Origin of the sequence: Chryseobacterium sp. SC28, from assembly GCF_003932955.1 — a bacterium.
Lineage (GTDB): Bacteria > Bacteroidota > Bacteroidia > Flavobacteriales > Weeksellaceae > Epilithonimonas.
This window is the reverse complement of the sequence record NZ_QOVY01000008.1, coordinates 1-110,130: the sequence shown is the minus strand read 5'-3', so window position 1 is coordinate 110,130 and position 110,130 is coordinate 1. Positions and strand designations below refer to the sequence as shown.

99 protein-coding genes, 1 tRNA gene and 1 pseudogene are annotated in these 110,130 nt (G+C 41.2%); 47 read left to right on the top strand and 54 right to left on the bottom strand.

Translation table 11 applies throughout. The annotated features are described in order from the left end of the window. Positions 1-269: 269 nt before the first annotated feature. Complete coding sequence (gene cphA, locus DTW91_RS06750; RefSeq protein ID WP_125202624.1) at positions 270-2,897, bottom strand: cyanophycin synthetase; 2,628 nt, start codon at positions 2,895-2,897, stop codon at positions 270-272. A gap of 328 nt (positions 2,898-3,225) precedes the next feature. Here cphA and DTW91_RS06745 point away from each other — a divergent pair, with 328 nt between their 5' ends. Both DTW91_RS06745 and DTW91_RS06740 read left to right on the top strand, forming a co-directional pair. Next, positions 3,226-4,122, top strand: coding sequence for a cyanophycinase (locus tag DTW91_RS06745; protein ID WP_125202623.1), 897 nt, complete (start codon positions 3,226-3,228; stop codon positions 4,120-4,122). A 3-nt stretch (positions 4,123-4,125) separates the two neighbouring features. Next, positions 4,126-4,968, top strand: coding sequence for an isoaspartyl peptidase/L-asparaginase (locus tag DTW91_RS06740; RefSeq protein WP_125202622.1), 843 nt, complete (start codon positions 4,126-4,128; stop codon positions 4,966-4,968). A gap of 57 nt (positions 4,969-5,025) precedes the next feature. Here DTW91_RS06740 and DTW91_RS06735 read toward each other — a convergent pair whose 3' ends face one another. The 4 genes from DTW91_RS06735 to DTW91_RS06720 form a co-directional block, all read right to left on the bottom strand. Beyond that, positions 5,026-5,892, bottom strand: coding sequence for a T9SS-dependent choice-of-anchor J family protein (locus DTW91_RS06735; RefSeq protein ID WP_125202621.1), 867 nt, complete (start codon positions 5,890-5,892; stop codon positions 5,026-5,028). A 197-nt stretch (positions 5,893-6,089) separates the two neighbouring features. Further along, positions 6,090-7,070 (bottom strand): PLP-dependent cysteine synthase family protein, encoded by a 981-nt coding sequence (locus DTW91_RS06730; RefSeq protein ID WP_125202620.1) that lies wholly within the window; start codon positions 7,068-7,070, stop codon positions 6,090-6,092. A gap of 66 nt (positions 7,071-7,136) precedes the next feature. Beyond that, entirely contained in the window at positions 7,137-7,742 is a 606-nt protein-coding gene (locus DTW91_RS06725) for a hypothetical protein (RefSeq protein ID WP_125202619.1), read from the bottom strand. A gap of 24 nt (positions 7,743-7,766) precedes the next feature. After that, on the bottom strand, positions 7,767-8,996 hold the full coding sequence (locus DTW91_RS06720; protein WP_125202627.1) for an ABC transporter permease: 1,230 nt from the start codon (positions 8,994-8,996) through the stop codon (positions 7,767-7,769). A 4-nt stretch (positions 8,997-9,000) separates the two neighbouring features. Between DTW91_RS06720 and DTW91_RS06715 the strand changes: the two genes are divergently transcribed. Next, positions 9,001-10,206, top strand: coding sequence for an exo-beta-N-acetylmuramidase NamZ domain-containing protein (locus DTW91_RS06715; protein ID WP_125202618.1), 1,206 nt, complete (start codon positions 9,001-9,003; stop codon positions 10,204-10,206). Between the two features lie 58 nt (positions 10,207-10,264). Here DTW91_RS06715 and groL read toward each other — a convergent pair whose 3' ends face one another. The 5 genes from groL to fbp form a co-directional block, all read right to left on the bottom strand. Continuing rightward, positions 10,265-11,887 (bottom strand): chaperonin GroEL, encoded by a 1,623-nt coding sequence (gene groL / locus DTW91_RS06710; RefSeq protein ID WP_125202617.1) that lies wholly within the window; start codon positions 11,885-11,887, stop codon positions 10,265-10,267. Positions 11,888-11,998: 111 nt separating this feature from the next. Continuing rightward, on the bottom strand, positions 11,999-12,277 hold the full coding sequence (groES, locus tag DTW91_RS06705) for a co-chaperone GroES (RefSeq protein WP_125202616.1): 279 nt from the start codon (positions 12,275-12,277) through the stop codon (positions 11,999-12,001). Positions 12,278-12,455: 178 nt separating this feature from the next. Continuing rightward, complete coding sequence (locus tag DTW91_RS06700; protein ID WP_125202615.1) at positions 12,456-14,837, bottom strand: M1 family metallopeptidase; 2,382 nt, start codon at positions 14,835-14,837, stop codon at positions 12,456-12,458. A gap of 105 nt (positions 14,838-14,942) precedes the next feature. Next, the gene (locus DTW91_RS06695; protein WP_125202614.1) at positions 14,943-15,950 is read right to left on the bottom strand and encodes an o-succinylbenzoate synthase; all 1,008 of its coding nucleotides are present in this window, start codon (positions 15,948-15,950) and stop codon (positions 14,943-14,945) included. A gap of 61 nt (positions 15,951-16,011) precedes the next feature. Further along, positions 16,012-17,031, bottom strand: a complete 1,020-nt coding sequence (gene fbp, locus DTW91_RS06690) for a class 1 fructose-bisphosphatase (RefSeq protein ID WP_125202613.1) — start codon at positions 17,029-17,031, stop codon at positions 16,012-16,014. 239 nt (positions 17,032-17,270) lie between these two features. On the opposite strand from fbp, the gene DTW91_RS06685 reads away from it, so the two are divergent. The 3 genes from DTW91_RS06685 (at position 17,271) to DTW91_RS06675 (ending at position 20,530) form a co-directional block, all read left to right on the top strand. After that, positions 17,271-18,509, top strand: a complete 1,239-nt coding sequence (locus DTW91_RS06685) for an aspartate kinase (protein ID WP_125202612.1) — start codon at positions 17,271-17,273, stop codon at positions 18,507-18,509. Positions 18,510-18,514: 5 nt separating this feature from the next. After that, positions 18,515-20,359: a lysophospholipid acyltransferase family protein gene (locus DTW91_RS06680; protein WP_125202611.1), complete on the top strand. Its 1,845-nt coding sequence runs from the start codon at positions 18,515-18,517 to the stop codon at positions 20,357-20,359. Between the two features lie 98 nt (positions 20,360-20,457). After that, positions 20,458-20,530 (top strand) — tRNA-Phe (locus DTW91_RS06675). A gap of 98 nt (positions 20,531-20,628) precedes the next feature. Here DTW91_RS06675 and DTW91_RS06670 read toward each other — a convergent pair. After that, complete coding sequence (locus DTW91_RS06670) at positions 20,629-21,501, bottom strand: AraC family transcriptional regulator (RefSeq protein WP_125202610.1); 873 nt, start codon at positions 21,499-21,501, stop codon at positions 20,629-20,631. 244 nt (positions 21,502-21,745) lie between these two features. On the opposite strand from DTW91_RS06670, the gene DTW91_RS06665 reads away from it, so the two are divergent. Further along, positions 21,746-22,339 (top strand): hypothetical protein, encoded by a 594-nt coding sequence (locus tag DTW91_RS06665; protein ID WP_125202609.1) that lies wholly within the window; start codon positions 21,746-21,748, stop codon positions 22,337-22,339. Between the two features lie 74 nt (positions 22,340-22,413). Here DTW91_RS06665 and DTW91_RS06660 read toward each other — a convergent pair whose 3' ends face one another. Continuing rightward, positions 22,414-23,409 carry a glycosyltransferase gene (locus DTW91_RS06660; RefSeq protein WP_125202608.1) on the bottom strand — a complete coding sequence of 332 codons (996 nt, stop codon included), beginning with the start codon at positions 23,407-23,409 and terminating at the stop codon, positions 22,414-22,416. A 205-nt stretch (positions 23,410-23,614) separates the two neighbouring features. Between DTW91_RS06660 and DTW91_RS06655 the strand changes: the two genes are divergently transcribed. The 5 genes from DTW91_RS06655 (at position 23,615) to recA (ending at position 27,830) form a co-directional block, all read left to right on the top strand. Next, entirely contained in the window at positions 23,615-24,076 is a 462-nt protein-coding gene (locus DTW91_RS06655; RefSeq protein ID WP_125202607.1) for a heme-binding domain-containing protein, read from the top strand. Further along, entirely contained in the window at positions 24,073-24,495 is a 423-nt protein-coding gene (locus DTW91_RS06650) for a thiol-disulfide oxidoreductase DCC family protein (protein ID WP_125202606.1), read from the top strand. Before DTW91_RS06655 ends, DTW91_RS06650 begins: the two co-directional genes overlap by 4 nt. A 129-nt stretch (positions 24,496-24,624) precedes the next feature. Beyond that, a complete protein-coding gene (locus tag DTW91_RS06645) occupies positions 24,625-25,275 on the top strand; it encodes a DUF4290 domain-containing protein (protein WP_125202605.1) in 651 nt (216 codons plus the stop codon). Beyond that, a complete protein-coding gene (gene murA / locus DTW91_RS06640) occupies positions 25,275-26,582 on the top strand; it encodes a UDP-N-acetylglucosamine 1-carboxyvinyltransferase (RefSeq protein ID WP_125202604.1) in 1,308 nt (435 codons plus the stop codon). The genes DTW91_RS06645 and murA overlap by 1 nt, the downstream gene beginning before the upstream one ends. Positions 26,583-26,828: 246 nt before the next feature. Beyond that, positions 26,829-27,830 carry a recombinase RecA gene (gene recA, locus DTW91_RS06635; protein ID WP_125202603.1) on the top strand — a complete coding sequence of 334 codons (1,002 nt, stop codon included), beginning with the start codon at positions 26,829-26,831 and terminating at the stop codon, positions 27,828-27,830. 39 nt (positions 27,831-27,869) lie between these two features. Here recA and DTW91_RS06630 read toward each other — a convergent pair whose 3' ends face one another. The 9 genes from DTW91_RS06630 to DTW91_RS06590 form a co-directional block, all read right to left on the bottom strand. Further along, positions 27,870-28,529, bottom strand: a complete 660-nt coding sequence (locus tag DTW91_RS06630; RefSeq protein WP_125202602.1) for a porin family protein — start codon at positions 28,527-28,529, stop codon at positions 27,870-27,872. Between the two features lie 20 nt (positions 28,530-28,549). After that, positions 28,550-29,422, bottom strand: coding sequence for a succinate--CoA ligase subunit alpha (sucD, locus tag DTW91_RS06625; RefSeq protein WP_125202601.1), 873 nt, complete (start codon positions 29,420-29,422; stop codon positions 28,550-28,552). Positions 29,423-29,532: 110 nt separating this feature from the next. Then, positions 29,533-30,435, bottom strand: a complete 903-nt coding sequence (locus DTW91_RS06620; protein ID WP_125202600.1) for an LpxD N-terminal domain-containing protein — start codon at positions 30,433-30,435, stop codon at positions 29,533-29,535. 163 nt (positions 30,436-30,598) lie between these two features. Next, positions 30,599-31,162 (bottom strand): elongation factor P, encoded by a 564-nt coding sequence (gene efp / locus DTW91_RS06615; protein WP_125202599.1) that lies wholly within the window; start codon positions 31,160-31,162, stop codon positions 30,599-30,601. A gap of 24 nt (positions 31,163-31,186) precedes the next feature. After that, a complete protein-coding gene (gene lpxA, locus DTW91_RS06610) occupies positions 31,187-31,975 on the bottom strand; it encodes an acyl-ACP--UDP-N-acetylglucosamine O-acyltransferase (protein ID WP_125202598.1) in 789 nt (262 codons plus the stop codon). 3 nt (positions 31,976-31,978) lie between these two features. After that, entirely contained in the window at positions 31,979-33,373 is a 1,395-nt protein-coding gene (locus tag DTW91_RS06605; RefSeq protein WP_125202597.1) for a bifunctional UDP-3-O-[3-hydroxymyristoyl] N-acetylglucosamine deacetylase/3-hydroxyacyl-ACP dehydratase, read from the bottom strand. 48 nt (positions 33,374-33,421) lie between these two features. Beyond that, positions 33,422-34,444, bottom strand: a complete 1,023-nt coding sequence (gene lpxD, locus DTW91_RS06600; RefSeq protein WP_125202596.1) for a UDP-3-O-(3-hydroxymyristoyl)glucosamine N-acyltransferase — start codon at positions 34,442-34,444, stop codon at positions 33,422-33,424. A 73-nt stretch (positions 34,445-34,517) separates the two neighbouring features. Then, positions 34,518-35,732, bottom strand: coding sequence for an HD domain-containing protein (locus DTW91_RS06595; protein WP_125202595.1), 1,215 nt, complete (start codon positions 35,730-35,732; stop codon positions 34,518-34,520). 180 nt (positions 35,733-35,912) lie between these two features. Further along, complete coding sequence (locus DTW91_RS06590) at positions 35,913-36,545, bottom strand: YiiX/YebB-like N1pC/P60 family cysteine hydrolase (protein WP_125202594.1); 633 nt, start codon at positions 36,543-36,545, stop codon at positions 35,913-35,915. Between the two features lie 264 nt (positions 36,546-36,809). Between DTW91_RS06590 and DTW91_RS06585 the strand changes: the two genes are divergently transcribed. The 6 genes from DTW91_RS06585 (at position 36,810) to DTW91_RS06560 (ending at position 43,531) form a co-directional block, all read left to right on the top strand. Beyond that, positions 36,810-38,012: a pyridoxal phosphate-dependent aminotransferase gene (locus DTW91_RS06585; RefSeq protein WP_125202593.1), complete on the top strand. Its 1,203-nt coding sequence runs from the start codon at positions 36,810-36,812 to the stop codon at positions 38,010-38,012. A gap of 12 nt (positions 38,013-38,024) precedes the next feature. Continuing rightward, positions 38,025-38,474, top strand: coding sequence for a hypothetical protein (locus DTW91_RS06580; protein ID WP_125202592.1), 450 nt, complete (start codon positions 38,025-38,027; stop codon positions 38,472-38,474). Continuing rightward, positions 38,471-39,484: a UDP-N-acetylmuramate dehydrogenase gene (gene murB / locus DTW91_RS06575; RefSeq protein WP_125202591.1), complete on the top strand. Its 1,014-nt coding sequence runs from the start codon at positions 38,471-38,473 to the stop codon at positions 39,482-39,484. Before DTW91_RS06580 ends, murB begins: the two co-directional genes overlap by 4 nt. Before the next feature lie 219 nt (positions 39,485-39,703). Further along, the gene (locus DTW91_RS06570; RefSeq protein ID WP_125202590.1) at positions 39,704-40,405 is read left to right on the top strand and encodes a DsbA family protein; all 702 of its coding nucleotides are present in this window, start codon (positions 39,704-39,706) and stop codon (positions 40,403-40,405) included. 10 nt (positions 40,406-40,415) lie between these two features. Further along, a complete protein-coding gene (gene proC / locus DTW91_RS06565) occupies positions 40,416-41,219 on the top strand; it encodes a pyrroline-5-carboxylate reductase (RefSeq protein WP_125202589.1) in 804 nt (267 codons plus the stop codon). 113 nt (positions 41,220-41,332) lie between these two features. Next, complete coding sequence (locus DTW91_RS06560; RefSeq protein ID WP_125202588.1) at positions 41,333-43,531, top strand: RelA/SpoT family protein; 2,199 nt, start codon at positions 41,333-41,335, stop codon at positions 43,529-43,531. 278 nt (positions 43,532-43,809) lie between these two features. Here DTW91_RS06560 and DTW91_RS06550 read toward each other — a convergent pair whose 3' ends face one another. Then, positions 43,810-44,745: a YihY/virulence factor BrkB family protein gene (locus tag DTW91_RS06550; RefSeq protein ID WP_125202586.1), complete on the bottom strand. Its 936-nt coding sequence runs from the start codon at positions 44,743-44,745 to the stop codon at positions 43,810-43,812. A 31-nt stretch (positions 44,746-44,776) separates the two neighbouring features. Between DTW91_RS06550 and DTW91_RS06545 the strand changes: the two genes are divergently transcribed. Further along, a complete protein-coding gene (locus tag DTW91_RS06545; RefSeq protein WP_125202585.1) occupies positions 44,777-45,250 on the top strand; it encodes a 23S rRNA (pseudouridine(1915)-N(3))-methyltransferase RlmH in 474 nt (157 codons plus the stop codon). 37 nt (positions 45,251-45,287) lie between these two features. Here the strand turns inward: DTW91_RS06545 and DTW91_RS06540 are convergent, their stop codons facing one another. The 10 genes from DTW91_RS06540 to DTW91_RS06495 form a co-directional block, all read right to left on the bottom strand. Further along, positions 45,288-45,848 (bottom strand): phosphatase PAP2 family protein, encoded by a 561-nt coding sequence (locus DTW91_RS06540; protein WP_125202584.1) that lies wholly within the window; start codon positions 45,846-45,848, stop codon positions 45,288-45,290. A gap of 3 nt (positions 45,849-45,851) precedes the next feature. Further along, positions 45,852-46,169 (bottom strand): twin-arginine translocase TatA/TatE family subunit, encoded by a 318-nt coding sequence (locus DTW91_RS06535; RefSeq protein ID WP_125202583.1) that lies wholly within the window; start codon positions 46,167-46,169, stop codon positions 45,852-45,854. A gap of 221 nt (positions 46,170-46,390) precedes the next feature. After that, positions 46,391-49,300 carry a protein translocase subunit SecD gene (gene secD, locus DTW91_RS06530; protein ID WP_125202582.1) on the bottom strand — a complete coding sequence of 970 codons (2,910 nt, stop codon included), beginning with the start codon at positions 49,298-49,300 and terminating at the stop codon, positions 46,391-46,393. Positions 49,301-49,514: 214 nt separating this feature from the next. Then, the gene (gene bglX, locus DTW91_RS06525) at positions 49,515-51,842 is read right to left on the bottom strand and encodes a beta-glucosidase BglX (protein ID WP_125202581.1); all 2,328 of its coding nucleotides are present in this window, start codon (positions 51,840-51,842) and stop codon (positions 49,515-49,517) included. Between the two features lie 14 nt (positions 51,843-51,856). Continuing rightward, a complete protein-coding gene (locus DTW91_RS06520; RefSeq protein WP_125202580.1) occupies positions 51,857-52,576 on the bottom strand; it encodes a prolyl oligopeptidase family serine peptidase in 720 nt (239 codons plus the stop codon). Positions 52,577-52,895: 319 nt separating this feature from the next. Further along, a complete protein-coding gene (locus DTW91_RS06515; RefSeq protein ID WP_125202579.1) occupies positions 52,896-54,287 on the bottom strand; it encodes a glucoamylase family protein in 1,392 nt (463 codons plus the stop codon). Between the two features lie 17 nt (positions 54,288-54,304). Continuing rightward, complete coding sequence (locus tag DTW91_RS06510) at positions 54,305-55,684, bottom strand: glucoamylase family protein (RefSeq protein ID WP_228412677.1); 1,380 nt, start codon at positions 55,682-55,684, stop codon at positions 54,305-54,307. A gap of 95 nt (positions 55,685-55,779) precedes the next feature. Continuing rightward, positions 55,780-56,844, bottom strand: a complete 1,065-nt coding sequence (locus DTW91_RS06505; protein WP_125202577.1) for a LamG domain-containing protein — start codon at positions 56,842-56,844, stop codon at positions 55,780-55,782. A gap of 11 nt (positions 56,845-56,855) precedes the next feature. Further along, on the bottom strand, positions 56,856-58,373 hold the full coding sequence (locus tag DTW91_RS06500; protein ID WP_228412676.1) for a RagB/SusD family nutrient uptake outer membrane protein: 1,518 nt from the start codon (positions 58,371-58,373) through the stop codon (positions 56,856-56,858). 50 nt (positions 58,374-58,423) lie between these two features. Then, complete coding sequence (locus DTW91_RS06495) at positions 58,424-61,279, bottom strand: SusC/RagA family TonB-linked outer membrane protein (RefSeq protein ID WP_125202575.1); 2,856 nt, start codon at positions 61,277-61,279, stop codon at positions 58,424-58,426. Between the two features lie 252 nt (positions 61,280-61,531). On the opposite strand from DTW91_RS06495, the gene DTW91_RS06490 reads away from it, so the two are divergent. Next, the gene (locus DTW91_RS06490; RefSeq protein WP_125202574.1) at positions 61,532-62,086 is read left to right on the top strand and encodes a ferritin; all 555 of its coding nucleotides are present in this window, start codon (positions 61,532-61,534) and stop codon (positions 62,084-62,086) included. Between the two features lie 81 nt (positions 62,087-62,167). Further along, positions 62,168-62,473, top strand: a complete 306-nt coding sequence (locus DTW91_RS06485) for a DUF493 family protein (protein WP_125202573.1) — start codon at positions 62,168-62,170, stop codon at positions 62,471-62,473. Between the two features lie 104 nt (positions 62,474-62,577). On the opposite strand, the gene DTW91_RS06480 is transcribed toward DTW91_RS06485, so the two are convergent. Beyond that, positions 62,578-63,552: a deoxyhypusine synthase family protein gene (locus tag DTW91_RS06480; RefSeq protein ID WP_125202572.1), complete on the bottom strand. Its 975-nt coding sequence runs from the start codon at positions 63,550-63,552 to the stop codon at positions 62,578-62,580. 5 nt (positions 63,553-63,557) lie between these two features. Continuing rightward, entirely contained in the window at positions 63,558-63,686 is a 129-nt protein-coding gene (locus DTW91_RS12950; protein ID WP_262696665.1) for a hypothetical protein, read from the bottom strand. 42 nt (positions 63,687-63,728) lie between these two features. Here DTW91_RS12950 and DTW91_RS06475 point away from each other — a divergent pair, with 42 nt between their 5' ends. Further along, positions 63,729-65,660 carry an ABC-F family ATP-binding cassette domain-containing protein gene (locus tag DTW91_RS06475; protein ID WP_125202571.1) on the top strand — a complete coding sequence of 644 codons (1,932 nt, stop codon included), beginning with the start codon at positions 63,729-63,731 and terminating at the stop codon, positions 65,658-65,660. A gap of 74 nt (positions 65,661-65,734) precedes the next feature. Here the strand turns inward: DTW91_RS06475 and DTW91_RS06470 are convergent, their stop codons facing one another. The 7 genes from DTW91_RS06470 to DTW91_RS06440 all read right to left on the bottom strand — a co-directional run bounded on the left by DTW91_RS06470 (position 65,735) and on the right by DTW91_RS06440 (position 71,750). Then, on the bottom strand, positions 65,735-67,588 hold the full coding sequence (locus DTW91_RS06470; protein WP_125202570.1) for a monovalent cation:proton antiporter-2 (CPA2) family protein: 1,854 nt from the start codon (positions 67,586-67,588) through the stop codon (positions 65,735-65,737). Beyond that, entirely contained in the window at positions 67,585-68,109 is a 525-nt protein-coding gene (locus DTW91_RS06465; RefSeq protein ID WP_125202569.1) for an NAD(P)H-dependent oxidoreductase, read from the bottom strand. Before DTW91_RS06465 ends, DTW91_RS06470 begins: the two co-directional genes overlap by 4 nt. A gap of 211 nt (positions 68,110-68,320) precedes the next feature. Continuing rightward, complete coding sequence (locus DTW91_RS06460; protein ID WP_125202568.1) at positions 68,321-69,115, bottom strand: TPM domain-containing protein; 795 nt, start codon at positions 69,113-69,115, stop codon at positions 68,321-68,323. After that, the gene (locus tag DTW91_RS06455; protein WP_125202567.1) at positions 69,096-69,527 is read right to left on the bottom strand and encodes a TPM domain-containing protein; all 432 of its coding nucleotides are present in this window, start codon (positions 69,525-69,527) and stop codon (positions 69,096-69,098) included. The genes DTW91_RS06460 and DTW91_RS06455 overlap by 20 nt, the downstream gene beginning before the upstream one ends. Next, positions 69,524-70,123, bottom strand: a complete 600-nt coding sequence (locus DTW91_RS06450; protein WP_125202566.1) for a LemA family protein — start codon at positions 70,121-70,123, stop codon at positions 69,524-69,526. The genes DTW91_RS06455 and DTW91_RS06450 overlap by 4 nt, the downstream gene beginning before the upstream one ends. A gap of 61 nt (positions 70,124-70,184) precedes the next feature. Further along, positions 70,185-70,955, bottom strand: a complete 771-nt coding sequence (gene mazG / locus DTW91_RS06445; RefSeq protein WP_125202565.1) for a nucleoside triphosphate pyrophosphohydrolase — start codon at positions 70,953-70,955, stop codon at positions 70,185-70,187. A gap of 144 nt (positions 70,956-71,099) precedes the next feature. Then, positions 71,100-71,750, bottom strand: coding sequence for a protein-L-isoaspartate(D-aspartate) O-methyltransferase (locus DTW91_RS06440; protein ID WP_125202564.1), 651 nt, complete (start codon positions 71,748-71,750; stop codon positions 71,100-71,102). Between the two features lie 197 nt (positions 71,751-71,947). On the opposite strand from DTW91_RS06440, the gene DTW91_RS06435 reads away from it, so the two are divergent. The 13 genes from DTW91_RS06435 to DTW91_RS06375 all read left to right on the top strand — a co-directional run bounded on the left by DTW91_RS06435 (position 71,948) and on the right by DTW91_RS06375 (position 81,873). Then, complete coding sequence (locus DTW91_RS06435) at positions 71,948-72,925, top strand: 3-oxoacyl-ACP synthase III family protein (RefSeq protein WP_125202563.1); 978 nt, start codon at positions 71,948-71,950, stop codon at positions 72,923-72,925. Between the two features lie 149 nt (positions 72,926-73,074). After that, positions 73,075-73,899 carry an SDR family oxidoreductase gene (locus DTW91_RS06430; protein WP_125202562.1) on the top strand — a complete coding sequence of 275 codons (825 nt, stop codon included), beginning with the start codon at positions 73,075-73,077 and terminating at the stop codon, positions 73,897-73,899. 152 nt (positions 73,900-74,051) lie between these two features. Continuing rightward, positions 74,052-75,083, top strand: coding sequence for a Gfo/Idh/MocA family oxidoreductase (locus tag DTW91_RS06425; protein ID WP_125202561.1), 1,032 nt, complete (start codon positions 74,052-74,054; stop codon positions 75,081-75,083). Positions 75,084-75,127: 44 nt separating this feature from the next. After that, positions 75,128-75,370: a hypothetical protein gene (locus tag DTW91_RS06420; RefSeq protein ID WP_125202560.1), complete on the top strand. Its 243-nt coding sequence runs from the start codon at positions 75,128-75,130 to the stop codon at positions 75,368-75,370. Continuing rightward, complete coding sequence (locus tag DTW91_RS06415; RefSeq protein WP_125202559.1) at positions 75,352-75,657, top strand: type II toxin-antitoxin system RelE/ParE family toxin; 306 nt, start codon at positions 75,352-75,354, stop codon at positions 75,655-75,657. Before DTW91_RS06420 ends, DTW91_RS06415 begins: the two co-directional genes overlap by 19 nt. Before the next feature lie 100 nt (positions 75,658-75,757). Then, a complete protein-coding gene (locus DTW91_RS06410; protein ID WP_125202558.1) occupies positions 75,758-76,723 on the top strand; it encodes a Gfo/Idh/MocA family protein in 966 nt (321 codons plus the stop codon). A gap of 79 nt (positions 76,724-76,802) precedes the next feature. After that, the gene (locus DTW91_RS06405; protein WP_125202557.1) at positions 76,803-77,054 is read left to right on the top strand and encodes a DUF6364 family protein; all 252 of its coding nucleotides are present in this window, start codon (positions 76,803-76,805) and stop codon (positions 77,052-77,054) included. Further along, the gene (locus DTW91_RS06400; protein ID WP_317126008.1) at positions 77,051-77,470 is read left to right on the top strand and encodes a PIN domain-containing protein; all 420 of its coding nucleotides are present in this window, start codon (positions 77,051-77,053) and stop codon (positions 77,468-77,470) included. The genes DTW91_RS06405 and DTW91_RS06400 overlap by 4 nt, the downstream gene beginning before the upstream one ends. 17 nt (positions 77,471-77,487) lie before the next feature. Then, a complete protein-coding gene (locus tag DTW91_RS06395) occupies positions 77,488-78,102 on the top strand; it encodes a hypothetical protein (protein ID WP_125202555.1) in 615 nt (204 codons plus the stop codon). Between the two features lie 3 nt (positions 78,103-78,105). Then, positions 78,106-79,107, top strand: coding sequence for a DNA adenine methylase (locus tag DTW91_RS06390; RefSeq protein ID WP_125202554.1), 1,002 nt, complete (start codon positions 78,106-78,108; stop codon positions 79,105-79,107). 102 nt (positions 79,108-79,209) lie between these two features. Continuing rightward, positions 79,210-80,103 carry a 3-hydroxyacyl-CoA dehydrogenase family protein gene (locus tag DTW91_RS06385; RefSeq protein ID WP_125202553.1) on the top strand — a complete coding sequence of 298 codons (894 nt, stop codon included), beginning with the start codon at positions 79,210-79,212 and terminating at the stop codon, positions 80,101-80,103. Positions 80,104-80,177: 74 nt separating this feature from the next. After that, on the top strand, positions 80,178-81,512 hold the full coding sequence (locus tag DTW91_RS06380; protein WP_125202552.1) for a hypothetical protein: 1,335 nt from the start codon (positions 80,178-80,180) through the stop codon (positions 81,510-81,512). A 103-nt stretch (positions 81,513-81,615) separates the two neighbouring features. Continuing rightward, positions 81,616-81,873: a hypothetical protein gene (locus DTW91_RS06375; protein WP_125202551.1), complete on the top strand. Its 258-nt coding sequence runs from the start codon at positions 81,616-81,618 to the stop codon at positions 81,871-81,873. A 48-nt stretch (positions 81,874-81,921) separates the two neighbouring features. Here DTW91_RS06375 and DTW91_RS06370 read toward each other — a convergent pair whose 3' ends face one another. Continuing rightward, entirely contained in the window at positions 81,922-82,326 is a 405-nt protein-coding gene (locus tag DTW91_RS06370; RefSeq protein ID WP_125202550.1) for an META domain-containing protein, read from the bottom strand. 193 nt (positions 82,327-82,519) lie between these two features. On the opposite strand from DTW91_RS06370, the gene DTW91_RS06365 reads away from it, so the two are divergent. Continuing rightward, entirely contained in the window at positions 82,520-83,305 is a 786-nt protein-coding gene (locus DTW91_RS06365; RefSeq protein WP_228412675.1) for an Eco47II family restriction endonuclease, read from the top strand. Here the strand turns inward: DTW91_RS06365 and dcm are convergent. From dcm to DTW91_RS06340, 5 genes are all read right to left on the bottom strand, one after another. Further along, positions 83,281-84,522: a DNA (cytosine-5-)-methyltransferase gene (dcm, locus tag DTW91_RS06360; RefSeq protein ID WP_125202625.1), complete on the bottom strand. Its 1,242-nt coding sequence runs from the start codon at positions 84,520-84,522 to the stop codon at positions 83,281-83,283. The genes DTW91_RS06365 and dcm overlap by 25 nt on opposite strands. 144 nt (positions 84,523-84,666) lie before the next feature. Then, positions 84,667-87,855, bottom strand: a complete 3,189-nt coding sequence (locus DTW91_RS06355; RefSeq protein WP_125202549.1) for an efflux RND transporter permease subunit — start codon at positions 87,853-87,855, stop codon at positions 84,667-84,669. Between the two features lie 7 nt (positions 87,856-87,862). Further along, positions 87,863-88,924 carry an efflux RND transporter periplasmic adaptor subunit gene (locus DTW91_RS06350; RefSeq protein WP_125202548.1) on the bottom strand — a complete coding sequence of 354 codons (1,062 nt, stop codon included), beginning with the start codon at positions 88,922-88,924 and terminating at the stop codon, positions 87,863-87,865. Positions 88,925-88,972: 48 nt separating this feature from the next. After that, the gene (locus DTW91_RS06345) at positions 88,973-90,325 is read right to left on the bottom strand and encodes a TolC family protein (RefSeq protein WP_125202547.1); all 1,353 of its coding nucleotides are present in this window, start codon (positions 90,323-90,325) and stop codon (positions 88,973-88,975) included. 92 nt (positions 90,326-90,417) lie between these two features. Further along, the gene (locus DTW91_RS06340) at positions 90,418-91,011 is read right to left on the bottom strand and encodes a TetR/AcrR family transcriptional regulator (protein WP_125202546.1); all 594 of its coding nucleotides are present in this window, start codon (positions 91,009-91,011) and stop codon (positions 90,418-90,420) included. 270 nt (positions 91,012-91,281) lie between these two features. Between DTW91_RS06340 and DTW91_RS06335 the strand changes: the two genes are divergently transcribed. The 7 genes from DTW91_RS06335 (at position 91,282) to DTW91_RS06305 (ending at position 97,693) form a co-directional block, all read left to right on the top strand. Then, a complete protein-coding gene (locus DTW91_RS06335; protein ID WP_125202545.1) occupies positions 91,282-92,487 on the top strand; it encodes an RsmB/NOP family class I SAM-dependent RNA methyltransferase in 1,206 nt (401 codons plus the stop codon). A 200-nt stretch (positions 92,488-92,687) separates the two neighbouring features. Next, positions 92,688-93,740, top strand: coding sequence for an NAD(P)/FAD-dependent oxidoreductase (locus DTW91_RS06330; RefSeq protein WP_125202544.1), 1,053 nt, complete (start codon positions 92,688-92,690; stop codon positions 93,738-93,740). A 158-nt stretch (positions 93,741-93,898) separates the two neighbouring features. Continuing rightward, positions 93,899-94,231: a 2Fe-2S iron-sulfur cluster-binding protein gene (locus tag DTW91_RS06325; protein ID WP_125202543.1), complete on the top strand. Its 333-nt coding sequence runs from the start codon at positions 93,899-93,901 to the stop codon at positions 94,229-94,231. A 96-nt stretch (positions 94,232-94,327) separates the two neighbouring features. Further along, positions 94,328-95,227 (top strand): DnaJ C-terminal domain-containing protein, encoded by a 900-nt coding sequence (locus tag DTW91_RS06320; RefSeq protein WP_125202542.1) that lies wholly within the window; start codon positions 94,328-94,330, stop codon positions 95,225-95,227. 2 nt (positions 95,228-95,229) lie between these two features. After that, on the top strand, positions 95,230-95,535 hold the full coding sequence (locus DTW91_RS06315) for a chaperone modulator CbpM (protein WP_125202541.1): 306 nt from the start codon (positions 95,230-95,232) through the stop codon (positions 95,533-95,535). 72 nt (positions 95,536-95,607) lie between these two features. Next, positions 95,608-96,585, top strand: coding sequence for a YpdA family putative bacillithiol disulfide reductase (locus DTW91_RS06310; protein WP_125202540.1), 978 nt, complete (start codon positions 95,608-95,610; stop codon positions 96,583-96,585). 97 nt (positions 96,586-96,682) lie between these two features. Continuing rightward, positions 96,683-97,693 carry a L,D-transpeptidase gene (locus DTW91_RS06305; RefSeq protein WP_125202539.1) on the top strand — a complete coding sequence of 337 codons (1,011 nt, stop codon included), beginning with the start codon at positions 96,683-96,685 and terminating at the stop codon, positions 97,691-97,693. Between the two features lie 184 nt (positions 97,694-97,877). Here the strand turns inward: DTW91_RS06305 and DTW91_RS06300 are convergent, their stop codons facing one another. From DTW91_RS06300 to DTW91_RS06275, 6 genes are all read right to left on the bottom strand, one after another. Further along, positions 97,878-99,167 carry an aldehyde dehydrogenase family protein gene (locus DTW91_RS06300; protein ID WP_125202538.1) on the bottom strand — a complete coding sequence of 430 codons (1,290 nt, stop codon included), beginning with the start codon at positions 99,165-99,167 and terminating at the stop codon, positions 97,878-97,880. A 158-nt stretch (positions 99,168-99,325) separates the two neighbouring features. Next, positions 99,326-99,940 carry a hypothetical protein gene (locus tag DTW91_RS06295; RefSeq protein WP_125202537.1) on the bottom strand — a complete coding sequence of 205 codons (615 nt, stop codon included), beginning with the start codon at positions 99,938-99,940 and terminating at the stop codon, positions 99,326-99,328. A 28-nt stretch (positions 99,941-99,968) separates the two neighbouring features. Continuing rightward, on the bottom strand, positions 99,969-100,619 hold the full coding sequence (locus tag DTW91_RS06290) for an HD domain-containing protein (RefSeq protein ID WP_125202536.1): 651 nt from the start codon (positions 100,617-100,619) through the stop codon (positions 99,969-99,971). Continuing rightward, a complete protein-coding gene (locus DTW91_RS06285) occupies positions 100,619-101,470 on the bottom strand; it encodes a serine aminopeptidase domain-containing protein (protein WP_125202535.1) in 852 nt (283 codons plus the stop codon). Before DTW91_RS06285 ends, DTW91_RS06290 begins: the two co-directional genes overlap by 1 nt. A gap of 137 nt (positions 101,471-101,607) precedes the next feature. Then, on the bottom strand, positions 101,608-102,252 hold the full coding sequence (locus DTW91_RS06280) for a DUF4241 domain-containing protein (protein WP_125202534.1): 645 nt from the start codon (positions 102,250-102,252) through the stop codon (positions 101,608-101,610). Continuing rightward, positions 102,249-104,870 (bottom strand): valine--tRNA ligase, encoded by a 2,622-nt coding sequence (locus DTW91_RS06275; protein ID WP_125202533.1) that lies wholly within the window; start codon positions 104,868-104,870, stop codon positions 102,249-102,251. The genes DTW91_RS06280 and DTW91_RS06275 overlap by 4 nt, the downstream gene beginning before the upstream one ends. 118 nt (positions 104,871-104,988) lie before the next feature. Here DTW91_RS06275 and DTW91_RS06270 point away from each other — a divergent pair, with 118 nt between their 5' ends. The 3 genes from DTW91_RS06270 to DTW91_RS06260 all read left to right on the top strand — a co-directional run bounded on the left by DTW91_RS06270 (position 104,989) and on the right by DTW91_RS06260 (position 107,818). Beyond that, complete coding sequence (locus DTW91_RS06270) at positions 104,989-105,477, top strand: DUF1573 domain-containing protein (RefSeq protein ID WP_125202532.1); 489 nt, start codon at positions 104,989-104,991, stop codon at positions 105,475-105,477. A 76-nt stretch (positions 105,478-105,553) separates the two neighbouring features. After that, entirely contained in the window at positions 105,554-106,432 is an 879-nt protein-coding gene (locus DTW91_RS06265) for a polyphosphate kinase 2 family protein (RefSeq protein WP_125202531.1), read from the top strand. Between the two features lie 36 nt (positions 106,433-106,468). After that, positions 106,469-107,818, top strand: coding sequence for a DNA recombination protein RmuC (locus DTW91_RS06260; RefSeq protein WP_125202530.1), 1,350 nt, complete (start codon positions 106,469-106,471; stop codon positions 107,816-107,818). Between the two features lie 169 nt (positions 107,819-107,987). Here the strand turns inward: DTW91_RS06260 and DTW91_RS06255 are convergent. Then, positions 107,988-108,954: pseudogene (locus DTW91_RS06255) on the bottom strand (IS30 family transposase). 361 nt (positions 108,955-109,315) lie between these two features. Here DTW91_RS06255 and DTW91_RS06250 point away from each other — a divergent pair. Further along, a partial coding sequence (locus DTW91_RS06250) for an NHL repeat-containing protein (protein ID WP_185144751.1) occupies positions 109,316-110,130 on the top strand: 815 nt, incomplete at its 3' end.

The following is a 110,130-nucleotide window of genomic DNA, read 5'->3' as shown; positions in this document are numbered from 1 at the left end:
GAACTACTGAAACAGAAAATTATTTTCTTATTTTATAAGATACAAATTATGCTGTTTTCTAATCCTGTTTTTAAAAATAAATTAAATAGTGGGTTTTGTTAAGGAACGACTAATTAAGGATAGGAGAAATCCTATAAAACCTAATTAAGGATAGGATGAAATCCTATAAAACAAAGAGATTTTTCAAATTTTAGAAATAAGTTACGGAATTATAAAATTAAACCGCCCTCTCAAATAAAGGCGGTTTTTTTTTTGAAACTTTCAAAAGTTTAGAATTTTCTTTCGTCCTGCATTTCTTTGTTCTGATATTCCTGCACCAGCTCTATCGCATTGGAAATCACATCGCTAAGTGCAGTAATGAAGGTTCCCTCCTCTGCAAGGCTCATCGCGTGCTTCAGTGCATCAATTTCTTGAGGGATGCATTCGTAGCTGATGTCTCGGCCCGCTTCGCGGATACCTTCTATGATCAGACTGTTGATCTCATCTTCAGTTCTTCCACGCAGATGCTTCTCGTTTCTGATGATGATATGATCAAACATTCTTCCGGCTATTTTTCCGATCTCGCGGATGTCCTGATCCCTCCTGTCGCCCACTCCGGAGATTATTCCTATTTTCTTGTTAGCTTCTACACTTTTCAGAAAATCTTCAATAGCTTCATAACCCGCAGGATTGTGCGCAAAATCGATCATCACTTTGAAGTTTTTGAAATTGAAGATATTCAGTCGACCCGGCGTCAGCTGAGCACTTGGAATAAATGTCGTGAGAGCCAAGGCAATATTCGGAATCTCGAAACCGTACACGTAGGCTGCCAATGATGCCGCCAAAACATTGGCAATCATAAATTTAGCCCTGCCCTCCATCGTGATGGGAATGTTTTTTACCCGTTCGATTCGGATTTTCCACGCACCTTTTTTGATGGTGACAAATCCTTCCTCATAAACGCAGGTGATTCTGCCCTCTTTTGCAAATCTTTTGATGTGCGGGTTATTCTCATCCATACTGAATAGCGCCACTTTCGCGTCCAAATCATCCGCAAGTCTCATAGAATAGTCGTCATCGGCATTCAAAATGCACCAACCATCTTTTTTTACACTGTCGAGCACTACGCGTTTTACCTTCGTCAGATCTTTTAGATTATGAATATCGCTGATGCCCAAATGATCTTCTTTAATATTGGTCAAAACGCCTATGTCACAAGTTCCGAAACCGAGTCCCGCTCTCAAAATGCCGCCTCTGGCCGTTTCCAAAACAGCAAATTCTACAGTGGGGTCTTTCAGGATAAATTCCGCTGATTGTGGGCCTGTGGTGTCTCCTTTTTGAAGCAGTGTATTTTGGATATAAATTCCGTCGGAGGTTGTAAAGCCCACTCGTTTTCCATTATTTTTGACGATGTGCGCCAAGAGTCTGGTAGTGGTTGTTTTCCCGTTCGTTCCCGTCACGGCGATAATCGGAATTCGAAATTCTTTTCCCGCAGGATAAAGCATATCGACCACCGGAGCAGCAACATTTCTTGGCAAGCCTTCGCTGGGCGCAAGGTGCATTCGGAAACCCGGAGCAGCATTCACTTCCAAGATGGCACCGCCACTTTCCTTAAGAGGTTGGGTAAGATTTTCAGCCATAATATCGATGCCGCAGACATCCAATCCAATGATTCTGGAAACGCGTTCTGCCATCTGCACGTTTTCAGGATGGATCATATCGGTAACGTCAATGGATGTTCCGCCGGTGGACAGATTGGCGGTAGATTTTAAATAAACTATTTCCCCTTTTTGTGGAATCGTTTCGAGCGTATAATTTAGTTTTTCCAGCAGTTCGTTGGTGTCTTTATCAACATCGATTTCGGTCAGCACATTTTCGTGTCCGTAGCCGCGTCTCGGGTCTGTATTTTCTTTATCTATTAGCTCTTGGATGGTCATCTCTCCATCTCCTACGACGTGAGCAGGAACACGTCTGGCAGCAGCAACCATCTTGTGATTGATTACCAAAACCCTGAAATCAAAACCCGTGATATACTTTTCTACAATCACTTTTTTCGAAAATTGCTGGGCGTGCTCCAGTCCTACGCGTGCCGTTTCAAAATCATTCACATTGATGGAAGCTCCCTTTCCGTGATTGCCGTCCAAAGGCTTGATGACCAGTGGATAACCCAACTTCTTTACGGCGTCGCCCAGACCCTCCTCGTCTGTGACCAAGGCTCCCGAAGGCACGGGAATGGCTGCGTCTTCCAGCATTTTTTTTGTAAGTTCTTTGTTGCAAGCAATGTCCACAGCGATACTGCTCGTCTTTCCCGTAATGGTTGCTTGAAATCTTTGCTGATTAATGCCGTAACCCAATTGTACCATCGAGTTTTTGCCCAGTCTGATCCAAGGGATTTTGCGGGAAACGGCTTCTTCCACAATACTTCCCGTAGAAGGTCCCAGCCTTTCATTTTCGCGCAATTCTTTGAGGCTGTGGATGCATTTTTCGATGTCATATTCGGTTCCTGCGATCAAGGCTTCTGCAATTTTCACCGCTTCCTTAGCAGCAAAAATACCGGCCTGCTCTTCTTTGTAATTGAAAACGACGTTGTAAACCCCGGGCGTTCTGGTTTCTCGCGTCCTTCCAAAACCGACATCCATCCCTGCCAAAGTCTGAATTTCCAAAGCAATATGTTCGATCACATGCCCCATCCAAGTTCCCATTTCGACCCGTTTGAAAAACCCGCCTTCCACACCTTCGGAACAGCGGTGCGAAATTAACGATGGCAGCAACTTTTCAATCCTTTCTCGGAAACCATCTATCTTATTGGTGGGAAAATGCTCTGTTTCCTCAAGATCGAGGCGCATTTGTATCAAATGGTGTCTGGTAATACTCCAGATATTCGGACCTCTTAGAACCTGTATTTTTTCTATTTTCATTTTTAATAGTAATTAGATATTAGAATTTAGATATTAGACTTTAAATCAATAGGTTAAGCGTTGGTAAAGCCTTTCCTAAGAATCATTAATAAGTTCAACTTTATCAAAGATAATCGAAAAGCTTTTAATTAAAGAAAATGGGCATCAAATATTTCATTATGAAGTAAATTCTTAACCGTAAATTCAAACCAATAAAGAATTTGTTAAATTCATAAGACATTTTATGCCCAACAGAATGGTTTAAAATTAAAACTTTACTTTCGGCAACCCCTATTTTACCTTCAAAATATGCGGTATATTCTGTTTTGATTTATTATTTTTGTTAATTATGAAGTCAAAAGGAAAACTCGTCATCATCGGAGGCGCTGTAAACAAAGGAAGTTTCACGGAAACCGATTTTGATCCCAACGTAGAAAAAAATCTCAACTTTTTCGAAAGAGGCATTCTCAGGAAGATCATCAACGAATCTAAACTAAAAGAAAATTCAACCATAGAAATCATTACAACGGCCTCGCAGATTCCCGACATTGTGGGTCCGGAATACAAGAAGGCTTTCGAATTTCTCGGCGTCAAAACCTGTCAGATCTTGAATATTCAGACGCGTGAGCAAGCCAACAGCGATGAGATCGTTGCACGTGCAAACGCCGCCGATGTTGTGATGTTCACCGGTGGCGATCAGCTTCGCCTCACCTCCATCCTTGGCGGAACGAGGTTTCACGATACCATTCTTGCCAAATATCAAAACGAAGATTTCATCTACGCGGGGACATCTGCCGGCGCTGCCGCGGCTTCTGAAAATATGATTTATCAAGGCTCCAGCTCCGAAGCGCTGCTAAAAGGCGAAATCAAGACCACGCAAGGTCTGGGCTTTATAGAAAATGTGATTATCGATACGCATTTCGTCCAGCGTGGGCGGATTGGCAGACTGTTTCAGGCGGTTGTCAACAACCCGAGAACCTTGGGCATCGGTCTTGGAGAGGACACCGGACTTTTCATACAAAATGATACGATGACGGCGATCGGTTCCGGATTGGTAATCATCGTGGATGGGCTTCATATAAAGGATACCAATCTGACAAATATCGATCTGGGGCAACCCATTTCTATTAAAAATCTGATTGTGGACGTCCTTTCGATGAATGATACTTTTGATTTGAAATCGAGAGAAATGACCATTGTCAATTCTCAATACAACCCTATTCCACAAGGTACTCCGAACTCATAAATTATGAAAATAATAATCCACGGCGGTTTCTTCTCCGAAAGCAGCCAAAGCAATGAAGTGAAAGTTGCCAAACAAAATTCATTGAAAGCCATTGTAAAAAAATCTTACGAGTTTCTTGAGACCAATTCAGCTTTGGACACCGTTGCTTATGCGGTTTCTCTTTTGGAAGATGATGAATTGTACAATGCCGGCATCGGTTCGCAAATCCAAAGCGACGGTGTCATCCGGATGAGCGCAGCGATTATGGATGGAGAAACGCAAAAAATGAGCGGCGTCATCAATATTCAGAATGTGAAAAATCCGATTTTGGTGGCTAAGGAATTAATGAAAGAGGAAGACCGCGTTTTGGGCGGAAGTGGCGCAAAAAAATACGCAACAGCCCATGGCTTCGAAGATTTCTCGACCGAGATTCCTCAAAGAAGAAAAGAATATGAAGAAAAGTTGCGCTCCCACGGAAAAGGAACGGTGGGTGCTGTTGCAATCGATAAAAATGGAAAACTGGCAGTTGCCACTTCCACCGGCGGAAAAGGTTTCGAAATCCCCGGAAGAATATCGGATTCTGCCACGGTTGCGGGAAATTATGCCAATAAATTCTGCGCCGTCAGCTGTACCGGCGTGGGCGAAGATATCGTAAGCAATGCAAGTGCTGCAAAGATCGTGACAAGAGTTACCGACGGATTAAGTATAGAAAATGCCTTCGACAGAACCTTTGAAGAACTGAAAGAAATTGGCGGTTTTGCGGGCGCGATTGGCATTGATTACGAGGGAAATGTTTTCCATCGGGATTCTCATCCCACAATGGTTTTTGCGAGTTTTGACGGGGTGGATTTTGAGGTTTTTGTGTAAATAAAATACAAAAAAAGCTATCGAATTGATAGCTTTTCATAATGTTTATTAAGTTAGTTATTCTACAATCAGTTTTGAAGAAGAACCATCTTGAGTTTTCAAAACATACACTCCTTTGGAAATATTAATATCAATCACATTTTTTCCTTTTAGCAGATCAAAAGATTTGATTTTTTTTCCTGAAATATCATAGACAACAGCATTTGTGCTTTTTAAACTATGAATAATTAAAGTATTATTCTCCACGGGATTTTTTGCTATAAAAAAGTTCTTTTTTCTTGGTAAATCTATGGTACTGAGTGTGGACGCTTCACCAACCATGATATCATCGATCCACAATAAAAATTGGTCATTTGAATTATTCCTGAAAGCAATCCTAAAGGTAGTTCCCCGATAAGAATTTAAAGTCACATTTCTCGTTGTCCAACTAGCATTTTCTGCAGTATTACTGTATAATAAAGTAGAATTAGTAATCTGGTTACCCAGTGCACCTGTACCTCCTGAAGGAGTGTTTGGCGATTGCATGATTCTTACCTCATAGCCATCTCTATAATCTGGATCGTAAGCTACAGCATTCCATTTTAAACTATAATCACCTGTTGATGGCAAAGTAATTTCCGGGGTCCACATCCAATCATCTGCTGAACCGGCAGGGCTGTACCAGGAAGTGCTGACAGCTGCTGAATCGATAACACTAAACTTAAAATCTTCTCTACGTTCCCAAGCCTCATTAACATACGCAACAGCGGCAGCAGGAGTACGATTATCAACATTTCTAAGCAGCCATCCGGAAGGAAATGTATAAGTACCTGGTCCTCCAGCTGTTGAACCTGATATATTATCAAAATCTTCCTGAAAAACAATCTGGGCTGATAATAAATTCGCACAGAAAACAAAAATAAAAGAAAAGTAAAAATTTTTCATAAATACATTTTTTAGTTGTTATAAATTAAAATCGAATTAAACATTGTGCATAAATAAACATATTAAATTAATAATCTACAGATTTATTTAAAAAATATTATATTTTTTGCTAAAATATTCCAGAGCCTCTATTTTTTGTTCTAAAATAAAAACCGAAATTTATGGCAGTGCCTGCTTAAAAACATATTTTTTAAAAATTATAGCCAGCCCATTTCACGCATCCAGTCATCATTATAGATTTTCGCGACGTAACGGCTACCGTGATCGTGAAGCAGTACCACAATAATGTCATCTTTCGTAAACTGATCTTTCATCTGAACCAAAGCCGACATCGCACTTCCGGCAGAATAACCACAGAAGATGCCTTCTTCTTTCGCCAGCCGTCTCGCATAGATGGCGCCGTCTTTGTCCGTCACCTTTTCAAAATGATCGATGACGCTCATATCGTAATTTTCTGGCAGAATATCTTCGCCAATCCCTTCGGTAATGTAGGGATAAGCGTGATCGAAATGGATCTCGCCCGTGTCGTGTATCTCCTTGAGAATAGAACCATACGTATCGACCCCAATGATCTTGATGTCCGGATTTTTCTCTTTGAAGAAGGTGCCGCAGCCGGTAATCGTACCACCAGTGCCTGCACCGGCCACGAAATGCGTCAGTTTTCCGTCTGTCTGTTCCCAAATTTCCGGAGCAGTGCCTTCGTAATGCGCTTGTCTGTTGGAAAGATTATCGTACTGATTCACGTACCAGCCGTTTTCTGTTTCGGCGGCCAAGCGCTTGGAAACCGAATAATAGGATCGCGGATCGGTAGGTTTCACATCCGTCGGGCAGACGATTACTTCAGCACCGACGGCGCGCAGGATATCACATTTCTCTTTTGACTGTTTCGAGTTGGTGACGAAGATACATTTGTAACCTCGCTGGATGGCGACCAAAGCCAAACCCATTCCTGTGTTTCCAGAAGTTCCTTCGATGATGGTGCCGCCGGGTTTTAATCTTCCGTCTTTCTCGGCATCATCGATCATTTTCAGTGCTATTCTGTCTTTAACCGAATTTCCCGGATTGGTGGTTTCCACTTTTGCCAAAACCAATGCGGGGAAATCTTCACCCAAAATCCTGTTGATCTTGACTAACGGTGTGTTGCCGATGGTTTCTATGATGTGATTGTAATATTTCATATTTAATTTTTTTTAAAAAGTACGCGAATATTTTCTCGGACTTGAAGATATTTTCTCGGCTGCGAGTTAGCCCCTCGATCTTTCCAGAAGGACCATCATCAGCAAGCTCAGAACAACCAGAGTCTCGTCTTCATCATCAATGTCGATCAACTTTTCCAGCTGAAATCGCCGGCCAATAAGCGAAGGCATTTTCTTCAAACGGAAATATTCCTTGCCTGCGCTGTCTTTTACGGTGTAGGATGGATTGAGGAAATATCCGGTGAACATTCCTACGATTGGGATTTCGCTTACGAAGCCGTCCAAGACCTTGATCCAGCCGTTGTCTTCATTAATCTGATACTTGTTTTGATCATTTTCGTCTAAAATATCATAATGCGATTTCCAAATAGAACGTATTCCGCGGCGAGCCAGGCGGCCGAAATTGCGCCCGTTCACGAGATCTGTTATGGTAAAAGAGGCGTTGAAATCGATCCACTGATTGGCTTTTATCCGAAAAAGTTTTTCCGATTTTGATTCATCGTTGTACACAATGACATCGTCTTTCAATTTGAATATTTTTTCGCGAACGTATGCCACGTAATTTCCGTCTTTGTCGGTAATATTAAAATCGCTGGATAGCGTCGTTATTTTAAATTTGAAATTTAGCGGGTAGTTGAGATTTTTTAATATCATTTTGCGTCTGTTTTATCTAATAAGTTAACTGTACTTGATGGCTCTTACCGGCGAAATTTTGCTGATCAAATAGCTCGGCAGGATCATCGCTATTCCCGAAACAATGAAAATACCGACCGAAATCGCAATAATATAAGCCGGATTGAGATCTACCGGAACCGTGCTGATAAAGTAATTTTCGGGATCCAGCTTGATAATGCCCGTATATTTTTGAATTAACAATAATCCAATTCCTATCACATTTCCTGCCAATAATCCCGGAATCATGATTAGTAAAGTATAATTAATAAAAATAGATCGAATCTGTCCGTTGGAAGCGCCCAATGTTTTCAAAATTCCGATAGAATTTGTTCTTTCAATAATCAAAATCAATAAGACCATGACGATATTAATCACAACAACCAAAAGCATTATCGTAATAATCAAAGATATATTTTGATTGAAAATATTAATCCAATCCAGAATCTGCGGATATTTTTCTGTCACTTTTTCTGCATAATTTTTGTAGCCGATGTATTGTTCGATTTTCGGGAACACCTGGTCGATTTTGTCTGTATCATTTAGAAACACATCCAGCCCGCCGACTTCTTGGTCGCCCATATTCATCACCTTTCGCACGTGATTGATATCGCCGATCATATAAAGATCGTCCACGAGTTTGATGTCGGTTTTATAAATTCCTCTGACGGCAAATTTTCTGTAAATCGGCTTTTGATCTTCTTTTGAAAAAATAGCGACAATGCTGTCATTGATCTTTAGAGCAAGGTCGTTTGCAATCTTTTCGGACAAAATAATTTCGCTATTATAACCTTCTTCCTTGTAATCCGGAATGGAGCCTGCGATCATAAACGGCCGGAATCTGGCTTTGTCAAAGTCTTTGCCCACGCCTTTCAGAATGATTCCCGCAAAGTTGGTTTCTGTTCTCAGGATTCCGCTCACGGAGGCGTAGGACTGCAAACCTGCAACCCCGGGAATTTTTTTTATAGCATTGATATCCAGGCCTTCGGTTTCCAAAATGGAGGAATTGTAGGAGGAATTGGAGCGTGTGGATTTGACCGAAATATCGCCACTGAAGTTGGAAATACGATCCTCGATGGCTTTTTTGGAACCAAGCCCGGTGGAGATCGTAATCAAGGAAACAATAATGCCTAATGCCACAGATAGCCTGCCAATATAGACGATGACCTTCGAGAGATTATTTTTGTTATCTTTGGAAAACGCTATCTTTTTCGAGAAATATAACGGAAAATTCAAATCCATGATTTTAAGCCTCAAAAATAAAACTTTAGTTTTTATCCTGCTAATTTATTTTAGTTCAATACCCATCGTCAAAGCTCAGAAATCTGAAAAAGAATGCTTTGCGACGGCTGCCGACAGACCGGAACTTTATCTTCCGCTATTGAAGAATAAAAATGTAATCGTAGCGGCCAACCAAACCAGTCTTTTGAAAGATAAAAAACATCTCGTGGATTTTTTGGTGGAGAATCATATTAAAATCCAATCTATTTTTGCGCCGGAACACGGTTTCCGAGGAACCGCCGATGCCGGGGAACTCGTGAAAAGTGGCGTCGATACGAAAACCGGTTTGCCCATAGTTTCGCTATACGGCGACAACAAAAAACCAAAAGCAGATTATCTGAAAGGCGCAGATGTGATCTTGTTTGATATTCAGGATGTGGGCGTCAGATTTTACACTTACATTTCGACTTTGTCTTATATTATGGAAGCTGCCGCTGAAAACAATGTAGAAGTTATCGTGCTCGACAGACCCAATCCGCACGACGGCTACACCGACGGTTCCGTGATGCGCAACCAATGGAAAAGCTTTGTAGGACTTCATAATGTTCCGGTTGTTTATGGTCTCACCATCGGCGAATATGGAAAAATGGTGAACGGCGAAAAATGGCTGAAAAATGGAATTCAGGCCAAATATACTTTGATCCCGATGCTCAATTATCACAAGCAAAAGCGATATGGCGTTTCCGACAAACCCTCGCCCAATCTCCCGAATGACAAAGCCATCAACCTCTATCCCAGCCTTTGTTTCTTCGAAGGCACGCAGGTTTCGGTAGGACGAGGAACCGATTTGCCTTTCCAAATCTATGGAAGTCCGTGGACGAAAAATTACCATTATCAATTCACGCCCAGACCAACTTCCGGAGCTAAAGATCCTTTTCTGAATGGGAAGTTGTGCTATGGCGAGAATCTTAGCAATTATCCGAAAGATTTAAGAGAAATCAATCTGGAATGGCTATTGAAAGCTTATAAAAATTATCATAATCCACAACAGGATTTTTTCACAAAAAATTCGGGAGAGATCTGGATTGATAAATTAGCGGGAAGCGACGAACTTCGGAAACAGATCATCGCCGGGAAATCTGAAAAAGAAGTCAAGGCAAGCTGGAAAAAGGATCTGGAAAGTTTTGAAAAAATAAGACAGAAATATATCGTCTATCCCAACTAAAAAAGCCGTTCAGAAAAATCTGAACGGCTTAATTTATAATGGCTTCGATCGCGGATCCTTACATCATTCCGGGCATTCCGCCGCCCATTGGCATTGCAGGTTCGTCCTTTTTCACTTCTGTGATGACGCATTCGGTTGTCAGCAGCATTCCGGAAACCGATGCAGCGTTTTCCAAAGCAACTCTGGTCACTTTCGTTGGATCGATGATGCCGGCTTCCAGCATATTCACGTATTCGTCTGTTTTTGCGTTGTAACCGAAATCTCCGTTTCCTTCTGCAACTTTTGCAACGATTACGGAGCCTTCGCCGCCGGCGTTGGCAACGATCTGTCTCAAAGGTTCTTCGATGGCTCTTTTTACGATTTTGATACCCGTTGTTTCGTCAGGATTTGAACCTTCGAAATCAAGCGAGGAGATTGCTCTTACCAATGCGACACCGCCGCCGGCAACGATTCCTTCTTCTACCGCAGCTCGGGTTGCGTGCAAGGCATCATCTACCCTATCTTTTTTCTCTTTCATTTCTACTTCAGAAGCAGCACCCACATAAAGCACGGCAACTCCACCGGCTAACTTAGCTAATCTTTCCTGAAGTTTTTCTTTGTCGTAATCGGAAGTGGTGGTTTCCATCTGAGCTTTGATCTGCGCAACTCTTCCTTTGATCTGCGCTTCTTCGCCACCGCCGTTCACGATGGTAGTATTGTCTTTGTCGATGACTACTTTCTCTGCAGTACCCAACATATCGATGGTAATATTTTCCATTGTGAAGCCTCTTTCTTCAGAGATTACTTGTCCGCCGGTGAGGATGGCAATGTCTTCCAACATGGCTTTTCTTCTATCACCAAATCCGGGTGCCTTCACGGCAGCAATTTTGAGAGAGCCTCTCAATTTGTTGACAACCAAAGTTGCCAAAGCCTCGCCTTCTACTTCTTCAGAGATGATTAATAGAGATTTTCCGCCTTGTGCAACTGGTTCAAGAACCGGCAGCAATTCTTTCATAGAAGAGATTTTTTTCTCCACCAAAAGAATATAAGGATTGTCTAATTCTACAATCATTTTTTCCGGGTTGGTCACGAAGTAAGGCGATTGGAAACCTCGGTCGAACTGCATACCTTCTACCACATCTACGCTTGTATCCGTTCCTTTTGCTTCTTCTACGGTGATGACACCCTCTTTGCCAACTTTGCCGAAGGCCTCAGCAATCAAGGAACCGATGGTATCGTCGTTATTGGCCGAGATAGAAGCGACTTGTTTTATTTTTTCGGAAGAATCGCCAACAGATTGTGATTGTGATTTCAGGTTTTCGACAACTGCCAGCACGGCTTTGTCGATACCTCTTTTCAAATCCATTGGGTTGGCACCGGCAGCTACGTTTTTCAAGCCTTCTCGTACGATGGCTTGGGCAAGCACGGTAGCGGTAGTTGTACCATCTCCGGCGATATCATTGGTTTTAGAAGCGACTTCTTTCACCATTTGCGCACCCATATTTTCTACGCGGTCTTCCAGTTCGATTTCTTTGGCAACCGTGACACCGTCTTTGGTAACATGTGGAGCGCCAAAGGATTTCTCGATGACTACGTTTCTACCTTTTGGTCCCAAAGTTACTTTTACTGCATTAGCCAATGCATCGACACCTCTTTTCAGAGCGTCTCTTGATTCGATATCGTATTTAATTTCTTTTGCCATTTTTTTCTGTATTATTATATTATGTAAAATGAATTTTTTTGTTTTTAATTAATTTGGAGTTGACATTTGCGGAATATGTAGGACTTTGAACATCCTATTTTTTACAAATTCTTACCCGATGATGCCGAGCAAATCTCCTTCTTTTACGATCAGATAATCTTTACCTTCAAACTTAAGTTCTGTTCCCGAATATTTTCCATAAAGAACCTTGTCGCCAACTTTCACCGTAGTCGGCTCATCTGTTTTGCCTGGGCCAACTGCCACGACTGTTCCTTCCTGAGGTTTTTCTTTCGCAGTGTCCGGAATGATAATTCCCGATGCTGTTTTAGTTTCTGCAGGAGTTGGTTCTACCAAAACTCTGTCTGCTAATGGTTTAAAATTTACTGACATAATAAATATATAATTTTAATGTTATTCTGATTCCTACATCTCCAAGAATGTGCCAACTGGGTTAGAAGTTAGAAGTTAGAAGTTAGAAGTTAGATTTGGCAGATTTTTATTTAGGGACTGAAATTTTGGCAGAAAAAAAGTCATTCGGTTTGAATGACTTTATATAAGTAGAAGGATCTTACTTTTTCCCTGCAGCCTGCATCGGATTCACTTTCCCGCTGGCACCGCCTCTTGCCATTTCTCTTTGAGACTGCTTGAAAACTTGAAATTTGGTAGGCGCTTCTTTCACAGAACTTGCTGCCCAGAAATTGTTGGAAGTATCAATATCCGCCGTTTCTTTCATCGGATCCAGCTGTATAGATTTCAGTTTTTTATCAAGGTAATAAGTTTTGGAAACCTTTTGCTCATTAGCTCTCCAGATCTGAACATTGATTTTATCTTTCAGTTTGGTTCCATCTTCAAAGGTGAATTCCAAAATAATCGGCATTACTAAGCCGCCTTTGTTCGTAAAATCGATTTGATATGCTGTGATGTTTTTATTGATGCCTTTTGTTTTTTCTTCATTTGACAATTTTTCCGGCGTTGCAGTCTTCAAAACATATTCTTTAGATGTGTCAACTTTCTCTTGTCCTCTATCATATCTGTAATAGAAATCCTGAACGTCTTTGTCGCCATCGACATAAAACTTGATGTTTTTATCTTCTCTGTTCCTAATCTTGGAAATATCTTCAAATTCATTGATTAGGGGCGGATCTATTTTATATTTGATTTCTTTTGCTTCTTTGGGTTGGGAATCAAAATCGGGAACCGCCACGGTCACTTTGTCAATTGCAATATCCACAGGATCTGTGCCGTAGAACCAGCCTCTCCAGAACCAGTCCAAATCTTCGCCGCTCGCATCTTCCATCGTTCTGAAAAGATCGGCGGGTTCCGGATGACGGAAAGCCCATCTCTGTGCATAAGTTTTGAAAGCTTTGTCAAAAAGTTCTCTGCCCATAATGGTTTCCCGAAGAATATTAAGTCCCGTGGCCGGTTTGGAATAAGCGTTTGGGCCAAATCGGGCAATATTTTCAGAATTGGTCATGATCGGTTCCAATTCATCTTTCGGAAGTTTCATGTAATCTACGATGGTCCACGCAGGTCCGCGTTTGGATGGGAATTTGTTGTCCCATCTTTCCTCGGTCAAATATTCTACAAAAGTATTAAGACCTTCATCCATCCAAGTCCATTGTCTTTCGTCGGAATTGATGATCATTGGGAAAAAATTATGCCCTACTTCGTGAATGATAACACCTAGCATTCCGTTTTTGATGGCTTCGGAATAGGTTCCATCTTTCTCAGTCCGTCCAAAATTGAAGCAGATCATCGGATACTCCATTCCGTTGGCCGCTTCCACAGATTGCGCCACAGGATATGGATAAGGAATGGTGAATTCGGAATAAGTTTTGATGGTATGGGCAACGGCTTTTGTAGAGAATTTACGGTAAAGTCCGTAGGCTTCTTTTCCGTAGAAACTCATAGCCATTACTTTGTTGTTATTTTCAGGAATCGTGACGCGCATCCCATCCCAAACGAATTTTCTGGAAGAAGTCCAAGCAAAATCCCGCACATTTTCGGCCTCGAATTTCCAAGTTTTTCTGTCTTTTGATTTGGATTTTTCTGCTTTTTTAGCTTCATCTAATGTGACGATTTCGACTGGTTCATTCGAGTTTTGAGCCTGCTTAAATCTTTTTAATTGATCCGAAGTCAAAACTTGCTCATAATTTTTACATTCGCCGGTTCCGCCAATCACGTGATCTGCCGGAACATTCATAGAAACTTTGAAATTTCCAAAAACCAAAGCAAATTCGCCACGGCCGGTAAACTGATGGTTCTGCCAGCCGTGGAAATCGCTGTAAACGCACATTCTCGGATACCATTGCGTCATCGTGTAAAGATCGTTGCCGTCTTCCGGGAAATTTTCATAACCGCCGCGGCCGCCTCTTTCCATTCGGTTGGGGATGTTGTAATTCCAATCCACTTTGAAGGTGAATTTCTCTCCGGCCTTCAAAGGTTTGGCAAGATCGATTCTCATCATCGTTTTATTGACGACGTATTGAAGAGGCGCGCCTTTGGCATCGGTTACTTTTTCGAGGTTGACGCCATAGCCATTGTCTTTTGCAGGTATCTCCGAAGGTCTTAATTTGTCAATTGTCGAGGCTTTCCCGAGTGTCGAAGACATCGGATAATCGGCATTTTTGACAGAAGATTGCTGGTTTTCGTCCAGCTGGAGCCAGAGATATTCCAACTCATCCGGAGAATTATTATAGTAGGTGATTGTTTCGGAACCTTTCAGGTTTCTTTTGTCTTCGTCAAGGTATGCAGCGATGTCGTAATCTGCGCGCTGTTGCCAGTACTGACTTCCAGGTGCGCCAGAAGCGGTTCTGTAAACATTCGGAGTTGGTAGAATCGTCCCGAGCTGTTCAAATTTGTTCCCATGATTGCTCCCGGGATTGTTTTGAATATTTTGGGCATTAAGAAAAACACTTGCGAAGAAAAGACCTAAAATTTTTGATTTCATTTTCCGAAAAAATTGATGACTAATTATGTATATGTCACCAAATTTAGGAAATAGTTACTTATTACGGTAAAATTAACAACAAATATTTGATTTCCAAATTGAAAACTAATTTCCAAACCATAGATTTTCTCCTTTTAAAAATAATGGACTGGGAAAATTATTGGTAAACAAACTGCCGGTACCCAAGCCTTGCGGCATGGGACTTTTTTTGTTGTAGGTGTATTGCGCAATGGCATTCAGGCCGATATTGCTTTCCAAAGCAGAAGTGATCCACCACTTGATGTCATTATTTTCGGCCAGCGCAATCCATTCGTCACAACCCGAGAATCCGCCGACCAAGCTGGGTTTCAGGATGATATATTGAGGTTTGATGGCATTTAAAAGTTCTCTTTTGCTTTCCGAATCGAGGATGCCAATCAGCTCTTCATCCAATGCGATGGGCGTAGGCGTTCTTTTGCAAAGCTCTGCCATATCTTCCCACTTTCCAGCTTTTATCGGCTGTTCTATGGAATGAATTTCGAGTTCGGACAGTTCTTCCAAAACTACTTTTGCCTTTTCGGTAGAAAAAGCGCCGTTGGCATCAACACGCAACTCCATTTGATCTTTCGGAAATTTCTTTCTTAAGGATTTGATGATTTCCTTCTCAGAATCCCAATCTACTCCTATTTTCAGTTTGATGCAGCTGAAGTTATTTTCGAGCTTTTCCTCAATCTGGCTTTTCATATAATCGGCATTTCCCATCCAAATCAAACCGTTGATTTTGATGGCATCTTTTCCTTGGGTAAAAGCGCTTGGGAAATAGATATTTTTCTCTTGATCAAGATTTGCCAAAGCCTGTTCCAGACCCAAAACGATAGACGGAAAGTGTTTCAATTCGTTTTTCAAAAAATCGAAGTCTTCATCGATGTGATGGCAAAGCCATTCTAATTTCGCTTCATAATCGGGAACATCGTCATAGCTCAATCCGCGGAAAAGAGAGCATTCTCCAATTCCGTTTTTGTCGTCTTCCGAGATTTCAATAAAATAAGTTTCTTTGATATTCAAGACGCCTCGCGAAGTGCCGCTTGGCCGTTTAAAATTCAAAATATAAGGTTGAAATTTTGCAGTTTTCATTCTACAAAATTAAGAAAAGAGTAATGAAAGCGCTCTTTGTTGCCCGTCGAAAATCTTAATCTTAATTTTTATTCACCGCATTGGTCATAAATTCTTCCGCTTTGGTTACCATCGCTGCACTTCCACAGAAAAATGGAACACGCTGGTGCAGTTCTGTTGGCTCTATCTCCATAATCCTTTTGAAACCGTCGCTGCATTTTCCGCCGGCTTGTTCTGCCAAGAAGGCCATCGGATTGGCCTCGTAGAGCAATCTCAATTTTCCGTTGGGCGACTGCGAAGTTTGGGGATAAATGTAGATTCCGCCCTTAAGCATATTCCGGTGAAAATCCGAAACCAAAGATCCGATGTACCGCGACGTGTACGGCCGGTCGCCTTCTTCCTCCTGGCAGTACTTGATGTAATCTTTCACGCCTTGCGGAAATTTGATATAATTTCCTTCATTAATAGAATATATTTTTCCCGAAGTGGGAAATTTGATATTTTCGTGAGACAAATAATAAGTTCCGATGGATGGATCTAGTGTAAAACCGTTCACGCCATTACCCGTGGTGTAAACAATCATTGTGGATGAGCCGTAAACAACGTATCCGGCTGCCACTTGATGGACGCCTTTTTGCAGAAAATCTCTCAATTCCACGGGGCTTCCCGGATCCGAAACGCGTCTATAAATGGAAAAAATAGTCCCGACGGACACGTTGACATCAATGTTGGACGAGCCGTCCAAAGGATCGATCAAGACAACATATTTGCTCAGGTGTGCATTTCCGGTACATTTGACGTCGATGAAATCATCGCTTTCTTCCGATGCAATGCCGCAGACCACTTCGCGTTGCGACAAGGCTGCGATGAAAATATCGTTGGCCAAAACATCCAGTTTCTGCTGATCTTCGCCTTGGATGTTTGTGTTTCCCACGTTTCCGATAATGTCGGCGATGCCGGCTTTGTTCACCTCTCGGTTTACAATTTTGGAGGCAATTCTTATCGAGCTGATGAGCCGCGAGAGTTCTCCGGTGGAATATTTGAAATCATCTTGCTTTTCTATGATGAATTCTCCTAAAGTCTGTAAAGCTTGCTTGGGCATGAGATTAGTTTTAATATATACAAAACTATATTTTTTTCTCGTTCCATGGAACTAAATTTATTAAATATTGACAATAATCACTTTAATTGTGTTAATATGGTTTTTAAATCTCGATGTGGGACATTAAAAAAATAAACTCCAATTTTTATATTTCGTTCATTATTAATATTTTTGACGGTTCATATTAATTTAACAATATTGTTATACTAAAATCAACTGCCTTTAAGTCTGAAAATCTAATGAAAGTTTACAAATTTGGTGGTGCATCGGTAAAAGATGCAGCAGGGGTGAAAAATGTGGCCTTGGTACTTGAAAATCAAGGATTTGAGCAGTGCTTATTGGTGGTTTCTGCGATGGGGAAGACAACGAATGCATTGGAAAAAGTGGTAGAATATTATTTCAAAAAGCAAGATTACCATCACGAAATTGAGTGGATTAAAAACAATCACATCGAAATTGCCCAAGGCCTGTTTTCAGAAAATCATCCGGTTTTCGGAGAGATTTCACTTTTTTTTGATGATATCGATTCTTTTCTCAGACGAAACAAATCTCCGAATTATAACTTTGTTTACGATCAGGTCGTGAGTTGTGGCGAGATGATCTCGTCCAAAATATTGAGCGAGTATCTCAATGAAATTCAGTTTTTTAACCATTGGCTGGATGCCAGAGATTACATCAAAACCGACAGCAATTATAGAGAAGGAATCGTCAACTGGCAGGAGACGGAGCAAAATATTTCCCAACTCGATAAGATCAACAGCTACGTCACTCAAGGATTTATCGGTTCTGAAAGCAATAACTTTACCGTGACATTAGGAAGAGAGGGCTCCGATTATACTGCTGCCATCTTCGCTTACTGCCTGAATGCCGACGAAATGACGATCTGGAAAGATGTCCCCGGCGTGATGACCGGAGATCCGCGGAAATTTGAGAATGTAAAACTATTGTCTTTCATTTCATACGAAGAGGCGATCGAGATGGCTTATTACGGGGCTTCCGTCATTCATCCGAAAACGCTGCAACCTCTGAAACAGAAGAATATTCCTTTTTATGTGAAATCATTTTTGGAGCCGGGAAAACCGGGAACCAAAGTCAGCAATTCCACCGAAAATGAATCCGTAGAAAGCTATATCCTCAAGGAAAATCAAATATTGCTAAATGTCGAGACACGCGATTTCTCTTTCATAGCCGAAGATCATATGAGCTTAATATTTACCCTTCTTGCAAAATATAAAATTAAAGTTTCGCTGATGCAGAATTCGGCAATTTCATTAGCTTTATGTCTGGAAGATAAATTTGGGAGCGTAAATGATTTGAATGAAGCCCTGCAAAAAAGTTTTATCACTCAGATGACGAAAAATGTATCCTTGTTCACCGTGAGAAATGCGGCGCTGGATCAGCTGGACAAATTCTACAAAGACAAAAAAGTGCTTCTGGAACAGATTTCCAAAAAGACCTTCCAAATGGTAACTGCGTAAAAACTATGAGCTTAATTTCCAAAGAAGACTTGATAAAAGCAGCCGGACTAGACAAAATAGGTTTTCTAAAGAAACCTGTGGCTTCGGTTATCATGAATATTACCAAAATAAACGAAGTCAATGCGCTGTACGACAAATTGATTGATACCAAAGGTGTACAATTCTTCGATGAATTTGTAAAAGAACAGGAGCTCAACTATATTGTTTTCGCGGAAGACTTGGCCAAAATTCCCAAAACTGGTCCCTTCATTATCGTTTCCAACCATCCGCTGGGCGCGCTGGACGGGATCTTGATGTGCAAAATTATCTTGAGCGTACGGCCGGATTTCAAAGTGATGGGAAATTTTCTCCTTTCCAAGATAAAACCAATGGAACCTTTCGTGATTTCCGTGAATCCCTTCGAAGACCGGAGAGAAGTTTACAACAGTTCCGGCGGCATGAGAGAGGCTTTTCGGCATCTGAACCAAGGAGGTTGCTTAGGAATTTTTCCGGCTGGCGAGGTCTCCAATAAAAATAATGAATTTGGCGAAATTCGGGACAGGCCTTGGGGCAAAACTGCTTTGAAAATCATCAAAAAAGCAAAAGTCCCGGTAGTCCCAATGTATTTCCACGCCACCAACAGCAATATTTTCTACAACGTTGCGAAGCTGCATCCGCACTTGCAAACCCTGATGCTACCCACAGAAATGATGCGCAAAAGAGATAAACCAATCCGCATCCGCATCGGGAAGCCCATCACAGTAAAGCAAATGGAAGAGGAAGAAAGCATCGAGGAATTGGGCGACTACCTCTACAAAAAAGTGTATATGCTGAAGTCTTACTATGAAAAAAGAAAAAGCATCACCGAAAAACTGAAGCTGCCTAATATGGCGCTGAAACTTCCGCTGCAGAAGCAGAATAATATCGTCCAAAACATCATCGATGCTACGCCAACGGAAGCGATCGAAAACGAAATCAACATCCTGAAGAGCACAGAAAACAAAAAACTCTTTTCCCACGGCGATTACGATGTATTTTTTACAAAATCGGCTGATATTCCTTTTATAATGAGGGAAATTGGGAGGCAAAGGGAATTGACTTTTCGCGCCGTTGGCGAAGGTACAAACCTGCCTTTTGACCTGGACGAATATGACAATCATTATCATCATCTTTTCCTGTGGGACAATGCGTGCAAAAAACTTGTAGGAGCCTACCGGATGGCTCTTGGCGCGGAAGTGATGAAGAAATTTGGCATCGAAGGATTCTACACAAGTTCCCTTTTCGAATTTGATCCGGAGCTGCAACCGTTCTTCCGCAAGGTCATCGAAATGGGGAGGGCCTATATCTGCATAGAATACCAACAAAAGACGTTTCCTCTATTTTTACTTTGGCGAGGAATTGTACACGTCTGCTTGCGGAATCCGGAACACAAATTCCTGATGGGCGGCGTGAGCATCAGCAACAAGTTTTCCGAGTTTTCGAAGTCATTGATGATAGAGTTTATGCGATCGCACTATTATGATTCTGCCGTTGCGCAATACATTCATCCGAAGAACGAGTTCAAAGTGGTGATGAAAGAGCGCGACAAAGCCTTGTTCTTCGAAGACATCGATGCAGATCTTAACAAGCTCGACAAGATTATTGATGACCTGGAGCCCGAAATGAGGCTGCCCGTTCTGATTAAGAAATACATCAAGCAAAATGCGAAGATGATCGCCTTCAACGTGGATCCCAATTTCAACGATGCCATCGATGGATTGATGTACATCCGCATTAGCGATCTGCCGGAAGATACCATCAAGCCGGTTTTGGAAGAACTAAGCGATTTTTTCAAATCGCAGACGGAAAAAAAATCTACTGAAAATCAGTAGAATTGAGCATTGCGGATAAAAAAATATTTAGAATTACTTGCGAGATAGAGATAAACCTTCTATTTTTGCACCACTTAAAATAATACCTTTTAAGTGATGGTTTCTTAGCTCAGTTGGTAGAGCAACGGACTGAAAATCCGTGTGTCCCTGGTTCGATTCCTGGAGAAACCACTTTTATAAAAACAAAGCGTGAAGCAGCAGTACTTTACGCTTTTTTGTTGTTGTGTAACAACAGTTTTTCGCCCCAGATTTGTGCAGCACTTGCCGTGCTAAACCATTATATTGCTGAACGCTTTTCTGTACTCCGAGGGGCTTTTTTGCGTATGTTCTTTAAAGGTTTTGTTGAAATAACTGAAATTGTTGAATCCGCTTTCGAAGCAGATTTCCGAAATGCTCATAGGTTGTTCTGCTAAGAGTTTTAGCGAATGCGTGATGCGGTATTCATTCACAAATTGCGTGAATGTTTTGTTCGTTATTTTTTTGAAATATCTGCAAAATGACGGCACCGTCATCGTTGCCAAATCCGCGACGTCCTCCAGACTGATTTGATTTTGAAAGTTGTCTTTCACGTGATTGAAGATCAAATTGATTCTGTCGTTATCTTCTTTATGCGTCTGGAGATAATATTTTCCCGCATTCAGTATTTTGAAATCATCGGTCTGAGCGAGATTGTCCAAGATGTCGATTAACTTTAAAAGTTTGTTGAGAGATGAAGATTTTGCAAGCCCCGCGATCTGAGGCTGTAAAGTTTTTTTTACGGTTTCCCCGAAAACAATGCCGCTTTTAGCCGTTTCCAACATTTGGAAAATTCTGTTCATTTCCGGTGCATTCCAGAGTTCGTTTCCAAGAAAATCCTGAGAAAACTGAATTACCACTTCATAATCATTGTTGGTATTTTCATTTGTCATGCCGCAATGGGGCAAGTTGCTCCCGATCAGGATCAGATCACCATTGGAGAAGTAAGAAATATTGCTCCCAATCTGCCTTTTTCCGGATCCGCCGCCAACGAGAACCAATTCTATCTCCGGATGGTAATGCCAGACATGAGATTTTATATTTTCGTTTTTCAGAAAGTGAAGACACGTGAAACTGCTTCCAATATTGGGTTTTATCGCTTCGAAGGCAGGGCTGTGATGTTTCATTGGGTTTTGATCCTATTATTCTACAATCAAATGATCGCAGTAGTATTGATTCATACTTTTGCCGGACTATTTGATTTTTAAACAACAAAAATACAAAAACAAAGTTATATATTCCATATTATCTTAAAGTTGGAATTAATATTTTATTAATGTTAATATAGCACATATTTATGAAAATCAGAATGTATTAATTAGGTTCAGGTCATTATACATTTGCCTCATACAATAATCAAAAAGAAATATTATGAAAAAGTTTATTAAACTAAGTTTCCTTCTCGGAGCTTTATTGATCTCAGGGATCGCAGCAGCAAAAGACGTTGATTTTTCTCTTTCCTTCAATCCTGCAAATAGTAAGAGCTTGAATTTCAGCCTGTCCAATTCTAAAAATGTATCGCTTTATTTATATGATGAAAAGCAGGAGGAGCTCTTTTCCGAAGTGATTTATAAAAGCAATTCGGTTCAGAAGTCTTATGATTTGAACCGGTTGGAAAGCGGAAATTATTATTTGGTGGCCGAATCGGAGAGCCGAATCGAAAAATATAAAATCGTGGTAAATGAGGATAAAGTGACAGTGGATAATGCTCCGATTTCTGCGATCACAAAACCGGAATATACCATCAACAAAAATATCGTAAAACTGAAAATGACAGATGTAGTGGGCGATGTGGTGGTTTCCGTCTATGATACCGAAAACAACATCTATTACAGCAAAAGTACCCCGGCTGTAAACGGATTGATAGATCTTACGTTTGACCTCAATCCTGCTAATTCTGAAACTTACGTTTTCAATGTGGAAAAAGATGGCGACAGCTTCAGCAGGATGATTTCACTGCAATAATAGTTTTCCAAAACTAAGGTTCTATATATTATTTTCCAAAAGGCTTCATATTCTGAAGCTTTTTTTGTGTTATATTACCGAAAATGTTTCGGGAACGCTTCCTCTGGAGATTGTTTCAGGATGTTCAGCTTCAACCACGATTTCAGGAAACCGTAGCCGTAGGAAAACATCTGGATATATGTGCAGATCAGCGCCATCGATGCAATGCTGATATTCCGGGTCACAATTAAAGCATGAAAAAAGACGAGAACCGTGTACAGCCCGTAACAAGTAAGAAGCAGGCCGCTGTTCCAAAATAGGTAATGAATAATCGCCACCAAATATCCTAAGAGAAAAACACTTGGAAACCAAAAAGTCAGTTTGGTATATTTTGGATGCCTTTGGTTAAGAATTGGCCTGGCACAACCGAACTGATAGACTTGCTTGGAGAACTTCGCAACGTCGGCGCGCCTTTTGTGATAGACGCCGATATTGTCGTAAAACTTGGTTGTGTAGCCATTTTCCCAAAGCGTCATCGAGAAATCCGGATCTTCGCCAATGCGCATGTCGGAGAAGCCGCCAACTTTCAGGAAAATTTCTTTGTTGACGCCCATATTAAAACTTCTGGGTTGGAATTTGGTCACCGCATTTCTGTTTCCCCGTATCCCCCCTGTTGTTAATACCGACGTCATTGCGTAGGAGATTGCCTTCTGCATCAGGTTGAAACCTTTATGTGCTTTATCCGCACCACCAAAAGCATCGCAAGGATTTTCCCTAAGGTTTTTCTTAATATTTTCAATGTAATCTGTCTCAACGATGACATCGGAATCCAAGAACACGAGCCAATCGTTTTTCGCCCGTTTAGCTCCATAATTTCGCGAAAGTCCCGGACCCGAATTTTCTTTTCGAAAGAATTTGATGTCCATCTGCTCTTGGAATAACTCCACCGTCGGAAGAAGCGCTATCCGGGAACCGTCGTCTACGATAATTAGCTCAAAATCCTTATCGCTCTGATGAGAAAGAGAATTGAGAAGCTCGAACAGTTCGTCTTTTCTATTGAATATGGCAATGATAATGGAGAGTGATGTCAATTGAAAAAAAAGATTAATGATAATGGCTTTATTCTTCAAATGTAGAGAATAAATATTAATAAGCAAAGTGCTTATGCAAGCAGTTTTAATATTGATTGCCGATTGATGAAATTTTAGATTTTGAATACTTACCGATATTTTGAGGAAGCCAACAAAAGATTTAATAAAGAAAAAAATTGTTTTATCTTAGTTCAAAATTTAAACTATGAAAAAAATACTGATTATTTTACTGCTTGCTTTTATCATGATTCAATTTTTCCCAATCGATAAAAACAATCCGGTCACCAACGTCGGAATGGATTTTATCAAGATAAAAAACACCCCAGAACCCATTGCGAAGCTCATCAGAACCTCTTGCTACGACTGCCACTCCAACGAAACCAAATATCCGGCATACAGCTACATCCAGCCCATCGGATGGCTACTCAAAAATCATATTGACGAAGGCAGAGTAGAACTTAATTTCTCCACCTTTGCAACATACGAACCCAAAAGTCAAGCCCATAAACTGGAAGAAGCCGCCGAAAACGTTGAACAAAAGGAAATGCCGTTGGAAAGCTACACCATCCTTCACAGCAATGCAAAACTAACCGATGAGCAAAGAAAACAATTGGCAGATTACTTCAGAAAAATTCAAAAACAAATCCAGCAAGCCAATGCATTATGATAAATGAAAATGTAGCAGATTTCAAAAATAAATACATCGTTTTCTATGATGGCGAATGTGGATTTTGCAATCACTGGGTGCAATGGATCTTAAAACGAGATAAAAAGGACAAGTTTTTATTTTCGTCTTTGCAGTCAGAATTTGGTCAGCACTTCTTAAAGGAAAGAAATCTTCCCAATCAAGTGTTCAACACGATCTACCTATGGAAACCCGGCCGTTTTTACTTGACAAAATATCAGGCAATTATCAAAATCCTTACAGAAATCGGAGGTCTGTACTCTTTGGCAAAAGCCGGCCAATTGATTCCCAATTTTCTGGGTAATGCGCTCTACAATTTAGTTTCGCGCCACCGCAAAAAACTGGCTGCCACCCAATGTCTGCTTCCGACTGAGGAGCAAAGAAGAAAATTTATTGAATAAAAAAGGAATAAAAACCAAATCAGCCGTTCGCTCCAAAGGATGTTCGGTTCTACCCTATTCATCAAAAAAAATAACTCTCAATTTTGAATTTCAAACTTTGACGCCGAAATGTTTTATATTTGCACCATTATGGATTACAATACCGACAGAACACCACTACTAATGCCCGAATACGGGCGCAACATACAGCAATTGGTAGAACATTGCAAAACCCTCGAGACCAAAGAAGAACGCAACGAAATGGCACTCGCCATCATCGAGTTTATGGGACAGAGAAATCCCCATCTCCGCGATGAAGAAAACTATAAACACAAACTGTGGGACCATCTTTTTATTATGGCCAATCATCAGTTGGATGTAGACTCCCCTTATCCTGTTCTTGCGGCCGAAGATCTTATCACCAAACCACGGAAAATGGATTATCCATCGCTGGACAACGCTTACAAATTCTACGGTAAAAGTATTCTACAATTGATAGAAAAAGCAATTGCTATGGAAGATGGCGACGAAAAAGAAGCCTTGATCCATGTGATAGCCAACAATATGAAAAAGTCTTACAACGTGTACAACAAAGAACACGTGCAGGATGACGTCATCTTTCGCCATTTGAAAGAACTGTCGGACAACAAGCTGGATCTTACAAGCTTGGAATCTCTGGAAAGAAGCAAAATCTACTACGCCGCCAATAGAAACAACAACAATCGTAATAACAATAACAGCCGGAACCAAAACGGCAACGGGCGCAGCAACTTCCAAAATCATAAAAATAAAAGAAAATAATGAGCGAAGCGTTCGAAATAAGAGGAGGGAAAAAATTAAGCGGCGAGATCACACCTCAAGGTGCTAAAAATGAAGCTTTACAAATCCTTTGCGCCGTTTTGCTTACCGAAGACAAGGTACGAATCACAAATATTCCGGATATCAAGGATGTCAACAAGCTCATTGAAATCTTGCAAGACTTCAATGTGAAAGTGACCCAAAACGGTAAAGGCGATTTCACCTTCCAAGCAGAAGAAGTCAATTTCGATTATATAAAATCTCCGGAATTCAAAAGAGACGGCGCCAAACTCAGAGGCTCTGTCATGATTTTGGGTCCGATGCTGGCCAGGTTTGGAGAAGCCTATTTGCCGACACCCGGCGGAGACAAGATTGGACGAAGGCGTCTGGATACGCACTTCCAAGGATTCGTAGAACTAGGAGCAGAATTCTCCTACGACGATGGCGAGGCATTCTACTCGTTGCGGGCAAAAGAACTTGTGGGCAAATTTATCCTTTTGGAAGAAGCGTCGGTCACCGGAACGGCAAACATCGTAATGGCAGCAGTCTTGGCAAAAGGGAAAACGAGAATCTACAACGCTGCCTGCGAACCCTATCTTCAACAACTTTGCAGAATGCTGAACAGAATGGGCGCCAACATTTCCGGAATCGGATCCAACCTTCTGACCATAGAAGGCGTCGACAAACTGCACGGAACAGAGCATACGATGCTTCCCGATATGGTAGAAATCGGGTCGTGGATTGGTTTGGCCGCAATGACAAAGTCCGAAATTACCATCAAAAATGTAAAATGGAACGAGCTCGGTATAATTCCCAACACGTTCCGGAAATTAGGAATAGAATTGGAGCATAGAGGCGATGATATTTATATACCGTCTCAGGAAAATTATAAAATTCAAAAATTCATAGACAAATCTATCCTGACGGTTTCCGACGCACCTTGGCCGGGATTCACGCCGGATTTATTGTCTATTATTTTAGTGGTGGCCACGCAAGCTAAAGGTTCCGTCTTGATCCATCAGAAAATGTTCGAAAGCCGATTGTTCTTCGTCGATAAGCTCATCGATATGGGCGCGCAAATCATCCTTTGCGATCCTCACCGCGCAACGGTTATCGGCATGAATCAGGAAACACCGCTGCGAGGAACCACGATGGTTTCTCCAGACATCCGAGCAGGAAATGCTTTATTAATCGCAGCCCTCTCGGCCGAAGGAAAATCTGTGATCCAAAATATTGAACAGATCGACCGGGGTTACGAGAAAATCGACGAAAGATTGAGAGCAATCGGTGCAGATATCAAAAGAATCTGATTTTAGCTAAAACTGTTTCTGCGACCACACTAAGAATCTACCAATCAAAACTTTATAAAAATTGGAAAACGCTCACATTCCGAGGATTTTTTTTTCTTAAAAAAGACCTTTCTGTGTTTGAACTTATAAATTAACAAGCAAAATATCTACTCTTATCGACTTTCAAACCGTTAGATTATTATATGCCATAAAAAATTAGTTATTCAGAATTAAAATGATTATTTTTGGGAATAATTTTTTTAAATAATGAGCACGACTGAAGATAAGAAAAAAGCACTGCAACTGGTGCTGGAAAAACTAGATAAAACCTACGGGAAAGGCACCGTGATGACCTTGGGCGAGGATTCGGTGGATCATACCATAGAAGTCATTCCGTCCGGATCATTGGGCATCGACTTGGCATTGGGCGTCGGCGGATATCCAAGAGGAAGAGTGATAGAAATCTACGGCCCCGAATCTTCCGGAAAAACTACCTTAACTTTACATGCCATTGCGGAAGCTCAAAAAACGGGCGGCATCGCTGCTTTCATAGATGCAGAGCACGCTTTCGACAGGAGCTATGCCGCAAAACTGGGTGTGGATCTGGAAAACCTGATTATTTCTCAGCCTGATAACGGCGAGCAGGCATTGGAGATTGCAGACAATTTGATCCGCTCCGGCGCCATCGATATTGTCGTGATCGATTCCGTAGCCGCGTTGACGCCAAAAGCGGAAATAGAAGGCGAAATGGGAGATTCCAAAATGGGATTGCACGCGAGACTAATGTCTCAAGCCCTTAGAAAACTGACGGGTTCTATTTCGAGAACGAAATGCACTGTGATTTTTATCAATCAACTTCGCGAAAAAATCGGGGTAATGTTCGGAAATCCTGAAACCACCACCGGCGGTAATGCGCTTAAATTCTATGCCTCGGTAAGAATTGACATTAGAAAGGCAAGCGCCCCGATCAAAAATGGCGACGAAGCCGTGGGTAGCCGTGTGAAAGTAAAAATTGTAAAAAACAAAGTGGCTCCGCCCTTCAAACAGGCAGAATTTGACATTATGTATGGAGAAGGCATCTCAAAAACGGGAGAAATCCTGGATGCAGCGGTAGAAATGAGCGTCGTCAAAAAAAGTGGCTCTTGGTTCAGCTACGAAGACACAAAACTGGGACAAGGCCGTGATGCCGTGAAAGATGTCTTGAAAGATAATCCGGAATTGGCAGATGAGATCGAGGGCAAAATAAGAGAAATCATCAAGAATAAATAAGAAAACAAAAGGCTGCGAAATTTTCACAGCCTATTTTTTTTATTTGAAGAAATAGGTTAATCCCAAACTGAGTATCTGTTCCGATTTTTTCTTGGCCACACCAGGATCCATAGTTGCAATCTCTTCCGGCGAATTTTTGAGATCAGGATAAGTGTCGGATAATCCAATATCATATTTCAGCGCGATCTCCAGCTGACGCAGGTAACTGAAACCGACGCCCAAACCCAATCCAAAATTAAAGGAATTGGCTTTTCCATAAGTATCAGATTTATAAGATTCTTTTACCGGATTCTCAATTTTCTGATCGATCAAAAAATTGAATCTCGGACCAATAAGTCCAAAGAATTCGGTTTCAGCTTCGGAAAAATAGGCTTTGAAATTAAGCGGAATACTCACGTAATTGTTTGCGTAAACCGCATGATCCCAGTCTTTGGAATCTTCATAATCTCTATCGCCGGCCTCTCCCGCACCCAGATATAAGGCCTCTGCCTGAAGATAGAATTGATCACTTGCTCCAATCGGTACTTGCACTACGAAGCCTCCAAGTACAGATATCCTGCTACCGGAGGGATTGTGCGCATTCCGTACTTTGGAGTAGGTGCCTCCTGCAACCACGCCAAATTCCGTTGACCAGAAGTCGATCTGGGCGTATGACAGAGAAGAAAACAGACATAAGGAGCCGAATAAAATTTTTTTCATTTGTGTGTTGATTGGGATAATTATGATAAGACTTTTGCAACTGTCATCCCAATCTCAGCCGGAGAATCTACCACGTGAATCCCATTTTCTCTCATAATAGCCATTTTTGCCTGAGCGGTATCATCTGCACCGCCCACGATGGCGCCGGCGTGACCCATCGTCCTACCTTTTGGTGCAGTCTGTCCAGCGATAAAGCCTACTACTGGTTTTTTTGAACCGCTGGCTTTGTACCATCTTGCAGCTTCTGCTTCCAAGGATCCGCCAATTTCGCCAATCATTACCACGGCCTCTGTCTCAGGATCGTTGATGAATAATTCCAAAGCTTCTTTTGTCGTGGTTCCGATGATGGGATCTCCACCAATTCCAATGGCAGTAGAAACTCCGAAACCTGCTTTCACGACCTGATCTGCAGCTTCGTAGGTCAAAGTTCCGGATTTTGAAACGATCCCTACTTTTCCTTTTTGGAAAACGAATCCCGGCATAATACCAATCTTAGCTTCGTCGGACGTGATGATGCCTGGACAGTTTGGTCCGATTAAGCGGCAATCTCTGTCTTGGATATAATCTTTTACTTTCACCATATCAGCAACCGGAATCCCTTCTGTGATACATACAATAACTTTGATACCGGCTTCGGCAGCCTCCATCACAGCATCGGCGGCAAAGGCAGGCGGAACGAAAATAATACTCACATTGGCTCCTGCTTTTTCCACCGCTTCTGCAACCGAATTGAATACCGGTTTCCCAAGGTGTTCGGAACCTCCCTTTCCGGGGGTGACACCGCCTACAACGTTGGTTCCATATTCGATCATTTGTCCTGCGTGGAAAGTACCTTCGTTTCCGGTAAATCCTTGTACGATAACTTTAGAATCTTTGTTTACTAATACTGACATTTCTATTGTAATTTATTGATTTTTATAAAAATTTTGCTACTCACAAAAATAGAGATAATAATCGGAAACTTCAGGGCTCCCCATCATTTTTTGAATTTAGATAATATGATTTACTTCAGATTTTTCAGTTTCACTTCCTTTCTTAGGTACTCGCGAAATTCTTCTGCAATAGGTCCGAAATAAGTTCCTTTTTTCAGATTTCTATTGACACCAGCTTTTGCAAGAAGCACTGTTCCGCTTTCGACTCTTACGCCGGAAGCCATTCCAACTTGTCCCCAAATCGTAACCTCATCTTCAATAATGCAGCAGCCTGCGATACCGGTTTGGGAAGCAATCAGACATCTTTTACCGATAATTGTGTCGTGACCGATTTGTATTTGGTTATCCAAAACGCTTCCTTCGCCAATGGTTGTTGAATCTGTAACGCCGCGATCTATCGTACAGCAGCTTCCGATTTCCACATTATTTTCGATGACGACATTTCCGACGGCAATTAATCGGTCGAAATTCCCGTTGAGTTTTCTGTAATAGAAAGCATCGCCCCCCAAGACGGTGTTGGCTTGGATGATCACATTATCCCCAATATTGGTTCTGTCGCCAAGAACGACATTTGGAAAAATGTGGCAATTCTTGCCTATTTTCACTTCATTCCCAATGGTCACAGAAGGATGAATGAAAGTCCCATCGCCCACTTCCAAATCGTGCAATTCTTCTCGGAAATTGGAAATTCGAGTGAAATGGGTATTGATTTTATTAAAATCTCGGAAAGGATCATCAGATACAAGAAGCGCCTTTCCCGCAGGACATTCTACTTCTTTGTCGATAAGAATTATCGTAGCGTCGGAATGGAGTGCTTTGTCGTAATATTTTGGATGATTTACGAAAACAATTTCTCCGGCTTTCACCATATGAATCTCGTTGGTTCCCAAAACGGGCAAATCGGCTGGCCCGATATATTTTGCATTGATGATATTGGCTATTGTTTTGAGTTTCTGTGGCTGGTTGAATGTCATAGTTAGATCTTAGATTTTAGACATTAGATTAAAAATTTAAACCAAAATATAAATATATCTACCGCTTAGCGCACCTCCGAATGACAGATTGGAAGCAAAAGGAGAATAAAGTTGGCAAAAAGAAAGCCGGAAAACATCACGCTTCCAGCTTCCTGCTATAATTTTATTTGACTCTTTCCAAATAAGATCCGTCTTCTGTATTGATCTTTATTTTGTCTCCTGGCTCGATGAAAAGAGGCACCATTACTCTGGCTCCTGTTTCTACGGTGGCGCTTTTAAGCGCATTGGTGGCGGTGTTTCCTTTTACGCCGGGATCCGCTTCGACAACTTCCAGATATACGGACTGAGGAAGTTCTGCGGAAAGGGGCGATTCGTCTGCTTCTTTGAGGATGATGGTGACTTCTTCTCCGGCTTTCATCAGTTGAGAATTTTCGATCATCTCTTTGTTGAGATAAATTTGTGAAAAATCTTCGTTGTTCATAAAGTGGAAGCCATTGTCGTCATCATAAAGATATTGGAATTTTCTTGTGATGACCTTTACTTCATCGATCTTGTGACCAGCAGAGAACGTATTATCCAAAACTTTTCCGTTGGTTACAGATTTTAACTTTGTTCGTACGAAGGCCGGTCCTTTGCCCGGTTTCACGTGTAGAAAATCGATTACTTTGAAAATGTCATTATTAAATTCGATGCAAAGTCCTTTTCTAATATCGTTGCTTGTTGCCATTGTTTATATTTATGCTAATTTTTTTTATTCTTTATTAGATCCGTATCCTTTTACGATTCCTCGCGGCGAGTTCTGGATAAATGTGATGATTTCATCTCTTTCTACAGTGGGGAGCATTTCTTTCTCTATGAATTCTATCGCCTGTGTCGTATTCATTTTCATCTGGAAGATGGCTCTGTATATTTTTTGGATTTCGAAGATTTTATCATTGGTGAATCCTCGTCTTCTGAGCCCGACGGAGTTGATGCCTGCATAAGAAATAGGCTCTCTTGCGACTTTTACGTAAGGCGGGATATCTTTTCGGATTAGTGAACCGCCGGAAATCATCACGTGCTTTCCGATTTTTCCAAATTGCTGTACGGCAGAAAGGCCACCCATTACTACAAAATCGCCAATCTCGACGTGTCCTGCGATGCCACAGCCATTGGCGATGATCACATTATCCCCGATGACGCAGTCGTGCGCCACGTGCGATGTCGCCATAATGAGGCAGTTGTTGCCTACTTTGGTATATCCCAACGCCTTGGTACCTCTGTTGATGGTGACACATTCGCGGAGCGTGGTGCCGTCTCCGATGATGACCTCGGTTTCTTCGCCATCAAATTTAAGATCTTGCGGAATGGCTCCGATAACGGTACCGGGGAAAATCTTACAATTTTTGCCGATTCTTACATTTTCCATTATTGTCACATTCGGACCTATCCAAGTGTCGGAACCAATGCTTACGTTGGCACTTATGGTTGTGAAGGGTTCAATGGTGACATTTTTACCGATCTTGGCACGAGGATCTACTGCTGTAAGCTGGTGAATCATAAATTAATTTTTAGTTTTTGCAACTTGAGCCATAAGTTCAGCTTCTACAACCACGCTGTCTCCCACGTAACCGTAACCCTGCATATGCACAATTCCTCGTCTAATCGGCTCCATCAATTCTATTTTAAAGATAAGTTGATCTCCGGGAACGACTTTTTTCTTAAACTTTACATTATCCATCTTGACAAAATAAGTGGAATAATTTTCCGGATCCGGCACATTGGCCAAGACCAAAATCCCACCAACCTGTGCCATCGCTTCGATCTGCAATACGCCGGGCATCACAGGCTCTTTCGGAAAATGACCTATGAAGAAGGGCTCGTTCATCGAGACGTTCTTCAAACCAACAACGTGGGCTTCTGACAATTGCAAAATCTTATCTACCAAAAGAAAAGGCGGTCTGTGCGGCAAAAGTCTCATAATGCCATTGATGTCGAAAACGGGTTCTGCCTTGAGATCAAAATCGGGGACATTTTTTCTTCTCTGCAATTTGTATTGTCTGTTAAGTTTTTTTGCGAACTGCGTATTGACAAAATGCCCGGGTTTGTTGGCGATTACTCTACCCTTGATCCTGACACCTACCAAGGCCAGATCGCCGATCACATCTAATAACTTATGCCGGGCGGCTTCATTGGGGAAGTTGAGCGTCAAATTATCCAAGATCCCGTTGGGCCGGATGGAGACTTCGTCTTTTCCGAAGGCTAATTTCAGTTTTTCGGTTGTTTCAGGGGTCAGTTCTTTATCTACGTAAACAATGGCGTTGCTGAGGTCGCCTCCCTTGATAAGATCGGCATCCAGAAGCTGTTCCAATTCGTGCAGGAAACTGAATGTTCTGGCCGGAGCAATCTCAGTTTTGAACTCGCAGAGATTTTTCATACTGGCGTTTTGCGTGCCTAAGACCTTGGTGCCAAAGTCCACCATTGTTGTAATTTCGTAATCATCTGCGGGAATTATCGTGATTTCGGAACCTGTAGTAGGATCGATGTAACTCATGACTTCCTTTATGACGAGGTATTCTCTGTCGACATCTTGCTCCTGGATGCCGGCTTTTTCAATGGCTTCTACAAAATATTTTGAGGAGCCATCCATAATTGGCGGCTCGGCACTATTCATCTCGAGGCAGACATTATCGATGCCCATGCCTACCAGTGCGGCGAGCAGATGCTCACAAGTTTGGATTTTGACGCCTAACTTTTCGAGCGTCGTTCCTCTTTCTGTATTGGTTACGTAATTAATATCAGCCTCTACCTGCGGACGGCCTTCGAGATCTGTTCTTACAAATACATATCCGGTGTTTTCTTTGGCGGGCTTCATAGTAAGAATCACTTCTTTGCCCGTATGAAGACCGATGCCTGAAAGCTGGACTTCTTCTTTGATTGTTTTTTGCTTGTCACTCATTGTAATTGTTTTGAAACGGAAAGAACTGCTTCTTGGCTTCTGGTACCTTTACTCTGATTTTTTATTTTCCAAATCGCTTATTCTCTTAACTATGTTGGTAAAGTTACGGAAATGTACGTAATTTTTTCTATAGTCGCTGTAATTAATGGCCGGCGAGCCGTACAGAACTTCGCCATCTTTTGCCGAGGAATTGACACCGCTTTGGGCTTGAATTTTCACCTGATTTCCAATTTTGATATGACCTACGATGCCCACCTGACCACCAATTTGATTCCAGTCGCCGATAGTGGTAGAGCCGGCAATGCCTGTCTGCGCGGCTATCACATTATTCTTTCCGATTTTCACATTATGAGCAATTTGGATCAGATTATCGATCTTGGTTCCTTTCCCGATGATGGTAGAGCCTATAGTGGCGCGATCTATGCTGCAATTGGATCCGATTTCTACATCGTCTTCGATAACCACATTTCCGAGTTGTGGGATCTTCTTAAAACTTTCTTCCGTCGGTTGGAAACCGAAGCCATCGCCACCAATAACCGTGTTGGAATGGATGATACAGTTATTACCAATGATGCAATGGTCATAAATCCTTGCACCACTGTCTATTTTACAGTTTTTTCCGATTGTAACGGCTTTTCCGATATACACATGCGGATAGATTTGCGTTCCATCACCAATAGCTGCATTTTCTGAAACATACGTAAAGGCGCCGATATAGACATCTTGTCCTATTCTTGCAGTATCGTGGAAGAAAGAACCCGGCTCTATACCCTTGCGCCTATCCTGCATCTCTTGATAAAGATTCATCAGCACCTGAAAAGCCAGATAGGCATCCTCTACGGCGATAATGACCGGTCTGTACTGCCGATTGTTTTGCAACAAACTTTCGGAAACGATGAGAACGGCACATTGCGTCTCGTCCAAAAATTCTAAAAAACGGGATTGCCCAATGAACGACAGGTGTCCTTTCTCACCATTTTCTATGGGCGAAACACCTGTGATGACCGTTTCGGGATCCCCGATGATTTTCCCGTTGATAAAATTAGCAATTTGTTGCGCCGTAAATTCCATAGTTTGCAAAGATAAATATTTTATTAATTATCCGTTAATTTTTTATGACGAATCGAAATCCCCTGTGTGCCAATCATAGAATTTCTCTCGGAAAATAGGCAATATATTTCTCGGTAGAATTTTCCATACAGCCAAATAATATTTGGTTTTCCGACTCTTCCAGTTTGAATGTCTTTCCGGCTTTATCCATCAGATAGATGGGCTGTCTCTCGGTGTCATAAGGCAAAAGCGAACGTGAAATCTGACCAACCAGTTCTTCTCCATTCCTTATATTAAAATAACGGTTGGTTTTGTCAATTTTGTCTTTTATAAATTCTTCGGGAAAGGGTTTCGAGGAAATGATACTTTTGGGAAAATCTCTGTAAATTACAATTTTGCAAAGTTTCGATAAGATAAAATCCGGATTCTCTGTCCATTCTTTTATAGCCTGGAAAACATCCATATCATCTAGCAAGGTGAACCTCCTGATGTCTTCTTCGGTGGCTTCGTCAAATTGATTTTTGGTCAAAAAATATTTGAGATTCGCAGGTGCTTCCAATTCCAAATGCTGCGAAACCAAATATTTGGCCCTCTTTAAAATCTGAACCAAAACGTGTTCTGCCAGCGCTGCGGTCTTGTGGTAATAAACCTGCCAATACATAAACATCCGCGCGGTCAAATAGTTCTCAACCGAATATATGCCTTTGGCATCTATGACGAGTTTATCCTTGCTCACGTTCATCATTGAGATGATTCTGTCCACATTCACACTGCCTTCGGAAACGCCCGTATAGAAACTGTCCCGCTTGAGATAATCCATCCTATCGACATCCAACTGAGAGGAAATGAGTTGATTGAAAAACATTCTGGAATATTTTCCTTGAAACATATTGATCGCCAAATCTAGTTTTCCGCCAAATTCTTGATTCAACCGGGTCATTAACAAAATTGAAATTTTCTCGTGCTGCCAATCGTCCATCAGCATATTTTCCAAGGCGTGAGAAAAGGGACCGTGACCAATATCGTGCATCAAAATCGCCAACATCGCGGCTTCCTCTTCTTTTTTGGAGATTTGGGTTCCTTTGAGTCTCAAGGTTTCCAATGCTCTGAACATCAGATTCATAGCGCCTAAAGCATGATGAAAACGCGTATGTTTTGCACCGGGAAAGATTAAGGACAGCAAGCCCGTCTGCGAAATGCGTCTCAGCCGCTGGAAATAGGGATGCTCGATAACGTCAAAAAGAATTTCGTGTTGGATTTTGATAAAGCCGTGAACAGGATCGTTGATAATTTTTAGCTTGTTCTGCACAATCTGATTAAATGAATAGTTGATGAATGATACAAAAATAGAGAAATTCAACGATGCTAAAAGAAAATTATTATAAAATTGGGCTTTACTAAATAGAAACGGATGGAGTCTATATCTCTTTTTATGAACTAAAATCGAAACACTTGCCACAAAAAAACGGAGTCAGCGGCACGAACCTTCTCAGTTCATTTTTAGTTCCCCAATTTTGCTTAATTTATCCGATGCCGCCAAACCATTGGGGTTGCAACCAGGTTCACCTTCTGGAATTTTCAGATTTCTGTCCTGATAAAATTTTTCCCAAAACGCATTGGTTTGTTTGGTTTTCGGATCGATGAAAGTCATTGGTTCTAATTTGAAAATCTGATGATCCCGGAACGCTCTTTCCACAAAATCCGAACAGTAATAGGAATTTTCATTCAAGATGTAATTGAAATTGTACGGTTTCCCAACCAAAGTTTCGGCCGTCGAAATCGCATTGGCAATCGCCGATTGGTATTCGAATTTCAAACGGTAAATATCAATTGTCTGACCCTTTTTCGTCTGTTCTCTCAAAAACCGATTTAATTTTTGTTTCTGAGAACCGCCTTTGGGAGCGGCGTGCAGAACGTATAAATGGTCTTCCTCTCTTTTCACGATTCCGATATGGTCATAAGATGTTTTCTTTTCCGTTTGCGTCACATTGTTGATGGCGCCGGACAGTCCCGTTTCCACAGCCGACACAAAAAGCAAATCGCCGTTTTCCAAAATTGAGGTATTGTAAGTTCTACAACTTAATGTCAACAAGAACAAAAAAAGTAAGAACGATTTTTTCATTTTAGATATTTATTTTAAAATCCAATGCAATCGCTCGATCTTCAAAAATGTTACAATTCGAGGCGATTTCATAATTGCAAAGATAACTGAAGATTAAAATTTCGGACAGCATTAATTGTCATTTTTTTTTGAGTCGCTATTTTCGCCTGTACTTTATCGATTCGTCCTCCAGTCACATTCTTTCGAATTTTAAAAACGATCAACAGGCAACCATCAACCGACAACCAAAAAATCACTATTTTTGTATCCCAAAGTCTATAAAGAATGCCAAAAATATCTCAGCGTGCTCAAAATATGCCCGCTTCTCCTGTAAGAAAACTCGTTCCGTTTGCAACTGCAGCCAAACAAAAAGGCATCAAAGTGTATCACCTCAACATTGGTCAGCCCGATATAGAAACGCCGGAAACTGCGCGGGAAGCGGTCAAAAACAACCATCTGAAAATCTACGAATATGCACTTTCCGAAGGTAATTTGGAATACCGAACGGCGCTGAAAGATTATTATCATTCATTAGGATTTACGGATCTAACTACAGATAATTTCATCGTGACAAATGGCGGTTCAGAAGCCCTTAACTTTGCCATCTCCACCCTCTGCGACGACGGCGACGAAATAATTATTCCGGAACCTTATTATGCCAATTATAACGGATTCGCCGGAACCTTCAACATCAAGGTCGTTGCGGTTCCATCAACGATTGATACCGGTTTTGCTTTGCCATCTATCGCTGAATTTGAAAAAAAAATTACTGAAAAAACCAGAGCTATTATTATTTGTAATCCCGGAAATCCAACGGGTTATCTGTATTCCAGAGGAGAGCTGGAACAGCTGGCTCAAATTGCAAAAAAACACGACATCGTGATTATTTCCGACGAAGTTTACCGAGAATACGTTTATGATGGCGAGAAGCAAATTTCGATGTTAGAATTTTCGGAAGTTTCAGATAATGTGATCGTTATCGATTCAGAATCCAAAAGATATTCGATGTGTGGCGTCAGAATCGGTTGTCTGATTACCCGTTCGAAAAAAATCCACGATGCGGCGATTCTTTTTGCCCAGGCAAGATTGAGTCCGGTTCTTTTGGGACAAATTGCCGCAACGGCTGCTCATAAAAATGATGCTGAATACATCCAAAATGTGCGAGAAGAATATACAAAACGCAGAAATCTTTTGGTCGGATTATTGAATGAGATTCCGGGCGTGATCTGTCCGACTCCGAAAGGTGCATTCTACTGCGGCGTTGAACTACCTGTGGACGATACCGAGAAATTTGCACAATGGCTGCTGGAAAGTTATTCCAACAACAGCGAAACCGTGATGGTGGCGCCGATGGGCGGCTTCTACAGCAATCCAGAATTGGGAAAAAAACAAGTTCGAATTGCCTACGTTTTGAAACAAGAAGATCTGATAAGAAGCGTCGAAATCTTGAAAGATGCCATTCAAAAATATAATTCCGAATCCAATTAAAATAAAAATATTATGATGAAAATACTAAAAACAGGATTGCTACTTTCTGCCTTGTCGATCTTCTTGTTGAGCTGCAAAACATCGGCTCAGAGCAGCACAATCCAATCTGTAACGTACAGCGAAACCTTCGGAAGAGGCGGCGCAACTTCGGTGACGGCTACCAAAGACAGCTTGGAAGCTTCGGCAAGAGGTGGTAAAATGAGTGAATTTCCAAGTTTTAAAAAGAAAATGAGTTCAAAAGACTGGCAAAAACTGATTTCCGGACTTGATATTTCATTGTTGGAGGCAACGAAAAGTGGAGAAAGGCGTGGTCTGTACGACGGATCCGACGAAATTTTCCGGATCAAAACGTCTGAAAAAGAATACGAATTCTACAATGTTCCGGCAGAATCTGCCGGTTACAAACAATTGGAACAATTGAAAAAAGCGCTGAATAATTTAGTCTCGCAAAACAAGCAATGATTCAGGAAAACGTTTCCCTAAAACCTTTCAATACTTTCTGCGTCGATGTTTCTGCACGATTTTTCGCAGAAGTTAGTTCCGTAGAAGAACTCACAGAAATTCTCAACCTTTCAAACGATAAAAAGCCTGTACTCTTTTTAGGCGGCGGAAGTAACATTCTCTTCACCAAAGATTTTGAGGGTTTGATATTGAAATTAAATTTAAGAGGAATCCGCGAAGAAATCATCGATGAAAACGAAATTCTAATCACTGCAAAAGCCGGAGAAAACTGGCATCAATTTGTAACGTATTGCTTGGAAAAAAATTATGGTGGATTAGAAAATCTATCATTAATTCCCGGAAATGTCGGCACGTCGCCGATGCAGAATATAGGTGCTTACGGAACTGAAATCAGGGATGTTTTCGAAAGTTGCAAGGTTCTGAATCTGGAAACTTTAGAAACAGAAATTTTCGATTTGGAACGATGCAGATTTGGCTACCGAGATTCGATTTTCAAACAAGAAGCTAAAGGAAAATATGTGATTCTGGAGGTTACTTTTAGATTAACGCGGAAAAATCATAATATTAATGTTGAATATGGCGCTATTAAAACCGAACTTGAAAATATGGGAATTTCAAATCCTACAATTCAGGAGGTCTCAAAAGCGGTGATCAACATCCGACAAAGCAAACTGCCCGATCCAAAAGTGGTGGGCAACGCCGGAAGTTTCTTTAAAAATCCAACAATTCCTTTAGTTCAATTCGAAGATTTAAAACAAAAATTCGAGACTATTCCCGGTTATCCAAATGGCGATTTTGTGAAAGTTCCTGCTGGCTGGCTGATTGAACAAACTGGCTGGAAAGGAAAACAGATTGGAAATGTGGCTTCGCACAAATTGCAGGCTCTCGTCATCATCAATGCCACCGGAAATGCTACTGGCAAAGAAATTTTTGATTTCTCGACAATGATTATTGATTCTGTGAAGGAAAAATATGGGATTGAGCTGGAACGCGAAGTGAATATTATTTAAGTTTCAATTTTCAATTGAGAAGAATAAGATATGATTCTTCATGGACTATTAAAGAATCTTTTAAATGATTTTTAATGAATGCGTCTATTTGCAGGGTAAAAATAATCTCTTAAAAAATCTCACAAAAATTTTTAAGAAAATTATAATGCAAAATAGGTATAAACTATCGTTTTTACGAAGAGAAAATTGTAATTTTATTATCTTACTAATTTAAAAAATATGAAAGTAGATATTTGGAGCGACACGCGTTGTCCGTTTTGTTTTATAGGCAAAAAAAATTTCGAAAAAGCACTGCAAAACTTTGCACATCGGGAACACATCGAGGTCAATTGGCACTCTTTCCAATTGGATCCCCACTTGAAAACCGATCTCAGCAAAAATCATTACGAATACCTTTCCCAAGTCAAAGGTCTCCCGATGCAACAAGTGAGGCAGATGCACGAAAACCTAATCCAGGCGGGGAAAAATTCGGGTATTGATTTCAATTTTGATGAAGTGAAGGTTTCCAATTCGTTCAAAAGTCAAATGCTGGTACAACTGGCGAAGAAGAAAGGGAAAGCTTCAGAAATGGAAGAATTACTTTTCGAAGCTTATTTTATCCACGGAAAAGATATTGATAATGTGGAAGTTCTGGCAGAAATCGGTGGTAAAGTTGGATTTTCAAAAGAAGAAATCGAAAATGCAGTAAATTCCGACCAATTGTCGGAACTTGTAAACCACGATATTTCAGAAGCTTCAAATCTTGGAATCCGAGGCGTTCCGTTTTTTGTTTTCAATCAGAAATATGCCGTTTCCGGAGCGCAACCCACGCATCTTTTCGCCGAAGCTTTGGAAAAAAGTTGGTCAGAATTTTCTGAGAACCATTCAAAATTAAACATTCTCGAAGAAGGCGATTCTTGCGGCATTGAAGGAAATTGTTAAAAACTAATCAATGAAAATCGCAGTTTTGGGCGCCGGAAATATGGGGATTTCGTTTTCAAGATCATTCTTGAAATATGAATTGCTAAAACCACAAAATCTTCACCTGATCACAAGAAACGAGGCCAAAAAAGTTCAGCTGAAAGAATCTTTTCCCGACTCTGAAATTTCCTTTTTTGGGGAAATCAAAAAGCTGGAAGCAGATTTAATTATCATCGCTGTGAAACCTCAAGATTTTGCTTTTGTAGCTGAGAATTTAACTTTCAAACTTTCGGAAAAATCTTTGGTTTTATCTATAATGGCAGGGATTTCTATTGAGAAAATCCAGAAACTTCTCGATCATAAATTCGTTGTTCGGGCGATGCCCAATTCCCCTGCTCTATTGGGAATGGGAATTACGGGTTACACGGCCGCTGAAGGCATTTCTTTTTCCGAGTTAATGAATGTTGAACGCCTTTTAAATTCCACCGGACGCGCCGTCTATCTGGAAGATGAAAGTCTGTTGGACGGCGTCACGGCGCTTTCCGGGAGCGGACCGGCCTATTTCTACTACATCGTTGATGCGATGATAAAAGCTGGTACGGAAATGGGAATCGATGAGAATCTGTCTAAATTGTTCGTAAAACAGACGATGTTGGGCGCTTATCACCTCATCAATAATTCGGATAAATCTTTGGAAGAACTCATAAAAGATGTAGCATCAAAAGGCGGAACCACTGAAGCCGCCTTGAAAATCTTTGAGGAAAAGGAATTAAAATCCATATTGAAAAAAGGAATCTTGGCCGCCGAAAATCGCGCTAAGGAACTGAATAAATAATTTGCGCCGTTATCATTTATCAAAAAAAGTTGCGGTAAAAAAGAAACCCGTCGCATTTACCTATTGACAATCCGTCTTATTTTTCTTATATTCGTTAAAAGATAAAAGATCCGATGATCTACGATTTAGAAAAAGAAAATAAGGAAATCCTTAGCCGATATAAAGACCTCATTTCCAATACCTACCGCACGCTGGATGAGGAGCAAAACAAGTTGATCCGCAAAGCCTTTGACATCGCTCTGGACGCGCACAAAGACCAAAGGAGAAAAAGCGGCGAACCATACATCTATCATCCGATAGAGGTGGCCAAAATAGTGGCGAACGAAGTGGGATTGGGCGCTACCAGCATTGCCTGCGCATTGCTGCACGACGTGATTGAGGATTCGGAATACACCTACGAAGATCTACTTAAAATCTTTGGCAAAACCATTGCCGACATCGTCAGCGGCCTGACAAAGATCTCTGCGATGAACCAGCAGAACATCTCCGTCCAGTCCGAAAATTACAGAAAACTGCTCCTCACGCTGTCTGAGGATTTTCGCGTCATCCTCATCAAAATTGCGGACAGGCTGCACAACATGAGAACGCTGGAAAGCATGCATCCGGCAAAGCAGAAAAAAATTGCAGCGGAAACCATCTATATCTATGCGCCGCTTGCCCATAGATTGGGGCTCTACTCCATCAAGTCTGAGTTGGAAGATCTTTCTCTAAAATACAGCAATCCGGAAGTTTACAACGAAATCTTAACAAAGCTGGAAACCGCCAAAGAAGTTCGGGAAAAATATGTAGAGGAATTCACCAAAGAAGTTTCCGAACAGCTGAAGGAGGAAAATCTAAACTTTACGATTAAAGGTCGGGCGAAGGCCATCAGCTCAATCTACCGCAAAATGCTGAAGCAAAATGTAAGTTTTGAGGAAGTTTATGACAATTATGCCATCCGAATCATCTACAAATCGGACCGCAGAAATGAAAAATTTCTTGCCTGGAAAATCTATTCTATCGTAACGGATCTTTACCAAAGCAATCCATCGCGGATGCGCGACTGGATCTCGCAACCCAGATCGACGGGCTACGAAAGTCTCCATCTCACCGTGATGGGTCCCGATAAAAAATGGATCGAAGTGCAGATACGATCCGAGAGGATGAACGAGATTGCGGAAAAAGGCGTCGCAGCCCATTACAAATATAAAGAAGGCTACCGCAAAAGCAACGATGATCAGCGCTTCGAAAGCTGGGTGGCAGAGATTCGCGAGGTCCTGGAGCAGCAGCAAAATCTAAGTACATCCGAACTGCTGGACAATATCAAATTAAACCTCTATTCCAAAGAAGTTTTCGTCTTCACGCCGAAAGGTGAAATCAAAATCCTGCCCACCGGCGCGACGGCGCTGGATTTCGCATTTGCTGTACACTCCGATCTCGGCACCAAATGTCTCGGAGCCAAAATCAACGGAAAATTGGTACCCATAAGCTATGTTCTTCAGAACGGTGATCAGGTGGACATCCTCTCTTCTCAGAATCAAAAACCAAAAGCAGACTGGCTGGAGTTTGTGGTGACTTCCAAAGCCAAATCAAAAATAAAAAACATCTTAAACTCCGAAAGAAATCAAAACACGGCAGAAGGAAAAGAAATACTGCAAAGAAAAATGCGCCACGCCAAGTTGAATTTTTCTGAAGAGGAAATCAACGGTCTGCAAAAATTTTTGAACCTGAAAACGTCTCAGGACCTGTACCTCGGTTTCCAAAATGGAACTTTCGATATTGGCGATATCAAAAGGTATGCAGACGGCAAGAGCATTCTCAGCAATATCTTTCAGCGATTCAGAAAATCTAACAAAGAGGAATATGCCGAAAAGGCAGATTCTAATCTGGATATGATTGTCTTTGGCAAAGACGAGGAAAAACTGAATTATTCCTTCGCAAAATGCTGCACGGTGATTCCGGGCGATAAGATTTTCGGATTCATTACCATTTCCGACGGCATCAAAATCCATAATGACAATTGCCCCAACGCCATCAACCTGAGAGCAAATTACGATTACCGCGTGCTCCAAGCCAAATGGGTGAATGCTGAAAGTTTCAAAAACCGGGTCAAAATCGAGATCGAAGGGCTGGACAGGATTGGAATGATCAACGACATTACGGCGGTCATCAGCGGCTCTATGAATATGGACATGAAAAGTATGAGTATTGCCTCTAACGACGGGATTTTCACAGGAAACATCAACCTTGAAGTGAAAAATAAAAGCCAGCTGGAAGAGACTTTCAAACAACTGAAAAGCATCAATGGCGTTTCTAAGGTGAAGCGTTTATAGCGATCGGTTTTCCCGAAAAATCTACAAAATTGAGCTTAAAAAAAAACAAAAACCTCTCGGCATTTTTCTGCGAAAGGTTTTGTGGAGCTAATCTCTTTTGGAAGCGTTTTTCTTTTCTCTTTTGGCCTCCTTTTTTTCTTTTGGCGTTTTCAGTGGCTCTTTTTTCACCGCTTTTTTGACGTCTTGACCTTTTGCCATATTGCTATATTTTTAGAGTTGGTTGCTTTTTGTATTGTAAATATAATATTTTTTTGGGAATTAAATAAGTTTGATTGCCATTAAAATTCGTTGATCGTTCTCATTTCGTCGCGGACAATCTTCTCGAGTTTCACTTTTTTGATGGCAAGGTTGAGTTCATTCCCCATTAAAACCAAAAATACATTCACGTTTACCCAAACCATTACCAAAATAATGGAACCAATGGAGCCGTAAAGTACGTTGTATTTTGCAATATCGGCGACGTAAATTGCGAAAAAATACGTGAGCAGCACGAACAGAACCGTCGTGAGGAGCGCACCGGGAAGCGCTTCCCTTATTCTTGTAATCTTGAGGCAGCCCACCCAGTAAAACAAAGCCAGCAAAACAAAATAGAAAACAGGGAAGGAAACAAAGCTTATGATTTTGGTCAAGTTTCTGGTAAACCAACTGATGTCGTAGGTCGGCGTGTAGAGTTTCAGCACCACCTCGCTGTAATAGATGCCGAAAATCGAAAGGCAAACGAAGGTAAGGAAACAAATGGTGACCAGCATCGCCAACAGATATTCCTTCACAAAACCTCTTTGCAATTCGGTGTTTCTGTTGAAACCATTGATCAGGGTAAAACACCCGTTGGTCGCAAATACGAAGGACAAAAGTATCGTGAGATTACTGATGGATTTCATATTCGGGATGATGTTTTCTTGGATATAGGTCGTCACATCGCTTTGCATGTGCGAGGGAAAAATCCTTGGCATCAGAACTTCGAAAATGTAGAACTGGAGCTTGTCGTAATGAGGCATATAGGGCAAAACCGAGAGGAAGAAGAGAATCATAGGGAAAAGGCTGAGGAAAAAGTTCCACGAAATGCTGGCAGCCTGCCTTCCTAAAGGGTTTTTGAAGATCGCATCGGAATAGATGGAGAACATCTCCCAAAGAGAAATCCCTAAACCCGGAATATGAATCCCATCAAAAAAGTTTCTGATTTTCCAGAAAAACCGCCGAATTCTTTTTGCCATTCGTTTTATCTTTGCTGCACAAATATAGTAAATGCGTATTAATTTAATCTGCATCGGGAAAACCGATGACCCTGAAATCATCGCTCTCATCAAATATTATCTTCCCAGGATCCCAAAACATTGGAATTTTGAGCTTATCGAATTGCCGGATATTAAGAATGCAAAAAATCTTACATCGGCTCAAATAAAGAAAGAAGAAGCCAAATTATTTCTGAATCAAATTGAAACGGGCGAACTCGTAATCCTTCTCGACGAAAAAGGAAAGCAGTACAGCAGTCGCGCATTTTCCGAGAAAATGGAGGCTTGGCTGGGAACTTCTGTGAAGAAAATTAATTTTCTGGTGGGTGGCGCTTATGGTTTTTCCGACGAAATCTATCAAAGATCTAACGAGAAAATCTCTTTGTCGAAAATGACTTTCACGCATCAGATGATTCGCCTTTTTTTCGTAGAACAAATTTATAGAGCTGCGACAATCCTGCAGGGAAAGCCTTATCATAACGACTAAGCTGATAATGGATGAATGATTTTTATGAAGAGAATTATCAAGCTGGTGGTTTATTCACAACTTTTTTGGCAAGCTCGGCCAACAGACCTCCTAAAAGAAATCCGACCGCCGCACCGAATGCAATATCTAAAGGAAAATGAACACCGAGATAAATGCGACTGTAAGCAACAATACTCGCCCAAACGAATAAAATATAAGGCAGATATTTGTATTTCTTTCCGATCATGATCGTAAGAAAACTGAATAGGAAAAAGGAATTGGAAGAATGACCCGAATAAAAGCCGTACTTGCCTCCGCAAAGTACCAAGCGCATCCGATGCATCAAAGACTCGGTGTGGCAAGGCCGCAATCTGTGGATGCCGTGCTTGAAAATGTTCGCCAACTGATCGGATATTGTGATGCCAATAGCAACAAAAAGAAGGATGAATATTAACTTTCTGAGCGGGAAACTTTTGTAAAGCAAATATAATAATATCGCATAAAACGGTATCCAAATCCATTTTTCGCTCACAGTAATCCAAAAAGGATCGAAAACAGAATTGCCCAATCCGTTGAGGAAAAGAAGAAGTTGCTGGTCTTTTTCAATCAATCCATTCATATTCTATCGGCTTACAGGTCCTTGGTGTGTTTCGTCGTCGGAAAGGTCAATTTTTGGCTTTTCATCGGCTGCGGAATGCGGTTTATTGGCGACCGGATTGTAATCTTGCACAGACTTTTTGACGTTATCAATTTCTTTTTTGATTTCGGAAAGAGGATTGTCGCCTTCTTTCATAATTTCGGTTTTGATATCGTCTACCGCGCCTCGCATCTTGCGCACCCCTTCGCCCAGACCTCTTGCGATCTCGGGTAATTTATCGGGGCCGAACAAAACGACGATTGCCAAGGCAATCATCAGCATTTCTCCAATACTCAATTCCATTTGACAAAATTAAGAAAGTTTATAAATCTAACAGACATTGCTTGCTATAATTTTATCATAAATAGATTACCAAAAGGATTTTGAAGATTAAGAAAAACTTTACTCCATTATCGTTTTGTTAATATAATAAAGTTTCAAGTCCGGACAAGCGGTCAAGCGTCTGCCAAAAAAAAGAACTCCCAATGAAAATTGAGAGCTCTTTTGCATAGTTTAAATATTTTTTATTTGACAGCCACCAACTTTTCAGATGACGATTTTCCGGTGACTTTGTCTTCTTTTTTCTTTCCTCGCAGGAAGTCATAAGCCGTAGCCGAGGCTATAAAAATCGATGAATAGGTTCCGAATCCGATGCCGAGCAACAAACAGAACATAAAGCCTCTCAAATTGTCGCCACCGAAAATGAAAATCGCAAGGATGACCAAAATCGTGGTGAAAGACGTGTTGAAGGTTCTACCAATCGTGCTGGAAATGGAATCATCAAACAATCCTGCCAGTGTCAACGCTTTTTTCTCGCGAAGGTATTCGCGGATTCTGTCGAAGATGATGACCGTATCGTTGATGGAATATCCTATGACCGTAAGTATCGCAGCAATGAAATCTTGATTGATCTCCATATTGAAAGGCATTACCTTGTAGAATAACGAATAAACCCCCAGGATTACTACCGTATCGTGGAAGAGCGCAGCAACTGCTCCGAGTGAGAATTGCCACTTGTCGAATCTCAACAAGATATAGATGAAAATTCCTAATAAAGAAGCGGCAACGGCCAACATACCGCCCGTCTGGATGTCGTCTGCCACCGTTGGCCCCACTTTGCTTGAGGAAATAATACCGGCATTACCTTTGTCTGCAGATTTGAACTCGGCCAGACTCATCCCGGCGGGCAATTCGGATTTAACCCCTTCGTAAATTTTTCGTTCCACGGTTTGATCCGCTGCAAGAGACTCGTCATCAACCAAATAGTCTGTGGTGATTTTCAATTGCGAAGAATTCCCGAAAGTTTTAGCTTCGATGGAGTTGTTTTTGCCATCATTGGTCTGCATCAGTTTTGCAATATTCTCCTCTATCTTATTGGCATCCACGGGTTTTTCAAATCGGACAACGTAGTTGCGCCCGCCGGTAAAATCGATACCGTATTTGAAACCGTTGATAGCGATGGAAGCGATTGAAATGACCATCAAAATTCCCGAAAAATAGTAGGCATATTTTCTTTTTCCGATAAAATCGATCCAAGTATTGCGGAAGAGATTCTTAGTCGGTGCCGTCCAGACAGAAAGTGACTTACCCTTACTCAGTCTGCTAAAAATCATTATTCTCGATAATAAAACCGAGGTGAATAAGGTCATTATCAAACCAATCATAAGCGTCACTGCAAAACCTTTGATAGGTCCCGTACCGAAGATATAAAGAATCAAAGCGGTAATGAAAGTGGTCGCGTGACCATCGAGGATGGCAGAAATTGCGTGCTTGAAACCATCTTTATAAGCGTCCAGAATATTTTTTCCGCGGAAGAGTTCTTCTTTGGTTCTTTCGTAAATAATAACGTTCGCATCTACGGCCAGCGCCATCGATAATACGATACCTGCGATACCGGGAAGCGTCAAGGTCGCGTCCAGCGAATCCATAATTCCGAAGATATAGAACAAGTTGATAATCATCGCAATAACGGCAAATATGCCGGCACCGCCGTAATAGAAAACGATGTAAACGATGATGATGGCAAAAGCAATGAGAAAAGAAGTAATTCCGGCATTGATGGATTCGGCACCCAAAGACGGGCCCACCACCTCTGCCTGCACGATTTTTGCCCCGGCGGGTAATTTGCCGGCGCCCAGAACGTCCACTAAGTCCTTCGCTTCTTCCTGAGTGAAATTTCCCGAGATTTGGGTTCTTCCGTTGGGAATCACCTCGTTTACTGTAGGAGCTGTGTAAACTCTGTTGTCCAAAGTTACCGCCACCACTTTTCCTTTATTTTTCTCCGTCATGGCTTTCCAGTCGCGCGCGCCTTGGGAGTCCATCTGCATATCTACCACGATACGCCCCAGCTGGTCGTAGTTGATGTTTGCCGATTCTACGGCACCGTCCACCGGTGCTTTCTGCGTAATGTTTCCGCGAATGGCGTAGAGAACCAAGCTGTTGGGAGAAGTAGATTCGGGCTTGTAGCCCCACATAAACTGGGTATATTTTAAATTAATAGGTCTTGCTTTGATGGCAATTTCACAATTAAGCAACTTATTCACAACGGCGGTGTCGGACAATTTTACATTCGCCACGGCATTTCCGGGTGTGGAATTCAGCTGAATCAAGTTCATCAGATTCGTCGATTTTGCGACGCCGATAGAATCGCCTTTGGTTTTCACCAGCTGATCGAGTTGAGAGAAATAGGGAACGACTTCCTGCGCCAGCTGCACTTCCCAAAACTGTAGTTTTGCAGAAGTCTGGAGCATTTTTTTTACCCGATCTATATCTTTGATTCCGGGCATTTCCACCAAAATCCTTCCGGTGCCGGGAACTCTCTGGACGTTGGGTTGCGTCACACCCATTTTGTCGATACGGGTTCTGAGAACTTCGTAAGCTGTCCCGACCGAGGCGTCAATTTTTTTTCTGACAATGTTTTTGACTTGCTCGTCCGGCGTATTGAATTTGATCTCAGAGAGATTGGTGTTTCCAAATATTTCTGGATCTGCCAGTTTCAGGTTGGTTCCTTTTTCTTTGTTGACGGCTTCAAACTGTATGAAGAAGTCCTCGATGTACTGCTTGCTCGAGTTTTTCTGCACTTTGTCGGTTCTGTTGAGCGCTTCTATCAGAGTAGCATTTGTAGAGTAATTGCTAAGATCGTTTACCAAATCTCTTTGGTTGATCTCCAATAGTACGTTGATACCACCTTTCAAGTCCAGTCCGAGTTTCATCTCTTTCTGTTTTGCAGACGTGTAATCCAGTTTTGTAAAACCGAGATTAAGAGTGTCCTTAGAAAGTCTTGCGAGCTCAGCTTGGTATTTCACCGGATTTTCCCCTGCGATGGCCTTTGCTTCATTCTCTATTTTGTTGGCATAGAAAGATGGCAGAAGCTCATTAAGGCAAATTAATCCAAGAACGATGGCAACTAATGTAACGAGTCCTTTTCCTTGCATTGTCTTACGATATATATAAATTAGGTCGGCAAATATAACGATTTATCACGGAAATAAGAATTTGAAAATGAGAAATCTGTATTATTCCTCTTCGATTAATTTTAAAATGCTTTCTTTAATAAAAAATGTGGTGAAATTTCCCCCGTTCCATTCACATTAAAAGGCCTTCCAGAGATTATCCAAAAGGCCTTTTATTTTATTATTCAATAAATTTCTATTTGCTCCAGTTCACTCTTGTTGTTTTGACATCGTGAGAATTGCTGCCAATCATAATATCGAAATCGCCGGCTTCCCAATCGTACTTCAATTGATTGTTGTAGAATTTAAGATCTTCGGGCGAAATTTTGAAAGTTACTTTTTTGCTTTCGCCTGCTTTCAAATATACTTTTTGGAAACCTTTCAGCTCTTTGACAGGTCTTGTGATGCTGCCAACCAAATCTCGGATGTATAGCTGAACCACCTCAGCGCCGTCGTATTTTCCATTATTCGTCAACGTGACACTGGCCTCGATCGCGGTGTTTCCTGTCGGTTTTGCATTGCTGACCGAAACATCAGAATATCCAAAGGTCGTATAACTCAATCCAAATCCGAAAGGATAAAGCGGTGTGTTGCACTCGTCCAGATAGTTGGAACGGAATTTCTCGAACTTGCATTTTTCCGTATTTTCCAAACTCAACGGGCGACCGGTATTTTTCGCATTGTAATAAAGCGGAACTTGGCCCACGCTTCTTGGGAACGTCATCGGTAACTTTCCGGACGGATTTACTTTTCCGTACAGTACGTCCGAAATTGCGTAACCAGCCATGCTTCCCGGGAACCAAACATTCAGAATAGCATCTGCCAGCTGGGATTCTTCCGTCAAAACCAACGGACGACCTGTGAATAAAACGATAACGATTGGTTTGCCGGTTTTTTTAAGTTCTCTCAACAATTCTTTTTGAGTTTCCGGAATTCCGATATCGGTTCTGGAACTAGATTCGCCGCTCATTTCGGCACTTTCTCCGATGGCAAGAAGGACGACGTCTGCTTGGTTGGCAATGGCTATCGCTTCTTTTCTTATCTGATCTGCCGGCCGATTATCTCTGCCCGCCGATTTGCCAAACATCGAGACTTTTTCTTCCATTTCTGCAGATTCGTAGATGTTGCTTCCTTTTGCATACAGAAATTTCACATTTTTTCCAACAGATTCTTTAAGACCTCTCAGCAGCGAAATAGAATTGGCGTGCTTCGCGGCAACGCTCCAAGTACCGGGCATGTTCACGGCATTGTCGCCCAAAGGCCCGATGACGGCCACGGTTCCGGATTTCTGCAACGGAAGAACCTGCTTGTTATTTTTAAGAAGAACCATGGATTGAGAAGAAATCGTTTTGGCTGCCTCCAGATTTTTTGGACTGAAAACCTCTCTCTGGGCTCTTTTGGAATCGGTATATTTATAAGGATCATCAAAAAGACCGAGGTCGTATTTGGCTTCCAGAATTCTTCTTGCAGCATCGGTCACTGCTTGTTCCGTTACTTTTCCTTCGGAAATCGATTTTTTCAAAGTTTTCAAAAAACCCTCGCCCACCATATCCATATCGACTCCGGCATTAATAGCTAAAGCAGACACTTCTTGCAAATCGCCCATTCCGTGGTCAATCATCTCATTGATCCCGGTGTAATCTGTGACCACAAAACCTTTGAAATTCCATTGTTTTCTTAAAACATCCGTTAGCAGCCATTTGTTTCCCGTTGCCGGAATGCCGTCTATCTCATTGAACGAAGCCATCACCGAGCCCGCGCCAGCTTCAACAGCCGCTTTGTAAGGTGGAAAATAGGTGTTGTACATTTGCAAATGACTCATATCCACCGTATTATAATCTCTACCACCTTCCGCAGCACCATAAAGCGCAAAATGTTTTACGCAAGCGAGCATAGTGTTTTTCTTGGCAAGATCGTCCCCTTGATAGCCATAAACCATCGCTTTTGCGATCTCGCTTCCCAAATAGGGATCTTCGCCGGCACCTTCGGAAACCCTGCCCCACCGCGGATCTCTGGAAATATCGACCATCGGCGAGAAGGTCCAGTTGATGCCGTCGGCAGTGGCTTCCTGAGCAGCAATCTGAGCAGAGCGCTGGATCAAATCTGTGTCCCAAGACGAGGCTAAGCCCAACGGAATTGGAAATGAGGTTTCATAGCCGTGGATCACGTCCATTCCGAAAATCATTGGAATCTTCAGTCGGCTTTTTTCTACTGCCACTTTCTGAACCTCGCGGATTTTATCAACCCCTTTGATATTAAATAATCCGCCAACCAAGCCTTGTTCCACTTTTTTACCGATGTCGGAGCTCTGTGCCTGCCCCGTTGTAAAATCGCCTGAAGAAGGCAGATTGAGCTGTCCGATTTTCTCATCCAAAGTCATTTTGGAAATCAGATTGTCGATAAAAGCTTTTTTCTTGGATTGATATGGAGCCGACTGGTAAGACTGGGCAGGTTTGGATATAATATTCTGCGCCAAAAAGAATGGCGAAAGTGCCAATGCAGCCAGGATTGCAAATTTTTTCATATAAATTATATATTTTAATTTTTAACTTCAATGATCGATTGAGACAGCATCCATTGCCACAATTTGGGATCGGAGTAAGTGGAATCCCAAGAATTGTGATTATCGTTCGGGAAAATGGTGAGTTCTGCTTTGGGGTTGATGGGATGCAGTTTTTGATAAAAGTTGAAAGCATTTTCCGGAAGAACAACATCGTCCATCCCGCCGTGGAATAATTTGATATTGAGATCTTTGTAATTCTGAATAGTGGCCTGCATCATGCGGTCTGTTGGAGCACAGATTGCGGCAACTGCGGCAAACATTTCCGGATGCTCGCCTGCCAGTTTCAAAGTTCCCCAGCCGCCCATCGACAGACCTGTGAGGTAGATTCTTGCTTTATCGATTTTGTACTTTTCCGAGATTTCCTTAATCAGAAAATAGATTTGAGTGGTATCCCACCAAGTGTTTTCCGGACATTGAGGCGCCAAGATGGCAACGGGTTCCGGGATCAAACTTTTGTACGTAAAAGGACTGTGAACTTTAATCATTTCCAAATTAGTGCCTCTTTCTCCCGAACCGTGAAGAAATACAATTAACGGTATTTTGGATTTAACATTTGGCGGCATATCCAAGATATAGGATAATTTGGCTTGAATCTTTACTTCTTTGTTGAACTCGGATTTGATTTCCTGCGCTGTGGCAAAAGGAAAAATGCAAATTAAAAGTAAAAAAGCAAGTAATTTCTGTCTTAAATTCATTTTATTGGATTTTTGATTTGTTTTTTCTAATACTCTCTAACGCGTTTATTTGTTGCATCGTCTGAATTTTTTTTACGGAGCGCTCCTCCGGCGTACGCGCGCTACTTCTTTTCAGTTGAGGATTTCATTCTGTGACTCAACCCATAGCCCCGATGGCAGCGGCATCCTTTTTTGTTTTTTGGTGTTAAACTTTCAATCGAACTGAGAAACGTTCTAAAAACAAAAAAGATATAGCGGACAGCGGGATCAAGCTCCCAAAAAATATTAAAGTCTCCAAACGAAACAATAAAATTTAGTGTTTAAAGATAATACTTTTTGTTTATTGAATCTGATGTTCTGTGGACTTAAACCCGATTTTTTTGAGTCCGTTTCTCACTTCGGGTGCATTCATGAAGAGATTCCAGAGCAGTCCGGTGCGATAATTCTCGATCATCGGCGCGATAGTTCCCTGATCGATAGCCAGATAGCGTGGCGTAAACCAGTCGTCAAAATGGATAGACGTTGCATCATAAGGACCTGCACTTCCGACAAATTTTGGTTTTTCTTCGTATAAAAATCTCAGGAAAGCCATCGATTCTTTTGGGGTATAGGGCATAGAGCTGAGCGCGCCAGTCGGCACAATCACGCCCAAATCTTCTTTTATTGGTTGGTGAGCGGCATAACCGACGGAACCATCTTTGTTCCTCGTGTAGCCGGCTGTAAGTCCCCAATATTTTTCTGAATATCCTTTGTATTTGAAGGGATTTTCCAGACAATATTTGTAATCTATCAGGACTTGATTTCGGTTGAGATCCCAATAATTTTTCACGTATTGATCTGAAAGTCCACGCGGATCTAAACCTAAATATGAGTATTGGGACCAGAATAATGGACCGCCAAATTCTTCTGCATAATTGTGTTTGACGTAAAGAGGCAATCCGTATTTGGTTTTGTCTGTCGTATAAGTGCCATTTCGTGTCCACCCTTTGTTATAGGTTTCGGAATCGATGGAATAATCTGGGGATGAGGCTGCCAGAACGTAGGTAATCAGGCATTCGTTGTAGCCTTCGAGCGGGAAATTCATTTCCCAGCCATAGGTTGGCGACCAATGCCAGTAGAGCACTTTTTGTCCGCCTTTGGTGTACCAATTCCATTCGACACCTTTCCAAAGTTGATCCATTTTGGCAGCGAGTGCTTTTTCTTCGGCATTTCCGTTTTTGAAATATTCTCGAACGCAGATGATTCCTTGGGTAAGGAATGCAGTTTCTACGAGGTCTCCGCCATTATCTTTCTTGCCAAAAGGGACTACTTTGCCGGTTTCGCCATTCATCCAATGCGGCCACGCACCGTGGAAACGGTCTGCTTTGCTAAGAAAATCGGCGATGTGATTTAATCTTTTCACTGCTTCGGCACGGGGGATAAATTTCCTATCGACCCCAACCAGAATGGTCATTAATCCAAAGCCCGATCCGCCCGTGGTAACCACGTGCTTATCGTTTTGCGGATAAATATTATCTTCGTGATAGCGCTCTCTTCCCAGCATTGAATGGAGTTCTGCAAAGTCCCAGAAGTATTTGAGGGCGTCGCTTTGGACTTTGTCCATCAGTTGCGTGTCCGTTAGTTTTTTCGTTGTGGATTCAGAATCTTTCTGTGCTTGCTGCGAACCTTGATAATTCTTGCAAGAAATTAACAGGCTAACAGCAATGAACGATAGTCTAAAAATATTTTTCATAGAATTTTTAAGTTAAATTAAAAGCCATATGTTGAGGAATGGAATCCTAATTTTACCAAACCTTGTCTTACGTCGGGTGCATTCATAAAGAGATTCCACAGAAATTGGGTTTTACCGTTTTCGATCATTGGTGCTATGGTGCCTTGATCTATGGCCAAATATCTGGGCGTCACCCAATTGTATTGAATGGAATAGGCGTCGTAAGGACCGGCCACACCGATATACTTGGAATAATTTTCATTGTAAAGAAATCTCAGAAAATTCATACTTTCCGTTGGTGTGTAGGGCATGTCGGATATCGCTGCCGTGGGCGAAATTACGCCCAAATCGTTATTGGGCTGATGGGCAGCATAACCTGTGGTTCCATCTGCATTTCGGGAGTAGCTGGCTGTGAGACCCCAACTTTTGGCATTATAGCCTGAGAATCCTTTTGGATTGGTGACACAATATTGATACATAATTTTGGCGTGATTGGTAGTAACGTCGCCATAATTGACATAGTCGTCATAAAGGCCTTTGGGGTTGAGACCAAGAAATGAATAATGCGACCAAAACATGGGACCGACCGTTCCCGATGCACCGTTATGGTTGACGATGAGCGGAATACCATATTGCGTACCCGACGATTTGATGCCTCCGTTTCTTGCCCATCCATTTTGGTAAACCGATTTGGGAATTGAATAATTGGGAGATGCTGCGGCCAGTACATAAGTGATTAAGGTTTCGTCGAAGCCTTGCAATTTCATATTCATATCAAAATTGTAGGTAGGAGACCAGTGCCAGTACAAGACATTCTGGCCTTGTGTGTACCAATTCCATTCTATGCCTTTCCACAGTTCGTCAGCTTTTTGAGCTAATGCTAATTCTGAAGCGTTGGTGGAGTTTTTGAAAAACTCTCTCACGCAGATTAGACCTTGCGCCAGGAAAGCCGTTTCTACCAGATCTCCTCCGTTATCTTTGGTGCTGAATGGGATGACGTTGCCGTTGGTACCATTCATCCAATGTGGCCAGGCACCGTGAAATCGGTTGGCATTTTGTAAAAAATTAAGCGCGGTCGTCAATCTGGAAACGGCTTCCGGCTGGGCAACATAACCGTTCTTGATTCCCACCAAAATGGTCATCAATCCGAAGCCTGAGCCGCCTGTGGTGACGGTATTGGCATCATTATTAGGATCATCTGTGTGGTATCTTTCTCGGGCAAGTTTGGAATCGGTTTGTGCGAAGTCCCAAAAGTATTTGAGGGCATCTTTCTGCACCATTTCGGTGATCTGGGCGTCTGTGTAAACGGTTGCCGGCTCCTCAGGTGGATTTACCAAAATATCATTTGGATCCCAATTGCTGTCGTTTGAACAATTGTATAACAAGAAGACAACCGATGCTAAAATTATATTTTTCAAAATACTTGCTTTTGTGTATTGATTTGGATGTTATGAAAAACACTTTATGAACAAGCCATAAAGTGTTTTCATTATTAACTAAATATTGGTACTAATTATTGCATAGTGGCGCTTATTTCTGCAGCGTCCAGAGCTTTATCGTAAATCCTCAATTCATCGATGAGACTAAGGTCTGACAAGTGACTCCAGTATGTAAATGAAGGCGCTCCGGAAGCAATCGTGATTGTAGAACTTGAAGAAAAATCAAAAGTGGTGTAGGTTGCAGTTCTTTGCAGTACACCGTTGAAATAAATTTTAGATTCTGTGGGCGAAACAGTAACACCCACGTGTACCCAATTGCCGTCAACAGGTAAATTACCCCCGTCGTTCCAAGACTCGCCTCCGCCTGTACCAACATTCATTTTGATGGTTTGCGAACTTGCACTACCTTCTCTGAACAATCTAAGACCTCCATTTCGGTTCTCATCGGTGTTGTCTGAGTTATCATTGATAGTAATAATACCAGCCCGATCTGGTGTAGCATTTATCTTATACCAAAAAGTAAAACTTATTCCATCTGAACTATATAATCCACTAAGTGGGAACGTAAGATATGAATCTGTCGCACCTTGGTAAGCAGCACCGGATTTACCGTCTGCAATAGTCGATGGATTACCAACAACTGTAGGATTAGCCCCACTTAACAACTCAGTAAATACGTTGCCTGCGAAGAAAGGAAGATAAAATTTTTCGCCATACAAAGCAGTATATTTATTGTCAATATTAAATGCTACTGTTTTTGTGGAAGTCTTACCTGTAAGATCTTTAGCATTGACTGTAAAGGTGTGATTACCTAAACCCAAGTTTTTGGTATAAATATCGGCATAGTTTCTATAATCTACAAAACTATTATAGGATTTCTGAAATGTGCCATCTACAAGAATTTCAATATAAGCAATTTCAATATCATCAGAAACTTTAAAATCAAAATTGAAATCTGTAGTGACATCGGTAAAAGGAATAGTAACATTTCCCGCTGGACTATTTATGGTGATAACAGGCGCCGCCACATCCTCTCCCGGTGCGACATGACTAATATCATCGATATATCCGTCTGAACAAGCTATCGATACTGTTAATAAAATAACAGCAGCAAGAGTTAATTTTATTATATTTTTCATTGTATTTATGTCTATTGATTACTTTCTAATGCTTGGATTTTTTCTATCTGAGCTAATGGATAAGGCAAGAATTGTTTATCCATACTGAAGGTTCTGCCGTCATAGCTCAATGCTGCAGTATTACCTAGTCTTACCATATCGTAATACCGAATACCCCATTCCAATCCTAATTCTGCATATTTTTCGTCCATTACCTGATCAGCCGTTACCGATGCCAAGCTGGATAGTCCTGCTCTATTTCTTACGGTATTTACGGCAGCCACAGCAGTTCCTGCAGATGGATTAGCTCCTCTTGCGACAGCTTCGGCATACATCAATAAAATTTCTGAATACCGCATTATAATGTAATTTTTATTAGAACCATAATCATTTCGGCCAGGAATTAACTGATTTGAAGGCAAATAATGCTTACCACTAAAGAATAATGCTCTTGCGGAATTATTAATCACATCATTACTTGGTGTAACATTGGAAACCCATGATGGTAAAGTTGCAAAGTTTGGATCTTCTTTTATCTTCGCAATGCCGTCTGGCGTAAACAACACGCTGGTTACCAAACGTTTTTGCTCATTTCGGGCAAGCATGAATTTGATATATTTCAGGCTTGGTTCATAGAATCCCCATCCTGCATTAGCTCCTGAAACAGCAGGTGTCCAACTTGTAGGACCATAAAAATCCCACAGGTGTTTGACGTTATTTCCTGTACCCACTCCAAAATCGGAATATTGAATCTCGAGCAAGTTCTCATTGGCTAATTTACCGGGTATTTTAAACAAATTATAATAATCATCTGTCAGCGAAAACTTATTAGAATTGATAATTATACCTGTCGCGTCTGCCACGGCCTGATAGTTTTTCAGTTCCAGATTTGCCATAGCTTTTATGGCAAGAGCTGTATATTTGGTGACACCGCCTTTTATATCTGTGCGCTGGTTTGGCCTCATATCTGGCAGATTGGGTATTGCCTCATCCATTTGGGCAGAAACCCAGTTCATCACATCATCTTTTGACCGGAGGGTCAATTGACTTTGATCTAAAACTTCCATGACAATAACTTTACCCCAAACCCTGGAAATTTCTAAGGTATAGAAAGCTCTTAGGGTTTTGCATTCTGAGATATATTGATCTATCAATTGCGAATTGACCCCGCCCGCTCTGAATTTTTCCAATTCATTCATCTGAGCCGTTACTTGTACTATTCTTTGGTACCAAATTTCCCATAGTGAGTTGTACATCCAATAACTGCGGTCGTAAGAATAATTATCAGTGTCGGTAAAAGGTGCTTGATCTCCTTTTCCACCTGCATTAACATCATCTCCTCGTACTGAGATCAAAGGAATCTGTTCCCAGCCGATGCCTGTATCGCCGTTGTCAGCTGCTCTTTTACCAGATAAAGTTGCATAAGCACCCATCACAGCACCTTTCGCACCTTCTGCACTGGTGTAGTCATAACTATTACCAGCATCAAGTTCCATTGGTTCATCCAGTTTGCTGTCGCATCCCGTCAAACCTATAATACTAACAAGCAAAATTGCTTTTATATATATTAATTTTTTCATTGTCTTTTATTTTAAATATGTTAAAATTTTATGCTGTACCCGATAGACACTACAGACGGCGTAGGATAAAGATCCAAATTAACACCATCATTATTAACCTCTGGGTTCATCAAGTTTTTACTTCTTGTCCACATATACGGTCTATCCGCTGTGAGCGAAAATCTCATTTCTGGAACGCCGTCAGTTTTCAAGGTATAACCTACCTGGATATTTTGGATCCTGAAGAAATCACCTTTTTGCAACCAGAAGTCGGAAAGTTTTTGATTGTTCCAACTTTGACGGTAACCTTCGGAAGAAACATACTCATTGGTAGTTCCTTCTCCGTGCCAACGGTTGATTGCAAAATCTGCGTCCACGTTTCTTCCTGTGGTTCTGATAACCTCTGCACGGGCTCTATTAAGAATTACGTTACCTCCTTGCCCATAAAATGCTACTGAAAGGTCCCACGTTTTATAATTTACGGCAATGGATCCTCCATAATAATAAGTTGGAACCGGAGCACCAAGATATGTTCTGTCACTATCATCAATCTTTCCATCTCCATTCAAATCTTTATATTTGAAATAACCTGGTTTTACCGTTCCTGCACCCTGATTGGTGTTGGCATAAACTGCTGTTGGATCTGCATTGACTTCTGCTTGATTTTGATAAACGCCATCGAGCTCATAGCCATAAAACACATCAATTGGCTGGCCGACTACTAAACGCTGAGGAAAATCTCCCGATCCTCTTGCGATAAATGCCTGACCGTACAAATCTGTAATTTCATTTTCAACATGGCTAAAATTCCCACTGATGCTGTAACCCCAATCTTCGCCTATTTTGTCTCTCCAGCCGGCCGAAATTTCGTAGCCTCTATTTCTCATGGTTCCAACATTTTTATAGCTTACTTCGCTACCTATTGTCGGGAATACGGGAATCACCAAACTTTTGGTGTCTTTTATGAAATAGTCTCCCTCTAAGGTCAATCGTCTATTTAAAAATTCTGTAGATAAGCCGATGTTGGTCTCTTCCGTATATTCCCGTCGCACATCATCCTGATAAGTGGTAAACTGAAAAGCCGGAACGAAAGTGTCTGCAAATACAGAATTAACCGGGAATGCCGTGCTTGGTCTGCTTGCGTTAATTCCGTCATTAGCTAATTTACCCCATCCACCTCTAATTTTCAAAAGATTGAGCCAACTTACATTTTTCAAAAATGATTCTTCAGAAAGAACCCAACTCACGCCCACAGCAGGAAGGTTAATAGTTTTTTGATTTGGGAATTTATTTGAACCCTCATTTCTAAGTGTTCCATAAACAATGTATCGGTCTTTAAATTTGTATGATAATCTTCCAAAGTAAGAGGTTCTGTAATATCTATATGGAGCACCTTCCGAGGTAAACCTTCCGGCCTCAGCAGTGTTATTGATGTACCAAGTGCTTTTATTATCTCGGGAAAACAAACTTCCCTCGAAGAAATTACCTTTCATAGTCAAATACTTGAAAGATTGGTCAGCAAAAGATGTTCCTGCCATTGCAGTAATATCGTGCTCCCCGAAAGATCGGTTCCAAGTAAGTGTATTATCCCAGATGTAATCTTCGTAAGTGGCATTATTACGCGTAATCGTAGAGTTATCTAATGTTCTTTGGAAACCTTTCTCACTATTAACAAAGTATGGCAACTCCATCAGACGCTCATCTATATTTCTGTTGTTATAAGAAAGTGTTGTTTTAAAAATTAATTCCTTTGGCAGTAAACTAACTTCTGCGTAAGCATTAAAATTGGTGGATCGTTGAATACCAAGTTTATCCACGTTATCCATTAAAGCAAATGGGTTATCGTGACCTCTGTATCCTAAAATTTGAGCATCCGCGTATGGGCGAACGGTGGCTTCCGTAAACAAGGGATCAAAGACAGGCATTACCGGAACGGCATAATAGATTTGGGACCAAGCCGAAGATTCGTCATCATATTTTTCACCCCGGGTGTAATTAATAACCGCTCCAACATTTAACCAGTCGGTGGCTTTGGCATCAATTTTCGCTCTGACATTAAATCTTTCATAGCCGTTCTTCATATCTAGAATACCATCTTGGGAAAAAAAGTTACCTCCTAATGAATAAGCAACCTTTTCAGAACCACCATCTACCGACAGACTATGACTTTGGATGGGAGCGATTCTCAATGCCTCATCATACCAATCGGTATTGACGTTGGGAAGATTGGGATTGGTTCTGCTTCTGCCATATCTTGCAATAGCTGCTGCAATCGCATCAATTTCAAACTGGGAACCAGATTCCAGAGCAAAATTTGTAAATTGCTCTGTATTAGCCATTTTTGTTACATTATTAGCATATTGCGCTCCATAATATGTATCGTAAGAAATTTTTGCCTTTCTGTTGTAGTTGCCTCCTTTTGTTGTAATGACCACAACCCCATTAGCAGCCAAAACACCATAAATTGAAGCCGCCGAGGCATCTTTTAAAATGGTAAAATCCTGAATATCATTGGGATTCAAGAATTCGATATTATTTACAAAAAGTCCATCTACAACGTATAAAGGCTGATTATCTCCCTGCAAGGAGTGAATACCTCTAATATTCATCTTTGGCGATTCTCCCGGAGACCCGTTTGCAACAATCTGTACACCGGCTACTTTGCCTTGCAAAGATTGTGTTGCTTGTCCTGAAGGCGTTTTCACAATATCTGCAGCTTTTACCGTAGTAATAGCGCTCGTAAGATCTACTTTTTTTGCAGATCCATATCCAATCACAACCACCTCGTCAATTTTTTGCTCTTGGGTTACGGTGTCCTGTGTGGATTGGGCATGCAAATTGCCAGCGTAATAGAGTGCAGCAATAAGCAATGGTAATTTCACATAATTTTTTCTCATAATATTCTTAAGTATTATTTTCGTAGTCCTAAATATATATATTTTTTTAACATCGCGTTAATTTTTATTAACAAATGTTTAATATACTGAATATCAGTCCGAAAAATTTCATTATTAACTTATTATTCAGCAAATAGCTTCTTAAAGATTCCCCGATTTTTGGCGCAATATTTGCGTTTTTAGTAAAATTGAAAAAATATTGAGCGAGGCAGCTCTCAAAAAACTCCAAATACCTTATTAAATTGTGGAATTATGAATACCAACAGACTATCCTACCCAATGCAGCAAGCCCTCATTAAACAAATGACCAAAGAAGCGCATGCGGCGCAAATTTTCCTTTCGTATGGCTGCTGGGCCGATGGGGAAGGCTATGGCGGCATTGCCAATTTCCTCTACCGACACGCGCAAGAAGAACGAAACCATATGACCAAATTGATGCGCTATATCCTCGACCGAGGAGGCGTGCCGACAATAGAAGCTATTCCCGCACCACCGCAAAATCCACAAAATCTCACAGACGCTTTCAATAAAATTTTTGAACACGAAGTAGACAACACAACTGCCATTTATGAAATAGTCAATCTATCTTTAGAAGAAAAAGATTGGGCCACGTGGAATTTCATGCAATGGTTCGTAAAAGAACAAATTGAGGAGGAAAAACTGGCGTTGGAATTGATCGATAAATTAAAAATTGCAGGAGGAGACAATGCCACAGACGAATCCCTTTTTGCTTTGGATAAAGCTCTGGAAGAAGCGCCCGACAGCGTCTCTTTGCCTCAAGAAGCGACGGCGGATAAGCCCTCATAAGAATAAAATAAATATCACTAACTTTGATCTCCGTTTTTTTGCGGAGATTTTTTTCATTAATCAAATATATTAAAAAGAAAAATGGCCAATATCATAGAAAGCAACCACGATAACCCGGAAGAATTTTACAAATCACTGAAAGAAAAATTGGAACAGCAACATAATTTCCCCGAAGAGTACCTTTTCAAATTTATTGTTCGGGGCGATTCTGAAAAAGTTACCGAAATTATACGCATATTCGACGGTCTCAAATACACCTTATCCAATAGAGAAAGCTCGAAAGGAACCTACACGTCGGTCTCATTCCAATGCTTCGTGATGGATGCCGATCACGTGATAGAAATCTATCAGCAAGTAGCCAAAATAGAAAATGTGATGATGCTTTGATTATAATTGATGAGCGATAAATGATGAGCGATAAATGATGAGCGACAAATGAACATAAAAAAAATGGCGTTCCGCACTTGGACGCCTTTTTTTCGCAGCTCGGCTTATGAATTTTCAAGAATATAGCTGAACATCAAGGGCGCACAGATGGTTGCATCACTTTCAACAATGAACTTCGGAGTCTTGACATCCAGTTTCCCCCAAGTTATTTTTTCGTTTGGAACTGCGCCGGAGTACGATCCATACGAGGTTGTGGAATCGGAAATCTGACAGAAATAACTCCAAAACGGAATATCGTGCATCTCCATATCCTGATACAGCATCGGAACGACGCAGATGGGAAAGTCGCCCGCGATTCCGCCACCAATTTGGAAAAATCCAACGCCTTTGCCGCCGGAATTCTTTGGATACCAATCCGCCAAATAGGCCATATATTCGATGCCCGATTTCATTGTAGAAAACTTCAAATCACCTTTGATACAATAGGATGTGAAAATATTACCCATCGTAGAATCTTCCCATCCAGGAACAACGATTGGGAGATTTTTCTCTGCCGCAGCAATCATCCAAGAATTTTCTCGCGGGATCTCGTAATATTGTTCCAGAACGCCGGACAGAACCATCTTGTACATATACTCGTGCGGAAAATATCGTTCTCCTTTTTCATCAGCATCTTTCCAGATTTCGTAGATATGTTTCTGCAATCTTCGGAAGGCTTCTTCCTCCGGGATGCAGGTATCAGTCACTCGATTTAGTCCTTTTTCCAACAATTCCCACTCTTCCTGAGGCGTCAGATCTCTGTAATGCGGCACCCTTTCGTAGTGAGAATGCGCTACCAGATTCATCAAATCCTCCTCGAGGTTGGCGCCGGTGCAAGAAATGAAATCCACTTTGCCTTGGCGAATTATCTCTGCCAGAATCTTTCCTAATTCTGCGGTGGACATAGCGCCGGCCAGCGTGATCATCATTTTTCCGCCATCCTTCAAATGCGCTACATAAGCTTTGGAAGCATCTACCAAGGTGGCAGCATTGAAGTGCAGATAATATTTTTCTATGAACTCAGTAATCGGTTTGCTCATTATTTTTAAGTTTCTGCAAAGATAAGGATTTGTTTCAATGATGGAAGGGCGAGGACAAAGGCTTTTTCGAAATATCCGCGTTTGTGGGTGTAGCACATTCCCATTGCCCAAATACAACTTCCAACTTCCATCATATTTCACTACTTTTGCACATTCAAATAAAATACAGACAACAAATGCTTTCGGTTCAGGGATTAGGATTACATCACGCAGGAAATTATCTTTTCAAAGACACCAATTTTACAATCAAAAAAGGAGACAAAATCGGATTGGTGGGGAAAAACGGAGCCGGAAAATCCACACTTCTAAAAATACTTTCCGGAGAGATCGCTTTCTATGAAGGTTCCGTCATCCCCGAAGGCAACATCACCATCGGTTTCCTAAAACAAGATCTCGATTTCGTAAAAGGAAGAACCGTCTGGGACGAGACGATGCAGGCTTTTGAAAAAATCAATGCATTGAAAAATGAATTGGAGGATGTCAACCATCAGCTGGCAACCCGAACCGATTACGAAAGTGATGCTTACAGCGATCTCATTCACAAGATGACGGACCTCAACGACCTCTTGATGAACCACGATGCGTATAATCTGGAAGGCGATGTGGAGAAAATTCTCTTTGGATTGGGTTTCAAAGCCGATGATTTTCACAAAATAACCGACGAATTTTCGGGAGGCTGGAGGATGAGAATCGAACTTGCCAAACTACTCCTTCAGCAAAACGATTTGATGCTGCTGGATGAGCCGACCAATCACCTCGATATGGAATCCATCATCTGGCTGGAGGATTTTCTCAAGGATTATCAAGGATCAATGTTGCTGGTGAGCCACGATAAGCAGTTTATGACCGCCACTTGCAACCGAACTTTTGATATCAACAACAAAAAAATCGACGACTACAAAGCCAACTATTCCAAATATCTGGAACTGAGAAAAGACAGAAAGGAAAAACTCATCCAAGCGAAAAAAAATCAGGATGCGGAGATCAAACATACCGAGGAACTCATCAATAAATTCCGCGCGAGCGCTTCCAAAGCCTCGTTTGCGCAATCCTTGATCAAAAAATTGGACAAAGTAGAACGCATAGAAGTGGAGAATGAAGATGTTTCCAAATTCAATATTCGCTTTCAGCCTGGTATTACGCCGGGAAAAGTGATTTTCGAAGCACAAAATCTCGGGAAAGCTTATGGTAACAAGCAGATTTTTGATCACGTAGATTTCTTTGTAGAACGTGGCGACCGAATCGCACTTCTGGGCCAAAACGGGCAGGGAAAAACCACATTGGCCAAAATTCTCGCCGGGGACATCACCGATTATTCGGGCACTTGGAACTTGGGCCACAACGTCAACATCGGCTATTTTGCTCAGAATCAGGAAGAAGTTTTGACGCCGGACAAAACCGTTTTGCAAGAAGCGGAAGACAGCGCGACAGAGGAAACCAGACCGCGCGTGCGCGATTTGCTGGGCTCTTTCCTTTTCACGGGCGACGATGTCACGAAGAAAACCAAAGTCCTTTCCGGAGGCGAAAGGAACCGCTTGGCGCTTTGTAAACTGTTGCTACGCCCGTTCAACACGTTGATTATGGATGAGCCAACGAACCACTTGGACATCCAATCGAAGGAAATTATCAAGCTGGCTCTCCAGAAGTTCGAAGGTACCTTGATCGTGATCTCGCACGACCGCGAGTTTCTGCAAGGATTGACGGACAAGATTTTCGAATTCCGAGACGGAAAGATGAAAGAATTCCTAGGAACCATCGACGAATATTTGGAATACCGCCAAAAAGAAAGCATCCGAGAGATCTCTGCCGAGAAAGCCAAATTGCATCAGGAAGAAATTCCCGAAGCGAAAAAAGTTAAAGTTCCGGAGCAAATCAAGCGGCAAGAATCAAATATCATTGTGAGTAAAGAGCAAAAAAATATCCAAAACAAAATCAAAAAAATAGAAGAAAAAATCTCGGAACTGGAACTGAAAATCGAGGCATTCGAAAGTTCGTTTACCAAAGAAAATCCTTCGGAACAGGTTTTGGAATCGTACAATAAAACGAAAGAAGAATTGGATCTCACTTTGCAGGAATGGGAATTCTTGGGAACTCAGTTGGAAATCTAAAAAAATGCTGAAAGTTCTCGGAATCCAATAGATCTGATTGCGAAAAGAATCAAAATATACCCAGAACCGTTCTATTAATCGTCTTCTTCGGCACCGCTCCAATGGTTTTCATCGAAGGAAATACTGTCGAGAGCCAGCAATTCTGCTTCTCGTTCCACCGTTTCCCGTAATGTAAATGTGACCATATTTTCCTTTTTTTCTTTGGCAAGTTTTCGGGTCATTGCTTTATCGATCGTCATAAAACGCTTGCCCATCCGTCGGGCCGTGTATCTTCGCATTCCGGATTCTGCTAGCACGTCCACTGCCATATCGACGGCGGTTCCCAGAGTTTCGCGGTAAATATTATCAACATTTTTCTTGATAAACTGGTAGGCATCTATGCGGTTTTTGGCTCGCACAAAGATCTTGATATGAGGATAATTCTCTTTGACGTAATCCACCAGCAGCTTATTTTTTTCCGGATCATCGAGACAGAGAACGAGCAGATCGGCATCCTCGATACCGGCCGAACGCAGCAATGCCGGCTTCGTGGCATCGCCATAATAGACATTGAAGCCGTTGGCTCGCAACAGGGCAACACGCTCGGGATCGTTATCCAAAACTGTAGCCCGTACGCCGTTGGATTTCAGCAATCTACCCACCGTACTGCCAAAATATCCGAACCCGACGATGATGATCTTGCGCTGCTTAATGATTCCCAACTCTGCTTTTCCTTCCTCGGAATCATCTTTTATAAAATGCTTGTCCAGAACTTTCTCTTTAAAGATCAAGAGCAATGGCGAGATGCACATCGTAATGGCCACAATCGCCATCAATTCCGAATTGGCCTGATAATCTATTAGATATAAGCTGGCAGAGAAATTTATCAAAACAAAAGCAAACTCTCCGACTTGCGACAGCGCAAAAGCGAGGAATAAACTCTGCTCTGTATTCATTTTATAATACTTTCCGATGCCAAATAACACGATGGCCTTGATTGCTAAAACGACAAACGCTGCCGCAAAAATAAAAAACGGTTTGGAAGCAATGACGTCAAAATTGATAGTAGCGCCCACGCTCACAAAAAAAACGGCCAGCAACAAACCTTTGAATGGATCTATATTGCTTTCCAACTCGTGCCGAAACTCGCTGTTGGCAAGCATCACACCTGCGATGAAAGCGCCCAAGGCCGGACTCAATCCAATCGAGATCATCAGTTCTGAAACTCCGATGACGAGGAATAATGAGGCCGCGGTGAGGAGTTCATTGAGGCCGGATTTTGAAACAAACCTGAGAAATGGAACGAAGATATACCGCCCGAGCAGAATTAAGATCAATATCGCACCGATGACGGTATAAGGCTGCAGCCATTCCGGGATGTAGTGCAGCAAAACTTTTTCTTGATCGGCCTGCGCCAAGGCATTTTTGGATTTTGAGAAAAAAGGTAAAAGTGCCAAAATAGGAATGACCGCAATGTCTTGGAAAAGCAGGATAGAAAAGGATGATTCACCACTTACGGTTCGGAAAAGATTCTTCTCCTTTAAGGTTTGCAAGACGATTGCTGTGGACGACATTGCAAAACAAAGCGCAATGATAATGGATTTTTGCAACCCAAAACCGGCGATATAAAAAACAATTAAAATCCCGACGATACTCAGCAGCATTTGGCTCAATCCCAATCCTAGAATCCTTTTTCTGATTTGCCAGAGTTTCTGCGGTTCCAGCTCCAGACCTACCAAAAACAAAAGCATAATCACGCCCAATTCCGAAGCGTGCATAATATCTTGTGCGTCTTCGCCCGTCAATTGTAAGCAAAAAGGACCGATTAAAATGCCGCCTAAAAGATATCCAATCACGGAGCTCAAACCCAGTTTTTTCCCAAGCGGCACCAAAATAATGGCAACGCCTAAGAAAATAAGAATCGTCATTGCAATCGAATTTTCCGTCATTCTATTTTCAAAATTTCTGATAATTCTTCACAATACACATCGAGTTGCTTCTCATTCAGGGTGTCGGCATTATAAACAATGAATGTTTTTTTCAACTCGATGTTGTTCACATCGAGCGCCACACGCAATCCCGTGAGCAACTCTTCGACACAGGTTTTATATTTGCCTTCCTTGCTATAATTGCTCCGGCTACCGCCAACGCTTGTGACAATCAAAGCATCTTTTCCCGACAAGATATTGAATTCTCCTTCCGAGATCCAGCGCATATCGAAAACCTCGTCGATCCAAAGTTTGAGCAACGGTGGCATCCCAAACCAAATGATTGGGAAATGAAAAACAAGCCGGTCATAGTCCACAATCCTTTTGCGCTCCCGAAAAGTATGAATGTGAAAATCAGGATAATCCTCATACAAGTCGCGGAAAGTAATGTTGGCGCTATCTTCATAACAATCCAACAATCTTACATTAGTGGTAGAATGTTCTAAATAAGGATGCGCAAAAAGAACCAGTGTTTTTTTCAAAGAAATCTCGATTTTCGTAAATATAACGAATTTTTGAAATAAATCAAATTCTTAAGCCATCCGAGATTAAAATTATTTGCAGTTTGTAATTTGCTTAGCCTGATTGTTGTTGAGTGTCCAAAATTTTTATAAAATCTAACCAACCAGCATTTCAGTAAAAAAGTCACCATTCCTTTTATGAATTGTGACTTAATATTTGAATTAGTGATTTTTACCATCCACCAGAAGCGCCGCCGCCGCCGAAACTGCCGCCGCCGCCAAAGCCGCCGAAACCTCCGCTGCCACTGCTGCCTCCACCAAATCCTCCTCCACCGAAACTGCCCGGAAATGGGAAAAATCCGCCGCCGTATCTTCGTCTTCCTCGTCTGGAAAGCGTATAATCATCGCCGTCACCGTTGCCACCACCGTTTTTGTTGATAAAACCGATAAAAATAAAAATGATCAAAATGATCAAAAAAAGAACGCCAAAATTGACTTCGTTACCTTTATCCTGCTTCTTGACAATCGGTTTGAATTTCCCCTGCACAGCCTCCATTATTGCAGACGTCCCGCGGTCTATCCCTTTGTACCATTCGCCTTTTTTGAAGCTTGGCGCCACGAGATAATCCAAAATCTGCCCCGCAACGGCCGCCGTCAAATATTGCTCTACCGCGCGGCCTTGCTGGATGGCCATGGTGTGATCTTCTGTCGCTATCAGGAAAACGACGCCGTTATCTACTCCTTTTTGTCCAATTCCCCATTTTTCGCCATACATTGTTGCAAGATAGTTCACATCTTCGCCACCTGTTGTGGGCAGAATAATGACTTCGATTTCTGTAGAAGTAGAGTCCGAGAATTTGATAAGTTTCTGATTGAGAGCCTGTTCTTCGCTTTCCGATAGCAAATTGGCCTTGTCATAAACCGGATAAAGCACGGCCGGTTTTTCCGGAATATTCTGCGCCTTGATCGCGAAACCAAAGATCAGAAATATGGCAAACACAGACCGTTTAAGAGAAGCTGATATCATTGGATAGTTCATTGCTATTTTCTGTACCCACGGGGAAATATTTTTTAAGTTCGTAACCGGTTTTCAGGATGGCATTTTTGAGACCTTGGTAATAATTTCCTTTGGCAAATTCAGCGGTGATTTCGTCGTGCAGCGTGTCCCAAAATTCTTGTTGCACTTTCTTGTGAATGCCCTCGTCGCCGATGATGGTGAGATAATGGTGTTCAAAATTCACATAAAACAAAACGGCATTTCGTTCTTTGGTTTTGTGCATTTCCAAGGATTGGAAGATGCCGAAGGCTTTCTTGGCAAAATCTGTCTCCGCTGTCTCATCGATATGCACACGGATCTCTCCCGACGAGTGATCCTCGGCGAGTTTGATGGCCTCCACGAGGGAAGCCATCTCTGGATCTGTAAGATAATGCTTCATTATTCTGAGAAAACGCTCGGTGCTTTTTCTGCGCCCGCTTCAGATTTGAAGTATGGTTTTTCTTTGAAGTTTGTAAAATTCGCAATGATATTTCCCGGAAACTGTTTGATGCTCGTGTTGTATTTCCTGACCGCATCGTTGTAATAGACGGTCTCTGTACGAATGCTGTTTTCTATCGCGGTATATTCTCTTTGAAAATTGATGTATTGCTGATCTGCCTTGAGGTTGGGATAGCTTTCCACAACGGCCATCAATCGGCTGAGCGATCCGCTAAGTTCGCCTTGGGCTGCTTGAAACTTCGCCATATCAGCTTCTGTCATATTGGTTGGATCGATGTTGATAGAAGTAGCTTTTGATCTTGCTTCCACCACTTGTGTTAATGTTTCGGTTTCAAATTTTGCATAAGATTTCACGGTTCTTTCGAGATTTGGAATCAGATTGGCTCTTTTCTGATACGCTGTTTCCACATTGGACCACTTGGAGATGACCTCCTGCTCGCTTGCGGTGAAACTGTTGTAGGCGTTCTTGCCCCAAAAGAAAACGATTGCCGCCACGACTAGTACTACGACTCCGGCAACCAAACAACCTTTACCTTTCATATTTTTATGTTTTTTTAAATGTTAACGAACCAAATATACAAATTAAATATATCCAAAGAATTTATTTTTCAAAAAGCTTGGCTTCTTCCCACAGTTTGTCCATTTTTTCGAGGTTCAAATCGGAGAGATTTAGATTTTGTGATTTCGCAAGTTCTTCCATTTTTTGGAATCTGGAGATGAATTTGGAATTGGTTTTTTCTAAGGCTGTATCAGCATTTAGTCCGGAAATTCTGGCATAATTGATCAAAGAAAAAAAGACGTCGCCGAGTTCGTTTTCCTTCTTATCAACATCAGTTTCCGCGTGAAATTCCTCCAGCTCCTCTTCCACCTTCGCCCAAGCATCTTCCGCAGAATCAAATTCAAAACCTATTCCTTTTACTTTATCCTGAATTCTGTACGCTTTGATAATCGGCGGTAAACTCTTGGGAACACCTTCCAGAACGGATTTATTGCCTTCCTTAAGTTTCAGTTTTTCCCAGTTTTGCTTCACCGCTTCTTCGTCTTCTGCAACGGCATTCCCATAAATATGCGGGTGGCGGAAAATCAGTTTTTCGTTCAAAGAATTAATTACGTCAGCAATATCGAAACTCTCTTTCTCAGAACCGATTTTCGCATAAAAAACCAAATGCAGAAGCACATCGCCGAGTTCTTTTTTGACTTCCAAAAGGTCATTGTTCAATATGGCATCGGACAATTCGTAAGTTTCTTCCAACGTCAGATGGCGCAAACTTTCCAAGGTCTGTTTCCTGTCCCACGGGCATTTTCCCCGCAGATCGTCCATAATGTCGAGCAGCCTTCCAAATGCCTCCATTTTTTCCTGCCGTGAGTTCATAATTGATTAATGATAATTGATTAATGATAATTGATTATTAATTTTTCTTGGGCAGTTTTTCGCCTTCCACATCCATTTGTAACTTTGACCTTTGTCTTTCCAAGTCAATTTCCAACAACTGTCAACCATAAACTATCAACTAAATCAGTGTGACTTATTTTGCAACATTGGAACAAATTTGTAAACCCCAAATTCCTCTTTCTCAAACTGCGTATCCGAAATCTTCGTAAACCTGTAAAGAATCTGCTCATCGGTTTTTCCGAGTGGAATGACCATTTTTCCTCCGACTTTCAATTGTTTCAATAATTCGGTTGGTAGCATTTCTGCACCGCAAGTTACCAAGACTTTGTCAAAAGGCGCAAACGTTGGCAACCCCGCAAATCCATCGCCAAAACTCTGAAATTTGGGACGAATATCCAATTCTTTGAAAATCTTATGAGAAAAATCGAACAAATCTTTCTGGCGTTCAATGGTGTAAACCAAGGCTTTCATTTTGACCAGAACAGCCGTCTGATAACCGCAACCCGTTCCTATTTCCAAGATTTTTTCGCCTTCCTTTACTGCCAACAATTCGGTTTGCTCGGCAACGGTTGACGGATGAGAAATGGTCTGTTTCGCCGCAATCGGGAAAGCGCGATCTTCATAAGCATAATCCTCGAAAACGCTTTCTATAAAGAGATGTCTGGGAACTTCGTTCATTGCAGCCAACACCAAACTGTCGGCAATGCCAATTTTTTGGTGAAGATAATCCACCAACTGTTTTCTCTTGCCTTTATGAACGTAAGTATCTCTCATTATAGCTATTGGTTCTTTGGTAAAGAATGTGCAATTTCCGAAGGATAAATTTAAAATCCAAATAAGAATCATAATTTTCAACTTTTATTAAATATCTCTCTCCCATTCCGATTAAACTTTATAAATTTGATTGTTTTTTTATTAAAACAAATGGTTTGATTTCATTTTAATTTAAATTTAAAAACGCTAACGGATTTATGCAGAAAATAAGAGCTTATATAAAAGGAACCGGGTCTTACGTTCCACCAAAAATTTTAAAAAATGCTTTCTTCGAAAAAGTAGGTTCGTCCGACGAATGGATTTTTAAAAACTTGGGAATCAGGGAACGCCGAATTGCCGAAGGCGAAGTGACCAGCGATTTGGCGTACAAAGCCGGACTGAGAGCTTTGGAAAACACCGATGTAGCGCCAGAAGACGTAGATCTGATCATCGTTGCCACCTCCACGCCAGACCGGCAAGCACCGTCCACAGCGTGCTTCGTGCAAGAAAAAATGAAAGCGCCAAAAGCCGTTGCTTTCGATATTTCGGCCGTCTGCTCAGGCGGACTTTACGGAATTGCGATCGGTAGCCAATTCATCGAAACGGGAATGTACAAGAATGTTTTGGTAATCGGTGCCGATACATTTTCGACGATTACCGATTGGGAAAGAAAAGATTCGGTGTTTTTTGGAGACGGCGCAGGCGCAATTTTGCTATCCGCCACAACTGAAGACAAAGGCTTTTTCGATTTTAAATTGCACGCAGATGGCACTGGGAAATATCATTTCAATATTCCGGCCGGTGGCTCGGAAATGCCGGCTTCAGAAGAAACTTTGAAACAGAAACTTCATTATTTCCAAATGAATGGCAAAGAGGTTTATGAAACCGCAACGAGAGTTTTGCCGGAAACAATTGACGAAATCCTCGAAGCCAACCAAATGACTTCAGACAATGTCGATTGGGTCATTCCGCACCAGCCAAGCATCAGGATTCTTCAGGAAACGGCTCGAAAAACCAATATTCCTTTTGAAAAAGTGATGACGAATATGGACAAATACGCCAACACTTCTGGCGGAACCATCCCCATCGTGCTTGACGAAACTTACAAAAGCGGAAAGATAAAACCCGGAAATATCTTGCTTTTCGCAGCCGTCGGTTCGGGATGGACTTGGGGAACGGCGCTTTATAAAGCTTAAATTAATTGTTAATTGTTAATTGTTAATTGTTAATGGTTAATGGTTAATGGTTAATTGTTAATTGTTAATTGTAATTGTTAATTGTTAATGGTTAATGGTTAATTGTTAATTGTTAATTGTTAATTGTAAAATATTAATTGAAAATCAATATGTTAGAAAATCAAACTTTCCTGATTACTGGGATAGCCGACGAAAACTCGCTGGCGATGAAAACGGCTGAAAAAATATTAGAAAACAACGGAAAAGTCGTTTGCACCGGTTTGGGCGTCACCCCTTTTCACATCAACCTTTCTGAAAAAGCAGCCGGATTTCTCAATAAAAACTATGAGGATTTCGAGTCGGCTTGCAAAAAAGTTTTGGGTGATGACGTTTACACCGCGCCTTTGGATGTCACGCTTCCGGAAAGTTTAAAGTTCCTTGCCGAAGATTTGAAAAATAAAAATATTCAGCTGAATGGCTTTCTGCACGCGATTGCGATGGACAAAACCATCCGAAACAAATCTGTAAAACCAATGCTGGAAGTCACGGCTGAGGAATTTAATGATACGATGAATGTTTCTGCGTTTTCCTTGATTTCGTTGTGCCACGCTTTGCTTTCCAATGGCGTTCTGCAAAGAGGTTCTTCGATTGTTTCGTTGAGCTACATTGCGGCAGAAAAAGTCTCGTTTTTTCCGTACATCAATATGAGTATTGCCAAAGCCGCGCTGGAAAGATTGACCATCGAAATGGCTTATGAATTGGGAAAAAATTATGGTATCCGAGCCAATGCCATCCGATTTTCGCCTTATATGGGAAGCAAAGCAGGGAATGCCACATTGAAAGTGGAAGATGTCGAAAGAGCCAACCGCCTCAGTCCGCTGGGCAATGCTTTGCCGGAAGATTTAGCGAACGAGATTGTTCATCTTTTCCGAAAAGACATCAGAATTACAGGTGAAATCCGCCACGTGGACGGTGGTTTTCATATTATGGGATAAGGCCTATTAGATTTTAGATTATAAATTTTAGATTTTAGAACATCATTTTTTATGTTTTGAATTAAGTCGCAGATTTGTGGCTTAATTTTTTTTATCATTAAATTTATTGCGACTTTCGGGTTGAATTTATTTCAAATTAATTGTAAAATTTTATGAGAAAAATAAAAACAGCTTTGTTGGCTTACGGCGGTTCCGGGAAACTTTTCCACGCTCCGTTTTTTGAAGTTCACGAAGGATTTGAACTGTTGGGCGCTTATGAACGAAGCAAAAAATTGATTCAAAAAGATTATCCGGAAGTCCGAAGTTTCGATTCTTTGGAAGAAGTTTTGGAAAGCGATGCGGAATTAATCGTTGTAAATACGCCAATAGACACCCATTTTGATTTGACAAAAAAAGTTTTGGAAGCCGGTAAAAATGCTTTGGTAGAAAAAGCTTTTACGACCACTTCCGAGGAAGCTAAAAAGCTTGATCAGCTTGCGAAAGAGAAAAAACTGAAACTCTGCGTTTATCAAAACCGAAGATACGACAGCGATTTCCGGACCGCGAAAAAGGTTTTGGAAGAAGATTATATTGGCGAAATCGTGGAGGCTGAAATCCGTTTTGAACGCTACAATCCGCAGCTGAGTCCGAAAGCTTGGAAAGAAAGTGGCAATCCCGGCGCAAGCATTTTGATGGATCTGGGTTCTCATATTATCGATCAGGCTTTGACATTGTTTGGATATCCAGAGAAAGTTTTTGCCGACATCAGGCGGACGCGAGAGAATACGCAAATTGATGATTATTTCGATATTTTGCTTTATTATTCTGACAAACGCGTGCGATTGAAATCCAGTTTTTTTGTGAAGGAACCAACGCCGGCCTATGTTTTCCACGGCAAAAAAGGAAGTTTCCTAAAACACAGAGGCGACGTTCAGGAAGATGAACTGAAACTGGGAAAAATTCCGAATCGTGAAAATTGGGGAACGGAGCCGGAAGAAAAAACCGGACTTTTGGTTTACAACGACCGAGCGATGCACTTCCCGACTTTGCAAGGAAACTATCTCGACTTTTGCGATGACCTTTATGATGCGATTGTGAATGATAAGGAAGTTCCTGCAACTGCAAAGCAAGCGTACCATACGATGAAAGTGATTGAAGCGGCACAGAAAAGCGCGGCAAAAGGAGAAGTGATATCTTTAGGATGAAAAGGTTTATTTTTTTTGTAAATTTGATATAAATAAAATTCAAAATGAGTTCAGCCGAATTAGAATTAAAATTAGAGGTTATCAATAAAATTACCGAATTGAAAGAAATTCGGGTAATACGAGAAATCAAGAAACTGTTGGACTTTGAGCTGGATGAAAATGCTTTTGTATTATCAAAACAACAAGAAAACAGAATTGCAGATGCACGAAGAGAGTATGAAAATGGAGAAATATCTAGTGACGACGAAGTAAATAAAGAAATCGACCAATGGCTAAAAGAAAAGTAGTCTGGATTAATTCTGCAAAACTCGAACTTAAAGAAATTCTAATTTATTGGACAAAGAAAACCAAATCCAAAGCATACAGCAAAAAGCTTAGCATATTAATTAGCGAAGCTATCAATCTCCTATCTCAACATCCAAAAATTGGAAGAACGACTACTGATGAAAATACCAGAATCAGCATTGTTCGAAATTACTTGATTTTCTACGAAGCAACTGAAACGCAGTTAATCATTTTATCAATTTGGGATGCAAGAAGAGATGAAAATGAAACAGACTTCGACTACACTTGAAGATATTAAATAATAAGACTACGAAAGTTTAAAATTTCCGGGTCTTTTTTTATGTTGGTTGGCGATAATTCTTAAATTTACGTCTTAAGAAAATTAAGCTATGATAAAAGCCGGACTTGTGGGCGCGGGACATTTGGGAAAAATCCATTTGCGATTACTGAATCAATCTGAAAAATACGAACTCGTTGGTTTCCACGATAAAGACGAAGAAAATGCAAGAAAACTAGAAGCGGAATTGGGCTACAAATATTTTAAAAATTTCAATGAGCTTTTGAACGAAATCGAAATGTTGGATATCGTAACGCCAACCTTGTATCACTACGATTATGCGATCAAAGCCATCCAAAAAGGCATTCATTTTTTTATAGAAAAACCGGTAACGCAAACCTTAGAACAAGCCGAAGAAATCCTTTACAAATGCAGAGAATTCGGGATCAAAGCGCAAGTTGGACACGTCGAAAGGTACAATCCGGCGTTTATTGGGGCTAAAGATTATATTAAAAATCCAATGTTCATCGAGATTCACAGGCTGGCGGAATTTAATCCGAGAGGAACGGACGTTTCGGTGGTTTTGGATTTGATGATTCACGATTTGGACATTTTATTGAGTTTGGTGAAGTCAAAAGTAAAATTAATTCACGCAAGCGGTGTTTCGGTTGTGAGCAAAACGCCGGACATTTGCAACGCCAGAATTGAGTTTGAAAATGGTTGCGTGGCGAATCTCACGACTTCCAGAATATCGATGAAAGCAATGAGAAAATCTAGATTCTTCCAGCAAGACGCTTATATTTCGGTGGATTTTCTGGACAAAAAATGTGAAGTGATCCGAATGAAACCGGCGCCGGAAAACCCGTCTGATTTTGATATGATTATCGAAAATTCTGACGGTGAGAAAAACCAGATTCTTTTCGAATATCCAAACATTCAGCCGAATAATGCAATCCTCGATGAACTGGAAAGTTTCGCCAATGCGATAGAAAATAATTTGCCCGTTCAGGTATCTTTGGAAGACGGAACGGAGGCTTTGAAGGTTGCGCTGGAGATTATGAGGCTGATACAGAAGTAATTCCATTACACGTGTTTGAAAAATAAAATTAACACGTGTGAAAATAATTCCTTATTTTTGTTTTTTAAAATGAAAGGTGATGAATACCAAATTAACATTAACAATAGAGCAATCTGTTATTGAAAAAGCCAAAAAATATGCAAAAAAAAGGGAACGCAGCCTCTCCGATCTGATCGAAAATTATCTAAAGACTTTGACAAACGATGAAGAATCTAAAACGGAGAACGAATTGTCTCCAACTATAAAATCGTTAAAAGGTTCTTTCAAAGCTCCCAAAGATTTTGATTATAAAAAAGAATTAACAGATCGTCTGTCGGAAAAATATCTATGATGGATCATATTTTAATTGATACAGACGTCATCCTTGATTTCTTTTTTGATAGAAAACCCTACTCAGATGATGCTTCGGAAATCCTAAGTTTGTGCGAAAAGGGTAAGGTGCGAGGCTTTGTAACTTCGGTCATTATCAGCAATGTTTATTATTTGCTAAAAAAAACTGCAAATCACGTCAATGTAGTTGCCAGTCTTAAATTGCTGCTGACCATTATTGATATTTCGAATATAGATAAAGATGTAGTTTTAGCAGCACTCCATTCTGATTTTAAAGATTTTGAAGATGCTTTGCAAAATTTCTCTGCTCAACAAGACCATCGGATTAATAGGATAATTACTCGAAATATTAAAGATTTCAAGACTAGTAAATTGTCTATAATGACTCCGGAAATTTTTCTAAAAACTTTGAATTAATAAGCCAATTTAAAGTTATGCATATTTCATCTTTGGAAACAGAACTCAAAAAACGCCTCGATTTCCCTTACAATTGGGGAAGAAAGCAGTCTGATGATTGGGATTTTAAAACTAAATTCATCTATCAAGTTCAGGATTTTGAAAGTCTGGCGAATCAATGTAAAGATTTTGATGAAGGTTTGAGAAACTACGCTTTCAACCGTTGGCTGAATTTCTGGTCGGCGAAAGCTGTTGAAGATATTTTCGCTTCGAATTCTTTGGTCCAAAAAGAGGAAAATCAGTTTTCCAAAACGGTGGATTTTTATATTTCAGGAATTCCGTTTGATCATAAAAGCAGTGTTTTTCCGAGACAGTTTGGAAAGAATTTCGATTACGCTGTTAATCACAAAAAAGAATTGATTGAATGGCTTTACAACAATCAAAGCCAGCAAGGGAGAAAACATCACGCCAATCGACTTTTCATTATTTTTTATGATGAGAAAAATGGAGAACATTGGAAACTGAAGACCGAACTGATTTTAATCCAAGAAAAAATCACAGATTATCTCAGCAATTTTTCGGGAGATAATTTAGTTTCCTTAAATTTGGAATCTCACGAGATCCTTTCAGATTTGATTTGGATCAAAGCCTAATCCATGAATTACATCGGTTCCAAAAACAAACTTTCGGATTTCATCAAACAAACCGTTTATGAAGTTGTTGACAAAGATCTATCCAATAAAACATTTTGCGATCTATTTGCAGGAACCGGGATTGTCGGACGACATTTCAAATCTGAAACCAAGAAAGTCATCAGCAACGATTTTGAATTTTACAGCTATGTTCTGAACCGAAATTATATCGGAAATCATCAAAATTTCGATTATGAAGATTTGATTAATGAATTGAATTCACTCGAAGGGAAATCTGGTTTTATCTGCGATGAATATTCAGAAAACGGGAAATCGGAAAGACTTTATTTCTCAGAAGAAAATGGAAAAAAAATCGATGCTGTCCGACAAAAAATTGAAGAATGGAAAATTTCGGGAAAAATAACTGAAGATCAATACTATTTTCTGCTTTGTTCGCTTTTGAAAGCTGCTGATAAAGTGGCCAATACGGCTTCGGTTTATGGCGCATATTTAAAACAAATTAAAAAATCTGCTCAGAAAAAACTGGAAATTGTTCCTTCCGTTTTTGAATTTACGGAAAACTCACACGACGTTTATAATGAAGACAGCAATTCATTAATCCAAAAAATTGCAGGCGATATTCTCTATCTCGATCCGCCCTACAACGCCCGCCAATACGGCGCAAACTACCATCTTCTGAACACCATTGCAAAATACGACAACTTCTCTCCGAAAGGAAAAACAGGACTCAGAGATTATCAAAAATCAAAATACTGCAGCAAGCCGGAAGTTCTGAAAACCTTTGAAGACCTTATCAAAAATGCAAAATTCAGGCATATTTTCCTCAGCTACAACAATGAAGGATTGATGGCGGACAGCGATATCAAAAAGATACTTTCCAAATTCGGGAAATATGATATATTTACAACCGAGTATCAGCGTTTCCGAGCCGATAAGGAAGACAACCGAAATCACAAAGCTTCGAAAACGACTGAGTTTCTTTATTATCTTGAGAAAGCTGAGTAGAAATTAGATTTTAGAAGTTAGAGTAGCATTTGAGATTAAAATTTTTAAAATAGTAAATATGAAACCTAAAGGTTTGTGAATTCCATATAAAAATAATAAATTATGAACAAAAACATCGTTGTAATAGGCGCCGGAACTATGGGAAACGGGATTGCCCATACTTTTGCTCAAAGTGGTTTTGCCGTGAATTTGGTAGATGTAAAAAAGGAAAATCTCGAAAAAGCACTGAAAACCATCACAACCAATCTGGACAGGATCATCGCCAAAGGAAATCTGACAGAAGCGCAAAAAAACGAAACATTGGCGAACATCAAAACCTTTACCAACCTTACAGATGCCGTTGCCAACGCCGATCTCATCGTGGAAGCAGCCACAGAGAATCTGGACCTGAAACTGAAAATATTTGCGCAGATGGACGAACTTGCTCCGGAAAACTGCATCCTTGCGACCAACACCTCCTCCATCTCCATTACTCAAATTGCTGCTGCCACCAAACGCCCGGAAAAAGTGATCGGAATGCACTTTATGAATCCCGTTCCGGTGATGAAACTGGTGGAAATCATCAAAGGCTATTCGACGTCGAAACAGACTTTCGACACGATTTTTGAATTGAGCAAAACCTTGGGAAAAGAGCCAGTGGAAGTGAACGATTATCCGGGATTTGTGGCGAACAGAATCCTGATGCCGATGATCAACGAAGCCATCGAAACGCTCTACAACGGCGTTGCCGGCGTGGAGGAAATCGACACCGTGATGAAACTCGGAATGGCACATCCAATGGGACCTTTGCAACTCGCAGATTTCATCGGACTAGACGTTTGTCTCGCAATTCTGAATGTGATGTACGACGGTTTCAAAAATCCGAAATATGCGCCCAATCCGCTGCTCGTCAATATGGTGATGGCCGGAAAAAAAGGCGTAAAATCGGGCGAAGGATTCTACGATTATTCCGAAAGCAAAAAGGCCGAGAAAGTTTCGAAAATGTTTTTGAAGTAAATTTTTGAAGATTGCGGCTCACAATTATATAACTTTGTCGGGATAGAGCCGACAAAGTTTTTTATTTTAAAGCGATGATCTCCATAAAACTAAATCCAAAATACGAGAAAATTCTGCAGACTTTTTTGATTGTCTCAACGTATGCGATGATCGTTCTTAGATTTCTGCTCAACGAAAAAGGGCGCACTAGTCCAGATTCCATCCGTTATATGCGCCAGTCGGCGATTTTCCCGATCATCGATAACACCACGGCGCCGCTCGGTTATCCGTTGTTTATTAAGTTTTTTACATTTTTTGGTTTGGATGAATTTTGGAGCAGCAAATTGATCGGCATTCTGGCTTACAGTTTCATTCTGATTTTCGCGTATAAAAAGCGATTTTTCTTTAAAGAAATCGTAATTACATCGGCGCTTTTCAGCTTTGTGAGCATTTTTTCCTACACGATGAGCGAGGCTTTGACGCTGCCTTTTGTCGTCCTACTTTTCTATGTGGCTCGCCAGGTTTTAAAAAACAGAATCGGCACGGCAAAGGGCATTTTATCTCTCAGTTTATTATTAATTTTACTGATCAATATCCGATACAACGCGTTGTTTCTCTGTCTTGGAAGTTTGATTTTTGGTCTGATGAATTTCCACAAATTCTACGGAAAAAGTTTTATCATATCCGGAATTTTGGGGATTGGATTTTACGGATTGTACAAAGTTTTGTTCATCGATTATTTTAATGAAAATTACCTCAACACCTTTCTCGAAATTGGCTTGAAACCCACTTCTCAGCTTTTGATAGAGTTGATCCAAGGATTGGCCACCACTTTCGATCCTTTTGTTCACATTGCCGATCCCAACGGCGGAATGATCAACTACGGCATCTACGGCCTTGGGATTTTGACCATCGTCGCGATGTTTTTTCTATTTCGGAAAACGAGGCTTTCGGGAACAGAAAAATTTATGTTGACCACCTCTTGCGTCGGTATTATTTGTTCTTTTTTCATCCAATATTTTTATTCTGTCAACGCGCTGGATTATCGGTTGCTGGCGCCATTTTCCTTTGGGATTTGGTTGGTTTTTTTTAAGAAAATATTTCACATTTTTGAGAGTTTGACTTATGCGGTTGCATTTTGCAGTCTGCTCACGGGATTTGCATTTACTTGGCTATCAAAAGGAAATTATCTACAAAACAGGAAAGAAATAAGCAAATTTTTGGAAAAGGAAAACCTGATGTACGAAACCATAACATTTTATCTGAAAAGTGAAGAATCCGGCGACGACATCCAAACGGCGGAACTCATCAGCACCGTCAATCCTAAAATCTACATCAGCTTCAAACCCGAAGATACGCTGCAGAAGAAGGTTTTGACAAGATATCGGGTCGAAAGCCGAATCCGAATCAAAAAAAATAATTATCAATAATTAGTTTCGGGAATTTTTCTATCTTTGAACCATCGAGTGGAACTGACGCATGCAAAAAAAAAGCGAAAACATTTGATCTTTGAAAAACAATAAATTTTAAAATATGAAATTACCAAAGTTTTTATTAGCCGACAACTCTGATTTTCCAGAAGATCTGTTCGTAGTCCACACAGAGTATCCGCGTTTCATCCTCAGTATTCAAGAAGAGGAGGTAGAATGGCTGGATAACTTGGCGGACAGTGATGACGACGAAGAAACCGTGGCAACCGAGGCTACCAAAGTGGTAGAGGAAGCTTTCAAGTGGTGCGATGACGAACTTGCAAAATACGACGACGAGGACGGCGACGAAGAAGAAGAATAATAAAAAAGGAGCTCCATTGTGAGTTCCTTTTTTTATGTTTTTGGATGATTATTGTTGTTTATTGAACTTTAATAATAACAAATTGTCTTTGTACAGTTCCAGTGTAGATTCCGTAACCACATATTTATTGACTTCCTGCAAGACGCTGAGGTAGCTTGTTTCGGAAGTCATATTGTCGCAGATTTTTCTGGTAGAGCCGATATTTTTTGCGGAAAAGTTACCCGCGGATGTGTCTATGACGGCATCGGAAAAATAATTGTTGCAGCCGGCATTTCCCGAGATTCTGTTTTGTTCTATAATGAGCGTCGGCCTGTTGGCGATGTCATCTGCGAGGATCCATTGCGTACCGGTAATTGGCGCCTGATTCTTCCCCACTTTGGCTGCATTACCCACTCTGCTGGTGCAGGAAACCATTGCAAAAGTCAATAGTAAGGCGTAAAAAATAGTTTTCATTTGATAAAGATTATAAGCCAAAGATAAGATTTTCTTTGGAACTGGAAGGGCTGATATCCGTTAAAAAGAATTTGTGTGGCTTGGATTCAAATTAATAGATTACTTCATGATTTAAAAAAGTATGGAAGGTTTTTTTGGGGATTTTGATGGTTTTTTAATTTTAACGTAATCATGATCCATAAAAATTATATTTTTGAAAGTACAACTAAGAAATATGGCAAATAAATATGTAAATTTTGTATCTGACGAGCATTTTTTGAATTGTATTAAAAATCTTCATAATTCGTATTTAAAAGCTAAAAATAATATCTCAAAAAGAAGCTTATATGCGAATAAAGTGGATACCGTTAAGCTCACTTTTGACTCCAAATTTAATGATATTAGCGAAGAAGATTTAATTCAGTCCGAAATTTTGCGTCAAATAGACAAATCTATAAATAACTCTATCGGAATTTTCCACGAACAAATCTTAGGTGGAATAAGCGGCTTTGAAATTGGAAACTTGAGTGGTTTTGATATTAAATCTACTGATAACAAGCTATTTGCTGATATAAAAAATAAACATAACACAATGAATAGCAGTGCTGCGGAATCTTTATTTCAAAAATTGGCTAGATATGCAGACGATTATAAAACCGCAAGGTGCTATTGGGTACAAATTTTGGCAAAAGGTAGTTTTGAAGAAAATTGGAAAGGGGACATTAATGGGAAAGAATATGGTCACAGCAGAGTTTTTAAAATCTCAGGTGATAAATTTTACGCTCTACTTTCTGGCGAGGAAGACGCATTTTTCCAATTGTACAAAGCTTTACCAGTCGCAATCTCAGATTATTTAAAATCGGTTGACAGCGAAAAATTAGTAAAAGAAAATTCTGCTTTGGATGAAATCGCTTCTGAAACTGAAAAATCCAAAAGAAGCATATTAGATCAAATAACTTTTGAAAATTACAGTTATTATTTGGGTTTTGATAAATTATAATAAGAATTTAAAAATTTTATAATAGAATATCCCACTTCGCAACCGAGATTCACAGGGACTGCATTTCCAATTTGCTTGTATTGCTGCGCCAGCGATCCGGCAAATTCCCAATCATCGGGAAAAGTTTGAATTCTCGCATATTCCCGGACGGTAAAAGGCCTAGTTTCATCCGGGTGGCATCGTTCTGTTTGTTTCTGAGCCGGGCTGCAAGTAAGTGTCAAACTTGGTTCATCCCATCCGATCCTTCGTGCCATTCCCGTTTTTCCGCCACCTAGAAAGAAACTACCGCCCATATATTCTTTTTGGATTTCTACGGGCAAATCTCTCCAATATCCTTTTGGAGGCACCATATCCAAAACCTTCTTTTTGCTTGGCGGATATGTTGCACCGGCAGAAACCGGTACATCAGAATCAAATAATTCTCCCGCTTTCAAAGCATCTTTTAAAGTATAAATTTTATTAAATGGCTTGGGATAATGAAATTGAATGTTAATATCTTTTCTAATTCCAACTAAAATTAATCGTTCTCTCTTTTGAGGAACTTTATAATTAATAGCCTTTAAAACCTCTATAGGAACTACATTGTATCCTATTTCGTCTAAGATAGAAATCATTCCCTTCAAAGTATTTCCTTTGTCGTGGCTTAAAAGTCCTTTGACATTTTCTCCGATACAAATGGGTGGATTAACTTCTTGTACCGCTCTTGCAAATTCATAAAAAAGCGTTCCTCTGGCATCTTCTAAGCCCAATCTTTTGCCTGCATAACTAAAAGCCTGACAAGGAAATCCGCCTGTAACAACATCAATTTTGCTTCTAAATTCTGTGAAACTAAAATCTTTAATATCACCCTCCAGAATCCTCCAATGTGCTCTGTTCTTTCTTAAAGTTTGGCAAGCAAATTTGTCAATTTCATTAAGTGCTTCACACTGCAAACCAGCTTTTTCCAGCCCGACAGCCAGTCCACCAGCTCCAGCGAAAAGTTCTAAGACTTTGTAATCATTTTCCGGCTTTACATAATTGCTGACATCATTTTCAATATCAGCTAAATAATTTGGAAACAAACTCTCAATATCCGATTTATGATAGACACGATAATTGCTGACGGGCTCTCGTACGGCTACTAATTTTCCTTCATCATCCCACCTTCTGAGCGTTTTTGTGCTTTTATTCAGAAGCTCTGCAGCTTCGGAAATAGAATAATATTCTTTTGTAACCATCTTATACAACATTGGACATTGGTTACAAATTTATATCAAATTTAGTGGACGACAAACTATAATAGGAAAATATTTAAAAAAAATCTTCAAAAAAACCGCATCAATAAAATATTGACACGGTTTATAATAACTTCTGCGTACTGATTAATCCACATGTTTCGGCGTGTAGCCGTCTTCGCTTAGCTGTCGGTGCTCATAGTCGGCCTTCATTTCAGCTTCGTAATCTGTTTTTTCGTGATGACCCATCCTGACCAGAAGTGAATCGAATAATGAATAAACGACCGGCACGATAATCAAAGTAAGGAATAATGACGAGGTCAAACCGCCGATAATTACCCAGGCCAAACCGTTGTTCATCTCGGCGCCTGCGCCTGTTGCAAGTGCAATCGGCAGCATCCCGAAAATCATCGCAATCGTCGTCATAAGAATCGGACGAAGACGGGCATGGTTGGCTTGGATAAGAGCGTCGTGCGTACTGGCTCCCGCTGCTTTTCGCATATTGGTAAAATCGACAATCATAATTGCATTCTTCGCGACCAGACCGATCAACATAATCATCCCCAACATCGTAAAGATATTCAATGAATTACCTGTGAGGGCAAGAATTAGCATCACCCCAATCAGCGCCATCGGAATGGAGAACATCACCACAAACGGATAGACAAACGAGTCGTACAATGAAACCATCACGAGATAAACAAGCACTACAGCCGCTAACAGAGCGATACCCAGCGTACCGAAACCTTCGTTTTGTCTTTCCATATCGCCGCTCCAAACGTAGTTGACGCCGGGCGGTTTCGTTTTTTCGTTGTTTATAAACTGATCGGCCCATTCGTTGGCCACGTCGCCCACGGGGCGCCCTACCACTTTAGTTTTCACTTTTACGGAAGGTGTTTTATCTCTACGTTCTAGTAAACTAGGTCCGGCGCCCATTCTAACGTCGGCAAACTGGCTTAGGCGAATCTGCTCGCCCCGAGGATTTGTAAACATAAGATTTCTGACATCCTCAATGGATTCTCTGTTGGCATCGGCAAAACGAATGTTGATATCATATTCATATTCTCCGGCTCGGAATTTTCCATCTGTATTTCCATTAAATGCGGTCTGCATCGTTTGGCCAACTACGGAAAGATTCAATCCCAAGGCGGCCATTTTGTCTCTATCAATACTGACTTGGACTTCCGGACTTCCGGTGTCACTGGAGAGCTCTGCATCTACGGCTCCCGGCACTTTCTTCAGCAATGCAAGGATTCTGGTGGCTTCTTTATTGGCCGTAGCATTGTCCGGAGCGGTCACCACCATTTCAATTGGCGCGCTTGCGGCACCCATCAAGGCTATCGGTGCTGTCTTAAATTCGACACCTGTGAATTTTTCTTCCAATGCTCTTTTGATTCTTGCCGCTTTGATATCGGTGCTCTCGTCACGCTCAGATTTATCAACCAAATTGACTTGAATCTCGGACTGATACAAAGTGGCCTGCGCACCACCAAATCCTGTGGACTGCTGACCCACGGTGGTGATCATATCTACAACATCTTTATCATTTCGGAGGTATTTCTCCACATTCAGAGTCAATTGGTTTGTCTTTTCTATCGAAGCATCTTTGGGCAACTCCATCTGAACAAGAAATTGGCCGCGATCCATCGGAGGAAAAAACTCTCCACCGATAAACCCGAATGCTACCAACAAAAATGAGGAGATCAGCAGCATAAAAGTTACGACAACTACCATAATTCTTCTTAGGCGAGATCTTAAAGCCCATTCCAAGATGCCGGATATCCAATGTGTAAATGCATCCAGTTGCTTTTCAAACCAAAGGATAAATTTCTCGAAAGGATTTTTACCGGTCAAGTGAACCAATTTTCCAAATCTTGAGGATAACCAAGGGATAATCGTAAACGACGCTAATAATGAGAACAAGGTTGCAATAACTACGGTAACGCAGAACTGAGCCAAGATATTGGAAACCAAGCCGGAACTCATCGCTATTGGCAAGAATACTACCACAATCACCATCGTAATCGCTGTGACGGTAAACCCAATTTCAGAAGCTCCATCATAAGCCGCACGGATTCTATTCTTGCCCATCTCCATATGACGATAAACATTCTCCAGTACCACGATGGCGTCATCTACGAGTATACCTACAACGAGTGACAGTCCCAATAAACTCATCAAGTTTAAGGTATAACCCATAAGATACATCCCAATGACCGTCGAAATCAAGGAAAGAGGTATCGAAACCATTACTATAAAAGCATTTCTAATGTTGTGCAAAAACAAAAGCATCACAACTGCCACCAGAACAATCGCCAAAAACAAATCGAAGATCACGTGATTGGCCGCATCTAAGGTAAAATCTGTAGTGTCATCTACAATATCGATCTTGATGTCTTGTGTTTTATAATTATCCTGAACCTCACCTATCGTCTCGTGAACCAGTTCCGATACCGCCACGGCATTGGCATCGGACTGTTTCTTTACCTGCATCAGAATCGTGGGACTTTGGTTGAATCTCGCCACTTTTTCCACATCTTTCTGAGTATCAAAAACGGTTGCGATATCGGAAAGCCGAACCTGAGCTCCGTTTTTATTGGAAACGACAAGATTATTCATCTCTTCTACACTTCTATACTTCCCCGAAAGTCTGATGGTAGCTCTCGTAGTTCTTGTTTTGAGGGCTCCGGTTGGGAAATCTAAGTTGGAAGAAAGAATGGCTTGCTGAACGTCGGCGATAGAAAGACCGTATCCCTGCATTTTCTTCTCATCCAAATTGACCTGAATCTCTCGCTCTTGGCCGCCAACAAGGTCAACTTGTGCGACCCCATTCACCCGGGAAAAAATAGGTTCGATTTTTTTATCTAAAAGATCATATAACTCCTTATTATTCAGTTGGCTACTTGAAACGCTGAGGGTCATAATGGGCAGATCATCCAAAGAGAATTTTTGCAAAGCCGGCGGATCTGCATCTTCCGGCAAATCTGCCAAGATGGCATTCACCTTGCGTTGCGCATCGTTTAATGCATAGTTGACATCGGCGCCCGCATTGAGCTCAACTCTAATGACCGATATGCTTTCATAGGATGTTGATTCTACTTTTTTCACGTTTTCCAAAGAACCTACGGCATCTTCAATCTTTCGTGTCACGGATGTTTCTACCTCTGCAGGCGAAGCTCCGGGATAGACGGTGGAGATGGTCACCATATTGGTTTCAAACTTTGGAATCAATTCGTACCCCATCAAGGAGTAACTTAATATTCCTCCCAACGTGAGGATCGTGAACAATACGATCACCAGGGAGGGCCTTTTAATGGCTATTTCTGCTATCTTCATTCTTCTGTTACTTTACAATATTTATTTTTGAACCATTATCAAGGTTGATTTGTCCACTTGTAATTACTTGTTCCCCACCTTTAAGACCGCTGAGGATTTGAACTTTGTTTCCATAAACTTTTCCTGTTTTTACGGTGATTAGTCTTGCAGTTCCGTTTTGCACGATGAACAATTGGCCGGAACTTACACCATTGACGAAAGCTTCTGCCGGCACTGTCAGGAGATTTTGCGTGGCTGCGCCATGATTGGTTCTGAAGATGGCCGTTGCGTACATCCCGGCTTTGAGGTTTCCTTTGTTTTGCACCTCTATTTCTACCGGGAAATTGAGAGAAGCGTCACTTTTCGGTGCAATGAAGGTAATTCTACCACTGAAGGATTCATCCGGCAAAACGTTGACATTGATGTCTACAGTCTGTCCTACTTGGATTCTTCCGACTTGGCTTTCATCCACCAGAACTAATAGTTTCAGCGTACTGATATTTACAATTTCGAATAATGGCGTTCCCGTGGTTACTACGGCTCCGGGCTCCACCATTTTTTTGTTGATGATGCCACTGATTCCTGCCCGTACGCTCGTGTCATTTACTCTTACGCCCTGCGCCCTTAATGCGGCCTGGGCATTTTTGAGTTGCAATCTCGAATTGTCCAATTGCTGTTTGGTGACGCCGCCAGATTTATAGGCGTTTTCGTATCGTTCATTGTTAATAATTGCATTTTGGAGATTGTTCTGAGCCTGGGTCACATCAACGTCGATCGCATCTCTTTTGATGGTTGCCAGCACTTGTCCAGCGCTTACCCGGGAACCTTCTTGAACAAAGACTTTCACCACCCTGCCGGCGATATCTGCCGACTGATTGAGTTCTTGCTTCGGGACGAAGGTTCCGTTCGCTGTATATTCGGTCTCAATATTGGATCGCGAAGCCGTTACCACATTCACGTTGATCTTATCTACCTGCCTTGCCACCTCTCTCACTTCGGCTTCCTGATCATTTTTGTTATCTATGATTTTATAAGCTGCTAATCCAACGAGTACGGCCGCGATGATGATATATATTAAATTCTTTTTCATTTGAAAATTATTTATTTTTTGTTTTTGACGGAGTTTTCAGTCTGTTAATTAAGGGTTTTGCAATGTGCTGAGTTGTCCTTTCGCTTTGAGCAATCGGATTTCGGCCTGTTTGTAATCTAATAGAGCGGTGGTGTAATTTTGCTTCGCACTGGTCAAAGCATTCTCGGAATCAAGTACTTCTGTGAGCGTTGCCAAGCCATATTGATAGTTGCTTTGCGTGTCTTTTTGTACTTTTTCTGCCAACTCCACGTTGCCTTTCATATTTTCGATATTAATGATGGCATTCTCCATATTGCTGACGGCATTTTCATAATCCAGATTGAGACTTAGCTGCGTGTTCCGAATATCTTCATTTAAAGATTGGATATCAATCTCTGCCTGTTCAATCTTAGATTTGGTGGCACCCCCGGTAAATATTGGGATTTTGATATTCAGCCCGATCGCGGAATAATCGCTCCAAAGGACTCCGTTTTCTAAACCATTTGTCAGGGGAAATCTTGATCCTTGGCCTCCCCATCCATAATTGGCCGTAAGACCTACAGTCGGATACAGATAGGCTTCGGTGGCCTTCAAATTATATTGCAGAAGTTCTTTGTTTTTATTCAAAACTTTTAGTTCGGTGCGCTCATCAAGATTTACATTTCCGGCCACCAGTTCGGGTCTTGGCTCGATGGATGGTTCTTGCAACTCGATCGGTCTTTCAATAGGAATACCCATATAAAACTTCAAAGAATTTTTAGAAAGTTCGACGGCGTTTACCAATTGCTGCCTGTTGGCGCTGATGTTTGTGAGTTGCACATTGGTACGATCCAGATCTATCCCCTTAGCCAATCCGTTATCTACCAAGCTTTTGATAATATTTCGTATTTTTTCTGTATTAACGTAGCTTACATTCAGTGTTTTAAGATTCTCTTCTTGCACAAAGACCTGATAATAGGCGGTGGCGACGTTTTCGATGATTTGTTCATTAGAAAGTTGGGCGTTGAGAATATAGAATTCTCGTGTAGACTTTGCTGCTTTCAGACCGGTAAAAACCCGCTGGTCAAAAATAGCTTGGTTCAAAGTCACCACGGCGCTGGAAATCCACGGCTGGCCCAATTGCGCCCGGATCCGCTGCCCTTCGAACTCCAAAAGTGACTCCTGAATGATAGGATTATAGGTTAAACCTGCACTGGCACTTATTTGTGGTAGCGCGCCGGCTCTGGCCTCTGTTATTTGCGATTCGGCTCTTTTGATCTCAAGCGCCGCTTTCTTAGCTTCCGCTTTATTCTCCAAAGCCTGCTTGATGGCTTCTTGCAGAGACACTTGCTGCTGTGCAAACAGAGGTGAAGAGCCGAAAATCATAAATGCTGCAGCGATGCTTACCTTCAGCTTCCTTGCATTTATATGTTTTCTATTCATAATTTATATTGATTTCTTTTATTCTAAATTTTGGACGTTTTTCTTTTATATTCAGAGAGGACGATCTGCTTTTATAAATACTTGAAAAATTCTTATTTCTTAAAAAGCATCTTGAGGATGATATCTTTCCGATCGGCGATCAGGCGGTCAAACTGCTTGTCGCTAATCATCATATTCTCCATAAACAACGGCCTTATGGCACTTGGGAAAACCAAGAGAGATATCATGTTGAAAATAAATTGGATAGGTTCCATCTTATCGATATTGCCAAGTTCCATTTCTTTTTTTATGTCTTTATAGAATTTTTTCAGATCCGCTGCTTCCACGTCTTTTTTCTGACAGTTACCTTTATTAATTTGCGACACAATGTAGGTTTCCAGATAGGGATATTGCAAACTGGTTTGCAGACTGCCTTCAATAAATCGAATTATTTTTTCTTTGAATGGCAAGTCCGATCGCAGGATGATTTCCGATTTTTCCTTTTCTACCTTATGCGCTTCATCAAAAACAATTTGCACCAGATTATCTCTCGAGCGAAAATAGTAGTTGATCAGCGTCCTATTCACCTGCGCTTCATCTGCTATCTCCTGAGTGGTGGCATCAAATTTTCCTTTGACGAAGAATAATTTCTTCGTGGTTTCCTTGATGAGCTCCTGAGTGTGATCTTTTTTCTCTTGTTTTGACATCTTATTCAACAATTAGCGTGCAAAAATAGACCAAAAAACCTTATTTAACAAAATTGTTAAACATAATAATTAAACATTTTTGAAAAAGTTAATATTAAATTCATATTATCATTGGCTTTCTCGCGCCCATAACAATGCAATTCAAAAGCGCATTCTCAATTAAAATACTTAACTTTGCCACCTGAAAAAAACAGAAATTTTCATCCGGAAAATAAACCTGATTTTTTATAAAGCAAACATTTCTAAAGCGTTATTATATCTTATAAATTAATGGAACTGATACACCGCAACCTTTTAATCGGAATCCACGACTGCCTGCAGGAAACATTCTTCGAAGACAGAAAATATGCCGACAAGGTGATTGAAAGACTTTTGAAAGCCCACAGAAAATGGGGCAGCGAAGACCGGCGAGTGGTTTCCGAAATCTTTTACAACATTATCCGCTGGAAAAAACGTTTGGAATATTACATGGGCGAAAGCGCAAAGCCGACTAATATCTATAAAATGATCCTCGCCTACTTGCTGTGGAGCAAAACGCATTACAAGAAATTTGAAGAGTTCGACGGCATCAAAGTCGCAGACATCCTCACAAAACTGAAAAAAGGAACAGTTCCCTCAAAAGCCATAGAATACTCTATTCCGGATTGGCTGGCAGAAACATTGGAAAAAGAATTAGGAAAAAATTGGGAAAAGGAAATGCTCGCTCTCAATGAACAAGCACCAACTGTTTTGCGCACCAACACATTGAAAACGACGCCAAGAGAACTGCTGGCCGACCTCAATGATGAAAATATAGAAGCCTTCACCATCAAAAATTATCCCGACGCCATTCAACTGGCAGAAAAGAAAAACGTCTTTTTGACCACCGCCTTCAAAGATGGATTGTTCGAAGTGCAGGACGCGAGTTCCCAAAAAATCGGGGAGTTGCTGGATGTGCACGAAGGTATGCGCGTGGTCGATGCCTGTGCCGGAGCCGGCGGAAAAACGCTTCATCTGGCGGCACTGATGAAAAATAAAGGCCAAATCATTGCGCTCGATATCTACGAATGGAAATTGGCAGAACTGAAAAGACGTGCCAAAAGAGCCGGCGCGCACAACATAGAAACCCGACTGATTTCTGATAACAAAGTCATCAAAAGACTGCACGGCACGGCCGACAGGTTGCTGATAGACGCACCTTGCTCGGGACTAGGTGTACTGAAAAGAAACCCGGATTCCAAATGGAAAATCGATCAGGCATTTATAGACAGAATCAAAGGCGAACAACAGCAGATCTTGCAGGATTACTCCAAAATACTGAAGAAAGGCGGACAGATGATTTATGCTACGTGCTCTATTTTGCCTTCCGAAAACAACGAGCAGGTGCAAACTTTTTTGAAAACCAATCCCGATTTTTCTCTCGTGAAAGATCAGAAAATAATGCCAAGCGAAGGCTACGACGGATTCTATATGGCGCTCATTCAACGCAATGCGTAAAAAATCCTGAACATTTATAAAAAATCGTTCAGGATAAAAAAACACAAATGATGAAAGTTCAAAGTTACTTTAAAGAAAAATACAGCATCTTATCCTATGTTAAGATTTGTGAAAAACGAATTGATAATCAAGATCATATTTTCAAATCTTCTCAAAAGGTTTTTAATCCCTAAATTTGCATTTCCAAAATTTTTATTTCCATGTTTGAAACAGATATTATTGTTATCGGATCAGGTCCTGCAGGACTTTTCACGGTTTTCGAAGCAGGATTGCTGAAGCTCCGATGCCACCTCATCGATGCCTTGCCCCAACCGGGCGGACAATTGACCGAACTTTATCCCAAAAAACCCATCTTCGATATTCCCGGATTTCCAAGTGTAGATGCGGGCGCTTTGGTAAATAACCTTTTGGAGCAGATCAAGCAGTTCCAGCCTCAATTCTCGCTCGCTCAAAAAGCTGTGAGCTACCAAAAAACCGATGACGGACAGTTCATCGTGACCACCAGCAGAGGCGTGCAGGTCAAAGGAAAAGCAATCGCCATTGCAGCAGGGCTCGGAAGCTTCGATCCACGAAAACCCGAGTTGCAAAATATCGAAAGATTCGAAGAAAACGGTGTCGAATATTTTGTCAGAGATCCCGAGATGTTTCGAAATAAGAAAATTGTGATTGCCGGCGGTGGAGATTCTGCGCTGGATTGGTCTATATTCTTGGCCGATGTCGCTTCGGAAGTTACTTTAATTCATAGGAGAAACGAATTCCGCGGCGCTCTGGATTCTGTAGAAAAAGTAATTGAACTCAAACAGCAAGGAAAAATTAACGTCATCACTCCGGCGGAAGTGACGGGCTTGATCGGTGACGAGAGACTCACAAGCATCGAAATTGAAAAAGACGGCGAAAAATCTATTCTGCAAACCGATTATCTGATTCCATTATTCGGATTGACACCTAAATTGGGACCGCTGGCCGAGTGGGGATTGGACATCGAGAAAAATGCCATCAAAGTCAACAACGCGCTCGATTATCAAACCAACATAGAGGGCATCTACGCTGTGGGAGATATCAACACCTATCCCGGAAAACTGAAACTGATTCTGTGTGGTTTCCACGAGGCTACACTAATGGTTCAGGGCATCTACAACAGGATCAATCCGGGGAAAAAATACGTTTTGAAATACACCACCGTCAGCGGCGTCGATGGTTTCGATGGCACCAGAAAAGAAGCCGAAAAAGCCGTTGTGAAATCTATCGAGTAGAACTAAGGGTTAGAAATTTGAGATTAGATTTGTTGTTCTATAATATTTGGAAAAACCTAAATTTCTCTTTTTTTGAACTTATTGAAATTTTGAACTTAATGAAATTTTATTGATTTCTAATTTCCATTGTCAGCAACCTATCTCTTATCTTTGTAAAAATGTCAGACGTTAATATTACCATCATAGACCGCGAGGGGACTTCGCACTCCGTAGTCGCACCCACAGATATGGCCATGAGCCTGATGGAAATCGTGCGTGCCTACGAACTGGCACCCGAGGGAACGATCGGGATTTGCGGCGGAATGGCGATGTGCGCCTCTTGCCAGTGTTATGTTTTGAGTGATGGCGTGCCACTGCCCGAGATGCAGCCGGATGAAAAAGCAATGCTGGATGAAGCGGCCAACGTGAAACCAAACAGCCGATTGGGATGCCAAATTCCCGTTACCGATGCTTTGGAAGGTCTCATTATAGAGCTTGCCCCGGAAGCCTGAAAAGCCATTTCCGGAATTAGATAAGAAATCATATTTTTTGGTCGCAAAATTGCTGTAAGGAAAATGAAATTTTAAAATAAAAAACCAGTTGAAAATATGGCATTTATTGACTATTACAAAACGCTGGGAATAAGCAAAACAGCGTCTGCAGACGAGATCAAAAAAGCTTATCGGAAACTCGCCAGAAAATATCATCCCGATATGAACCCCAATGACAAGGAAGCGGAGAAAAAATTCAAGGAGATCAACGAGGCCAACGAAGTGCTGAGCAACCCCGAAAACCGTGCAAAGTACGACAAATACGGCGAACATTGGCGACATGGCGAACAGTACGAGCAGGCGCAACAACAGCAAAGACAGAGACAGCAGTATTCTACAAGCGGATTTTCAGGAGCAGATTTTGGGGAAGGCGAAGATTTCTCAGACTTTTTCCAGTCTATGTTTGGTAGTGGTTTCGGAAGAAGCTCGAGGGGGAGTGCAAGCGGGAAATTTAAAGGGCAGGACATCTCGGCAGAGCTCAATCTTAACCTAAGAGATGCGGCAAAAACCCATCAGCAGACCTTCGAAATCAATGGGAAAAAAGTCCGCATCACCATTCCTGCAGGAATCTACGACGGCCAGCAAATTAAACTGAAAGGTCACGGAAATCCGGGCGTTAACGGCGGTCCAAACGGCGATCTTTACATCACCTTCAATATTGCAGAAGACAAAGACTTCAAACGCGATGGCGACGACCTGAGGACTACGGTAGACATCGATCTTTATACCGCAGTTTTGGGCGGAGAAGTGAACATCAAAACCCTCGACAGCTCGGTAAAACTCAAAGTGAAGCCCGAAACACAAAACGGAACAACCGTGCGACTGAAAGGCAAGGGATTTCCCGTTTACAAAAAAGAAGGCGCATTTGGCGATTTGTACGTGACCTTCAACGTGAAAATTCCCACTAATCTTACAGAAAAACAAAAACAATTATTCCAACAACTTAAAAATTCGTAATGATGAGCGAGCGTATATCCATAGAAAAAGTCGTACAAATCTATAATATTGACGATCATTTTGTACATGAACTCATCGCTTCAGAACTATTGCATCCGCAAACTGAAAACAGTGTCCAATATATAATGTACGAAGAACTTCCACATCTGGAGCGATTTACCAATTGGCATTATGATCTCGAAATCAACCTTCCCGGCATCGAAATCATTCATAAACTTCTGAGCCAAATCGAAGAACTAAGAAACGAAAACCGCCGACTGTCCCAAATCTCCCAAAAGCTTACAAACTGGGAAGAGGCGGACTTCTAAGCGGCTCAATCGATTCAGAGAGAACACGGAGAGATTAAAAAAAAGTATCCCAAAAACCACTAATTTTGTGAGATGGAAGTATATGATGTTCTTATCGTGGGTGGCGGCCCTATCGGATTGGCTGCTGCACTGGAAGCAAAGAAAAACAACTTAAAATATGTCATTATCGAGAAAGGTACAGTCGCGAACAGTATCTACAACTACCCTTTGTACATGACTTTTTTTTCCACCGCAGACCGTCTGGAAATCGACGAAATCCCTTTTATCACAGCCAAACCCAAACCCGGCCGGCAAGACGCGCTCGAATACTACCAGAGCATTGCGCGCCAAAAAAAACTGAATATCAGATCATACGAGAAAGTCCTAAACATCCAAAAAACAGACTTTTTTGAAATAGAAACCAACAAGCATAATTATTTGTCCCAAAATGTAATTATTGCAACCGGCTTTTATGATATTCCGAACTGGATGGATATCCCCGGAGAAGATTTGTCAAAGGTAAAACATTATTATACAGAGCCTTACCCTTACGCATTTCAAGATGTGGTGGTCGTTGGGTCAAGCAATTCTGCCGTAGATGCCGCTTTGGAAATCTACCGAAAAGGCGGTCGGGTCACCATGATTATTCGGAAAAACGAAATCTCGAATAGCGTTAAATACTGGGTGAAACCCGACATAGAAAACCGCATCGCGGAAGGAAGCATCAAGGCATTCTTTGGTGCAGAACTTTTGGAAGTGACTCCCGATTCTGTAATTTTCCGTACAAAAAATGGTGAAAAGAACGAAATCAAAAACGACTTTGTCCTCGCCATGACAGGCTATTTGCCGGATTTCGAATTCCTAAAAAAAATCGGCATCGATTTGAATAACGAGTGTCTCAATCCCACATACAATCCCGAAACGATGGAAAGCAACGTCCCGGGAATCTACCTCGCAGGTGTCGTTTGCGGCGGGAAAGATACACACCTCTGGTTTATTGAGAACTCCAGAATCCACGCCAAACAAATCATTAAAAACATCGCCGATAAACAGCCGGTAAGCAATATTTGATAATCATTTAAACTTTTTCCAAGCATCCAAAATTCTTCTTGCAAACAAAATTCTTTTTGTTTATATTAAGACTCACAAAAAAACACACAACACCTTCATGAAAGTCAAAAATTTATTGCTCCCGTTCATTGCCTCAGCTTTTTTTCTAATACAGTGTAAGAAGGATGAAAATCTTCCGCCTCAAAAAGAAAACCATCCGACAACCGACATTTTGACCAATGACAAAAAAGCAGAAGAGAAAAAAGAAGAAAGACCCAATGTCCCCGACGTTGTGATTCCGAGAAAGGATTTTGGATTCTACCCTTGGGTTTATAAAAATACCGACTCCGTTTCCGTAAAAAACAAAAAAGAATTTACCGGAAAAGCACTTTACACCATTCTTGCCCTCAATCGGCTGGACAAAGCGCACATCGGTAATGCCGACACTTTGGTAGTGCCCGCCAAAATAGAAGACGATTTTCTGATCTATTCGCCATTTCCCGGTCACGTCAGCAGTCTGGAAAACGTGAAGAAGTTTGTCTTCTTTTCCTATCCTATCCAGGCATTTGGCGTTTACGAATATGGGAATCTCGTGAAATGGGGACCCACGAGTATGGGCCGGAAATCAAAGCAAACCAAGCGGGGCTTGATGTTCGCGAACTGGAAAAAAGAAGTCGCTATCTCCACCGTAAGCGACGAGTGGATATTGAGATGGAACGTGAATGTAGCCAACTTCGACGGTATCGGCTGGCATCAGTACGCCATGCCGGGCTATCCGGCCTCGCATTCCTGCCTCCGGATGCTGGAAGAAGACGCCAAATGGATGTACTCGTGGGTCGATACCTGGATCCTCAACAAAGGCGGACAAACCGAGCGCGCCAAAGGAACACCGCTGATCGTTTATGGTGATTATCTGTGGGGACAAAGAAAACCGTGGAAAAAACTTTTGGATTCCCCGGACGCAAATAATATCCCCGAGGAAGAAATGAACAGAATCATAGAACCGCACCTCGCAAAAATCCTGCAAGAGCAGGAAAACAGAGAGACAGTCGTCCAACAAATCGAAGAGGAGAAAAAGGCCAAAGCAGACTCAGCCGCGGCAACTCAACTACCGGATAGTATGAATTAAATTGTTTAGGAGCTATTTCCCGCTATCCGCTATATCTTTTTTTGCCCCAGCCTTTCCCCTCAGCAAAAAAAAGGATGCCGCTGCTATCGGGGCTATGAGATTGTACATCAAAACAAAAAATTATTCAACTATAGCGGCGGAAAACATTCCAAATAACAATAACTATTCAATTTTTGTAAAAATCTCAAATATTCCCCACCACGGTTTTGATCTGCGTAAATTCCTTGATCGCGTGTAGCGAGAGTTCTACACCATAGCCCGACGATTTGGCACCGCCGAACGGCAAGCGCGCATCAGAAGCCGTAGATTTGTTGATAGAGACCGTCCCCGATTCGAGATTTTCTATGAAGAATTGCGCGCGTTTTTTATCCTTTGTCCAAACGGAATTGCCCAAACCAAAAGGAATATCATTGGCTAATTTCAAAATTTCCTCATCATTTTTTCCAATCATCAAAATCGCCAGCGGTCCGAAAAGTTCTTCCCATAAAATGGGATTTCCTTCTCTCACCAAAATAATCCCCGGGCGAAACTCACTCTCGGAGATGCGCTCCAGCGGGAGCACCACTTCTGCCCCATTTCGTTTCGCTTTTCTGTACTGCTTTTCGAGTTCATCTGCAAGATCCGGCCGCGCCATTTTGCTCAGCTTCGTCTCCATTTTAAAGGGATCCGCGGGCTGATAGGCATTATATTCTTCAATAAATCGGGGGACAAATTCCTTTTCCGCTTTTTGATGAACGATGAAGCGTTTGGCCGCATTACAAACCTGTCCTGTATTTTGAAGCTTGGCCATCGGTGCTTCTTTTGCCGCAGCTTCCAGGTCGGCATCATCCAGAACAATGTAGGCATCGCTTCCACCCAATTCCAGCACCGATTTTTTAATATTTTTCCCGGCAAGAGAAGCTACATCGGCGCCGGCTTTTTCGCTTCCGGTAAGACTCACGCCTCGCACCAAGGGATTTTCGAGAATATCTTTGATCTCGGCGTGACCGATTTTCAGATTCTGAAAAATATATTTGGGGAAGCCTGCATCTTTAAAGGCTTTTTCTATCGCATCGCCACTGCCAAAGCAGATAGAAGCGTGTTTCAGCAAGACGACGTTGCCTGCGAGAATCGCAGGAATGGCAAATCGCAAGGCCTGCCAAAACGGAAAATTCCACGGCATAATGCCGAGAATGACGCCTAATGCCTCGTAATGAACTTCGGAAACCTTGAATTCTGTTTTGATTTTTTCTGGTTTCAGAACATCATTGGCATTTGCGTAATACCGCACCATTCCCGCACATTTTTCTATTTCTGCGATGGATTGCGAAATGGGCTTGTGCATTTCCGTAGTGATGCGTTTTGCGAAATGTTCTTTGTTTTGGTCTAAGACATCGGCTAATTTTGAAAGCAATTTTTGTCGTTCTGTAAAAGAAACCTCACGCCAGCTGCGAAAGGCTTTGTGTGCTGAACTTATGTTTTTTGCAAAATCCATTTTTTAGATTTTATTTTGATTTTTTTCTTGCATTAATTGTACCAACTGACTTCACACCGACTTGAATGTTGAAAAGTAAAAACAGAGGCGTTCCGGATGGCGAGCTTTTAAAGTAGCTTCAAGAAGAAATTTACAAAATATTAATTGAGGAATCCCGGCTAAATTGCAAATCGCGTTATTTTTTTTCTTTTACCACGGAAGAGCAAAACAGAATTGAGGAAAATAAGCAGCAAATCCAGCGTCACCCAAATGCTGAGTTTGATGTTCTCGTATTTAAGATCTTCTATTTTTTCCGACGCTATGGCAGACAGCTTCAAACTGCGGTTGATGTAATTGCGAACCTCGATAATCTGGTCTTCATTGATGTTGGGAACTGCCACCTGAGAAAAATAAACCAAATTGCCTTTCCCTATGTAGCCCACCACCCAAAACTCATTGGATTTCTGCATATTAAGATATTCTATGCGGAAATATTCCGGGCGGATTTGCCCCACGTGCTTGGAACTGAACTTCTCTTCTTCCGGCACTTTATCCTGAATTCGGATGATGTAGAAATCAATGGGTTGAGGCAAATAATTAATAATTTGAATGGCCAAAGAATCTTCCAAAAACTTGGAAACACTCTTCTCTACAAACCAAAATGTAAAATAAGCCGCCGCAGAAATGGTGATCACGGTTCGAATCAGCATGTTCCAAAAAGCCCATCTTCCTCCCCGGAAACCGGAAAGAATCAGTGCGAAAATGAGGAAAATTAAGATTAGAATAATCAACATCAGAGCAAAGATAATGGTTTCTGCCCAATTAAAAAGTCACATTCCATTCTTTGTAGAATTCTGCCAAAAACAGCAACATAAACTGATGCCTGTGCTCCGCAATCTCTTTTGCTGCGCCAGTATTAAGCAGATCTTTCAAAAGCAACAGCTTTTCGTAGAAATGGTTGATCGTAGTTCCGTTGGATTTTTTGTAATCTTCCTTAGATTGATGAAGTTGCGGTTCGATTGCCGGATCATACATCAAGTTGTTTTTGTAACCTCCAAAGTTGAATGTTCTTGCAATCCCAATGGCTCCAATGGCGTCCAGCCTATCAGCATCCTGCACAATTTTTAGCTCCAATGGTAGATCTTTTGGAGCATCGTTTCGGTTTTTGAAGGACATATTTTTTAGGATGAAAATCACTTTTTCCAGTATTTCTTGTTCTACTTTTTGCTCACTCAAAAATTCGGTGGCGATTCTCGTGGCGACGGTTTCGTCGCCGTCGTGGAATTTGGGATCGGCAATATCGTGCAAAAGTGCGGCTAATTCTATCACCAGCAGGTCGCCGCCTTCTCTCTTTTGAAGATACCGACTGAGCTTCCAAACGCGTTCTATGTGAAACCAATCGTGACCAGCTTCTGCACCGTCGAGTTTTTCTTTGACGAATTGTATGGTGTTGTTGATTATGTTCATTTCCATTAATATTTTTCTCCTCCCAACTCATCGAGAATGATGTGCCAGAGTTTTTTGTTGTAGCTTCTGAAAAAATTGATGTGGCCGATTTCGTTTTTATCAGATTCCGAAGTTTTGATGAGGCGGTAAGTGGGCTTCATATTCGGATACGTTTCCTGCATCAGAGATTTCACGCCTTTTTCCGTGAGCCAAGCGTCATCTTCCGCTCTAAGGACCAAGACTTGTTGAGTGAGATTTTTGGAAAAATCCGGAACTTTTTCCAACAATTTGTTCACCGATTTTTTGTTGAGAATCAAGGTTCGCCAGTCAAAAGCGCTTCCCGAGGGTAGGCTTTCTCCAAGTCCAAACCAGTGGGCGGGAAAATATCCCAAAATCAGGGTTGAAATAGGCTGCATGATTCCAAAACCAAGATAAGCTTCAATTTTTGTTTTGAAATTGAGATTGCCGGCATAAGCGTTTTGCGTTCCGATGAAAACAAACGCATCGAAGATCGCGGAGTCTTCGTTCATTCCCAATATCAATGCACCAAGAGAATGGCCAAGACAAAACTTTTGATACTCGGAAAAATTGGTTTTGACAAACTGCGTTGCGGCTTTGTAATCCTGCGTTCCCCAGATTCTCATCGAGGCCTGGAAACCGCTCATTTTCTTCGGTTTGGAAAGCCCGATTCCCCGATAATCGTAGGTAATGACGGTGAATCCGTGTTCTGCAAAAAACTTGGCCAAAGAAAAATAAAGTTGCTGCTTGACGCCGGTTGCCGAATTGATCAAAATCAACTTGCCATTGGATGATTGCGGCTCGAAGAGATGGGCAGAGATGGTATATTGGTCTTCGGTTATCAGCTCAATACTTTGCATTAAAAACGTGTTTAAATTTCGGTAAAATTAGAAAATTTTGTTCCGCTAATTTGGGGATTAATATGCACAGGATATTAATTGATGCTTTAGGTCTTCAAAAAAGTGTTGTTCCTCTCACTTTTTATGAGAAAATCTTATTAATCTGTACCGATTTCTATGAATTCGGAAATCAACTTAACGGGCTGATTATCTTTGGAATAACCGATGTAGCTGGCATAAAATCCTTCGCCGTAGCCCGTCTCGAAAGCCACTAGATTTTCCGGCTTGTCCTCGTAAGGTTTTAGGATTGCAAACTGGTCTATTGCCCCATTATCATCAAAAAAATGCTCGTGAAAAAACGCTTCGTAAATTCCCATAAAATCGGCGCCTTTCTTGTGAAAAAGCTCTTGTTCCAATTGATTCAAAGCTTTCTGAGCATCCCAATCCATCAGACTTCCCATCCCGGATTCTACCAAATACCCGAAGATCTCTCCTTCTTTTAAATCTTTCAAATTTTGACCATCGCACAGAGCCAATTCCCACTTTTCTGCTATTTGATTCTTGTCAAAAACGATTTCTGCGTATGCGATGCAATTGGATTCTCTTTCTTTGTGCATTAGAACAGGGAAATTGCCTTTGGGAAATTGCTGAGAAAACGGCGGCTGATCGGGCGAGATCAAGGGGTCGCTGGCTACGATGAAACCGGAAGAAATATGAATTTCTCCTGCTTCATAGGTTTCCAACAGCGGGTGATCTACAAAATTCTTTGCGAACAGCTTTTTGATGTTTTCGATATGAGTCATGACAAACTTTTCAGTTTTTCTTCCAATAATAGAATTTTATCCTGAGCGTCTTTTTGTTTCTTGCGCTCGATGGCTACGACTTCCGGTTTGGCATTGGCCACAAATTTTTCGTTCGAGAGTTTTTTATCCACCGAAATCAAAAAGCCTTTCAGATATTTAATTTCTTCTTCGGTTTTGATTTTTTCATCGGCAAGGTCAAGATTTTCGCTTAGCGGAATTGAGAACTCGTTGGAACCAACTAAGAATGTGAAGCTGGGTTGATCGGTTTTCTGTCCAAAATGAATGTTGGAAATATGGGCTAATTTCCGAATGACTTCGGCATCTTTGAGTGACGCTGCATTTGTGAAAACTTCTACAGATTCTCTTGGCGAAATTCCTTTGGATTGACGATAATTCCTAACACCAGAGATCACTTCCTTAGCAAAATCGAAATCTTTGATGGTTTGTTCATCATAACTTTCAGATTTTTTTTGTTGCGTGATGATCAGCGCTTCATCAATCTTTCTTTCGGCAATCGACTGCCACAGTTCCTCGGACAGGAAAGGCATAAATGGATGCAACAGCTTCATCAATTCCTCAAAATAAGTAATCGTTTTTTGATAAACCTCTTCGCTGATTGCTTCGCCAAAATTGGGTTTTATCGCTTCCAAATACCAAGCGCAAAAATCGTCCCAGATGAGTTTGTAAACCAAATGCAAAGCATCTGAAATCCTAAATTTCGAGAACTGATCCTCTATTTCGGCAATGGTTTTGTTCAGTTGTTCACCGAACCATTCGATGGTTTCGATATCGTGTTTCTGCGCTTTGATAGATTCATCGCGGTTCCAACCTTGGATTAGTTTGTAGGCATTCCAAATTTTGGTGGCAAAATTGCGTCCTTGCAGCATCAAGTCTTCGTCAAACAAAAGATCATTTCCTGCAGCCGAACTCATCAAACTACCAACCCGAACGCCGTCGGCACCATATTTTTCAATCAAATCGATCGGATCTGGCGAGTTTCCCAGTTGTTTGGACATTTTCCGTCTTTGCTTATCGCGCACGATTCCTGTAAAATAGACATTTTTGAAAGGCACTTCTTTGCGATATTCCAATCCTGCCATAATCATTCGGGCTACCCAGAAAAAGATGATATCCGGTCCGGTAACCAGATCCGAGGTTGGATAATAATAATTGATGTCTTTATTTTCGGGCTCGAGGATGCCTTCGAAAACCGAGATGGGCCACAGCCAAGATGAAAACCAGGTGTCCAGCACGTCTTCATCTTGTTTTAGGTCAGAAGCCTGCAGTTGGGAATTGGAAGTCTTTGCTCGTGCTAATTTTACCGCCTCTTCGATATTTTCAGCTACAACAAATTCATCTTCGCCCGTTCCATAATAGAAAGCCGGAATCTGCTGTCCCCACCAGAGCTGGCGCGAGATATTCCAATCGTGAACGTTCTCCATCCAGTGGCGATAGGTATTTTTGAATTTGTCCGGATGGAATTTAATGGTATCATCCAACACAACATCCAGAGCGGGTTTTGCCAATTCCGACATTTTGAGAAACCATTGGACGGATATTTTTGGTTCGATCACGGCGCCCGTTCTTTCGGAAGTTCCCACTTTGTTGACGTAATCTTCCGCCTTTAGCAGCAGGTCTTTTTCCTGCAGTTCTTTCGCAATTTCTTTCCTTACGGCGAACCTGTCTTTGCCCTGATAATGCATTCCGTGCTCGTTGAGAATGGCATCGTTGTCCATAGAATCGATGATGGGCAGATTGTGCTTTTGCCCGATTTCGTAGTCATTGATGTCGTGGGCCGGCGTGATTTTCAAAGCGCCGGTTCCAAATTCTATATCCACATAATCGTCCTCGATAATAGGCACGACTCTGTTGACAATCGGGACGACGACATTTTTACCTTTCAGATAATGATATCGCTCGTCGTTGGGATTGACGCAGACTGCGACATCGCCGAATATGGTTTCCGGACGCGTGGTTGCCACGGTAATAAATTCCTCTGTCCCTTCGATTTTATATTTCAGAAAGTATAATTTTCCATTTTGCTCTTTGAAGACCACTTCTTCGTCCGAAATATTGGTTTGCGCTTCCGGATCCCAGTTCACCACTTTGTAGCCTCGATAAATCAGGCCTTTATTGTAAAGATCCACAAAAACTTTGATGACCGACTTTGAAAGATTTTCCTCCATCGTGAATCTCGTTCTGTCCCAATCGCAGGAGCAGCCCAATTTTTTCAGTTGATCCAAGATGGTTCCGCCATATTTTTCTTTCCATTCCCAGGCGTGCTTTAGGAATTCTTCTCTTGTAATGTCTTTTTTGCTGATGCCCTCTGCCTTTAGTTTAGCGACTACTTTGGCTTCCGTTGCAATGGAAGCGTGATCCGTCCCGGGAACCCAGCACGCATTGAAACCCTGCATTCTGGCTCTTCTTACCAAAACATCCTGAATCGTGTTGTTGAGCATATGTCCCATGTGCAGAATTCCGGTTACATTTGGCGGCGGAATCACAATGGTGTACGGCGGTCTGTCGTCTGGCTCCGAATGGAAAAATTTGTTGTCCAACCAGAATTGATACCATTTCTGTTCCGTTGCTTGTGGGCTATATTTGTCTGCGATCTGCATTTTTGTATGTTATTTTCGACATTTAATTTGCAAAAATAAGATAATGCGAAAAAATTAACATCACGTATTCAATTTATTTATAACTTTGTTCTTTAAAATTAAATTAAAACAAAAAAATATGAAAAAGATTCTTGCAGGCTTATTGATGACAGGCGCTATCGCTTTTGCATCGGCTCAAACGATCACATTTGACAAAACCACCTACGACTACGGAACTGTAAAAGCCGGCTCAGACGGTCACCGATTTTTCACGGTAAAAAACACGGGTGACAAACCACTGATCATCAGCGAAGTAAAACCTTCCTGCGGATGTACGACACCGGAATGGAGCAAAGATCCTATCTTACCGGGAAAAACGGCTCAAATCAAAGTGGGTTACAACACGGGAATCAAGGGCGCTTTCAACAAATTGATTGAAGTATATTCCAATGATCCGGCCAACAACAGATCTGTGCTTTACATCAAAGGGACTGTGGTGGATGAAACGCCTGCCGCACAGCAAGCAACAACGGCGGTTGTGGCCACAGCAAAAGCTCAGCCAGCACCAACCAGTAAAAATGCTGCTGCTAAGAGGGCTGCTAAGACGGCAGAAGCCGCGACTAAATAAGCCAAACCATTTGAATTATCAACAAACCGTTCCTTTATTGGAGCGGTTTTTTTATTTTTAAACAAAATTGAAAAGTATGGATAACAATTTCTCAGACGATTTCTTAATTAAGACAAATACAACATTCGACCTCAAAAGTTACGATACCAAATATAGCGGGAGCCTCAGCAAAGACGAAGGGACACAACTGCTGGTCATCGAAAAAGATAAATTGCGCCTGTTGCAAGAGAAATTATATGCGGAAGGAAGCCAATCTTTGCTAATCCTCATCCAAGCGATGGATGCTGCGGGGAAAGACAGCTTGGTGGAGCACGTTTTCGGCGGCGTGAATCCGCAAGGTTGCGAAGTCACCAGTTTCAAAACGCCGAGTTCAAAAGAATATTCCCACGATTTTCTCTGGAGACATTCTTTGGCCTTGCCGGCGAAAGGAAAGATTGGAATTTACAACCGTTCTCATTACGAAAGCGTGTTGGTCTGCAAAGTACATCCGGAGTATAACCTAAGCGAAAAAACCTGGAAAGATGTAAAGCAATTTGACGAAAAATTTTGGGAAAACCGATACGAAAGCATCCGAAACTTTGAAAAACATCTTACAAACAACGGCACAACCATCATTAAAATATTCCTGAATGTCTCCAAAGAAGAGCAGAAAAGGCGCTTTCTCGCTCGCATAGAGGAGGACACCAAAAACTGGAAGTTCTCTCCGGAGGATGTAGCTGAACGAGGATTTTGGGAAGATTACATGAACGCTTACGAGCAGGCTATCAATGAGACCTCTACCGAATATGCGCCTTGGTTTGTAATTCCGGCCGACCAGAAATGGTTTTGCAGAGTTGCAGCCATTCAAATTATAATAGACAAATTGCAAGAAATGAATCCGCAGTTTCCGAAACTTTCCGACAAGGAAAAAAGTGCCTTGGAAGAATCCAAAGTTAAATTGGAAAGCGAAAAATAATTTTTAAAACTGCATCATAAACTTTAAACTAAAACAATGACCGGACTTTATCTATTTCTCGGAATTTTAATTGGCGGATTTTTGGTTTTCATAATAATGAAGGCCACTACTGTCAGCAAGAAAAACTTTGATATTGCCAACGAAAACTGGATCCGACTGCAAGAAAACGAACGCAATTATCAGGAAAAAATCGAAGATTTGAAAACATTGAATCAAGAATTTAGCAATGATATTTCAGAACTCCAAAAAAACAAAGAAGAACTGCTCTCTACCAATGCGGAACTAAATGCCAATTACAACAATCTGCTGGAAAATCTCGACAGACAAAAACAGGATTTCTTGAAACTTCAGGAAACTATGCGTCTGCAATTTGAGAACACAGCGAATCAAATTTTGGATGAGAAATCGCAAAAATTCACGCAACTCAATCAAAATCAGCTCAAACTGATCTTGGAACCTTTTCAGGAAAAAATCAATGAACTGAAAAATACCGTCAACGAAACTTACGACAAAGAATCCAAAGAACGGTTCTCACTGGGCGAAAAAGTACGTGAGCTGAAAGACCTCAACCAGCAAATTTCCGAAGATGCCAAGAAACTGACTCGAGCTTTGAAAGGCGAAAGCAAAACGCAGGGAAACTGGGGCGAAATGATTTTGGAAAGCATTCTGGAAAAATCTGGTCTGCGGAAAAATCAGGAATATTTTATGGAGCACGAGTTGCGAGATGAGAACAACAAAGCCATCTTCTCTGAATTTTCCGGAAAAAAAATGCGGCCGGATGCGGTTGTGAAATATCCCGATAACCGCAACGTCATCATCGACAGTAAAGTTTCTCTCACGGCTTTTGTAGAAATGACCGATGAGTCGGATCCCGAGGTGTTCGCCGGCAAACAGCGTCAACATCTACAGTCTGTGAAAAACCATATCATGCAGCTGAGCCAGAAAGCGTATGACGATTTTGATAAATCTCTGGATTTCGTGATGATGTTCGTCCCAAGTGAAGCGGCGTATATGGCGGCTTTGCAAACGGATCCTAACCTGTGGAATTTTGCTTACGACAAAAGAATTTTGTTGCTCAGTCCCACCAATCTGATCACTTCCTTGAAGTTGATTCAGGACTTGTGGAAACGCGAACATCAAAACCGGAATGCGATGGAAATTGCGGACAGAGGTGCAAAATTGTATGACAAGTTTGTTGGATTTGTAGAAAATCTGGAACGCATTGGGAAGAATATCGATCAGGCAAAAAACTCGTATACGGATGCTTACAAGCAGCTAAGTTCCGGCAACGACAATCTGATCGCTCAAACCCGGAAACTGAAAAATTTGGGCATCAAAGCCAAAAAAAATCTTCCCTCAGGCTTAGAAAATGAAGATTTATCCTAAAAATAAAGATATATACTAAACAATTGAAGGATAATGAGATATACAAAAAAAAATCTAAAAATAACCACAATTCCGGAAAAAATGTGATAATTTTGAGCTTCATTTTAATTGAATAAAAATGAATTGCATTTTTTTTTGAATGATTTTTTTATACTCCGCTGGATTCAAGTTACAAATGCAACTTTTGATTAAACAATAATTCTTCCATTACGAAGATAGGTTTTTTGTATTTAAATCGTTTTCTAGGTCGGTTATTTATTTTGTTTTCGATGGCTTTGATTTGTTCATTTGTGATGGTGTTAAAGTCATCTTTCTTTTTAAAATATTGCCTTACTAAACCGTTTAAATTCTCATTAGAACCTCTTTCCCAGGAATGGTAAGGTTTAGCAAAATAATGATCTATTTGCAGCTCTTCTGCTACGTATTGATGGTTGGCAAACTCCTTTCCGTTATCTGCCGTAATTGTTGTAATGTAGGGTTTCCAGTCTTCTAACTCACCAACTATAGCGTTGCTTACTTCCCCAGCTTCTTTAGATTTTATCTTTCTCATTTTTAGCATTCCGGAGGCTCTGTCGTTTATCGTTAATATGGCACTTTTATGATTTTTGCCAATGATTAAATCTACCTCTAAATCACCAAATCTACTTCGTGCTTCTACTATTTTGGGGCGTTTATCAATATCAATCCTTCCTACGATTAATCCTCTTTTATCCTTTGCTGCGCCTCTTTTTCTATACCGTCTGCCTTGGTTTCTTAGGTGCGTGTGTAGTGTGCCGCCTTGCTTTTTATCTTGCCATATATATTGATAAATACGCTCGTGGCTCACGCATTGTTCTCCTTGTTCTCTAAGGCTTCCACAAACTTGCTCTGGGCTGTAATCTTCCTTTAACAAAGCCTCTACGTTTCATTTCATCATCAAAAACAATGCGTTTGGGTTTTGTTTTGTTTCTATGGTTGTATTTCCTTTGAGCTAAATCTGAGACGTACTTGCCACTACGTTTATCGCAATTTCGCTTTAGTTCTCTACTTAGCACAGATTTGTGTTTTCCTATACATTGGGCTATCTCACTTTGCCTGTAGCCTTGTTGTAACATTCTTTCAATTGTGTATCTTTGTTCTACGGTTAAATGACTCATATTTTGCAACTTTTGGTCGAGAACACAAAATAAAGACATTTATCCTTTTCGGATGGAAGGGCTTTTGCCCTTTCATTTGAAAAAATATGTTTTATTTAAGTATCCTCATAAGTTGCATTTATTACTTGAATCTAAATCCAAATATATTTTTAACTTTTAAAAAATTAACAGAATTATGAAAACAATGACATTTTTAAAAAAGCAAGCTTTGTGGTTTGCAATGCTTTTCATAAGCAGTTTTTCTTTTGCACAAGTAACCGTCAGCACCTTTGCTGGCAGCACGCCAGGATATTTAGATGGTACTGGTACGGCAGCGCAGTTTAATTTTCCCTTTGGAGTAGCGACCGATGCCGCTGGGAATTTGTATATTTCAGATACTCTTAATAATAAAGTACGAAAAATAACGCCGGCGGGCATAGTTACTACTTTGGCAGGAAGCACGGGAGGCTATGCCGACGGAATAGGCACAGCAGCAAAGTTTTATTATCCTTATGGAATAGCGGTTGATGCCGCTGGGAATGTGTATGTCGCAGATTATGGAAATAATAGAATCCGAAAAATAACGCCAGCGGGCGTGGTGACCACATTGGCGGGAAGTACAGCAGGTGATGCAGACGGAATGGGGACAGCAGCACAGTTTAGTTATCCCACCGGCGTTGCTGTTGATGCTCCTGGGAATGTGTATGTTGCAGATTCTTTTAATAATAAAATACGAAAAATAAACCCCGCAGGTATGGTGACTACTTTGGCTGGAAGCACACAAGGGTTTGCTGACGGAACGGGTACGGCAGCACAATTCAACTATCCTACTGGAGTAGCGGTTGACCCATCAGGGATTATGTATNTTGATGCTCCTGGGAATGTGTATGTTGCAGATTCTTTTAATAATAAAATACGAAAAATAACCCCCGCAGGTATGGTGACTACTTTGGCTGGAAGCACACAAGGGTTTGCTGACGGAACGGGTACGGCAGCACAATTTTATTATCCAGCAGGTGTTGTGCTAGATGCCTCTGGGATTATGTATGTCGCCGATTATTCTAATCATAAAATCCGAAAAATCACCCCCGCAGGTGTGGTGACCACTTTGGCAGGAAGCACACAAGGGTTTGCTGACGGAACGGGTACGGCAGCACAATTTAACTATCCTACTGGAGTAGCGGTTGACCCATCAGG

Excerpts from the sequence above, each read along its gene's own strand:
- DTW91_RS06605 (WP_125202597.1), bottom strand. The coding sequence starts at position 33,373 with ATGAGTGACAAGCAAAAAACAATCAAAGAAGAAGTCCAGCTTTCAGGC.
- DTW91_RS06385 (WP_125202553.1), top strand. The coding sequence starts at position 79,210 with ATGAACAAAAACATCGTTGTAATAGGCGCCGGAACTATGGGAAACGGG.
- DTW91_RS06485 (WP_125202573.1), top strand. The coding sequence starts at position 62,168 with ATGGCCAATATCATAGAAAGCAACCACGATAACCCGGAAGAATTTTAC.
- DTW91_RS06725 (WP_125202619.1), bottom strand. The coding sequence starts at position 7,742 with ATGATATTAAAAAATCTCAACTACCCGCTAAATTTCAAATTTAAAATA.
- DTW91_RS06540 (WP_125202584.1), bottom strand. The coding sequence starts at position 45,848 with ATGAATGGATTGATTGAAAAAGACCAGCAACTTCTTCTTTTCCTCAAC.
- DTW91_RS06620 (WP_125202600.1), bottom strand. The coding sequence starts at position 30,435 with ATGACATTCAACCAGCCACAGAAACTCAAAACAATAGCCAATATCATC.
- DTW91_RS06410 (WP_125202558.1), top strand. The coding sequence starts at position 75,758 with ATGATAAAAGCCGGACTTGTGGGCGCGGGACATTTGGGAAAAATCCAT.
- dcm (WP_125202625.1), bottom strand. The coding sequence starts at position 84,522 with ATGGTTACAAAAGAATATTATTCTATTTCCGAAGCTGCAGAGCTTCTG.
- DTW91_RS06515 (WP_125202579.1), bottom strand. The coding sequence starts at position 54,287 with ATGAAAAATATTTTTAGACTATCGTTCATTGCTGTTAGCCTGTTAATT.
- murA (WP_125202604.1), top strand. The coding sequence starts at position 25,275 with ATGAGCGAAGCGTTCGAAATAAGAGGAGGGAAAAAATTAAGCGGCGAG.
- DTW91_RS06665 (WP_125202609.1), top strand. The coding sequence starts at position 21,746 with ATGAAAAAGTTTATTAAACTAAGTTTCCTTCTCGGAGCTTTATTGATC.
- DTW91_RS06475 (WP_125202571.1), top strand. The coding sequence starts at position 63,729 with ATGCTTTCGGTTCAGGGATTAGGATTACATCACGCAGGAAATTATCTT.
- fbp (WP_125202613.1), bottom strand. The coding sequence starts at position 17,031 with ATGCCCAAGCAAGCTTTACAGACTTTAGGAGAATTCATCATAGAAAAG.
- lpxA (WP_125202598.1), bottom strand. The coding sequence starts at position 31,975 with ATGATTCACCAGCTTACAGCAGTAGATCCTCGTGCCAAGATCGGTAAA.
- DTW91_RS06315 (WP_125202541.1), top strand. The coding sequence starts at position 95,230 with ATGAGCGAGCGTATATCCATAGAAAAAGTCGTACAAATCTATAATATT.
- DTW91_RS06330 (WP_125202544.1), top strand. The coding sequence starts at position 92,688 with ATGTTTGAAACAGATATTATTGTTATCGGATCAGGTCCTGCAGGACTT.
- DTW91_RS06290 (WP_125202536.1), bottom strand. The coding sequence starts at position 100,619 with ATGGAAATGAACATAATCAACAACACCATACAATTCGTCAAAGAAAAA.
- DTW91_RS06670 (WP_125202610.1), bottom strand. The coding sequence starts at position 21,501 with ATGAAACATCACAGCCCTGCCTTCGAAGCGATAAAACCCAATATTGGA.
- DTW91_RS06425 (WP_125202561.1), top strand. The coding sequence starts at position 74,052 with ATGAGAAAAATAAAAACAGCTTTGTTGGCTTACGGCGGTTCCGGGAAA.
- proC (WP_125202589.1), top strand. The coding sequence starts at position 40,416 with ATGAAAATCGCAGTTTTGGGCGCCGGAAATATGGGGATTTCGTTTTCA.
- DTW91_RS06390 (WP_125202554.1), top strand. The coding sequence starts at position 78,106 with ATGAATTACATCGGTTCCAAAAACAAACTTTCGGATTTCATCAAACAA.
- DTW91_RS06355 (WP_125202549.1), bottom strand. The coding sequence starts at position 87,855 with ATGAAGATAGCAGAAATAGCCATTAAAAGGCCCTCCCTGGTGATCGTA.
- DTW91_RS06310 (WP_125202540.1), top strand. The coding sequence starts at position 95,608 with ATGGAAGTATATGATGTTCTTATCGTGGGTGGCGGCCCTATCGGATTG.
- DTW91_RS06460 (WP_125202568.1), bottom strand. The coding sequence starts at position 69,115 with ATGATATCAGCTTCTCTTAAACGGTCTGTGTTTGCCATATTTCTGATC.
- DTW91_RS06300 (WP_125202538.1), bottom strand. The coding sequence starts at position 99,167 with ATGGATTTTGCAAAAAACATAAGTTCAGCACACAAAGCCTTTCGCAGC.
- DTW91_RS06695 (WP_125202614.1), bottom strand. The coding sequence starts at position 15,950 with ATGAAAACTGCAAAATTTCAACCTTATATTTTGAATTTTAAACGGCCA.
- DTW91_RS06270 (WP_125202532.1), top strand. The coding sequence starts at position 104,989 with ATGAAAAAGATTCTTGCAGGCTTATTGATGACAGGCGCTATCGCTTTT.
- DTW91_RS06405 (WP_125202557.1), top strand. The coding sequence starts at position 76,803 with ATGAATACCAAATTAACATTAACAATAGAGCAATCTGTTATTGAAAAA.
- DTW91_RS06260 (WP_125202530.1), top strand. The coding sequence starts at position 106,469 with ATGACCGGACTTTATCTATTTCTCGGAATTTTAATTGGCGGATTTTTG.
- DTW91_RS06735 (WP_125202621.1), bottom strand. The coding sequence starts at position 5,892 with ATGAAAAATTTTTACTTTTCTTTTATTTTTGTTTTCTGTGCGAATTTA.
- DTW91_RS06580 (WP_125202592.1), top strand. The coding sequence starts at position 38,025 with ATGATGAAAATACTAAAAACAGGATTGCTACTTTCTGCCTTGTCGATC.
- DTW91_RS06295 (WP_125202537.1), bottom strand. The coding sequence starts at position 99,940 with ATGTTGATTATTCTAATCTTAATTTTCCTCATTTTCGCACTGATTCTT.
- DTW91_RS06375 (WP_125202551.1), top strand. The coding sequence starts at position 81,616 with ATGAAATTACCAAAGTTTTTATTAGCCGACAACTCTGATTTTCCAGAA.
- recA (WP_125202603.1), top strand. The coding sequence starts at position 26,829 with ATGAGCACGACTGAAGATAAGAAAAAAGCACTGCAACTGGTGCTGGAA.
- DTW91_RS06560 (WP_125202588.1), top strand. The coding sequence starts at position 41,333 with ATGATCTACGATTTAGAAAAAGAAAATAAGGAAATCCTTAGCCGATAT.
- DTW91_RS06505 (WP_125202577.1), bottom strand. The coding sequence starts at position 56,844 with ATGAAAAATATAATAAAATTAACTCTTGCTGCTGTTATTTTATTAACA.
- DTW91_RS06680 (WP_125202611.1), top strand. The coding sequence starts at position 18,515 with ATGAGCTTAATTTCCAAAGAAGACTTGATAAAAGCAGCCGGACTAGAC.
- DTW91_RS06470 (WP_125202570.1), bottom strand. The coding sequence starts at position 67,588 with ATGACGGAAAATTCGATTGCAATGACGATTCTTATTTTCTTAGGCGTT.
- secD (WP_125202582.1), bottom strand. The coding sequence starts at position 49,300 with ATGCAAGGAAAAGGACTCGTTACATTAGTTGCCATCGTTCTTGGATTA.
- DTW91_RS06685 (WP_125202612.1), top strand. The coding sequence starts at position 17,271 with ATGAAAGTTTACAAATTTGGTGGTGCATCGGTAAAAGATGCAGCAGGG.
- DTW91_RS06585 (WP_125202593.1), top strand. The coding sequence starts at position 36,810 with ATGCCAAAAATATCTCAGCGTGCTCAAAATATGCCCGCTTCTCCTGTA.
- DTW91_RS06320 (WP_125202542.1), top strand. The coding sequence starts at position 94,328 with ATGGCATTTATTGACTATTACAAAACGCTGGGAATAAGCAAAACAGCG.
- DTW91_RS06435 (WP_125202563.1), top strand. The coding sequence starts at position 71,948 with ATGCAGAAAATAAGAGCTTATATAAAAGGAACCGGGTCTTACGTTCCA.
- sucD (WP_125202601.1), bottom strand. The coding sequence starts at position 29,422 with ATGTCAGTATTAGTAAACAAAGATTCTAAAGTTATCGTACAAGGATTT.
- lpxD (WP_125202596.1), bottom strand. The coding sequence starts at position 34,444 with ATGGAATTTACGGCGCAACAAATTGCTAATTTTATCAACGGGAAAATC.
- DTW91_RS06740 (WP_125202622.1), top strand. The coding sequence starts at position 4,126 with ATGAAAATAATAATCCACGGCGGTTTCTTCTCCGAAAGCAGCCAAAGC.
- DTW91_RS06275 (WP_125202533.1), bottom strand. The coding sequence starts at position 104,870 with ATGCAGATCGCAGACAAATATAGCCCACAAGCAACGGAACAGAAATGG.
- DTW91_RS06440 (WP_125202564.1), bottom strand. The coding sequence starts at position 71,750 with ATGAGAGATACTTACGTTCATAAAGGCAAGAGAAAACAGTTGGTGGAT.
- DTW91_RS06645 (WP_125202605.1), top strand. The coding sequence starts at position 24,625 with ATGGATTACAATACCGACAGAACACCACTACTAATGCCCGAATACGGG.
- DTW91_RS06535 (WP_125202583.1), bottom strand. The coding sequence starts at position 46,169 with ATGGAATTGAGTATTGGAGAAATGCTGATGATTGCCTTGGCAATCGTC.
- DTW91_RS06415 (WP_125202559.1), top strand. The coding sequence starts at position 75,352 with ATGGCTAAAAGAAAAGTAGTCTGGATTAATTCTGCAAAACTCGAACTT.
- DTW91_RS06450 (WP_125202566.1), bottom strand. The coding sequence starts at position 70,123 with ATGAAAGGTAAAGGTTGTTTGGTTGCCGGAGTCGTAGTACTAGTCGTG.
- cphA (WP_125202624.1), bottom strand. The coding sequence starts at position 2,897 with ATGAAAATAGAAAAAATACAGGTTCTAAGAGGTCCGAATATCTGGAGT.
- DTW91_RS06715 (WP_125202618.1), top strand. The coding sequence starts at position 9,001 with ATGATTTTAAGCCTCAAAAATAAAACTTTAGTTTTTATCCTGCTAATT.
- DTW91_RS06325 (WP_125202543.1), top strand. The coding sequence starts at position 93,899 with ATGTCAGACGTTAATATTACCATCATAGACCGCGAGGGGACTTCGCAC.
- DTW91_RS06400 (WP_317126008.1), top strand. The coding sequence starts at position 77,051 with ATGATGGATCATATTTTAATTGATACAGACGTCATCCTTGATTTCTTT.
- efp (WP_125202599.1), bottom strand. The coding sequence starts at position 31,162 with ATGGCAACAAGCAACGATATTAGAAAAGGACTTTGCATCGAATTTAAT.
- DTW91_RS06655 (WP_125202607.1), top strand. The coding sequence starts at position 23,615 with ATGAAAAAAATACTGATTATTTTACTGCTTGCTTTTATCATGATTCAA.
- DTW91_RS06305 (WP_125202539.1), top strand. The coding sequence starts at position 96,683 with ATGAAAGTCAAAAATTTATTGCTCCCGTTCATTGCCTCAGCTTTTTTT.
- DTW91_RS06495 (WP_125202575.1), bottom strand. The coding sequence starts at position 61,279 with ATGAGAAAAAATTATGTGAAATTACCATTGCTTATTGCTGCACTCTAT.
- DTW91_RS06630 (WP_125202602.1), bottom strand. The coding sequence starts at position 28,529 with ATGAAAAAAATTTTATTCGGCTCCTTATGTCTGTTTTCTTCTCTGTCA.
- bglX (WP_125202581.1), bottom strand. The coding sequence starts at position 51,842 with ATGAAAAAATTTGCAATCCTGGCTGCATTGGCACTTTCGCCATTCTTT.
- DTW91_RS06730 (WP_125202620.1), bottom strand. The coding sequence starts at position 7,070 with ATGAAATATTACAATCACATCATAGAAACCATCGGCAACACACCGTTA.
- groES (WP_125202616.1), bottom strand. The coding sequence starts at position 12,277 with ATGTCAGTAAATTTTAAACCATTAGCAGACAGAGTTTTGGTAGAACCA.
- DTW91_RS06590 (WP_125202594.1), bottom strand. The coding sequence starts at position 36,545 with ATGAAAAAATCGTTCTTACTTTTTTTGTTCTTGTTGACATTAAGTTGT.
- DTW91_RS06430 (WP_125202562.1), top strand. The coding sequence starts at position 73,075 with ATGTTAGAAAATCAAACTTTCCTGATTACTGGGATAGCCGACGAAAAC.
- DTW91_RS06380 (WP_125202552.1), top strand. The coding sequence starts at position 80,178 with ATGATCTCCATAAAACTAAATCCAAAATACGAGAAAATTCTGCAGACT.
- DTW91_RS06545 (WP_125202585.1), top strand. The coding sequence starts at position 44,777 with ATGCGTATTAATTTAATCTGCATCGGGAAAACCGATGACCCTGAAATC.
- DTW91_RS06745 (WP_125202623.1), top strand. The coding sequence starts at position 3,226 with ATGAAGTCAAAAGGAAAACTCGTCATCATCGGAGGCGCTGTAAACAAA.
- DTW91_RS06370 (WP_125202550.1), bottom strand. The coding sequence starts at position 82,326 with ATGAAAACTATTTTTTACGCCTTACTATTGACTTTTGCAATGGTTTCC.
- DTW91_RS06420 (WP_125202560.1), top strand. The coding sequence starts at position 75,128 with ATGAGTTCAGCCGAATTAGAATTAAAATTAGAGGTTATCAATAAAATT.
- DTW91_RS06520 (WP_125202580.1), bottom strand. The coding sequence starts at position 52,576 with ATGAATTTAAGACAGAAATTACTTGCTTTTTTACTTTTAATTTGCATT.
- DTW91_RS06265 (WP_125202531.1), top strand. The coding sequence starts at position 105,554 with ATGGATAACAATTTCTCAGACGATTTCTTAATTAAGACAAATACAACA.
- mazG (WP_125202565.1), bottom strand. The coding sequence starts at position 70,955 with ATGAACTCACGGCAGGAAAAAATGGAGGCATTTGGAAGGCTGCTCGAC.
- DTW91_RS06480 (WP_125202572.1), bottom strand. The coding sequence starts at position 63,552 with ATGAGCAAACCGATTACTGAGTTCATAGAAAAATATTATCTGCACTTC.
- DTW91_RS06345 (WP_125202547.1), bottom strand. The coding sequence starts at position 90,325 with ATGAATAGAAAACATATAAATGCAAGGAAGCTGAAGGTAAGCATCGCT.
- DTW91_RS12950 (WP_262696665.1), bottom strand. The coding sequence starts at position 63,686 with ATGATGGAAGTTGGAAGTTGTATTTGGGCAATGGGAATGTGCTACACC.
- DTW91_RS06340 (WP_125202546.1), bottom strand. The coding sequence starts at position 91,011 with ATGTCAAAACAAGAGAAAAAAGATCACACTCAGGAGCTCATCAAGGAA.
- DTW91_RS06550 (WP_125202586.1), bottom strand. The coding sequence starts at position 44,745 with ATGGCAAAAAGAATTCGGCGGTTTTTCTGGAAAATCAGAAACTTTTTT.
- DTW91_RS06335 (WP_125202545.1), top strand. The coding sequence starts at position 91,282 with ATGGAACTGATACACCGCAACCTTTTAATCGGAATCCACGACTGCCTG.
- groL (WP_125202617.1), bottom strand. The coding sequence starts at position 11,887 with ATGGCAAAAGAAATTAAATACGATATCGAATCAAGAGACGCTCTGAAA.
- DTW91_RS06350 (WP_125202548.1), bottom strand. The coding sequence starts at position 88,924 with ATGAAAAAGAATTTAATATATATCATCATCGCGGCCGTACTCGTTGGA.
- DTW91_RS06570 (WP_125202590.1), top strand. The coding sequence starts at position 39,704 with ATGAAAGTAGATATTTGGAGCGACACGCGTTGTCCGTTTTGTTTTATA.
- DTW91_RS06490 (WP_125202574.1), top strand. The coding sequence starts at position 61,532 with ATGAATACCAACAGACTATCCTACCCAATGCAGCAAGCCCTCATTAAA.
- DTW91_RS06280 (WP_125202534.1), bottom strand. The coding sequence starts at position 102,252 with ATGACTCATATCGAAAACATCAAAAAGCTGTTCGCAAAGAATTTTGTA.
- murB (WP_125202591.1), top strand. The coding sequence starts at position 38,471 with ATGATTCAGGAAAACGTTTCCCTAAAACCTTTCAATACTTTCTGCGTC.
- DTW91_RS06285 (WP_125202535.1), bottom strand. The coding sequence starts at position 101,470 with ATGCAAAGTATTGAGCTGATAACCGAAGACCAATATACCATCTCTGCC.
- DTW91_RS06700 (WP_125202615.1), bottom strand. The coding sequence starts at position 14,837 with ATGAAATCAAAAATTTTAGGTCTTTTCTTCGCAAGTGTTTTTCTTAAT.
- DTW91_RS06395 (WP_125202555.1), top strand. The coding sequence starts at position 77,488 with ATGCATATTTCATCTTTGGAAACAGAACTCAAAAAACGCCTCGATTTC.
- DTW91_RS06650 (WP_125202606.1), top strand. The coding sequence starts at position 24,073 with ATGATAAATGAAAATGTAGCAGATTTCAAAAATAAATACATCGTTTTC.